A 115,343-nucleotide genomic window follows, 5' to 3' on the forward strand; every position below is an offset into this window, starting at 1 on the left:
GTAATACTGTAAACGTAACTACTTTATCTAACCAAGTATCTTACTGTGCATCAAAATCTAATCGTTCTACTTACGAATGGATTGATAATGTAGAATTAGGAGGAATGACCAATGCAACAGGAGATAATGGAGGATATGAAGACTTTACGTCTAAAGTAGCTACATTGGCTCAAGGAAGTTCAAATCAAATGGTTGTGAGTGCAGGGTTTAGAAGTACTGCATATACAGAGCACTGGGCAGTTTGGATTGATTTTAACCAAGATGGAACTTTTGCTGATAGTGAAAAAGTTGTTTCAGGATCATCTTCTAGCGCTAATAATTTAACTGCTACTGTAGCTGTTCCAGCTAATGCAACTTTAGGTAATACAAGAATGCGTGTGTCTATGAAATATAACGCAGCTCAAACTGCTTGTGAGACTTTTGCAGATGGTGAAGTTGAAGATTACACAGTAAATATTACTTCTTCTTCTACTAAATTAGCAGATGTTAGATCAGGAGATCCTTTAGGTAATGAGCAATCATTTGAAGTTATGGCTTTCCCAAATCCAACAGCAGATTTTGTACAAATTAAATTAACTTCTAAAGCAGATAATGCAACATATAGAATTGTAAATACTTTAGGACGTGTAGTGAAGTCAGGAAACATTAATGAAGGAAACATTAATGTATCTAAATTAAGTACAGGAATGTACATTATAAATGTAAATGACGGACAGAAGTCATTAACAACTAAGTTGTTAAAAAAATAATTTTTTTTAAAAAAATATTATCAAGTAAAAACCCAGTTAAACACTGGGTTTTTTGTTGTTTTCATTTTGAGAATATATTAAAACATTGAAATGTTGATTTTGAACTTTTTATTTTTTTTATATATTTGGCGAAGTTTTAACAAAATTTTAAAGATTTTAACAGTGAAAACTCAATAAAACCTATGTTTTGTTAACTAAAACAAATATTAACTAAATTAACCCTTCACAATGAAACACAAGTACTTTAGTAGACTTGTATTGGCTTCTGCGTTCCTAGGTTTATCGTACCAAGCGCAAGCACAAGACAAAATTGAAGCAGAAAAAATTCGTAGTAAGTACGATTTAAACAAGCTTCAAACTTTAAAACAAAACTTTTCTAAACAAGCTTCAGCAGAAAAGAAACAAGCATTACAAATGGCACAACAACGCGGTTGGAAAACAAAGTTTACAACCAAAGATGGTCGTTTGTTAGAACTTCAAAAAGTAGTTAATGGTAAACCAATTTACTATACTACTTACAATGTAGATGCAGCAAAATCTACAAGAACAAATCATTTAAATTCTGGAGGTTCATTAGGATTAAACTTAATGGGACAAGGAATGACTGCTTACGTATGGGATGGTGGTATTGCAAGAGCTTCTCACCAAGAATATGATGGAGCAGGAGGTAACAACCGTTTCTCAGTATTTGATGGTAGTTCTTCTTTAAACTTTCACGCGGCACACGTAACAGGTACTATTATGGCATCTGGTGTACAAGCAAACGCAAAAGGTATGGCACCTCACTCTAAAGTAAGAGGTAGTGATTGGAATAATGATAAAACTGAAGCTACAAATGCAGCTTCTAACGGAATGTTAATCTCTAACCATTCATACGGATTTGCAACAAGAAATCAATTCGGTCAAGTACAATTACCACAGCACTATTTTGGTGGTTATATTACTGAATCTAGAGCTTGGGATGAGATTATGTTTAATGCTCCTAATTACTTAATGGTAGTTGCAGCAGGTAACGATGGTAATGATAACACAGCTAATAATAATCCAACAGGAGGTTCAGGATTTGATAAATTAACAGGTCACTCTACTTCTAAAAACAACTTAGTAGTTGCAAACGCTCAAGATGCAAACGTTGATGCAAGCGGAAACTTAGTTTCTGTATCAATTAATAGCTCAAGTAGTGAAGGACCAACAGACGATTTCCGTATTAAACCAGATATTACTGGTAATGGTACAGGAGTATACTCTACTTACCAAAACAGTGATACTGCATATAATACTATCTCAGGTACCTCTATGGCATCTCCTAACGTAACTGGGTCGTTATTATTATTACAACAACACCACAAAAACTTAAACAGTGGTAGCTTTATGAAAGCAGCAACTTTAAAAGGTTTAGCTTTACATACTGCTGATGATGCTGGTGCTTCAGGACCAGATGCTGTTTTCGGATGGGGATTATTAAATGCTAAAAAAGCAGCAGAAACTATTACTAAAAAAGGAAATCAATCTAAGATTGAAGAATTAACATTAACTTCTGGTCAAACATATACAATTACTGTAAATTCTGACGGAACTAGTCCGTTATTAGCTTCTATTTCTTGGACAGATAGACCAGGTACTGCTAATACTACAGTGAATTCTACTACTCCAGTATTAGTAAACGATTTAGATTTAAGAGTTTCTAAATCAGGAACTACATATTTACCTTATGAGTTAACAGGAGCAACTACAAACGCAAAAAGAGATAACAATGTAGATCCTTATGAAAGAGTAGACGTTGCTAATGCATCAGGAACGTATACTATTACAGTATCTCACAAAGGTTCTTTAACTGGAGGTAGCCAAAACTATTCTTTAATTGTAACAGGTATTACTGGTACTCCAGTTGTATGTAACGCAACTGTACCAACAGGAGTTTCTACTTCTTCAGTAACTGCAACAGGAGCTTCAGTTTCTTGGACGGCTGTTTCAGGAGCTACGTATGATGTACGTTACCGTCAAGTAGGTACTACTTCATGGACTACTAATGCAGTATCTTCTACATCTACTTCTTTAAGCGGATTATCTGCTTCTACTCAATACGAAGTTCAAGTACGTTCTAAGTGTTCTTCAGGAAACTCTAACTACAGTGCTTCAGTAAACTTTACAACTCCAGCAGTACAAATTAACTATTGTGCATCTAGTGGTAATACTTCTTATGCAACAGGAGTAACAAGAGTACGTTTCGGATCTATTGACAAAGCAGACGGAACTGCAAAAGATAAAGGTTATGAAGACTTTACAAGTTTAAGTACTACAGTGGCGCCTTCATCTTCTGTAAACCTTACAGTAAATGTAAATACAGATGGTAACTATAGAGTAGACGCAATTGCATGGATTGACTGGAACCAAGACGGTGACTTCGCTGATAGCGGTGAAACATATGATTTAGGAAATATTAGTAACGTATCTAACGGAGCTTTACCAGTAAAAGCAGTAGCTGTTCCAGCAAATGCAAAGTCTGGTAGTACTAGAATGAGAGTTTCTGCAAGATATAACGCTAACCCAACTTCGTGTCAAACTAATTTTGATGGAGAAGTAGAAGATTATACAGTTGTTGTAGGTGCTGCTCAACCGGACACACAAGCTCCAACAGCTCCAACAAGTTTAGCAGCTTCTAATGTTGCACAGACTACATTAACATTAAACTGGACTGCTTCAACAGATAACGTAGGAGTAACAGAATATGATGTATACCAAGGATCTACTAAATTAGGTTCTACAGCGAATACTTCTACAAATATTACTGGTTTAACTGCAGCTACAGCTTACACATTCTCTGTAAGAGCTAAAGATGCAGCAGGTAATGTATCATCTGCTAGTAATACTGTAAACGTAACTACTTTATCTAATCAAGTATCTTACTGTGCATCTAAAGGAAACAGGTCTACTTATGAGTGGATTGACAATGTTGAATTAGGTGGAATGACAAATGCTTCTGGAAACGATGGAGGTTATAAAGACAATACTTCTAAAGTAGCTACTTTAGCTCAAGGAAGTTCTAATCAAATGATTGTAAGTGCAGGATTTAGAAGTACTGCATATACAGAGCACTGGGCAGTTTGGATCGACTTTAACCAAAACGGAACATTTGAAAATTCTGAAAAAGTTGTTTCTGGATCTTCATCTAGCGCTAATAACTTAACAGCTACTGTTGCTGTACCAGCAGGAGCTACTTTAGGTAACACAAGAATGCGTGTATCTATGAAGTACAACTCAGCGCAAACTGCTTGTGAGACTTTCGCAGACGGAGAGGTTGAAGATTATACTGTAAATATTACTGCTTCTGCATCAAGCTTAACAACTTTTGCTGATGTATCTGCAGGAGAAGCTTTAGGAAACGAAAGAAATTTAGACTTAACAGCGTTCCCTAACCCAGCAGTAGATTTTGTACAAGTTAAATTAGCTTCTAAAGCTGACAACGCTTCTTATAAGATTGTAAACACTATTGGACGTGTTGTAAAAGCTGGTCGTTTAGACTCAGGAAACATCAACGTTTCTCAATTAAATTCTGGAATGTATATTTTAGAAGTAAATGATGGTCAAAAATCATTAACTACTAAATTGGTTAAGAAATAGTTTTAACCCCTTCATACACTAGTAAAAACCCTGAGCAGATTATTGCTTGGGGTTTTTTAATTACTTTTGCCAAATGAATTATTTATCGGTAGAAAATATTAGTAAAGCGTACGGAGAAAGAGTATTGTTCGACGATTTATCCTTTGGAATTAATAAAGATCAAAAAATAGCCTTTGTTGCTAAGAACGGAAGCGGAAAAACATCTATACTCAATATAATTGCAGGAAAAGATCAACCAGATTCTGGTCAAATAATTAGTAGAAAAGGAATCCATATTGCATACTTAGCACAAGATTCTAGTTTTGACACCAGTCTTACTATCGAAGAAACTATTTTTTCTACTGAAAACAACATACTTCCTATAATTCAGCAGTACGAAAAAGCATTACAAAATCCTGATGATGTTGAAGAATATCAAAAGGCTTTTGAACTGATGGAACAACACAATGCTTGGGATTTTGAAACGCAATACAAACAAATTTTATCGAAATTAAAACTTGATAATTTACAGCAAAAAGTAGCTGAACTTTCTGGTGGACAAAAAAAGCGTTTGTCGTTGGCAATTATCTTAATTAACAAACCTGATTTGTTAATTCTAGATGAGCCAACCAACCATTTAGATTTAGAAATGATTGAGTGGTTAGAAGCTTTTTTTGCAAAAGAAAAAATTACCTTGTTTATGGTTACACACGATCGTTATTTCTTAGAACGTGTATGTAACGAGATATTAGAATTAGATAACGGTAAACTATATAAATATAAAGGAAATTACTCGTATTATCTTCAAAATAAAGAAGAACGACAAGCCTTAGAAGCTACCAATTTAAGCAAAGCAAAAAGTTTGTTTAAAAAAGAATTGGATTGGATGCGTCGTCAACCAAAAGCCAGAACTACCAAGTCGAAATCTCGTATTGATGATTTCTTTGAAATAAAGAAAAAAGCAAAGCAACGTAGGCAAGAACACGAAGTTCAGTTAGAAATTAATATGGAGCGTTTAGGAAGCAAAATTGTGGAGCTTCATAAACTAAAAAAGAGCTTTGGAGACAAGGTAATTTTAGATGGTTTCGATTATGTGTTTAAAAAAGGTGAACGTATAGGTATTATTGGAAAAAATGGTACTGGTAAATCGTCGTTTTTAAACATGCTAACCAATAGTATTCCGTTAGATGGTGGTAAAGTTGTGATAGGAGAAACGGTAAAGTTTGGTTATTACACCCAAAAAGGAATTACCATTAAAGAAGGACAAAAAGTTATTGAGGTAATTAAAGAGTTTGGAGAAGAAATTCCACTAACCAAAGGAAGAAGAATTTCTGCAGCTCAATTACTAGAACGCTTTTTATTTGATAGAAAAAAACAATACGATTTTGTAGAAAAGTTGAGTGGGGGAGAACAGAAGCGTTTGTACTTGTGTGCGGTATTGATACAAAACCCTAATTTTTTAATTCTCGATGAACCTACAAACGATTTAGATGTAGTTACATTAAACGTGTTAGAAAGCTTTTTGTTAGACTACCCTGGTAACTTAATGGTAGTATCTCACGACCGTTATTTTATGGATAAAATTGTAGATTCTTTGTTTGTGTTTAGAGGCAATGGAGTTATAGAGAATTTTCCAGGAAATTACACCGATTTTAGAGCGTATGAAGACTCTAAAGAACCAGAACCTAAAACAGAGAAGAAAGAAGCTGTAAAGCGAGAAAAAACACCTCAAAAAGGAAAGTTAAGTTATAATGAAAAACGTGAGTTCGGGCAATTAGAAGTAGATATTGAAAAACTCCAAAAAAAGAAGGTAAAGTTAGAGGCTCAATTTACCAATGGAGAAATAGCTATGGATGATATTAATGATAAATCTCTCGAACTACAAGAAATCATAGAAAGCCTAGAAACCAAAGAAGAACGTTGGTTTGAGTTGTCTATGAAGATGGAGGAAGTTTAACGGTTTTGTATTTAATTTAGTTGTGTGTTTTACACTTTAAATTTAGCAAATAGTTCCAGAACAAAGAAAATTCGTTAGAATTTTCGTAAATGGAAATCGAACCAAGCAATTAATTGAATACGTTGTTGTAACAAGTTTATTATTCAATGATTAAATCATAAATTAGTTTACTTAATTTTCTGTTTTGAGTTCCAATATGGTAATAACTCTTTACATTAATTTTAGCTGTTTCTATTATCTTTTTTGTTCTATTATTCTCCAGTTCAACTATAATAATAAAACTTTGTTTCCTACTTTTTACAAAATCATTACCCCAACTGTTAAAATTAGTTTTAGAAATATGACAAATTAAATCATATTCATTTTTTGTTGATTCATCAAGTTCGAATGGACTAAAATAAACCTTTTTAATATTTGATTTTCTTAACTTTTTTTTGATATTAATTACCAAATCCACATAGAAATTTTCATCACACATTCCTTTTCTAAAATCAAATAAAATTGATTTTGGAGAATCAATCTTAGAAATAATTTTATTTTCTACTAATTTAACTCCTGGTTTAAACTTATTATTTTCCTGACTTAATGAATAAACACTAATCAATAAAGTAATTATTAAAAAAAATATTCTCATTAGAAATAGATTTAACTGTCTTTAAATTCTAAATTATCAATAAAATAATCAATATCTTTTAAATATAAATCAAAATAAGTTTTATCCGAAGTATATCTTAAAAAATAAGGTTGTTTTTTGTGAAAAAATTGTAAAAGAATAATTATAGTTTCATTTCTACTTTTAAGATATTCATACTCATAAATATTGTTTACTCTATATAAGTATGTTTTGCCAAATTTCGTTTTAATTATTTTAGGAAATTCCGATTCCTTATAGCTCACGCTATCCCTATCAATTAAATTAAGAGGACTAAAATTGTAAATAGAATGATTTGTTGTGAAAATTTCAATCATACATCTTTTTAATTTATCATCAATCTCTTTTGGTTTATATATGATTGAATTGTGAACTAATTCATAATACCAATTATCAGGATAGTGCACTGTGAAATTTCTTGAATTTATAATTCTTTGAGTTTTTTCAACTTTATATCTTTCTATCTCTTTTGCTTTATATGACTTACAATTAGATATAAATAATAATATTATCAGATATGAAATTCTCCTAAGCATCTTTTTCATCAAAATTTGTTACACTTATTTATATATGAATAAAACATACGTTTATACAACTAAAAAGGATGTATAAAAATATGTTTAGTTACGTTTACTAAGTGTGTTTTTAGTTCCAAAAATAATCTTAGAACATTTTTTTCTTATACGGATACCCGCATATTAACACTATTTAATTTTTAATTTAAATTTTTTAGTTCCTAAGACACCAGTTTCACTAAGGCCTTCTATAATACCTATATATAAAGAGTTGATATCTGAAGTAAAAAATTCTATATTATATTCTCCTTTACTGTTTGTTATTATGTTTGGGTTCCAATAAAGAGTATTTCTGTAATCTGGAAGAGGGTTATTTATAGTTACTTTATCATAAATAGGATGATAAAATTCTCTTTTACCATAATAACCTTTTATCATTCTTAAATTAAACTTTTTTAGTAGGTCTTCTTCACTATGTTTTTTATACCGATATAATACTTCTTCACCAGTTCGACCATCAATATAAAATTTACCATCTTTAGGTCTTCTACTTTTATCAAAAGTATGGTTTAAACAGTTTAAAATATTATAAAAACAGACATAATCATTAAACTCAAGTTTAGCTATACTATCTAAAGAACCTAAATATTTATCTCTAAACACTCGCTTTTTTTTATTCTTAATAATAACTTCATCTAATAAATTAAAACTATTTGGTGAAAAAAAAGGGTCTTGTGGTTCTTCTTTAATTTTATTCTGGTTTAGGTATATAGGATAATTGAAATTTATTTTTTTCTTACTAGAGTTTATAATATTAAAGCTATTGTCATTTATATTAATAGTATACTGATTGTTTTTTGATCCAAACGGTTTTAAATAAAAATAGCCTTTTTCACCCATTTTAAGGTGAGTAGAATTAATTTTAAAATAGCCTTTTGAGTTAGTTGATATAAAGCTTTTTCCTATAGTACTATCATTAGAGAAAACCATAACGGTTTTATTATTTTGTTCAATACTATTTTTATTTGGGTTTAGTTGTCTAACATAACCAATGATATTATCAGAAATTAATTTTTTAAAATGTAGGTTACGTTCTTTTAAATTATTTTTATTCCAAACATAACGTCTCCACCCTTGAGTTAACAGTAATAAATCTATAGCAGAATTCATATTCTGTTTGTCAAAATAATACGAAGGATTATAAATTTTTCCTTTTAATTGTGTAGAAAGATGAAAGTGAGTAAGTATATTTTTTGAATCTAAAACATTTGAATATAGTTTATCGAAAACACTTAACCCCAGATGAGCTTTAACAGGAATATTGTTTGTATCTGTTACTTTTATTTTTAAAATAACCTTGTCTCTTTTTGAAAACCTCTTTTTATTTAATGTGGTTTTTATATTTAGTTTTTTATGTAAATTGACATAAATTAATCGTTCGGCTATAGGCCTAAAATAATCATCAAGTAAAGTAACTTCAACTATGCCTTGAGGTATGTTTTTTATAGGAATCTTTATAATTTTTTCTTTTTTTAAGTAGGTCATAGCTACACTATGCACCACTCCCCTAGATTGAACCCTTAAGTAAACAGGATTGTTAATTGTAGTGGCATTAGCTTTTATTATTTTAAAAGTAGCATAAAGTTTATTTTTATTTAATAATTGTAATGCAGTACCATTAGTTTGAATCTTAGGGAAGGTGTATTTTTTTGAATATGGCTTTGAAAGTATAATATGATAAGTGTTTTTAGAATTAGGAGTAAATAGAAAACTTCCCATGCCATTATGTACACTCTTAAACTCTAAAATAGGATTATTGTTTTCGTACAATATACCAGAAACTTTTACAGGTAATCCTTTAGAATTTACAGCCTTGAATGCAATTTTATTCTGAATATTATTAATTATGTTTCCGCTTTCAGGAAAGGTATTAAAGTCAATAACACTATCTTTTTTTAGTATTTTGTTTTTAGTTTTATTTTTTATGTTTTTTAATATTAACACCTCTCTTATAGCATTATACTTTTTAAGGCCATTAAAAAAAGACATTGAGCTATATGCTTCTAGTGTATATTTACCAGAAGATAGAGTATCTGATAGGTATAAATGTCCATCAACAAATCCTGATTTTATTTCATATTTTTCTTTCCAAACAACTTTACTATTTTTAGCATTTGTTAATTGAACAAATAATGTTTTGCTTTTGTTAGATGGGGTAAGTTTTTTTGAGTTTAAAACGTAACCTTTAAACCATAAATCTTCTTTTGTTTCATATACTCCTTTATTGGTTTGTAAATAAATTGATTCTGAAGAATTGTTCTTGCTTGTTTTTTGAAAGTCTTCTACTATTATGTCTGCAATTTTTTTATTAATTTGTGATTGAATAGAATAAGAAACAAGAAAAAAAAGTAGTATTAGTAATCGTTTTTTTTTCATAGTATTTATATAATCTCTTTTTCAAGTATCTATAAATTTATATAAAATTTTATAATAAGTACTACTATTTGAATAAAAAGATGTCTGATCAAGTCCTAATATTGGGCTCTGTGCTTTGCAAGATATAGCTGTAATTACTAATGTTATAATTATTATATATTTCATAAACTAAAAAAACAGTAAGAAATAAAACATCTTACTGTTTTTAATTTTTTATTGTTTAGTCATTAAATAAGTACCATAAGGAACTCTAAGCTCATTTGATGCTCCGTCAGGGACTATAGCCATTTCATAATTATATATTTTAACCATCATTTGTGGAGGATTACTACCTACTATATAACGTAACATGATACTTGCATCTAAATATTTTCTTTCTGGATCTTTAAAATACATGTTTACTCTTCGTTCGTTTGAACTACAAGAGTTGCATTTTGGCACTCTGTTTGGAGGATATATATAACTCCCACCCAAATTAGCTTTTTCATTTAAGTTTAATGGTAACGTATTAACCAATGTAGAGTTGTTCTCTATGTATGAATACTCTCCTCTTAAATAATCTCTATAATTATTACTAATTTGTAATTGCTCTATTTTACCTAATTCTATTATAAGTTCTTTATTTCCATCAGTAAACTTCCAAGTTCCCACAAACTTATCTAATTCATTGTTTAAATCTTTATAATAAGCTCCATTTGGAGTATTATATTGTCTAGCATCCAATGATACAATTGGATTTTGTGCTTTGCAAGAAATAGCTGAAAACGCTATTAGTATAATTATTATTTTTTCATTTAAAATAAAAAACCAAGAGTTAATAGCTATTAACTCTTGGTATGATTTTTATTGTTTTATTAACTCCATAGAAGTTGTAGGCATAATTTGTGGGACTGCTCCTGTAGTACACTCATCATATATTTCTCCAGATACCATCAAAAGCAATTGTAATTTAGTATCGTTTGCACCATAAGTAGAGATATAAATTCTTCCGTTTTGCCCACATTTAGCATTTAAACCTTGGTAGTTTAATACATACCCTCCTGACTTTGCTAGATACCTACCAAAAATAATATAAGGACTACTATTAGGTAAACTTAAAGTATTGGCTAATTCTGTACCGCTGCTATCTGTAATTTTATAGCGAATTAAAAGCATATCTTCTTTGTACTTAAGGTCTATATTATTTTCAGTATATTTTACTATTTTAAAGTCATAATTTTTATTATTATAAGTTCCTTTCCAAGTTCCTACATATTTACCTAAAACATTGTTTACATCTTTAATATAGGCACCATCTGGTAATTCATTAGGGTAATCTTCAAAGTTTTCTACAGCTATTATTTGAGCTTTACAACTTATAGTTATAGCTATTAATATTAACAGTGTTATTATATTTTTCATTTTCTTTATTTTTAAATTATTCACAATCATTAGTAGCTACTTTTCCGTTAGCTTTTAGAGTTTTCTTTTCTATATCTCCGTTGTCTCGTAAACGGTATAAATTTACACCGTCTACTTTTATAAAGTCTTTTAAAAAATGTAAAAAGGCTTTTTCTGTATTATTCTTATATTTTTTGGTAAAATATTTCGTAAAATCTTCTTTATACTCTTCGGCAGTTTTTATATGGGAAGTGCTAAAATTAACATCTCCAGTAAATCGTAAAGTGTAATTACCTTTGCTAGAAATCATAGTTGCATACACTAAGTGTATTGGCACACTATTGTATTTGGTGTTTTTTATAATATGCAAAAATTTGAGTATATCTTGTGGAGAAAACATTCTTATGGGTTTATCCATTAATGGTTCACCTGTTTTTTTATCAATATCTCCATTTAAGAAATCATCAATATGTGTATGCATATAACCTACGGTACTTCTATCTATAGGTATTTTTAATGAGTGTCCGCCATTAGTTTCTGTTAAAGTTGTTTGAGAGCCATCTTTGTTTTGCTTATACCCAAACTCTTTTTTTAACCCTGTTTTGCCTTTTAATTCATTGGCTTGTTGTGTATATCTTGGGTTTTGTATTTGTAGTTTTATGTACTTACAAGGGTTTAAAATACAGGTGCCGTTATTATTTTCATAAGTGTCTTTAGGACATTTACAAACTCCATTAATCAATATCTTACCACTTCCTTTAGGGCATCTAGGGTCTTCTAATTCTACAGGAGAGGTTGCTATAGGGCTATCGTTAGTATTGTTACTACCTCCGCACCAACATTTTGATTATCGTTTACATTATCATTAGGTATGTTATTGTTAGAGTTGCTATCTGTAGTATTAGAATTATTACAATTAGAAAAATCTATAATCGCTATTTTGGTTGTACCCTCACAAACCTTATCGCAAAGAGGTGTATCACCACACCCATGTTTATTACCTATATGCTGACAACAATACTTTACCTCATGTACACCTCCTTGATTACAAGCTTTTATTTCTGTAGATACTACACCCTCGCATGGGCTATTATCTCCGCCATCACTACCATTACCAATCCAAGTTAAAAGATCACCTTTTGACAATACATTTAAATTTTCAAGATTTAATAATGTTTTTGGTATACTATACGATCTTACTCTTTTATAACCAAAATTAGAAGGACTTATAAATTCATAAGATACAATATAGTAACTAAATACACCTTGTTGTTTTTTTACAACAAAGTTTTCAAAAGAAGAACTATTAAGTAGTTTTTCTTTTGTTTGAAAAGACCAAGTAGTAAAATTAGGAGCAACAATTTTTTTTACTTTATCAACTAAAATTGTTAACCCATTAGAAAGTTGAGTTGCTTTACTATAGGCATTGGTTTTAACTTGTTTTTTAATGGTTAATCTTTTAAGTAAACTAGTATTGTCTTTTATATCTTTATCATTTATAAACTCCAAATAATTAAGTTCTATAACATTAAAAGAGTTTACTGTATTTGTTCTTGTATACTCATCTTGAACACAATTAAATAATAGTAATGATACTGTTAAAAACAGCATACAAAGTTTTGTTAGTTTCTTTTTCATAATGCTTAAAAGTTTTAATAATTATAATTTTAGCTACTAAAAAATGTTGTTATGGTTTGTTGTAAACACAAACTCTATTTAGTGCTCTAAAAATAATTTTTGAATATGTGTTTTTTATACGGATACCCGCATATTAACACATCATTAAAAAAATTTAGAAAAAATAAAAAGGAAAGGAGTGGGACTATCTCTTTAACAATTTTTCAGTTTAAATATAGTAAAAATATTTAATTATAACAAGGTTACTTGTTTGTAGTTAGATGGTTACAATTTGCTCGTTTGCTAACAAAGGCTTATTTAAAAAGCGTAGTAATAATTGAGCAATGGCAACAGTATCTCGTTCGCAATATGCTACAATTCTTGGTAAGTCGTTTTCTTTATAATATACGGCTGCTACTTGGCTGCCATCTATATCTTCTTTAGGAGAAGGAACTCCTAAGATATGAGTTAACAATTTTAAAGAGGTAAAGTGTTTGTAGTCGCCGAATTTCCAAAGTTCCATGGTATCTAAATGAGGTACTTCCCAAGGTTTTTTACCAAATAAGTTGAGTTTTTCGGGTAAAGATACTTGGTGTATAATCATTCTTCTGGCAATAAACGGAAAATCAAACTCTTTACCATTATGGGCACACAGTAAATGTTTTTTCTGATAAAAATGAGTGTCTAACAACGATTTAAAGTCGTTTAAAATTTGTTTTTCATCATTACCAGCAAATGAGGTTACTCTAAATTGTTGTCCTTCTTTACGTTTTACAAAATACCCAACCGAAATACAGATAATTTTTCCAAATTCTGCCCAAATTCCTGCTCTATGATAAAATTCTTCCGCAGAAAACTCTTCTTTTCGTTGGTATTGGGTTTTGGTTTCGTACAATTGTTGCATTTCTGTAGAAAGCTCACTCCAATGTTCTTGTTGAGGTACAGTTTCTATATCGAGAAACAATACATTTTCTATGTTAATTTTATTCAGCATCTTCTTTTTCTTTTAGTAATACATACACATTGGCAGAACTAAGTGTATTCTTTTTTTCTGTTTCGTTGTATAAAGATATGTCTTGAAATATAAACTTGAATTTTACTTGCTCAAATTCTTTTTCAAGAGTCATTAATTTCTGATTAATATTATGTGTGTTTTCTTTGTTTCTTAGTGTTTGTAAAAGAAGTGAGCAATCTAAAACACCTATAGAATCGTTATTCTTCCATATAGTTATACGATTCGAAGCTTTTTGCAACGCAAATTTGTATGATGCTATTTTTTGATCATCTCTATGGTAATTGTTAAGATATATTTGCTTTAATGCATCATACCCTTTTGTGGTTATTACAAAATCTTGTTGATCTAAAGTAAAATAGCTTCTTGTGTTACTTTTAGTATCCGTAATTTTTATGTTCAAACTATCAAGCAACCTATTTTGTAATTGCCATTTGTTATCAGTTTTAAACGTAGTGGTAGGACTATAACCTAAAACAGTTTCTACTTTATGTAGCTGCTGTTTATCACTTAAATAATAAACAATGGAGCGTAATTGATTTTTCTTTTTAAGCGTAGTTGTAAACCCGTTGGTTTCAATTTCTGAATATACTTTTTGAAATTGTTGTAGTTGACTATTGGTTGATACTGAAAATGCTCCCCAAAAACCAAATGAAACTAATAATGCTAGTATTGATAAACTTAAAGGTAAAATCATCATCCTTTTTTGTTTGCTGAATAGCATGTAGAGTGAGATTGCTAAAATCCATAGTGCTAGTACTAAAACAAAATATCGGTTTTCGGTAACTCCGTATTCGCTTATTCTTCTAAAAATGGCAATAAATAATAATACAATTAATGGAAGTAAAGCATAATAAAACCACGGATAAAACTTGTTTATAGGTCGAGAATTGATGCTTTTTTGAATAGGGTTTATGAGAATCTGTATGAAAAATCCTAACAAAGAAAGTGCAATTACTAAGTAAGAAACCCAACCTTTTGGTAAGTTCCAGTTTATAGTGATTTTTAAAGCATAGGCATATAAAATTATGAGGTATAAGATTACTAACGGAATTAAAATGTACTTTACTAAAACTTCTAGAGCTTTTCCGTAATCTATTTTGTTTTGATGGTGAATATCTTTAGGAAAGTCAGCTAAGTATGTCCAAGTATTTACAATTCCAATACATACGATAAAGATTTGCAGAAAGCGTTTTCCGTCGAAATCAACCGAAAATAAGTGTTTAATAGCTAGTAATGCTAAGACAAATCCTAGATATAAAATTAAAGAGAAGAGTAAGCTCCTTGTAATGGCTACAAAAACTGTTTTTAGATAGTTAAAATAAGTTTCTTTAGTCCATTTGAAAAAGAAGGGAGCAACTAAAACAAGCAAATGACCTGCTATAAAAAATAAAATAAAACGAGTGATATAAATAGATTCTAATCGAGCTTCGTCACTAGGTAAATGCCAATAAAAAAAGAACAGAAAAACAAGAGTTATTAAGAATATCCATTGTTTATTGTTCGAAAATTGCTCTTCTAAAAAACGAGTTGCTATGAGCCAACTTACTCCTAGTATGAAAGTTAAAATTACTCTACCGTAAAATACTTCGTTAGCTTCAATTTCTGAAACATAAAGACAAAAAAGTGTGCCAATAATAGCCCAAATAAGGGTAATTGGAAACCGTTTAAAAGTGTTTTTGGTTTTTTGAGAAATCTCTCCAAGAGAAATTAGTAATTTCATAGAAATTGGTTTTTCTATAAAAATACAAAGAAATTAACTTATTATTATTTACGCTGTTTTTTTAGTTTACGCTTTTCTCTGTAATAGTTTTTGTCAGCTACATAAATAACTTTAGATACTTCACAGAAAACAGTATCGTTTTCGCCAACAATATGTAAAGTTTTTACAATGTCAATTTCTTTTTTATCAGCTACTTTTTGTTTTATAACTTCTATTTCTTCATCAGAAAAAACAAAGGATGCATAAGCATTGGTTTTGGCAGGTCTTTTAAATTTTATTTCAGAAGATTTATCCCAAACTACATAATTGTCTCCTAAAATATTAAGTAATTGAATCATGTAAATTGGGTCGGTTGCAGAGAATAAACTACCCCCAAAAATACTACCTACATAGTTTTTGTTTTTATAGCTTAGCGGGATTTTAATTTTTACTTCTTTTAAATCATCAGTTATCGATATTACTTTTCCTGTCGACCTTCGATACATAGGAGAAATATTGAATCCGTATTTAAAAATCTGAGCTTCAGAAAAAAACTTCTTTGCTATGTTTGATAGTGCTTTATACATGCTTCTAAAATAAAAAAAGCCCCGAAAATTCGGAGCTTTTTAATTGTATTTTGTGTAAAAATTAGCGAATCACTAATTTTTTAGTCGCTGTTTTACCATTTTCAACAACCTTTAATAAGTAAATTCCAGTATTAAGACCAGAAACATTTACTGTTTTATTATTAGGCGTTAATTTAGTTGATAAAACGTTTCTTCCTAAAATATTGTAAATCTTTACATCTAAGTTTTCTTGTAAAGAAGTTCTAATAGTAACATTATCTCCAGTTACTGGGTTAGGGAAAACACCAAAGTTTTTAATAGTATTTTCTTCAGTTCCTAAAACAATTCCTGCAGCTTCTGTTGCATAGATTTGAACTGTTGAGTTAAATCTACCAGCAATACCAGTAATCATATGAGTTCCACTAGGAATTACATTTCCAATAAAATCTGCTCCAGAGAAGTTAGTTCTAAAGACCATAGTTTCTCCGTTGTTAGAAATATTGTAGTTTTTACCAGCTTCAAATGCCTTTGTACCATCTGCATCATCGAAAGTAGCAACTTCAATTTTTACCCATTCAGATTCGTAATCGTTAATGTTTGCTTTTAAATCTTCTAAAGAAACAGTTGTTGTTGTAAAAGATTGACCAGTTGCATCTGGAGTTCCTGGGTCTTCAGTAGGAATAAACTGCTTAGTTCCTGAAAAAGAGCTTAGTTTACCACGTAATCCCGTTCCTGCATCACCAGGATTATAAGTAGTAGTAATTACGTTGTCTGGATCATCAATTAAAATACCAGCTGTAGCATCTTGAATATATCTTTGATTTCTGCTGTTACCTGTATTATAAGTTAAAACAACTTGTCCAGTTACTTCATAATATTTATCCTCATCAGCAGCACGTAAAGCAGCTAAATTAGCTACTTGTGTATAAGCAGCCCTACTAAAAGTAACGGTAGCTTTTTTCTCAGGGCTTAAAGAATTTCCGCTATTATCAACTAACTCTACTGTTGCAGTGTAACTTTGTCCTGCAACCATATCAATAGTAACATCATTAGCAGTAAAGGCTTTTTGAACTGTTGTATTTCCTCCAGTAACTAAAGTTTGCTTAATGTACCCAGCTCCAGATCCATCACTATCTCCTGAACCATTATCTGCAGATAAATTAAAGTTTTCTACCGACATTTTAACAACCGCCTGAGTTACATTAGGAGCGTATTCAGTATTATTTGTTGGAGCTGTAATACTTATTGAAGGATTAGTTGATTGAGTCATTATGTCGTTCCATGTAGTAGCAACACGAATTCCATCAATTACTGCATTAGGAATATTAGATGATTGTCTAAATGCAATTTGATTTAAGTCAGAAGCATTAGATCCATTATCAACAGTAGCCTCTGGTGTACCAGGTTCAGTATTAGCAACTGCTGATAATACATAAACAGAAGCAGCACCAGCTGTAAAATCATATTTAAGAACTACTAAATAAGTTGTGTCTAAATCATATTCTGTTGTACCATAAACAGTATCTCCTCCTCCTTCTCTAATTCCAAATAAAACTTTATCTGAAGCACTTTTTTTAGCATAAAGCCTCCCAAAAAAAGATCCTGAAGTAGTTCTAAAATGCATAAAATAATTCCCTGAACCTACAGCTGTAACTTTAACTAAAGCGCCAGCATATAAATTTCCAGATGAAACAGCAGTAAATGTTCTATTAACATCTTGACTTTTAGAAGGATCTATAACAGCTGAACCTCCAACTCCTGATGAAGGATAGCTAGCCATTGATAAACTTGTTGTTGAATAAGCTACAGCAGTTGTGCCAGAGTGAGAACTCCATACATCACTACTTACAGCAGTTAAATCTCCAGCAGATGCACCATAGTCAAAATTCTCGTTAATTAACGTTTGCCCCAAAGAAACAGAACTAATAACTAAGGTTAGTAATAAAGTAAAAAAGTAATTTTTTTTCATAAAATAAGGTTTATTTATCCTAACAAAGATATAAAACTTATACAATGAATGTTTTAAGATAAGGTTAAGAAGCAAAAAAAACAGGAATTAACTCCTAATTTTAATAGAATATTAAATGTACGTTAAGTTACCTAGCCACGATAGATTTTTGTTATTTTATCGTTATTTTTGGATTCATAATTAACTAAAACAATATGAACACTAACGATATTAAGATTTTATTGGTTGATGATGAACCAGATATTTTAGAAATAGTTGGTTACAACTTAAAATCGGAAGGATATCAAGTATTTACTGCTAACAACGGAATAGAAGGAGTTAAAACTGCTAAAAAGGTAAATCCGCATTTAATACTTCTGGATATTATGATGCCAGAAATGGATGGGATAGAAGCTTGTGAAAAGATTAGAAACATTAAACCTTTAGAGAATACGATAATTTCTTTTTTAACTGCTAGAGGAGAAGATTACTCTCAAGTAGCAGGGTTTGATGCAGGAGCAGATGATTATATTACAAAACCTATAAAACCAAAGGTTTTAGTTAGTAAAGTAAAGTCATTACTTCGTCGTTTAAAAACTGAAGAAAAGTCTGATACTACAACTAAAATTGGTGATATTGTTATTAATAGAGACGAATACGTAGTTTTTAAGGGCGATAACAAAATAACCTTGCCAAGAAAAGAGTTTGAATTATTTTCATTGTTAACTTCTAAACCAGGGAAAGTATTTAAAAGAGAAGTAATTCTAGACAGTGTTTGGGGAAATGAAGTTGTTGTAGGAGGTAGAACTATAGATGTACATATTAGAAAACTAAGAGAAAAAATCGGTGACTCATACTTTAAAACAGTAAAAGGAGTAGGGTACAAATTTGTACTTGAAGGAGCCGAAAAATAAACAATATAAAGGTGTAAATTTGGTAGATTGCTTATAAGGCAATCTACTTTTGTTTTATAGAATATAGTAACATGAAAAAAATAAAAAAAACATATCGATATGCATTGTGGTCAGCGTTATATTCAACGTTGTTGTCGATGCTAATAGCCTTACTTTCCTATTTGTTTTTAGTAAAATCTTTAGGAATAGGAACTGTTATTGTTTTTGGAATGATAATGTATGTTGTGTCGTTTTTTATAATTCAGTTTAGAGCAGAACATTTTATCTATCAAAGAATTAAAAAACTTTACGAAGAAATTTCAATATTGAATATTAATGATTTAGAACGTAAAAAAGTAACTACAGATATTGAAGCACTTACCAAAACAGTAAAAGAATTTGTTGAAGGTAAAAGTGAAGAAATTGCGCATTTAAATCAACGAGATTCTTTTCGTAGAGACTTTTTAGGAAACGTAGCACATGAGTTAAAAACACCATTGTTTACTGTACAAGGATATATTTTAACCTTGATGGAAGGAGCTGCAGAAGATGAGAAAATTAGAACTAAATATTTAGAAAGAGCTAATAAAGGAGTTGAGCGATTAACGTCTATAATTAAAGACTTAGATATGATTGCTAAGTTAGAAACTGAAGGAATGAAAATGAATATTGAAACATTTAATATTCTTGAACTTATTCAAAATGTTTTTGACTTATTTGAAATGAAAGCTAAGAAAAGAGGAATTACATTAAGGTTTGATAGAATTTATGAGTTTCCACATTTTGTAAAAGGTGATGTTGAAAGAATTGAGCAGGTACTTATCAATCTAGTTGTAAACTCTATAAAATACGGTAAGGTTGATGGTATTACCACGGTAAGTATTGATGATTATAATTCAAACAAATTCATTATTAAAATTGCTGATAATGGTGAAGGTATTAAACAAGAACATTTATCAAGATTGTTTGAAAGGTTTTATAGAGTAGACCAAAGTAGATCTAGAGAACAAGGAGGTTCTGGTTTAGGATTATCAATTGTAAAGCACATTATTGAAGCCCATAATGAAACCATTCTTTTAAAAAGTACCTTTGGAGAAGGTTCTGAGTTTTCATTTACTTTAGAAAAAGCACAATAAAAAAGGAGTTTTATTAGAAACTCCTTTTTTATTTTATTGTAGATCAAATCCGATATCTTTTCGATAATTCATTTTATCAAAAGATATTTTGTTGATGTTTTTATATGATTTTTCTAAAGCTTCATTTATTGAATTTCCTAAAGAAGTAATTGCCATTACACGTCCGCCACTTGTAACAGTTTTTCCGTCTTTAATTGTTGTTCCTGCATGATAAACAATAGAATCTTCTACAGAATTAAAACCTTTAATTTCTTTACCTTTTTCGTAGGCTTCAGGATATCCACCAGAAACTAACATAACTGTAGTGGCAGTTTGAGAAGTTACTTCGTAAGATTTTTCATGTAATGTTTGTTGAGCAACACCTTCAAATAAGTCTAATAAATCTGATTGAATTCTAGGTAAAACTACTTCGGTTTCTGGATCTCCCATACGAACGTTATATTCTATTACAAAAGGATCTCCGTTTACGTTCATTAATCCAATAAAAATAAATCCACGATAATCTATTCCATCTTTTTGTAACCCTTCAATAGTAGGCTTAATAATGCGTTCTTCGACCTTGTTTAAAAACTCTTGATTAGCAAACGGAACTGGAGAAATTGCTCCCATTCCACCTGTGTTTAAACCAGTATCACCTTCACCAATTCTCTTATAATCTTTAGCAGAAGGAAGTGTTTTATAGCTTTTACCATCGGTTAAAACAAATACGGAAAGTTCAATTCCATCTAGAAACTCTTCGATAACCACTGTGGTAGATGCTTCTCCAAATTTTTGATTGGTAAGCATTTCTTCAAGTTCTTTTTTAGCTTCTTCTAATGAGTTTAAAATTAAAACTCCTTTTCCTGCGGCTAATCCATCTGCTTTTAAAACATACGGAGCGTTTAAGGTTTCTAAAAAAATGAATCCGTTACTTAAAGTTTCTTTGGTAAATGATTGATAACGGGCTGTAGGAATGTTGTGTTTTTCCATAAACTGCTTCGAAAAATCTTTACTCCCTTCTAATAAGGCTCCATCTTTTTTAGGACCAATAACAGGAATATGTTTTAGCTCAATATCATTTAAAAAGAAATCGTGAACTCCAGCTACTAAAGGAGCTTCTGGCCCTACAACAACCATTTGTATGTTGTTTGTTAAAACAGCATCTTTTACTTCAGAAAAATTGGTTGGATTAATGTCTAAATTTGTTGCTATTTGAGCGGTACCTGCATTACCAGGAGCAACAAATAATTGATTGATTTTGTTACTTTCGGAAAGCTTTTTAGTAAAGGCGTGTTCTCTACCACCTGAACCTAAAATTAAAATATTCATTGTTTGTGTTGTGTTGTTGTGTTTGCAAATATATCACTATCAGCAAAAGGGTGTTTAAGAAATTCCCCATTTTCTAAAATATTTTATGGCTGAAATTAAATGAATAAAAAAGAGTTTTATACTCTTAGAAGATCCTTGCTTTAAAACATGAACAATTTCTTGTTTAGGATGATATAGTTTTTGTTTACCAGAAGCATCAATTTTTTTGCAAATATCTACATCTTCCATATATAAAAAATAGCGCTCGTCAAATCCTTTTAAAGCGACTAAATCTTCAGTTTTATATAGGTGAAAACAACCTGTTAAATATTCAGGGCAAAAAGGTTGAGTTAAATCTTTATCATTATAAATTCCATGATTTACAATTTTTTTAAAAATTTTAACTCGTCTAAAAGCTAGTTCTAATACAGATGGATATCTTCTACATGAATTTTGATAACTCCCGTTAGGATATAACACCTTTGGAGCTATCATAGATAGTTTTTCGTTTTTTTCTAACTGCTTAATTAAGTTACTTATCACCCCTATTTTAAAAGACACATCGGGATTTAAAATTAGATGATATTTAGAATTGAGGTTCTTTTGATTAATTACTCTATTGTGGGCAGAACCAAATCCTATATTTTGTTCAATAGGCACATATTCTATATCCTTATCAATAAAAACATATTCAAAAAACTTAGTTGATGTGTTGTCTATCAAATAAAGCTTTTTAGGGAGTGGGATTTGCAAAAAAGAATTAATAGTATTGTGAAGTCCTGTTAAATTCTCTTTGAATAAAACAATAGAGCAGGTTATTATTAATTTATCTTCCATTATTTATTTAGTAGGCTTTTTCTTCTTCTTTTAGAAAATTAAAAATTGTTTGAAAAATTATTTTAACATCTAAGAAGAAAGACCAATTTTCGATGTAAAAAATATCTAACCGAACTCTGTTTTCAATGTCCGACTTTTTAATTACTTCTCCTCTATAACCACTAATTTGAGCTAAGCCTGTAATTCCTGGTTTAACAGAGTTTCTTATCAAGTAATTTTCTACTTCATTGGTGTATTTTTTGGTTTGAATGTTTATATGTGGTCTTGGACCAACAGTACTCATATCTCCGATTAAAACATTAAAAAATTGAGGAAGCTCATCTAAACTAGTCTTTCTTAGAAAAGAACCAATCTTTGTTACTCTATCGTCATTTTTTGTGGCTGAAATCTTATCAGCATCGTCATTCACTCTCATGGATCTTAATTTATAACAATAAAATTGTTTTCCATTTAATCCATCTCTTTTTTGTTTAAAAAACAAAGGCCCTTTTGAATCAATTAAAACGAGAAATGCTAAAATAGGTAATAACCAAGATAGTATAAAAATACAGATAAATAAAGAGAATATAATATCAAAAACTCTTTTAATTATATGTGTTTCTACTCGTTCAAAAGGTAGTGGTTTGGGCTTTAATATAGGAATAGTACCATAGTGTTCTAAAACAAAATCTTTACTATAAATAGCTTTACTTTTTGGTATTATTCTCAGTTCTAATTTTTGCTTAGCTACAAACTCTCTAATATTTATTAATTGTTTTTCATTAAACTTTGAAAATTCACAATAAATTTCATCAATATTATTTTGTACTATATAATTAAAAGCATCATCATGTTTTCCTAAATATGATTTTGATTTGTATTCTTTATCAGAAAAAAAACCAAAAAAACGATAACCTAAATCATTACGTTCATTAAATAAATTTTCAATTTTTTTTGCAGAGTTAATTCCTCCAAGAACAACAATGTTTCTGTAGTTTTTTCCTTCTAATCTATAGAGTTTTAATAAGAAAAAAGTAAAAAGCTTTATAAAGATTATACTACTAATAATAAGTGAGTAAATTAATACTTGATTATTAATAATTTTTCCTTCTTTAAAAACACTAAAAAAGCTTAGATATGCTAAGGTAAAAACAAAAAAATGAGATAAAAGAAGCGTAAGTAATTTTGTAATATGTGTATACCTATAAACATTATAAAATTTGGTGTAATAGGATAGAAGTAACCAAAAAAAAGTGATGTATGATAAAAAAGTAAAATTTAAATACTCTTTATCACCAACAAAATAAACAATTACATTAATGATTAATACATCAATAAAAACTGTTAGAGGTTTAATTAATAAAGACCTTTTTTTTTCTTTTTTAATCATTAGGGTTAGTACTACTTATAGGCTTTTTAGTATTTAGTAAAAGTAAAAAAATAATACTGAAAAAATAGATCCCCCTTTGTCTATTTAAAATGCTCTCAGTTATCATTAAGGATGCAAAAATTATAAAAACAGTAATAGTAAATTTATCTTTTTTATGAACTGCATTTTTGAAACTTAGAAACAATATTATAAGTAAAAGCAAAAGGCCAAAGAAACCTATTTCGGCCATGGTTTGATTATATTGATTATGAAAATTAAAGGTTGTTCCATATCCCTCAGGAACTCTATACTCATTACACTTTTGATTTAGTTTTTCTTGTGTTGCATTTAATCCATATCCTTTAAAAAAAATGTGGTCTTCTTCTTCAAATTCATATAAAAAGCGAGTATAAAGTATTCGTAACTCGGAACCATTAAAGTAATAGTTTTTTTCAAAATCTTTTTTTACAAGTACCTCTTTAATTTTTTTAGGAATTAATTCTGTATAAAATGCAGGGTTATTATTTATGTATAGAAAACTAAAAACAAAAAGGAGAATTGATAATATAGTTAGTTTTGTTTTAGACAAAGAAACTAAGCTTTTTGAATTTAATAAGACTAATGAGATTAAGGATGTAATAATAATATTCTTAGAACTTAGTAATAATAAGAAAATGATAAGAATAGAAAGTAAAACGTTATTAGTAAAGGTCTTTTTTTCATTATAAATAAGATGAAAAACACCTACAATGGTAAATAAAGAAACGTAAATTCTATTTAAACCTAAAGGGCTCACTAATTCATGTTTAGCCAAGACATTTATATCGTTTGAAGAAAGATAGTTTATAGAGCCTATTGTTATAAAAAACAAAGCATAAAGAACTAATACATAAGAAAAATATTTAAAAATATTCCGAATTTGAGTGCTACTAAATTTAGGGATAAAAGAGAATAGCAAAGGAATAATAAATAAAGCAGATTTATTACCAATTCCTTTTAAAGTTAAATTCTTATCTATAGACCATAAGTAAGATAGAGTCATTAAAATATATAAGAAAATAAAAGTAATAATTACTCTATTGAAACGAGGCTTAATTTTATATTTTACAGCAAAAAACACAGTGTAAAGTATAAATAGAAAATAAAAAATATTATTAATGTTATGAGGAAGCGGTAAAGAACAAATTATTAGAAGAATAAATAAACTAAAGAGGTTTTTATGTTGTGCTTTTTGTAGCATATATTAATATTAAGTTCAATTATAATAATAAAATAATAATTCACATATTTTTCAGATAAACTATCTCTCCTCTTTCCGACTGAGTATAAGATTGGAATTGTAATAAGAAATAAAAAAATTATAGCATACGGTAAAACTTCACATCAAATTGAAACAAACTAATTGTTTAGATTTAGACACTCTTGAAAATAAGAAAGATAATCACTGTTAATTTTATTTATATCATATTCAGTCATTATTCTTTTTTTATTGTTTAGTACTTTAGTTTCCTCTTGTAATCTCTCTTTATTTTTTATATAAAAGCTTACATCTTCAGAAGTAAAAAAGTAATAGGCATTTTCTTTTAATACAGCTTTGTTAAAAATATTGTTGTGGGCAATAATTAAGTTACCTGACCCCATTGCTTCTAAGAGTGAAGGGTTGGTGCCTCCTACAGAATGTCCATGGAAATATAAATTACAAAAATGTCTTAAACAGTTCAATTCGTTTAAGTTATAAATACTACCTAAAAAAATAATGTTTTTATAGGCTTTGTATTTTTCTTTTAACTTTTTTCCAAATTTATTTTTGGTATAATCACCAATAACTAAGAAAGGTTTAGTTGCCTTACTTTCAACAACACCATCTAATATTGTTTCAATATTGTTTTCAGGTTCAATTCTTGCAATTAGCATATTATAACCAAACTTTTTTAGTTGGTACTTTTTTAATATGTTTTCATCTACATTGGATACTATTTTGCTTCCGTAAGCAATAAATTTAGACTTCTTATTGTATTTATTATCTATATATTTTTTTATACCAATAGAATCTGATACTAAAAAATGACTGTTTTTTACAGCTAATCTTTCCGCAAATTTTAAAAACTGTCGTACAAAAAAAGAATATTTACTTCGTTTCCATTCTAAACCATCCATATTGGTTATTATTAATGGCTTTTTAGGAAATAAAAATGACCATATAGAACTACTTGTATAACCTAATTGAAGGATTATGTCTAAATTTCTTTTTTTTGTGTCTAGAATACAGTTTAAGTCATAAATAAATTGCCCAATGGTTCCCATTTTTTTTTCAGGGTCATTACAATGTACAATATGTACGTTTTTATAGGTTTTTTCTTGGTGAGGGTGGTTTGAAGAATTGTATACATAAACTTCACAATTTTTTTCAACTAAAAAAACAGATAAATATTCAGCAAATTGCTCAAATCCTCCATAATGATTGGGAATTCCTCTAGTTCCAATGATTCCTATTTTCATATTTTCTTTTTAAAACGCTACTAGTTTTTAAATATAAAAAAACACCTAATAAAATTGCTGTTTCTTCTTTTAGGTTATACAAACCTGTAATTATTAATGAAGAAAAAATTAAGTAAAAAGCTGTTGCCGATAATATATTACCAAAAGTTTTAACTTCTATACTTTTTGTTTTTCTATATGCTTGATAGTACAAATAAACTAAAAAAATAAGGTATAATATTAAACCGATAATACCTGTTTTATATAAAACGAAAACATAACCATTGTGTAAAATTGGTATATACCTTATATTTCCGTCACTACTTAATGGGGCTGCAAACTTTAAATCTACCAAAGCACCTAAGCCTTTACCATTAAAATAACTTACAGGTGTTTGGTTGAGGCTTTGAAAAGCACAATATGCTTCATAAGCTCTCCAATGATCCCATAATTGTGCGTGGTCATTTAAATTTATTTTAGGTGAAAAAATTTCACTTGGAGCAATCTTTAATTTGTACAAGAAGCCATCAATAGTATCACCATTTCTTTTAATTTCTATACTGAATAAATATGCATATAAACCGATAAAAAATATAGCTGTAATAGCTAAATATTTTAACCCTTTTTTATTTAACTTTAAATAATTTAATACTCCTAATATTAAGAATATTAGGCTAACAAACATTGTTCTAGAAAAATATAAAATAAAAGACAATACTAATGTTGTTAGGATGATTGTTTTGGAGTTCTTACCTTTTATAACATTAAAAAAAGGTGTTTTTAAACCTAGAATTACTAAAGCTATAGCATAAACTTCAATAACATTAGAAAGACCATTTATTTTTCTAATATTTGCTACAGAAGTATTACTAAAATCGGTAAAAATTATAGTGTGTAAAATATGATAGATTGCATAGGTAAACCCTAAATAAATTATAGTTTTAATAATAATTCTCCAATCATTAATACTTCTTGCAGTAAAATAACCTAATAGGATTAAAATGAGTGGTTTGGTAAAATAAATTAAATCTCGTATAAAATCGTATGTCGTTGGTTTGTTAAATAATGCTGAAATAATACCAATCAAAATTATTATCACTAGAAAAGATAATAGTTCTAAATCTTGCCTTAATATTTTTCCTTTATTAATTATTAAAAAGAATATAGTAAACACTGTTAGTATAACTGTATTTACTTCTATCGATGCAATTTCTCTTTGTATAATTATAGAAATTATAAAAAGAATAGCCCATATTTTTTTTAAAGATAGTTTCAAAATGAGTTATATAAAGTTTTAAATTTTTGAACGTAATTGTTCAGAGAAAACTCAGTTTTAGCTCTTTTTTCTCCTTCTTCTCCATACAGTTTTATTAAATCTTTAGCTGTTATTAATGATTCTATAGACGCTTTTAAAGCAGAAATGTTATTAGGTTTGAAGAGCAAACCTGTTTTTTTATTAACAACAATTTCTTTTAAACCACCATGATTAGCAGCAATAACGGGTTTTTTAGACAGCATGCCTTCAACAGCTACTAACCCAAATGGTTCAGGGTCTGTAGTTGGTACAAGTACAATGTCAATACAATCATAAAATGGCCAAAGCTGTTTTTGAAAATCTATAGTGGTAACATGATTTTCAAGGTTTTTAATTTTAATTTCATTTTGTAACTCATCAAGCAAAAACGTTTGAGTTTTTATAGTAGAACCAATAAATAATAAATAAATATTATCATGTTGTTTTTTTAATTCTTCAAAAGCATTAAGTAATAATTTTTGACCTTTGTGCTTGTTTATTCTTCCTATAAGGCCAATTATTATTGAGGATTCATTAATGGTTTTAAAAAGGTTTTTTCTAATTTGTTCTTGTTCTTCCTTAGAAGAGAAAGAAATACTTCTATCTAAACCATTATAAATTATTTGAGACTTTTTTTTAAGTTTTGGTATATAAGAGAATATATGTTCAGCTGAAGCTTTAGAATTAAAAACAATAAAATCAGAATACCTTTTAAGTATATAAGGATAAATTTTTGCAATAATTATTGGTGATTTTATTATTTCATGAACGTGCCAAATATGCTTAATTTTATATCTTTTACTATAAAGAGCACCAAGAAATACTGCTAAAGTATTTGAATGAATAATATCAATTTTTCTGTCACCAATCTTTTTTCTTAAAATACGTTGGGCTTTTAATATTTGAAAAGGTAATTTAATTATATCGAAACTAGTAAATAATTTTCTAGAAACTTTTATTACTGGTAAAACATGTACTTCAATATTTCTTTTTTTTAACTCCTCAGTTAAGGGACCAACCTCAGGAACAACTACAATTGGTTTTATTGTATCTCTTATAGACTCAACAAGAAACAAAAGTGTTTTGTCAGAGCCATATAAGTCTGCTGATTGATGAATAAAGAGTATGTTTTTCATTATTTACTTTATGAGTCTTGAAATATAATATTTTAATAAAGAAAAGATAAATTCGATAGATGCTATAAACGGATTTACTTCTCCGGCTTCTATTTTAGCTCTCTTAGCTTCTTTAAAAGCTTTTATAACAAAATTATTACTTACGCCTCCGTCTTTCATTTCCGCAGTAAACTCATTAATAAAGAGGGGTTTTAATTTGTCTTTTGCTCTCAATAATAACTCATAATCTCCTGTTATCTTATAGGTTTCGTTATAAATTCCATATTTTTCAAAATATTTTTTATTGTGAAAAGAACCAACATGAGCTATTTTCATATTTCGTTTAAATTCATTCCATCGCCATGGCTTTGAAAAAATATGTTTTACTTTATTGTTATTGTTTATTAGTTTTACTTTAGAAGTTATTAAGTCAGCTTCTGGATTTGAAATAGCTATTTTAGCATATTTTTCTAAGGATTTTTCTAAATATATATCATCAGAACCCAAGAAGGCAATCCAATTTCCAATAGCTAATTTTAGTCCTTTATTCCAAGCATTATAAATACCAGAATCTTTTTCACTTATCCACTTATAACTAATGTTTTTTTGTTTGAAAATAGGTTCAAATTCTCTTATAATATTTACGGTGTTATCAGTAGAGTTTCCATCAATGATTATATATTCAAAATTAGTATAGTTTTGATTTAGAACAGATGTTATGGTTTCCTTTATGGTTTTTTCACTGTTATAACTTGCTGTAATTACGCTAAATAAAGGATTCATGAATAGTTAGTTTTTTACAATATAAAAAGAACCAGGTTCTCTTTTTGGTGTTAATCTAGGGCATTGTGCTAATAATTCGTTGTAATAATTGTGTTTTAAATAGTTTAATGCACCAATTATACGCCAATTTTTATTTGATGTTAAAAAGGCTTCAAGTATATATTGCTCGTTCCAGAGTTTATACTCGCCAAAAACCCACTCTTCAAGATAGTTTCTTGGAGAAAAAATATCGTGTATATGTACTATAACTCCTTTGTTTAAAGAGGGTAAAATTTCTAAAAACTCATATAGTACATCTCCTTGAGGTCTAATAATATGAGAAGAATCGATAAATAAAATATCATTTTCTTGCAAAGTTGTAAAAAAACTAAGGTCTACATTTTCAACTTTTTCTCGTATTATTTTTATGCCTAACTTTTCTAACCAAGGCATTTCAAAAGGTTCAATACAAATGTGTTCACAATTATAGTTGTTATCTAATTCTTTATTCCGTTCTATTGCTTTTCTTGCTATCTTAGTAGAGTGTCCTGAGCCTATTTCAATAATTCGATTAGGTTTTTTATGTCTTATGATATTATACCAATATTCTGCATCACCAGAACAGAAAGAATTATTGTTAAAATGAAATGTTAGCTCATCTACAAAACTATTAGAAAAACCATTAAACTCTTCAGCATAAGAAAAGCTATTTAGTAAATTAAGTTGTTCTTTAACGTTCCAATCTATAGCGGGTAAATTACGTTCTTGATCGAGAGGTTTTTGTAAATCTTTTTTTAAAAATAGAGGGTCGTAATAATGACTGGTTATAGGTAAAACACCTATTTTCAATAAGACTTTTTTAGATAGAGAAAGTCTGTGTAAACCAACTCGCCTAACAAATTTAAAAACAATTGCAGAAGGAATGATAAAAGGGAGGAGTAATAAATCTAATAATTTACTTATTATTTTAATCATAATAAAAAAGGTTAAACCAAATAAAAGCTTATAATAACTTCTTTTTGTACGAAATATAGTAGGTTGCACAGACTATGAATAATTCTACAATTATTAGGGTTAGTATAAAGTAATCGACAAAAAATAGGTTGTTAAAAAAAATAATTAATATTAAAAATGAATATAAAACAACCGAAGATAACATCATTTTCATAAATAGTTTCTGATAACCAAAGGCATTTATACTAACTACTAAATAATAATTACTGAGATTATAAAACAATATAATAACAGAGTAGAGTTTTAAATAATAAATAGTTTTAAGGTTATGTTCTTTAGTTAAAAAGTAAATAACTTGATTGGCAAATAACCATACTCCTATTATGATAAGAACTGAGCTTAGGGTCATTATTTTAGTTACGGTTCTAACTATTTTTTTATCTTTTGTTTTATTAACATATGGGATTAAAACCGTACGAAATATTGTAGTAGGAACTGATAGTATTTTAATTATTTTTTCAACTATGTCATAGTAAGCTAAACTAGATACTCCAATAAAAGAACCTATTAAAAACCGATTAGAGTTTGTGAAAATTTGAATAGAAATAGTTGAGGTAAAGTACAATAGACTTTCTTTAGTATATTGAGTTAAACTAGAAATACTAGGCATTACAAACCGAATATTCTCCTTCTTGTATAAAATGTAAAATGAAAGAATAATTGATATTATAGATCCAATAGATTGTAAAGTAGGAACCAAGATAAAGTCATCAGGTGATTTTATAAATGCTAAAATTAAAACGACAAAAAAAGAACGATTAATAAGGTCTAAATATGTAATATATTTCATCTTTTCTATTCCTTGAAAAAACCAAAAAGGAAATAAAAATTCATACAAAGCCAAATGCATGGTAATTAATAGTAGTATTTGATATTCTTTTTGTTCAAAAAACAAATTAGAAAAACAAAAAACACATATAACACTTATAAAAAAAAGAATTCCCTTAATTGTATAGACATTACTAACAATTTCATTTAGTTTTTTAGGATTGTCTCTATGAATAGAAGCCTCTTTTGTTGCTGATAACGCAAAACCAAAACCAATAAAAATCACAAAATAAGCAACAATAGATTCAGCAAATACAACAAAACCATAATTGGTAGCTCCTAATACCTGAAGTAAGTATGGAAAAATAACTAAAGGGAGTATTAAATTAAAAGCTTTTATTATAGTTAAATAACCAAAGTTTTTAATTAGTATTTTATATTTATTAAATATATCTATTCCTTTAGAAACCATTTATTTAAAAGTTAAGATAGAACTTTATATAAATGTTCGATTTCTTGTTTTAATTGAATTTGATGGTTTCCAACAAAAAGACCATTCCTATCAATATAATCAGCGTTTTTTAATGATTCAAAAACTTCATAATCAAAGTATTTTACTACTTCTTTATTTGCAAAATTACCAGTAACAATTGGTCTGCAATCTATTTGGTTTTCTTGAAGTTTTTTTACAACAACCTCCCTAGTTAATTTCGAATTTGGTTTTATAATTAAACTAAATCCAAACCAGCTACTGTTACCAATTTCTTTCTGAATATAAAAATCAGGATGTTTTTGAAATAATTCTTGAAAATATTGTGCGTTTTTTCGTCTTGTCTCTATGAAAGAAGGAAGTTTTTTTAATTGTTCAATTCCAATAGCACCACTCATTTCAACTGGTCTAACATTATAACCAGGTAGAATAAATCTAAAAGATTCTTCAAATGGATTGGTAGATTTAGTTACTAGTGAATTTTCCTGTGGTAAATGGCGAGTCCAACCATGTGATCGAATTGATAATAAAATATGATATAATTCTTCGTTATCAGTACAAATTAGTCCACCTTCCATAGTAGCCATATGGTGAGAAAAGAAAGTAGAGTATGTTCCCATAAGACCAAAAGTTCCGGTTTGCTTTCCATTAAATTCTGCTCCCATAGACTCACAGTTATCTTCAAGAAGAATAATGTCATTAGAACCTATAATTTTATTTATTCTATTATAATCATTAGAATTTCCTAATAAATTAACAGCAAAAATCATTTTTGTTTTTTCTGTTACAGCTCTTTCTAAAGCATCTAAATCAAAGTTTAGAGTTTCTAAATCAATATCAACAAACTTTAGTTTTAATCCATATTGATAAAGAGGGTAGTAGGTAGTAGACCATGAAACCGCAGGAACAATTACTTCATCTCCTCTTTTGAGCTTATGAGTTTTAGTGTAAAATAATGCTGCGACAGCTAATAAATTTGCAGATGATCCTGAATTAACCATTACTGCATATTTAGAATTAACATATTCTGCAAATTGTTGCTCAAATTCTAGTACACTTTTTCCCATAGTGTACATATCTCTATTAATTACTGATTGAATGGCATCTAATTCTTTATGATCCCATGATGATGATGCTAAAGGATATTTCATTAATTGTAATTTTTAAGATAGAATTCATAAGTTTTAAGAATACCTTCTTCGAGTGAAGTTTTGTGTTGCCAACCAAACTCTCTTAAAAGAGAAACGTCTACTAACTTTTGCTTCATTCCAACGGGTTTAGTGAGATCGTATTCAAACTCACCCTTATAACCAACTATTTTTGCAATAGTATTATAATATTCGTTAATAGTATAATCAAAACCAAGACCTACATTTATATTTTGAGGCAAGTTGCTAAAGTTTTCTATAGCATAAAAAATAAAATCTGCTAAATCTTCGGCATACATAAACTCTCTTCTTACTGTACCATCTCCCCAAATAGTTACACTTGATTTTTTTTGTTCTTTGGCTTCAATAATTTTTTTGATAACAGCTGGAATCATATGAGAATTCTTAGGAGAGAATTTATCATATTTTCCATACAAATTACAAGGGATTATAGTCTTATATTCAAAATAAGAGTTTTCTCTTGAAATATACTCACATAACCTAGTTGAAAACACTTTAGCAATTGCATAACCTTCGTTTGTAGGCTCTAACTCTCCTTTTAAAATTAAGGTTTCTTTTAATGGGTTTTGAGCATTTCTAGGATACATACAAGAACTGCTAAGGTTTAAAAAGTATTTAACTTTTTGCTCTCTGGCAGCTAAAATAATATTTCTACCTATATCGGTATTTTTTACCAAGAAATCAACAGGGTTTTCCATGTTGGCTTGAATACCTCCTACTAAACCAGCAGCATGAATTATTAAATCAGGTTGATATTCTTTTATATAAGCAGCGGTTTGCTCGCAAGATAGTAGGTTTAATGTTTTGCTTGAGGGAGCAAGAATTTTTATTGAAGGAATATTTTTTGCAAAATCAATAATATTCCTACCTACCATACCAGTTGCACCTGTTACGAGTATCTTCATTTAATTTTTATAATAGTTTTTTTGATCAAAACCGCCTTCTTTAAGATATATTTCTTTTTGAGTTAGTTTTACATCATTTTCAACCATTTCTTTAATCATTTCTTCAAAAGTATATTCTGGAACCCATTGAAGTTTTGTTTTTGCTTTAGAGGCATCACCAATTAATAAATCTACTTCAGTAGGTCGGTAATAATTTGGATCAATATTTAAAACTTCTTTACCTATTTCGAGTTGATAATTTGGGTCAGAGCATGATTTTATGAATCCTTTTTCTTCTTTGCCAGAACCTTTAAATTCAATTTCTATTCCTACGTTTTTAAAAGCCTCAGCAACTAAGGTTCTAACTTTAGTCGTTTTTCCAGTAGCAATAACCCAATCTTCAGGAGTATCAGCTTGTAAAATCATCCACATCATTCTTACATAATCTTTTGCGTGCCCCCAATCTCTTTGAGCATCTAAATTACCTAAGTAAAATTTATCTTGAAGACCTAAAGCAATTTTTGCAACTGCTCTAGTTATTTTTCTAGTTACAAAAGTTTCGCCTCTAATAGGAGATTCATGATTGAATAGTATTCCATTACAAGCAAATATATCATAAGCTTCTCTATAATTAACCGTAATCCAATAGGCGTACATTTTTGCTACACCATATGGACTTCTAGGATAAAAAGGAGTGGTTTCTGTTTGCGGAACTTCTTGAACTTTACCATACAATTCTGAGGTTGAAGCTTGATAAATCTTCGTTTTCTTTTCAAGTCCTAAAATTCTTATTGCTTCTAAGAGTCTTAGAGTGCCCATACCATCAACATTTGCTGTATATTCTGGTGTTTGAAATGAAACATGAACGTGACTCATTGCCGCCAAATTGTAGATTTCATCTGGTTGAACATTTTGTATTATTCGAAGCAAATTTGTTGCGTCTGTTAAATCACCATAATGCAAAAAGAAGTTTCTGTTTTCTACGTGAGGGTCTTGATAAAGGTGATCTATTCTTTGTGTATTGAAGCTAGATGAGCGTCTTTTAACACCATGTACTTCATATCCTTTTTTAAGTAAAAACTCACTTAAATATGCACCATCTTGCCCAGTTATTCCAGTTATTAAAGCGATTTTTCTCATAGAAATTCAAATAAAAAAGTAAGTTTTACTTTTTATAGTTATTTAAAAAAGAATTTACTTGAATAAGTAATAAAATTAAAATTGTAAAAGCTACCAAAGCTAAAGAAAGCTGTACAGCTTTGTTTTTAGAAATACCTTTAATTTCGTAACCGATTGGCTGAAAGTTAGAAACTACATTTATTATTTCAGATTTTTCAGCTTTATCATCACTAACTTTTTTTAACTCTTTGTTTAGTTCTCTTGTGGCTCTAAATAACTCTAATTCTCTATTACTTTGCTGACCATTACCAAGGTCTATATTTGTTCCCGAATTAGTTTTTTTAGCTTCTTCTAAAAGAACATCCTTATATACTTTGTGTAATGAATCTGTTTGCGCTAAGTTTTTTCGCAGAATTAAATCTGTTCTGTTTAAGTTTTCGTTATTTAATTCTTTTAATTTATTAAAATACTGGTTTTCTGTAATTGCAGAAATTATAATATCATCTAATCTTGAAAAAACATCATTTTTTGTAGACTGAACTTGAATTACATGCACTTTATAGTTATACTTGGTAAAAGCATTTTTAAAATCATAAAAAGAAAAGCTTTTTACGGTCAACGTATCAACTGAAAGAATTAATTCGTCATAAGAGGTTATAATATCATTGTTGTTTTTAACAGGATCAATAGTAAACTTTTTTAAAGATTGTGCCTCTTCATCACTAATTTTAAAAATTTCAGCTAATAAATCGTGTTTTTCTTGTTTAACTAAGTCATTGTAAAACAAAACATTATTATATAACTGTCTTGCGCTTTCAAAATTAGTTTGAACATGAAGATCTGAGCCAAACTTTTTTTCACCACTAAACTCTAAAAAAGTACCAATTACTGCTCCTATAATAGCAGCAATACCTAGTTTTATAGCATTTGTTTTTAAAAACAGTAAAATAGTTATTAAAAAATGGAAAAGCTGTTTAAAAATTGAGCCAATAAACTGGAACAATTTAGAAAAACCTCTACCAATAATTACAAAAAGAGAACCTAAGTCTATTTCTTCTTCGTTGTTTGGTTTGTTTGACATTGCTTAAAAAATCTGTTCTAATATTTTTTGTGTAATTGCATATGTAGGTGTTACTCCACTCATTCCTAATCCGCCAGAAGCTAAAGTAGCTCCAGTTTCTAACGGATTATCAGATGCATAATAAGCATAACGTACTTTTATATCTTTTGTTACTGTACCTCTAATTTTTGAAGCAGATTGAATTGCTTTTTGATAATGAGCTCCTTCCATTTCTAAACCGATAACATTCCAAGTAGAGTCGTGGAAAAATTTCAATAAGTCTTTATTTTGAAGAGAGGTTCCTAATACTGTAACCATTGAACCGTCAAAAACCCTAACTCCAAATCCTTCTAAATCTTCTTTAGAAAGCTCATTTTCGAATGGATAATTATCTGCAGTTCCTTCAAAAATATGAGCAGAAGGAATCATAATATCTCCTTTTCCTCCTTCTAAAATTCCTGCTTTACCCATGATAGAAACAGATTCTACATTTAAGTAAATATCTTCTGAATTAGTTTTATAAGGTTTTAAAAGCTCATCCATAGTTTCAAAAGCTTGCTCACCAAAAGCATAATCCATTACAATGATAACAGGCTTTTGCCCTTCAGAATTTACTTTTTCGAACTGAGAATGGTTAAAATCGATTTTATCAGTGTCTATCACTTGCACATTTATGTTAGTACCCGAGCGGTCTTTCACATAAATCAATCCATTTTCAGAAGCATAATTTTTTACTGCTACTTGTAACGGTTTACTATTCGAGTTACTTAACAATTCATAAAGTTCGAAACCTGGTTTGTTTTTAGCTTCTTTAGGTAATGCGTTTTGTGCATAAATGGTGTTCATTACACTATGCATATTGGCACTAATAATATGAATAGGACGGTGAATTAACTCGTTTTCTAACAAAACTTTTTTAATGTCATTTGCCCAAATTTCTCCGTAAAAGTGATGCCCGATTTCTTCTATTAAAACAGAACTGAATTTTACAGAACGTTTTTCGTCATAAAGAGTTTCGTTAATTGCTAATTTTCCTAACCAATAAATTAAATGCAAGAAACGATTCGGATTTTCTTCTGAAGCAAACTGATTATAAACATCGTATACTTCATCGTAAGTTCGTCCTAAAATATTACCTAAATGAACAATCATAACATCTCTTTCTTCTTCAGAAAGCTGTTTGTTGTTTATAACAACATCTTCTAAATGAGTCCATTCTCTAATGAATTTACCTCCATCTTTTAACGTAACACGATCTTTAATTTTATGAGATTCGATAAATAAAAACGTTAAATGCGTTAAAATATCATAGATTTCAGAACGACCTCTTGTTATTTCAATATTCATTTGGTCTTTGTCAATTCGATAACAATTTCTCCTACGTTTTGGAGGAACAATAGCTTTAAATTTCGAATTACGAAAACCTTCATCTGCTGTTAAATAGATAAATTGACACTCTTCGATACCTTCTGGTAATCTTTCAATAATGTAAATTAATCCGTTTAATTCTGTTTTATCTTCTGCAATTGAGCCATAAATTTCTGGACGTAATTGTAATAACGATTTACGTAATGTTTCTCCAGAAACTCCCATTGGTTTATAGAACCCTCTACTAAATAAGTGGCGCATTGAAATGTATAATTTTTCAATTGCATTGGTAGATTCTTGTGCTCTTGTGCGTTCTTTTTGGTTAGGTTTCGACATATATGTTTTTAAAAGTCAAATATACAAATATTGTATGGAGCTTACTTACTTAAAATTTGGTTGTACTTTTTAGTATCTTTAAGTAAAGAAACGGCTTTTTTAATTGTATTATCGTTTAAGAATTGATGTTTGTAAACGCCTTCTTTGTAAAAAAGTTGTTCTACAATTTCGTTTTGAATTTTTTCAATCAAAATATCTTCATTTGTAGCAATCTTTTTTACTTTGTTCTCTTTTAATTTTTGAAGCAAAGCCGTGTATTCTACATCAATTTCTTTTTGCTTATTTACTTTATACGCTTTTTTAAATAAAGCTTCTTGTTTGGTAACAAAAGTAGTGTCTTGTTTAAGTAAATAGTTTTTAAAATCGTTAAAGTTACTAGCGTTGTAAGTGAACGTGTTTAGAGAAATGCTTGGGTTTTTTCTGATAAAATGATTACCATACCCAAAGATTGCCCTCGATTTTAAAAGTTTTTCAGTTTCTTTAGTTTTCGTTGAATATTTAATAGCAACATCTGGAGTTACACCACCGCCATCATAGACTGTCCTTCCGTTTTCGGTTTTAAAGCTATTTACTGTTCCGTCAGAAAATTTAGGAACTTTGCCAGTTTTTGCATCTCTGTTTGCATAATCTAATTCCTGAATACAACGTCCGCTAGGAGTATAATATTTAGAAATAGTAACTTTCATTTGCGTTCCATAGTTTAGCGGAAAGACACGTTGTACCAAACCTTTACCAAAAGAACGCTCTCCCATTACCACAGCTCTGTCATAATCTTGTAAAGCGCCTGATACAATTTCTGATGCAGAAGCAGAACGACCATTAATTAATACTACAATAGGAATTTCAGTATCTATCGGATCAATTCTTCCTTTATAAACTCGACTATTCTTTTTAATCTTCCCTTTTGTTTCTACAATTTTTTTTCCCTTCGGAATAAAGAAGTTCACAATATTTATCGCATCAAATAAAGAACCACCAAGATTGTTTCTCAAGTCAAACACAAGCTTTTTCATTCCCTTTTCTTTTAGCTCGTTAAAAGCTTTTTTTACATCTTCGGAAGAAGAGGCTACAGTAAAGCTTGTTAAGACAATATAACCTGTTTCATCGTCAATCATATCATAAAAAGGAACAGGACTTATAGTAACTTTATCTAATTTTAAAGAAAGGTTTTTTAAAGAGCCGTTTCTATTTATGGTCAGAGAAATAGGTGTGTCTGGAGTTCCTTTTAACGTTTCAGAAAGTTGTTCTTTTTCTAAATCTTTTAACTCTTGATTGTTAACTACAGTAATTAAATCACCAGGTTTTATGCCAGCTTTATCCGCAGGAAAACCTTTATGAACTCCTGCTACTATAATTCCTTTTTTGGTGTAATACGATGAAATTCCGATACCAGCATATTCTCCTTCTCGTTTAATACGAGCATCTTCAACTTGTTGTTCGTTGTAAAATCGAGTATAAGGGTCTAAGTTTTCTAAAGTATTGTTAATAGCTTTACTAGTAAGCTCTCCAGGATTAATCTCATCAATATAATTAATGTTTAATTCTTTAAAAAGATTGTTATAAATTTCAATTTGTTTGGCAATCTCAAAAAAACGAGATTGAAAAGAAAAAAGAAGTACTAAAGAGCATACTCCAACAATAATTCCTGTTTTTTTAATCATCTTCATTGGTAATTTCTTCTACAAAACGGTTTAATAATTTCTTCATTTTATGCTCTATATCAGCATATTTCCATTCCTCTCTTGCAATATAAGAAATCATAAATACATACGGTTTATTAGTTGCCGAATACACTGTGTGTTTTTCCTTTCGATAAGTTTCACGCATTAAACGTTTAATTCGATTTCTGTCTACCGCTTTTTTAAAATTCCTTTTGGGTACCGAAACCCCTACTTGAGTTGGGAATTTAGAAGTATGTTCGGTTTGTAAATATACCATTCGTAGTGGAAAAACTTTAAGCGTTTTTCCTTCTTCATACAATCTCCCAATTAGTTTGCGACTTTTTAATCGTTCGTCTTTTCCTAAAGTAAATCTCATTACATACAAACATACGGAAACCCTAATAAAAAACCTTTTTTTTAGTTATTTTTGAATAAATTCTAAGAAAACTACAATGGATTTATTTCAAGCTCCAGATTATTATCAAGTAGATGATTTGTTAACCGATGAACATAAATTGGTTAGAAATACAGCAAGAGATTGGGTAAAAAAGCACTTATCTCCAATTATTGAAGATGCTGCTCAAGAAGCTAGGTTTCCAACCGAATTGGTAAATGGTTTAGCTGAAGTTGGTGCTTTCGGTTCTTATATTCCAACAGAATATGGTGGTGCTGGTTTAGATCAGATTTCTTACGGATTAATTATGCAAGAATTAGAGCGCGGAGATAGTGGAATTCGTTCTACAGCCTCGGTTCAAACGTCGTTGGTTATGGGGCCAATTTATAACTACGGAAATGAAGCACAACGCAAAAAATATTTACCAAAATTAGCGAGTGGTGAATGGATAGGTAGCTTTGGGTTAACAGAGCCCAATCATGGAAGCAATCCAGGAGGAATGGAGACGAGGTTTAAAGATATGGGAGATCATTATCTATTAAATGGAGCAAAAATGTGGATTTCTAATGCACCAATTTGTGATGTGGCAGTGGTTTGGGCAAAAAATGAAGAAGGAAGAATTCACGGATTGATTGTTGAAAGAGGAATGGAAGGTTTTACCACTCCCGAAACTCATAACAAATGGTCGTTAAGAGCTTCAATAACTGGAGAGTTAATTTTTGACAATGTAAAAATTCCAAAGGAAAACCTACTTCCGAATAAATCTGGGTTAGGAGCTCCGTTATTATGTTTAGATGCTGCTCGTTATGGAATTGCTTGGGGAGCTATTGGTGCTGCTATGGATTGTTACGATACAGCACTACGTTATGCGAAAGAGCGTATACAATTTGGTAAACCTATTGGTCAATTTCAGTTGCAACAAAAGAAATTAGCAGAAATGATTACAGAAATAACCAAAGCTCAATTACTAGCATGGAGGTTGGGAACCGTAAGAAACGAAGGGAAAGCGACTTCTGCACAAATTTCTATGGCAAAACGTAACAATGTAGAAATGGCATTAAAAATTGCTCGAGAAGCACGACAAGTTTTAGGTGCAATGGGTATTTCTGGTGAATACTCAATTATGCGTCATTCCATGAATTTAGAAAGTGTGATTACCTATGAAGGTACGCACGATGTACACCTTTTAATTACTGGCTTAGATATTACTGGATTGAATGCTTTTAAATAGGGGTTTTCTATTTGTTTGAATTATAGTTTTTCCAATACTAAAATTAAATTATCTAAATCGCTCTTTATTCCTGAAAACACTTTTGTGTTATATAATTTATCAAGTTCTAATTCGTGAATTTCATGTTTTCTTTTTTTGTCAGTTAACATAATATCAGAAAAATCTAAAGAGGTAGAAATTCGTGCAATATCTATTTGATCATTAGAACTATCTTTTTTGCTGCGTAGATTCATTAAAGAAATAAGTGAAAATCGAATATTAAGGGTGGATATGTTTTTAAAACCATTTGACTTTAGTTCAAAAATTAACTTCTGAATCTCTTTTTTTCTAAATTTATGTTTTTTTATCAGTATATCAAGAACCAAATCTGTCCATTTAGGAAATTCACTTGTAGTTGATTTGTAACTTTCAATCATCAATTTTCCTTTATCGTATAATTTTTCAAGACGCTGAATAAATTTTTGTGCTTCTAAATGCATAAGAGCATTAAACATTATCTTTTGGGTTTTAGAATCAATTTTTTGATTCGAAGTTAATTTTTTAAACTCATTAGTATCATGTCCTATTTCTTTTATTGTTTTGAAAAGTTCTGTGTTTTTTTCTCGATAGAATTTATAATTATCCGAATCTTTAAGAATTTCTTTAACTTCTGTGTGTAGATAGGTTTTTACAGTGATTTTATTTTTTCGAATTCTAGATGAAATTAGTTGAGATGTTAAAAATGCTTCTGTTTTAAAACAAAACTCATCTGATATTTTATTTAAAAATAAGTCATGATTTTTAGCTTCTTTGTATTCTTTCCATGATGTTTCAATATAATGTTCGTTAGATAATGGACAGAATATAATTCCTTTTGAGTGTAATTGAAGTAATAATTCTTTAATTCTCGACCATTCTGGTGTAATATCTATTTGAAGCATTTCACTCACAGCAAATTGGTCTAGGTAAATACAGAATTTCTTTTTCATGGGGAAGCTTCAATTAAACACAACTATTTATTAAATCTAGTATCTAAACCATCAATACTAATTTGGTTTCTATCCTCCCAATATTGTTGAATACCTTCTTCTCCTTTATCTTTTGCCCAATCGAGTAATTGATTTCGTTCTCCTTGGTATTCATAAAAAGGGATTGACATTCCACAAGAAGTTTGTACACTTTCAATATGAATATCAAATATTTGTCGTGTTCCTTCTAGTTTAGGAAATAGTGTGATTAATTCGTTCCATTCGTTATCATTAGGAAGAATTTCTTTAGCTTTTCCATACAAACGAACAATGTTTGGAGCACCTTCAAAAGCACAAAACATAACTGTAATCCGATTGTTTTCTAATAAGTGAGCCGAAGTTTCATTTCCGCTACCTGTTACACTTAACCAAGCCACTCTATGTTCGTTAATAATTCTGAAAGAATCCATTCCTTTGGGAGAAAGATTGATGCGTCCTTCGTTAGGTGCAGTAGCTACAAAAAACACTTTTTGTTGTTCAATAAACGTTTGAACTCTTGCTGTTATTTTTTCATAGAATTTTGCCATAGCTTATCTTTTAATTAGTCAATCCAATCTTTAGTTCTTTCAACAGCTTTTTGCCATTTTTTGTACAATTTGTTTCTATTTTCTTCAGTAATGGTTGGTGTAAATTGCTTTTGAATTTTTCTATGTTGTAAAATATCTTCTTGTTTCCATAGTCCAACACAAATTCCTGCTAAGTAAGCAGCTCCCATTACTGTGGTTTCAATAGTTTCTGGACGTTCAACAGTTACATCTAAAATATTGGATTGAAACTGCATTAAATAATTATTAGCACAAGCACCACCATCTACTTTTAGAGAACTCAAAGGAACTTCACTATCTTTTTGCATTACTTCTAAAATATCTTTGGTTTGGTAAGCAAGAGAATCTAATGTAGCTTTAATTAAATGATTTTTTCCAGTGTCTCTAGTCAATCCGAAAATAGCACCACGAGCATACATATCCCAATACGGAGCACCTAAACCAGCAAAAGCAGGAACGACATACACAGGATTTTTTCCTTCTACTTCCATAGCAAAAATTTCACTTTCTTTAGCATCTTTTATAATTTGTAATCCATCTCGTAACCACTGAATTGCCGAACCAGCAACAAAAACACTTCCTTCTAGAGCGTAATAAACTTTGTTGTTAATTCCCCAAGCAATTGTAGTTAATAATCCATTTTTAGAATACTCTATTTCTTCACCAGTATTCATTAACATAAAACAACCTGTACCGTAAGTGTTTTTTGCTTCTCCTTTATTAAAACAAGTTTGACCAAATAATGCCGCTTGTTGGTCTCCTGCAATTCCTGAAATTGGAATTTGAATTCCATCTAACTCAAAATTTCCAAAATGATAAGATGAAGGTTTTACTTCAGGCAGCATTGAAGTTGGTATTTTTAATTCTTGCAACAATGTTTTATCCCAAGTAAGATTTTTAATATCGAATAACATTGTTCGAGAAGCATTACTATAATCGGTAGCGTGAACTTTTCCGTTTGTTAAATTCCACAATAACCAAGTATCAATGGTTCCAAATAGTAAATTTCCTTTTTCAACTTCAGTTCTAGCTCCTTTGACGTTTTGTAAAATCCAGTTGATTTTTGTTGCTGAGAAATAACTATCTATTACTAAACCTGTAGTTTTACGAACATGATCTTCTAAACCATTTTCTTTAAGATGTTCGCAAATATTTGCTGTACGCTTGTCTTGCCAAACAATAGCATTATAAATAGGTTTTCCTGTGTTTTTATTCCATACAACGGTAGTTTCTCGCTGATTGGTTATTCCTATTCCTGCAATTTCTTCAGCTTTTATTCCAGCTTGTTTTATTACTTTTTTTAAAGTTGAAAGTTGCGTTTGTAAAATTTCTTCAGCGTTATGTTCTACCCAACCTGATTGAGGAAATATTTGCTCAAATTCTTGTTGATTCATAGCAACAATTTCTCCTTTTTCATTAATAATAACCGAACGAGAACTTGTGGTGCCTTGATCTAAGGCTACAATATATTTAGACATGTTGTATTTAAAAGTAAGTTTAGATTTTAAAAATACTTAAAAATAAAAAAACCTTCTAAAGAATATTCTCTAGAAGGCTTTTTCTGTTTTTCGTTAGATTTTTAACGATTGATAGCATAACTGGCCCCTTTTCCAAATTCTGCTAACGTTACTAAAAAGTTACTAACTACATTGTTAGTTTTCTTTAATAATTCCCCCATGATGTTTGATTTTAAATTTCCCCTATAATTTTTGTTCAAACGAACACTACAAAGATATGACAGCAGTTAAGTTTTTTAAATGGGTTTTCCGCAAGTTGAAGTGTAATTTTCCGCAGAGTGATTTAATAATAAGTGTTTTGCAAAAAAAAGCAATCAGTATATTTATACTGATTGCTTTTTTTGTTTTTCCCTTCTTTTCTTAGAATTTTTCCCAAGTGCGATGTCAAATTCTGTTTACAAATTTAAAAGGGAGTTGTGTTTTTATAAAAGGGATATCCGCATAAAAAAGTGCAAAATTCCGCAAATGATTAATCTAGTATTCCCAACTCTTTAGCTTTTAATACTAAATCAGTATTGTTAATAGCATTTAAATCGGTTCTTAATTTTGCTAATTTGCTTTCGATAGATCTTATTTTTAGTGGAGATCCATCACTTTTTTTTATGACTCCTTCCATATTGTTGATTTTTGCGTGCTTAGGAAGTTCTTTAAGTATTTGTATAGCAATTTCATCCATTTGAATTTCAATTAAAGCTCTTTTTAAGAGTTTTTGATGAATTTCATGAGTGTAATATACTTCGCCAGCTAACATTTTTTGAATTGCAAAGTTTAACTCACTTGTATTGCAATTACTTTTAAGAATATAAGCAGATGGATTTAAATTATGAATTACGTTATAAACTCTATTAGTTTCTGTATGACCAGTAATTACTCCTACTTTAATATTTAACTCTTCTTGTTTAATGGCTTTAATTAGCGCTTCGCCACCATCTAATTGAGAGTTTTCAGTAGTGTTGTCAAAGCTTAAATCAGTAAATAAAATATGAAAAGGTTCTTGATTTCTTTGTGCTTTTATTTTTGAAAACGCTTGATCACAAGAAGAGGCTGTTTCTACTTCTAAACCATCAATACCTTTTAGGTTAGATAGTATACCTTCAATTATTAATTGATGATCGTCAGCAATAAGAATTTTAATTTTTTCAGACATTTAGTGGTATTTGAATATGGGTTTTGGTTCCTTTACCAACTTCACTTTCAATAGTAAGAGTTCCGTTTAACTCTTCTACTCGTTCTTGCATGTTGTGTAAACCAATTCCTTTTTTACTGTTATTAATGTCAAAACCTTTGCCATTATCAGTAATATTCAAAAATACAGATTTTTTATGTACCGAAAAATCTATGGTAATTAAGTTTGCTTCGGCGTGTTTTTGAGTGTTTTGAATACACTCTCTTATACTTAAATATAAAAGTCGTTTTATAGAGTTATTAATTTTGGTCCACTCAATGTCATTAACTCCGTTTACTTTAATTCTGAAATCTAAAGTGAAATAATCACTTACTAGATTTATTATTTGGTCTTTAAAAGGAACTTTGTCGAAACTCACACTACTTAATTGATGCGATAAATTACGCACATTGTCTTTTACTGTGTTTAACTTTTGAGCCTCTTCTAATAGGTTAGAACCTTCTAATTTTTGATGGATTAAACGTAGATCACCAGCGACTTCGTCGTGTAAAGATTTAGCGATTTGCTGACGTTCATGTTCTCTAGCTTCTATTTTTTGTAATTGTGCTTGGTATATTAGTTTTCTTCTTCTTAATGAGAAGAAGGAAATACTTAAACCAAATAATAAAATCCCAATAAAAGCTGCTAACCAACCAATAGTTTTTTGTTGCTTTTGATACGTTATTTCTGCTTGTTTTTTTTCGTTATCGGTTTTAAGTATTGTATTTTCTTTTTCTTTTTTTTCTGTTTCGTATCTAACTTTAGCAAATTGGTTTTTTAAGACACGTTCCTTTTGAATTGCTCTGTCTTTTTTTTCAGTATACTCTTTTAAGTATTTTATTGATTCTTTTTTAGGGCTTAATTCTGCTAACAATTCTAGAGCTAAAAGCTCTTCTTTTTCAAAATGAGTGTTTTGAGTTAAACCTAATGCGTTTTTAGCATGCTCTTTAGCTTTAGAAAGATTGTTGTTTTCTTTATGGAAATGAGAAATATTAATATGATTTCTAATTATTCCTAATAAATCCTTAATAGAAGTATTAATTTTTAATGCTTCGTTATACTGATTCAGGACATTTCTGTAATTTTTTAATGAAAAATTACTCCAAGCAATGTTTTCTATAAGTAGAGCATATTGTTTTGGATATTTTTGTTGAATACTATCATATTTTAATCCTTTTTTAAAGTATTTAATTGCCTCTTTATTTCGATTTACTCGTTGAAGAGCAAGTCCTTTGTTGTTAATAACTCTAATTATTTCTAAATCATGTTTTTTTTGTTTTTGAGATAAAAAAGTTATACTTAAATCATAATATTTTAGAGCTTCTTCAGGTTCTTTTCTATCGCAATAAATATTACCTAACAAATTATAGAGGCTATATTTTTTGAGTGATAATTTAGAGTTTTCTATATATTTTAAGGCAAGTATAGTATTTATTTCACTTCCTAAGTAATCATTAGCTCTATATTGAATATCAGCAATATCAGCTAGTCTCCTACCTGCGGTTAAAGTGTCACCAATTTTTAATAATAGATTTTTAGAGGCATGATAATAATGATAAGCACTATCAGATATGTGCTTGTGATTATAGTAATAAGCTAAAAAGAAATGACACTTTTCAATTTCTTTAGAAGATTTAGCAAAAGGTAAGGCGAAATAGGTATGTTTTTTAAATGAATCAAATTGATTTGAATTTAAAAAAAATAGAGCTTTATTTATTTTTTGACTAAATAGAATCGAATCATGTTTTACTTTGTTTTTATCGTGTTGGCTAAAACTAAATAAAGTTGTTAATGTAATAAAGAGAAAAAAATATAAACGCATTTATAAAAATTATAAAACCATCACAACAGTGATGGTTTTATGAGTAATAGGTTATTTTTTTTCTACTGTGTTTTCATCACCATCATTCCCTCCTGGTTTGTCAGGGTCTGTAGTACCACTACCACCACCAGGGATAATATTCATAGCAAATCTCATTTCGTTTTCTTTAAATACGCTTTTCATAATAATTAGATAAATTGATAATTAATAAATAATACTTGTACTTATTAGAGGGGTTAAAGCGTTCTAAAATTAGCGGTTTCCCTATAAAAAAACAAGGTTTTAACTATAATTTATTTAATAAGTCCCATAAAACGACTCCACAACTCACAGAAATATTTAAAGAATGTTTGGTTCCTAATTGCGGAATTTCAATACAACCATCTGATTTTGAAACTACTTCTTGTTGTACTCCTTTTACTTCATTTCCAAAAACGATGGCATGTTTTTTATTTGATTCAGGAGAGAAATTATTAAGCATTGTGCTGTTTTCAGCTTGTTCTATAGCATATACTTTTATGTTCTCTTTTTGTAACTTTTCAATTAAAGTTAAAGTGTCTTCTACATATTCCCATTCAACAGACTCGGTAGCACCTAATGCAGTTTTATGTATTTCTTTGTTGGGTGGAGTTGCTGTAATTCCACACAAATAAATTTTTTCAATTAAAAAAGCATCCGAAGTTCTAAAAACTGAGCCTACATTATTTAAACTTCTTATGTTGTCTAAAACTACAATTAAAGGTGTTTTTTTAGCTTGTTTAAACTCATCTACACTAATTCTACCTAACTCGTTGTTTTTAAGTTTTCGCATGTTTTATTTTTTTATTGTGAATAACTTGAAATACAAGAAACTTGAAAGTTTTTCTATCTTCGCAAAACTAATTTAAAATTCCGAAACACTTGGCAAAAACAAAGGCAAAAAAGGTAACTCCGTTAATGCAACAATACAATGGGATTAAAGTAAAATACCCAGATGCAATGTTACTTTTTAGAGTTGGAGATTTTTATGAAACATTTGGTGATGATGCTAAAAAAGCCGCTGAGGTACTTGGAATTATTTTAACCAAAAGAGGTGCAGGTAGCGAAAGTGAAACTGCCTTGGCTGGTTTTCCACACCATTCTTTAAACACATACTTACCTAAATTGGTAAAAGCAGGGTTGCGTGTTGCTATTTGCGATCAGTTAGAAGACCCTAAAATGACTAAGAAAATTGTAAAACGTGGTGTTACGGAATTGGTAACTCCAGGAGTTGCCTTAAACGACGAAGTTTTACAAACTAAAACCAACAACTTTTTAGCCTCTGTACACTTCGGAAAGAAACTATTAGGTGTTTCGTTTTTAGATGTATCTACTGGAGAGTTTTTAATAGCACAAGGAAACGAAGAGTATATCGATAAGCTATTGCAAAATTTTTCACCAAGTGAAGTTTTAGTACAAAAACAACATAAACAACGTTTTTTAGAGCTGTTTACTGATAGATTCCACAGTTTTTATTTAGAAGACTGGGTTTTTCAAAAAGATTACGGATATGAAAACCTTACCAATCATTTTAAAGTACAAAACCTAAAAGGATTTGGTGTAGAGGAATTGGATCATGGAATTGTTTCTGCTGGAGCTATTTTATATTACTTATCAGAAACACAGCATAATAAATTATCGCACATACAATCTATAGGAAGAATCTTAGAAGATAATTATGTGTGGATGGACCGTTTTACGGTAAAGAATTTAGAATTATATGGAGGAAACTCAGTAAATTCGGTTACTTTATTAGATGTTATTGATAAAACGATTTCTCCTATGGGAGGGCGTTTATTAAAACGATGGTTAGCACTTCCGTTAAAAGACATCGATCAAATTAAGAGTCGCCATGAATTGGTTTCTTTTTTATTAGAAGACGAATCATTTTTCGATACAGTTACCTATCAATTGCAGCAGGTTTCAGATATAGAGCGATTGATTTCTAAAGTAGCTACTGGTAAAGTTTCTCCTAGAGAAGTAGTACTATTGAAAAACTCTTTAAAGGCCATTCACCCTATTAAAAATACTGCGGAAGCAAGTAAAAATGCTGCCGTAAAAATGATAGGAAAATTGTTAGATAATTGTGATGAATTGGTAGCAAAAATTACTGCTTCTTTGTTTGACGAAGCTCCTGTAAATATTAACAAAGGAAATGCTATTGCAACCGGAGTTTCTAGTGAGTTAGATGAATTAAGAGCTATTGCCAATTCTGGAAAACAGTATTTAGACAATATGTTGGCTCGTGAAACCGAAAGAACTGGAATTCCGAGTTTAAAAATTGCCTTTAACAACGTGTTTGGATACTATATTGAAGTACGAAACACACATAAAGATAAAGTGCCAGAAGAATGGATTCGTAAACAAACTTTGGTAAATGCAGAACGTTATATTACCGAGGAATTAAAAGAATACGAAACCAAGATTTTAGGAGCTGAAGAAAAAATTCAACAATTAGAAGTTGAATTGTTTGGGGAGTTAATTCAATATATCATTCAATTTGTACCACAAGTACAAAGCAATGCACAATTGGTAGCACAAATAGACTGTTTGTTATCCTTTGCAACTTTAGCAAAAGAAAATGAGTATGTGCGTCCAGCTATGGATATAACTACTGATTTAGATATTAAAAACGGTCGACACCCAGTAATTGAAAAACAATTACCTATTGGTGAAGAATATGTTGCAAACAGTGTGTTGTTGAACCGAGAGAATCAGCAAATTATTATGATCACTGGACCTAACATGTCTGGTAAGTCTGCTATTTTACGTCAAACGGCTTTAATTGTTTTATTAGCGCAAATAGGAAGTTATGTACCTGCAGAAACAGCTCGAATTGGTATTGTCGACAAGATTTTTACCAGAGTAGGTGCTAGTGATAATATTTCTATGGGAGAAAGTACCTTTATGGTAGAAATGAATGAAACTGCTTCTATTCTAAACAATGTTTCTGACCGTAGTTTGGTGTTGTTAGATGAAATAGGTCGTGGTACTTCTACCTATGATGGTATTTCTATTGCTTGGGCTATTACTGAGTATTTACATGAGCATCCATCAAAAGCAAAAACCTTATTTGCTACGCATTACCATGAGTTAAACGAAATGACTACCACATTTGAACGTATTAAGAACTTTAACGTATCGGTAAAAGAGTTAAAAGACAGTATAATCTTTTTAAGAAAGCTTGTGGAAGGTGGAAGTAATCATAGTTTTGGTATCCACGTGGCAAAATTAGCAGGAATGCCTAATTTAGTAATTAAACGTGCTAATAAAATTTTACAAAAATTAGAAGAAAACCATTCTCATAGTGAGGTAAAAGACTCTTTAAAAGAAGCTCAAGATGAAGAATTGCAATTGAGTTTCTTCCAATTAGACGATCCGTTATTAGAAGATTTAAGAGAAGAAATTCTTACCACCAATATAGATACACTTACACCTATTGAAGCTTTAATGAAGTTGAATGAAATTAAGCGTATGCTTACAAAAAAGTAATCGTAAAAATGTCATTCTGAGCAGAGCGAAGAATCTTATTTTTTACAGATTCTTCATTTCATTCAGAATGACATTTTGATGTTTTATACTATAACTTTCCTCTTAATACTAATACGGGAACCTTACAGTGAAATTCTTTCTTTAAAATTGTATTCTTTTCCCAAAGCTTTTGAAAAAAACCTCTATTTCTTCTAAATACACACAATAAATCTGGGTTATTAGATTGAAAATGCTCTAAAACCCCCTGAAAAGTAGTTGCGTTTTCTGTGATGGTAAGATCAGATTTAATATTTTCTAGTTCCACATCTAACATTAAATCATCTTTAGTATGTGAAGGTGTTTTAACTAACAATAAATTAGACACAGGATTAAAAATGTCTAATACTTTTTTTAAAGGGTCTAGCACATTTTCATTATTAATAATTCCTGATTTAAATGCTGTTAAAACTCTTTTAATAGGTGTAAATTGATAACCATCAGGAATTATTAACATAGGAATATTGGTTTGTTTTAAAACACTTCCTGATGTATTTCCTAAAAAAACTTCTTCTTTAATTGAGTTGCTCTTAGGTCCCATAATAATTAAATCAACTCCTAATTCTCTGTCAATAGAAGTAATACTTTCTAATACATCACCCTTAGCAGTAATTAGCTTAATATCTACATCTTTTCTGTCAACAGCATTTACCATAGTACGTAAGTATAAGTTGGTTTCGCGTTGCATGGTATCATCAGCATTTACAAAAGCACCAGCTTTCGATAAAATTTTATAAGCTCGCATTACAAATACTTTTGCACTAATTTCTTTCGCAAAATTAATTGCGTATTGTAATGTGTTTATTGAATTTTCAGAAGACCCAATAGGAACTAAAATATGCTTCATTTTTCAATTTTTTTAAGTAAAATAATGAATAACAAAGGTAAATATTTTATAAGAAGGTAGATAATAGTTTTAAAAATACTATTTATGGAGGCTTTGAAGCTTACTTAAAATTATATTTTTATAGTTACCACCAATAGGAATTTCTATTTTACCTATTTCTACATCGTCTTTAGTGTAGGCAGTAACTTTATTAGTATTAACTATATAAGAACGATGTACTCTGGTAAAACGATTATCTAGTTCAGTTTCAAAAACAGAGATTTTATATTTAATTGTATGCGTTTCTCTTTCTAAATGAATTTTAATATAATCCTTTAAACTTTCAATATATAAAACTTCTTTAAATAAGATTTTAATTTGCTTTCTTCCTTTTGAAATAAACAAAAAATCGTTTTTTAGTTCTTTTTCAGATGTAACATCTCTTTCTTTTTCAGAAGCTTTTTGTGTAGCTAAAAACTTTTGAATGGCTTTAAAAAACCGATCAAAAACTATAGGTTTTAATAAATAATCTACAGCATTCAATTCAAAGCCATCAATAGCATAATTTCTATAAGCTGTTGTAAAAATTACTTTGGGCTTTTGCACTAAGTTTTTAAAAAAATCAGTACCCTTTAATACAGGCATTTCTATATCTAAAAACAATAAATCTATTTGATTATTATTTAAAATTTCACTGGCTTCAATAGCGCTTGCACAAGAAGCTACCAATTCAAAATTAGGAACTTGAGAAACGTACGCTTCTAATAGTTCTCTTGCTAATTTTTCATCATCAATAATTAGGCATTTGTGGCTCATTTAGTACTTAGTTTTAAGTGTACTTTATACCAATTAATTTCTTCATTAATATTCAAAGAATGATTATTTTGGTATAATAAATTTAGCTGTTTTTTTACATTTTTAAGTCCAATCTCTTCCTTATACGTATTACTTAATCCACTTGGTTTCGGCTTTGTATTTTCAATTTTAAAGTCAATTTCTTTATTCTTTTGAGTAAGTTCAATATTAATGGTGGCGTTAGTTAATTCTTGACTTACGCCATGTTTAAAAGCATTTTCAATAAAAGTTAATAATAATAATGGTGCTATTTTACCTTCTTTAGATACTTCTTTTTTAAAAGAAATAGATACTCTATCATCGTATCGAACTTTTTCTAAAGCTAAGTAGTTTTCTATTAAATCTACTTCTTTACGTATAGGTACATATTTTTCATTACAACCATACAACGTATAGTCTAAAATTTCTGATAGCTTTTGAATTACCAACATAGTTCTATCCGATTTTTTAAAAGCTAAAGCATATAGATTATTTAAAGTGTTGAATAAAAAATGTGGATTCAATTGATTTTTTAAAGCGGTTAGTTCTGCTATTTTCTTTTGCTCATTCAATTTGGTTAAAGCTTGTTGTTTTCTATAAAATCGAATGGCCAATAATAAAAAGGTAGGTTGCAATAAATAGTTAGCAACTCGTATAAATTCTTTAATGCTTGTTAGTCTATCATGTAAAGTAGCTTCAGGAAATCTCTTTAAATAATTTTGATAAGTTACAGGATATGTGGGTTCTAAATAATAAACTTTAATCAAAGTACAAGTTATAAAACCTAGAGTCAATAAAGCTAAGGAAAAAATCCAGAATAGAATTTTATGTCCTTGGTTCAAGAATTTTGGAATAAAAACAAAAATTACGGTAGAAGTTATTAGAAATTGAATAATTGTTCTAATAGTATAGACTTCTATAACCTCTCGTGTACTTGAATAATACCAGCTCGATGCTGTTGCAGTAAACATAACAAACAACACCCAAAATAAAAGGTAGCTTATAGTAGGCTGTTGTATGTATTTTTTGATTGTCTCCAAAATTGCTTTTAAAACCAAAAATACAATTCTTAATACGTTAAAAATTAAAGTGCAGATAAAATAGTTATTTGAGTCGATAGATTATACGGTAATACAGATGAATTTTATTTTGATAAAAAAAGAGTTTATAACGACCAGATTACCCTATCTATCTACTTCAAACAAAAGGGATTATTATAGAAATTACTTTGCGTGATGAATTTTAAAAATATAAAAAATGAAACTTCAAGTTATCACTCAAAAAAGGTTGCAAAAAACAATGTTATTATTCTTTTTGTTTTTTGCTTTAAGTATTGTAAAAGCTCAACAAAGTATTTGGAAAATAGACCCTTCTCACTCTAAAATAAATTTTGGTATTTCTTATTTTAAAATAGGAGAAATTAAAGGAAACTTTGATAAATACGAAGGAGCTTTTATTTCTGATAATGAAAACTTTGAGAATACTTCTGTAAACATATCCATAGAAACAGCTTCTATTAACACCAATCAAAAAGCTAGAGATAAGCACTTAAAAACAAAAGACTTTTTTGATGCTGAAACTCATCCAAAAATAACTTTTGAAAGTACTTCTATGAGTAAGGTTTTAGAAAAAGAATACAAGTTAAAAGGCAATTTTACAATGACAGGAATTACAAAACCTATAGAGTTAAAAGCCATTTACAAAGGAAGTTTTCTACATCCTCGATATAAAAAGAAGGTTGCAATTTTTAAAATTAACGGAACAATTTTTAGAAAAGATTTTAAAGTTGGTACTAACTATCCGCCAGCAAAATTAGCTTTAGGTAATAATGTTGTATTAGATGCAGAAATACATTTAACAAAACAATAAAAATTATAATGAAACAGATACTTACTCTTATTTTTTGCACTATAAGTTGTTTTTGTTTTGCACAAACGTATACTATTAGTGGGAAAATTGCCGATAAAAACACTAAAGAAACTATTCCGTATGCTACTGTTATTATTAAATCTAAAACAAATAATAAAACCATTACTGGCGGAATAACAGACGATAAAGGAACATTTGAAATTTCAAAAATTCCAGTGAATGATTTTTTTGTTGAAGTTCAGTTTATTGGTTATAAAACCATAACGAAAGAAGTTAAAAATAATAAAAGGAAGACAAATTTAGGAACGTTGTTTATTGAAGAATCAGCACAAGTTTTAGATGAAGTTTCTATTGTAGCAGAACGTTCTACTATTGAACAGAAAATAGATAGAAAAGTAATTAATGTAGGAAAGGATTTAACTACAGCAGGAGCCACAGCTTCAGATATTATGGGAAATATTCCTTCAGTAAGTGTAAATCAAGATGGTGAAATTGCTTTACGAGGAAATGAAAATGTACGTGTACTTATCGATGGTAAACCTACTAACATTGAAGCTTCGCAGTTATTACAGCAAATACCATCAGCCTCTATAAAAAAAATAGAATTAATCACATCACCATCAGCAAAATACAACCCTGAAGGAATGAGTGGAATTATTAATATTGTGCTTCATAAAAATGCTAAACTCGGCTTTAATGGAAACATAAATTTAGGACTTACTCAAGGAGAGAAAACACGATTTAATGGTTCATTAGGCTTGAATTATAGAACAGGAAAATTTAACATTTATGGAAATTATGGAAACAGTTTTGGTAAAAATACTTTAAAAGGAAGCGTTGTTCGATTTATAGAAAATTCCGCTCAACATCAAGATAATGTGGTGGATAATACATCTCATTTATATAAAATAGGAGTTGACTATTTTATTAATGATAAAAACACGATGTCTTTTTACACAAATCAAAATGTTTTTAAAAGTGATTTTATGTCCGACATAGACGTGACTTACACGAATAATCCATCAAATAACTTTTTTCAAGATTATACTTTCAATAAAAATAATACGTCAAAAACTTACAATTTTGATTTTAAACATGATTTTGATAAAGATGGACATAATATAGAGTTGGAAGTAGATTATAACGACTATGAAGGAGATAATATTACAGATTTTACATTCGCTGGAAATACTTCAAATACCGATTATAGAGACATTATTCTAGACAATAGAAAAAACACCACTATTAATTTAGATTATGTAAATCCGTTATCAGAAACATCAACGTTAGAAATAGGACTTGAATCTCGTTTTAGAAGAACAGATAATTCTTACCAAACAACAAGTACAACACTTAATAATTCTATGTTTACATACGATAGAGATATTTATTCATTCTATACCACTTTTAAGCAAAATTTTGACAAATGGACCTATCAAATAGGAGCTAGATTAGAAGACTATAAAGTAAACTCTCAATTTATAGAAACCAACCAGAATAGGAATGTTTTTGAAGATAAACTCTTTAACATTTATCCATCAGCATTTGTAAAATATACGCCAGACGAAGAAAAAAAGAACAGCTATCAATTGAGTATTAGTAGAAGAGTAGACCGTCCAGGATTAAATCAAGTAAACCCAATTAGAGCATGGAACACTTCGCAAATTATAGCTATTGGAAATATGAGATTAAATCCACAATTTACAAACTCAATTGAATTTAATTATACAAGAAAGTTAGAAAAAGGAAGTCTTACTTTAGGAACATTCTATCGAAGAATTAAAGATGAAATTAATAGAATAGGATATTTTGATAGTAATGATCCAACAAAACTGGTATTAGATTACGATAATTTTGATGATAATAACGCATACGGATTTGAATTAGCTGCAAACTACAAGCCATTATCTTGGTGGAATTTTAATACCAGTTTCGATATCTTTTCAAGAAAACAAAAAGGAGATATAGAAAACGAACAAGTAGAAGTTACAAATACAGCAACTAACTTTAGAATGAACCATAACTTTAAAGCAACAAAAGACTTAACTTTTCAGTTATTTGGAATTTATAGTGGAAAGCAAAAAATTCTTCAATACGAATTAAAAGACAATTACTATATAAATGCGGGAGCTAGATATAATTTTGCTCAAGGAAAAGGAACATTAAGCCTTAATTTTAATGATATTTTTAGAACCCAACGTTTTGCTTTTGAAAGTTATCGAACAGTATTCCAAAGAGGTGATTTACGAAGAGATTCTCGAACTGTTTACTTTGGACTTTCCTACAGATTTGGAGGAGGAAAAAACAAAGCTCTAAAAAGAAAGAAAAGAGATAATAATGAAAAACGAGGAGGTTTTTTATAAACTAAAAACAAATGAAAAAAATCTATTTATTACTAGTACTATTTATAAGTTTTTCTTGTAAACAGAAAGAAGCAATTAAAAAAATTACATACAATAATCCTGCAAAAAAAATGATAGCCAAAACGGTTAACAAAGTTGGAAATTATGAGCAATTAAAAAAGCTTAAAAATGTAGAATTTAATTACACTTTCTATCAACCTAGTAACAATAAAAAAGATATTTCTGTAGAACGTTATGTGTTTGATGGTGAAATTTCTTGGGGAAAATACACAACCCATCAAGTTTTTGTATTTCCAAAAAACAAAGAAATAGCTACTCAATATTTTAGTGAAAAAAATAATAAAGCATGGGTAAAATTAGGAGATCAATTTATGAAAGACTCCTCAACTTTAGCAAGTGTAAAATTTATAAGAAAAGCCAATTTTTACTGGTTTACAATGATGCAAAAGCTATTAGATGAAGGACTAACATATAAACTTCTTCCAGATAGAAAAGTAGATAATATAGACTATAAAATTATAAAAGTTGGTTTCGAAAAAAATATAGGAGAAGTTCAAGATGATTTTATACTATATCTGAATCCAGAAACTCATTTGGTAGATCAATTTTTATTTACCGTAAAAGGATCTAAGATACCACAACCTTTGTTAATGAAATCTTCGTATTCAACTGTAAAAGGCATTTCTATTATGACAAAAAGAGATATTTATATGGCTGATTGGGACGGAAATATAAAAGGAGATATTTTATTTCAACAAGTTTCAGAAAACATTAAATTCAATAATAATTTTGATGTGACAATGTTTGAAGAAAAGTAGGTAAGTTATTTAACAAACTCACTATTTTTGTGGTTTAATTTTTTACTTTGAATCACGACATTAGCTTTAAAAATATTAATAAACTAGCAATTCCAGCACTCATTGCTGGAGTTGCTGAACCTTTGCTTTCTACTACCGATTTAGCTATTGTTGGAAATATTGATTATAAAGCCACTGAAAGTATTGCTGCTATTGGAATTGTGGGCGCATTTTTATCAATGTTAATTTGGGTATTTGGTCAAACACGAAGTGGAATATCCTCTATTGTTTCACAATATTTAGGAGCAAATAAGTTAGACGAAGTAAAAAACTTACCCGCACAAGCTATTCTTATTGTAGTAAGTACAAGCTTACTTGTTTTAGGATTCAGTTATCCTTTTGCCAAAGAAATTTTTCAGTTTTACAATGCCTCAGGAACGATTTTAGATTTTTGTGTAGACTATTATCAAATTAGAGTCTTCGGATTCCCATTTACACTATTTGTAATTGCTGTATTTGGTACGTTTAGAGGTTTGCAAAACACCTATTATCCAATGTTAATTGCCATTATAGGAACTGTTGTAAACATTGGATTAGACCTTGTTTTGGTGTACGGAATTGAAGGTTATATCACACCCATGAATATTCAAGGAGCGGCTTATGCTAGTGTAATAGCCCAAATAACCATGGCAATAATATCTGGGTATTTATTACTTACCAAAACATCAATTTCTTTAAAAGTTGAATTTCCGTTTAATAAAGAAATTCCAAGATTTGTGGTAATGATTTTAAACCTATTTGTTCGTACCATAGCCTTAAATACTGCACTGTATTTTGCAACATCTTATGCTACCGATTACGGAAAGGAATATATCGCAGCTTATACCATCGGACTCAATTTATGGCTTATGGGAGCATTTATGATTGATGGATATTCAAGTGCAGGAAACATTTTATCAGGAAAATTATTAGGAGCTAAAGCCTATGATACCCTAATAAAACTGGGAAATAAATTGATTGTTTATGGATTTATTTTTGGAGGAGTATTAGCAGCCGTTGGATTTGTTTTTTACAATTTTATAGGAAGAATATTTACCAAAGAACCTTTAGTTTTAGAACAGTTTTACAATACCTTTTGGATTATCTTATTTATGCAACCCATATGTTCTATTGCCTTTATTTACGACGGAATGTTTAAGGGATTGGGAGAGATGAAATATTTACGAAATGTGTTATTACTTTCTACTGGGCTTGTGTTTATTCCTGTACTCTTAATATTTGATAATTTAGGCTACAAACTATACGCTATTTGGATAGCTTTTTACGGATGGATTATTGCAAGAGGAATTCCATTAATTTTAAGATTTAGAACAAAGTTCTTACCATTGAGCAAGTCAAATTAAAACTCCTTTTCAAAAACAATTTTTGTTTGTCCTTTTTCATTGCTATAAACCTGAACAATATCAAATCCATTTTTTAAATTCAAAATTAGCATAGGCTTATATTGATTCATTGATTTGGTTCTTAGTTTAGAAAATCTGCTTTTCCTTACCCATTTTTCTTGTAGTAAAGCCAAGGTTTTAGCAATTCCTTTTTTTCGATAATTTTCTAAAACACCACCTACCCAACTATAAAAAGTGTTTGGATTATATTGATAACCTATTTTAAACCCAACGGGAATATTTCCATCACAAGCAATTAAACAAAGTAACTGTGTTTTGGTTTCAATACGCTCTATAAAGAATTTAGGCTGTGCATCTTTAAAAATAGTAGTGTATAATGTAAGTAGCTCTTCCATTTGTTCTTGATTAGGAATACCTTCTATAACCGAATACTGTATTTGATCTTTCATAATTTCTCAAAAACTAAAATTAAGATTATTTTTGAACAAACTATAAAAAATGACAACAACAAGACCTAACGGAAGTTTATATACGCGCATAGAAAATAAAATTGCTACGGTTGAATTTGAGCACCCGGCAAGTAATTCATTTCCAAGTGAATTATTAGAACGTTTAGCCAACGAATTTGACACATTATCAACCAATGATGAGGCAGCAATTATTGTATTAAAATCTGAAGGAGAAAGAGCGTTTTGTGCTGGAGCTTCATTTGATGAGTTGGTAGCTATTGATAATTTAGAAGATGGAAAGTACTTCTTTTCTGGTTTTGCCAATGTAATCAATGCAATGCGTCGTTGTTCTAAATTAATTGTAGGTAGAGTACAAGGGAAAACCGTTGGAGGTGGCGTTGGTTTGGCAGCTGCTTGCGATTATGTATTGGCAACAGAAGCAGCTTCTATTAAATTATCAGAGTTTACTATTGGAATAGGACCTTTTGTAATTGCACCAGCCGTAGAACGTAAAGTAGGTGTAAGCGGATTAGCAGAACTTACCTTAGATGCTACTAGCTGGAAAAATGCATATTGGGCAAAAGAAAAAGGGTTATATGCTCGCGTGTTCGAAAATATTGATGAATTAGATAAAGAAGTTGAAATTTTTACAGAAACGTTAGCTTCTTATAATCCAGAAGCTTTAGATGAAATGAAAAAAGCTTTGTGGATAGGAACAGAACACTGGCAAGAATTGTTAATTGAAAGAGCAGAAATCTCAGGAAAATTAGTGTTATCTGACTTTACTAAAAACGCATTAGCAAAATTTAAAAAGTAAATTCGTACTTTCGACGAAAATAAAAAACAAAGACCATGGGTGGAGATTATTTATTTGCCGTTTTAGCTGCTTTAGTAGCAGTTGTGTATTTTTTTAATAAATATAGAGCAAACAAGAAGTTTAGAAGAAAATAAACATTTTTGAACAAAAAGAAGTAACAAATTAGTTGCTTTTTTCTTTCAAAAAGAGATGATGTATTATGAGCAAGATTAGAATAACCAAACAGTTTAGTTTTGAAACCGGACATGCTTTATACGGGTATGATGGTAAGTGTAAGAATGTACACGGACATAGCTATAAGCTTTCGGTAACGGTTATTGGAACACCAATATCAGATACTTCGAATGTAAAGTATGGAATGGTGATAGATTTTGGAGATCTTAAAAAGATCGTAAAAGAAGAAATTGTAGATGTTTTTGATCATGCTACAGTGTTTAATAAAAACACACCGCATGTAGAATTAGCAAAAGAGCTAAAAGATAGAGGACACCATGTAATTTTGGTAGGCTATCAACCAACAAGTGAAATGATGGTAATTGATTTTGCAGAGAAAATTAAAAGTCGTCTTCCAGAGAACTTGTTGTTACATTCTATTAAACTACAAGAAACAGATACTAGCTTTGCCGAATGGTATGCTAGTGATAATAATTAACAAAAAATCCTGCTTTTGCAGGATTTTTTGATTTTATATAATTAGGAATTACTTCCCGTTATATTCGTTCATTGTATTTGATAAGCCTGCGGTAATAAACGAAGTTATTGCGTTTACAGAGAAAGGAATACGTTCTATCATAGCGCTTTCTTCTTCTGCACTCCATTTACCTAATACAAAATCAACTTGACGCCCTTTTCTATATTCTGAACCTACACCAAAACGAAAACGAGGATAGGCTCCTGTGTTAAATTTATCTTGAATATCTTTAAGTCCGTTGTGCCCACCAGAGCTTCCTTTTCCTTTAATGCGAACTTTTCCGAAGTCGATATTTAAATCATCAGTAATAACCAATAAATTTTCTACATGAATATTTTCTTTTTTCATCCAATAGGTTACTGCTTTTCCGCTTAAATTCATATAGGTACTAGGCTTTAAAACAAAGACAGTCTTCCCTTTAATTTTTAGTTTGGCTATATCACCTAGTTTTTCGGTTTCAAAGCTTCCTTCGTGTTCTTTTACAAAGGCATCCACAATTTTAAAACCAATATTATGACGTGTTTCGTCATATTTTTCACCAATATTACCTAAACCTACAATTAAAAACTTTTTCATTGGATCTGTTTCTATTTCTATCTCTGTTTTGTCAGAAGTGTTAAATAACTTCTTTAAAAAGTTGAAAATATTCATGTTTTAAACTAAAAAAAGCGCTACACAAAGTAACGCTTTTATTTATTTTTAGTAGCTTATTTTTAAGCTTCTTCTGTTTCAGCAGCAGCTTTTGCAGCGTTACGAGACATACGTACTTGAGCAACCACAGTGTTATCTGGGTGTAAGAAAGTATATTTTTCGTTTGCTAATTCAGTTACATATAATTTGTTACCAATTTCTAACTCAGTAATATCTGCTTCGATAAAATCTGGTAAGTTAGCTGGTAAAGCTTTTACTTTTAATTTACGTAAGTTGTGACGTAAAGCACCACCTACCATAACACCTTTAGAAGATCCTACTAATTTTACAGGAATTTCCATCATTACTGGCTTATCTTCGAATAATTGATAAAAATCGATGTGTAAAATGTTGTCACTTACTGGGTGAAACTGAATGTCTTGTAAAACAGCAGCGTAAGTTTGTCCTTCTAATTCAATCGTTGCAGTATATACGTTTGGAGTATAAACTAACGGCTTGAATGCTTTTGCATCAGCTGAAAAGTGTACTGGCTTGTCTCCTCCGTATAATACGCAAGGAACCTGTCCAGCATTACGTAAGGCTTTAGTTGCTTTTTTACCTACGCTTTCTCTTTGAGATCCTTTGATTGTAATTGATTGCATTACTTAAATATTTATAAAATTTACATTAAAAACTCATCACTAATAGATGTGTTCTGTTGAACTTTTTTCATCACATCAGCGAATAAGGCGGCGCAAGATACAACTTTTATTTTAGAAACTTGCTTTTTTAAAGGAATTGTATCTGAAACAATTAGCTCTGTTAATTTCGAATTTTGAATTCGTTCATAAGCATTACCCGATAAAATTGGGTGTGTACAAATTGCTCGTACACTTTTTGCACCACGCTCTATCATTAAATCAGCAGCTTTGGTAAGTGTTCCTCCCGTATCAATCATGTCATCAACAAGAATTACATTTTTACCTTTCACATCACCAATCAATTCCATGTGAGAAATTACATTGGCTTTTAAACGCTGTTTATAACAAATTACTACATCACTTTCTAAGTATTTAGAATATGCGTAAGCCCTTTTAGAACCTCCCATATCTGGAGAAGCAATTGTTAAGTTGTCTAATTTTAAACTTTTTACATACGGAAGAAATATGGTAGATGCATACAAATGATCTACTGGTTTTTCGAAAAAACCTTGAATTTGATCAGCATGTAAATCCATAGTCATAATTCTAGTAGCACCAGCAGCTTCTAATAATTTAGCGGCTAATTTTGCACCAATAGCTACACGAGGTTTATCTTTACGGTCTTGACGTGCCCAACCAAAATAAGGCATTACAGCAGTAATGTGTCTTGCAGATGCTCTTTTAGCAGCATCGCACATTAACAACATTTCCATTAAATTGTCTGCTGAAGGAAAAGTAGAACCAATAAGAAATACTCTACGTCCTCTTACAGATTCTTCGAAGGCTGGTTGAAATTCTCCATCACTAAAATGAGTGGTTTTTACGTTACCTAATTCTGCACCGTATTTTGAGGCAATTTCTTCTGCAAGTTCTACGCTTTGAGAACATGCAAAAATTTTAGGGCTTAATTGCGTTGTAGCCATTTTATTGAATTGTATTTAGTTTGTGTTGTGTGTGGTGCAAAAGTATAAATTATTTGCAGAGTTTCGTTTAAAACTTAGGGTTAAAAGTAAAATAATTGCTAGATTTGTCGACCATTAAAAAGCCAAAGTGGTGGAATTGGTAGACACGTCGGATTCAAAATCCGATGTTCGCAAGAACGTGTGGGTTCGAGTCCCACCTTTGGTACTAAAAAAGCTGTTCATTTTGAACAGCTTTTTTGTTATGAGTTTAGATGATTTTTTGCTTGTTGATACTCTTCAGGAGTATTTACATTTCTAATTAGTTCGTCATCTACTTCAATAATTTCAATATCAGAATTGATCAACATTTTACGCGGACAAGAATATCCTTGTGCTAAATATTGCAATAGTTTCCCATAGGCTTTTGGTTCGTATATAGTAATTAATGGCTCTGGAAACTCCTTGCTTTTTCCTTTAACCGCTGTAGCTACTTTACTCGGGTTCCTTTTTTGTAATACTAACTGAATTAATTCTGAATTAACAAAAGGAAGATCGGTCGCTAAAACAAACCATGCCGAATTTGGGTCTTGCTGTAATGCAGAGCAAATTCCGCCAAACGGACCTAAATTTAAGAAAGTATCATGAATCTCTTCTGAATTGTTGTTGTTTTGAGCAACTGAATAAAAGGTTTTTAGTGAGCTTTCTTCTAATAATTCTTTTACATGTTTCTTTTGAGGCTTACCAAAATAGTTTAATTCAGCCTTGTCAGTTCCCATTCGAGTACTTTTCCCTCCAGTTAGTACCAATCCTTTTACAGGTGCAATGGTTTCTTTAATTAGGTTATGTATATGATTGGAAATTTTATCAATCTCATTAATTGAATAACTTGTGATGTTTTCAATATTCGGAAACTTTTCTTTTAAACAATCAAAATATGGTGTATTTGCATCTAATTTAATTATAAACTGAATGCTGTTAATTTGATCCATTCTCTTTTTAATAGAAGCTTCTTTTTCTGGATCTAAAATCAAGATTTGTTTGGAACCTGGATAATGGTTTCCGTTTACAAATACATAATCGTAGTTGTAAAACTGTAATCTTTGTTCATATTTGTTGATATAAGAAGAAGTATTAAGCTGTAAATTTCCTTCATGATGAAAGGTGTATTCAGATAAATGATTTGGTTCTACATCTTTTGCATGGGATGCATCAAAATAAGCCAAATTATAGTTGGATAATTTATTGGAAACTTGTGTAACAATATCGGCAATAATTCCACATTTAGCTCCTAAAACAACTACTTCGTTCGGAGCATTGGTATCGTTGTGTTTTCTTGCTAAGTTGGTATGTTTTTGATGCTTTTTATCCATTCTTAATATCTGATTTCCCTCCTGTTTTTTCAATTAATTTTATTTCTTTAATTACCATTTCTTGACTGATTGCTTTACACATATCATAAATAGTTAAGCAAGTAGCAGAAGCGCCTGTTAACGCTTCCATCTCTACTCCTGTTTTTCCTTCAATCGTTACTTTGCAAAACACTTCAAGGTGTTGATTGTCGGTAATATTGATATCAATATCTACTCCATTGATTAGCAAGGGATGGCACATCGGAATGATATCTGAGGTTTTCTTTACCGCTTGAATACCTGCAATAATAGCCGTTTGAAAAACGGGTCCTTTTTTGGTGATTAATTCATCGTTGTTAAAATGATTTATAATTTCTGAACCTAAAAACATGGTAGCTTTTGCAATAGCAACGCGTTTCGTGATTTTTTTATCAGAAACATTGACCATTTTAGGTTGGTTATGTTCGTTTATGTGTGAGAAATTACTCATAGTTAAGTTCTTTAATTTATTGAATAACGATTAATTAGAAGTAATAACTGAAGTTTGTGTAAGGGAATACTAAAATAATCTTTAGGATAAATTTTTAAGAGCTGTGAAGTAGCTTCTTTTGGATTTATGTTTTTAGTTTTCACCTCTTTTAGATAATTATTAATTTTAAAAGTTATTGATTTATTATAATCTGTTAAAGATTCAATTTTCTTATTGCATTCCAAGTTAAGTTCAACAAAATCTTTTGAAGTAATTTGATTTAAACTATCAATTAAAGAATATTTTATAATGGGTTTTGGAAAATCGTTTAACATTACTTTTTTAAAAAGTAAATAATAAGATTCATCAGAAGAAGATGCTAATACTTTTTTTTCAATTAAAAGGTTTTCGTATTTTTTTATATATTCTGTTAAAGTAATTCCTTTGTTAGGAAAGGTAGAAAAAAGACACTCTTGAGCTTTTTTTTCAATACTATAATTACTACTACAATTAAAAAAGATAAGTAGAACGATTAAATAAGAGAGTCTCATTTTTTAAATTTTAATAATTGAATAAACATTTCCTTTAATAAAATTTACTTCTTTTGTTTGTGGTAATTCAATAAACCCATTGGCTTCTACTAAACTAGCTAAGTCACCAGAACCGTTTCCTTTAATTGGAGTTGCTAATAATTGTCCTTTTTCAGAATGTAATTTTACTTGTAAATAGTAGGTTAAGTTTGGTTTAAAAATTACATCTTCAGTTAAAATAGCTGTTTGCGTACTTTCTGTTAAACCAACCGACTTTTTATACCAAGGATAAAAATAGACTAAACAATTCACAAAAGTAGAAACAGGATTCCCTGGAAACGCAAAAACTTTACAAGTATCCGTTTGTCCCATCCAAAACGGTTTCCCTGGTCGTTGAGAAACTCTGTGAAATAATTTTTTCACATCTAACTCGTCTAAAACTTCTGGTAAATAATCAAATTTACCTTTGCTTACTGCTCCAGAAAAAAGTAAGATATCGTATTCTTGTAAATATCTAGCGATTTTATCTTTTAAAACTTCTTTGTTGTCTGTAATATGAGCTGTTTCTGATGGAATATTTAATTCATTTAATAAAGAAACTAATGAATATACATTACTTCTTCGTATTTGATGTGCTTCTGGTGTTTCAGTTACATTCACCAATTCATCACCTGTAGAAACAATCATTACTTTAGGAAGTTTGGCAACTTTTATAGTGGCTTTTCCTACGGTAGCTAATACTCCAATATCTGCTGGAGATATTTGTTTGTTTTTTGGAATTAATACAGTTCCTTCAGTTTTATCAGAACCTTTGATGTGTATATTTTGTCCCTCCTTAATTTCAGAAAGATTCACTGTTGCCATTAGCGTTTCTATACTCACATCTTCGTAACGAATTACAGTATCGCAATTATTAGGTAATACTGCACCTGTCATTACTTCGTAACAATGCGCAGCGTTTTCCATCGTTTCTTGTGGACTACCTGCAGCTTGAACACCTTCAATCTTAAAATCTCGAACACCATATTGAAAAAAACGATAGTTAATGGCAATTCCATCCATAGCAACACGATTGAATGGTGGAAAATCTCTATCGGCAATAATATCTTCTTTTAAAATTCTACCATCTGATTCTAAAAATGGAATTTCTTCAATTCCAAAATCTTGTGTGTTACTTAAAATTATTTGTTTAGCTTCTTGTACTGTAATCATTTTTAGTTCTTTATTCTCTTGGGAATAGGAATTTTATTATGAGATTCCGAAACAAGTTCGGAATGACTAATTATACCATAGTTTTATTAAATTAACCACCAATTGTACTCATACTTTCAGAAACATTTCCTTTTCTATTCGCTTCTGCTATAAAACCGTTTTCTGGTTTTTCTTTTATCAGCTTTAAAAACAATTCTTTTAAATCGTCATTACTTGCTCCATCACGTATAAAATCACGAAGATTAAAAACACCATCGTCAAACAAACAATTTTTAAAAGTGCCTGTTGGTGTTATTCGAATTCGGTTGCAATCGTTACAAATAGTTCTGGTAAAAGCAGGAATAATTCCAAAAGAGCCTTTATGATTTGCTACTTTATAGTTTTTTGAAGTTGATGATTTTTCTGATGGAATTTCTTTAAAATCAAACTCTTGAGCAATGGTTTGTAAGATTTTGGTAAAACTCCATTTTTCTTCTGTGTTTCGCTGTCCTTTTCCGTTAAAAGGCATTTCTTCAATAAAGCGTACCGAAACATTTTTGTCTTTTGTCAAGGCAACAAAATCAACCAATTCATCAGTATTAAAACCAGATTGTACTACGACGTTTAGTTTTAAATTAAGTTTACTTTGTTCTAGTTTTAAGAAAGTGTCGTAAACTCCAGGAAACACGTCTCTACGAGTAATTATTGCAAATTTTTCTCTTTGTAAACTATCAATACTTAGATTGATATTCTTCACTTTTGGTAATTGCTCTAAAGTTTCAATATGATTTACAATTAAAGCTCCATTAGTAGTAATGTTTATGTCATCTAATAAATCGTTGAAAGACAACATTTCTAAGAAACCGATAAAATCTTTTCGTACAAAAGGTTCACCTCCCGTTAATCGAATTTTGTTCACACCTAATTCGGTAAGTACTCTTATAATTCGGTACATTTCTTTGTAGGTGAGGAGTTCTTTTCTGGGAACGATGTCAATTCCGTGAGCAGGCATACAATATTGACAACGCAAGTTACAACGGTCGGTAACCGCTAAACGAACATAGTTTATTTGACGTCCAAAAGTGTCTGTAAGCATACTCATAATGTAAAGGTATTAAACAATATTCATCTTTTTTAATAAAAAGGAAGCATTCATATTTTTACAAACTCCTTTTTTCATCTTATAATCAAAAAACAACTCGTCATTTATGATTTCTGCATCAAAATAATGATTCTCTATTTGTGACGAAAATTCTTCTGCTAATTCACATAAACTTACATCATGCGTGGCAATAATTCCTGTAGAATTTGATTTACTTAGTTTTTCAACAAACTTTTTAGAACCTAATGCTTTGTCTTTGCTATTGGTTCCTTTTAAAATTTCATCTAAGACAATAAAATAATTGTCGTTTGCAATCTCATCAACAATAAACTTTAATCGTTTTAATTCTGAATAAAAGTAGGATTCATCATCGGTTAACGAATCTGAAGTGCGCATACTTGTAATTAGTTTTATTGGAGTATAGTTATAGTTTTCTGCACAAACAGGAAGTCCGCAGTTAGCCATTATTATTGATAAAGATATGGTTCTAAGAAAAGTACTTTTACCTGCCATATTTGCTCCTGTTATGATGAAAAACTGTTCAGTATCTATAGTAAAATCATTATCAATTCTTTTTGCAGAATTTAATAATGGGTGTCCTAAATTTTTAGCATCAATTATTTTTGATTCTTTTTGAATATTTGGAAAAGCATAGTTCGGGTGATTATAAACAAAGTTAGCTAGTGAGTTTTGCGCATCGAAAAAACTCACAGTTTCAAACCATTTTGCTACTACGTTTTTATATTGAGCAATCCATTTTTCGGTTTTAATTGCATTTAGAATATCCCATAAAAACAATCCATTTCCAACAACAGCAATTATTAAGTTGTTTCGTTGATCAAAAGCGTCTAATATTTTAGAGAACTTTTTAAAAATAACAGAAGCTTTTTCATCTTCAGAAGTAATTTCTTGTTGTTTCTCTTTAAGTATGGTAGAAGAAAACTGTTGATTTTCTATTTGCTCTAAAAGTAAATAGTATTGCTTAAAAATATCCTTTGCGTGATTAGCATCAGTATACAGTTTTTGAGTCGTTTTTAACGTAGAAGCTGTTATTCCTAATCCGATAAAAAACCATAATAGCAACACTGAAAAACTAATAATTTTTAAAATTAATAGTACAATTAAAACAACTGAAATTATTGGAAATACTTTAATTGTAATTGATAAAAAACTTGGAAGATTTGAAGTGTAGTTTTGTATCCACTGTATGATTACCGAAGTTTCTTTTTTTGCTGAAACTAAACTTTCTAATGCTGAAAAATGTTGACGCCATTTTACCTTTGAAGAAAGTTCTTGTAGTGCTTTTTGTTTTTCAGAAATATTAGAAATATGATTGCTAGATAAGGTTTTAGCAAGTGATTTTTTACCATCATTGGTTACGGTTCTGTTAATGAATTGAAAGAAAGACCCTTTCCCAAATAAATCAATATCGTTACTAAAAAAATGTTGTGGATTGATAAACTCTTTTCCTGTGTCTAACTCACTATAACTACCATTTATCACCTCTATTTCTATAGTGTTGATGTTCTTTTTAGTTTCTATTATTTTTCGTTTTCCTTTTAATTTTTGGTGTAGGGTTACTAAAAAGATAAAAAGAGTAATTCCTACAAAACCGATTATAATAGGAATATTCGGAATTTTAAAAGTGTAATATATTCCAATTGCTGTAGCTAAAAACACGGTAAATCGTAGTATACGAACTCTTAAGATTCTATTTGAAATTTCAGTGTGTTTTTTATCTAATTCAACAAGTTGAGATTTATAAAAATAAATAGGTTTTTGCATTGTAAAATAAATAAGGGTAAAAGTACATCTTTACTGGGAATATATTTTTTAGAAGTCGTATTTTCGTTGTATGCCAACACCGTTAGAACTACAAATAAAAACATTACCCAATTCTCCTGGGGTATATCAATATTTTGATAAAGATGATGTAATTATTTATGTTGGAAAAGCTAAGAACTTAAAAAAACGGGTTTCGTCGTATTTTACTAAAAATCACGAGTACGGAAAAACACGTGTTCTGGTAAAAAAAATTGTTCGATTAGAACATATTGTTGTTGATACCGAGACAGATGCTTTGTTATTAGAAAATAACTTGATAAAAAAGTACCAACCACGATACAATGTAATGTTGAAGGATGATAAAACCTATCCGTGGATTTGCATTAAAAAAGAACGTTTTCCAAGAATTTTTAGCACACGTAGAGTAATAAAAGACGGATCAGAGTATTTTGGTCCATATACCAATGTTAGAACTGTAAAAGCTTTACTCGATTTAATCAAAGAGCTATATACACTTAGAACATGTAACTACGATTTAAGTCAATCTAAAATAGATGCTCACAAGTACAAGGTTTGTTTAGAATATCACTTAGGAAATTGTAAAGGTCCTTGTGAAGGTTTGCAATCTGAGGAGGAATATCTTCAAGATATTAAAGAAATCCGAAATATTATTAAAGGAAATTTTAAAGAAAGCTTACAGAAGTTTGAGAAAATTATGCTCGATTTTGCTGCTGAAATGAAGTTTGAAGAAGCGCAAAAAATCAAAGAAAAATTAGCGTCGTTGCAAAACTATCAAGCAAAATCTACAATTGTAAATCCGTCGATTAATAATGTAGATGTTTTTTCAATTATTTCAGATGAAACTCACGGATACGCTAACTTTTTTAAAATTATGAATGGAGCAATCGTTCAATCGTATACTACCGAAATAAAAAAGAAGTTAGATGAAACCGATAAAGAATTATTAGAATTGTTTATTGTTGAAACTCGTAATAGATTTAATTCGTTATCACGAGAAGTATATGTTCCTTTTGAAGTTGATTTAGGCGAAAAAATTAAAGTAAGTGTTCCGAAGTTAGGAGATAAAAAGAGAGTTGTAGAACTGTCAGAGCGAAACGCAAAGTATTATCGTCAAGAACAATTCAAACAAATAAAAATTGTTGATCCAGATCGTCATGTAAAACGAATTATGGGACAAATGCAAAAAGATTTACGTTTGCATGTTGAACCTAGACATATTGAATGTTTTGATAACTCGAATATTCAAGGAACAAATCCTGTTGCCGCCTGTGTGGTTTTTAAGGATGGAAAACCAAGTAAAAAAGAATACCGTCATTTTAATATAAAAACTGTAGAAGGTCCAGATGATTTTGCATCTATGGAAGAAGTTGTATTAAGAAGATATAGAAGATTGTTAGACGAAGACAAACCATTACCACAATTAATTGTAATTGATGGAGGAAAAGGACAACTATCATCAGCTTTAAAAAGTTTAGATGTTTTAGGTTTGCGAGGAAAAATAGCCATTATAGGTATTGCTAAACGATTAGAAGAAATTTATTATCCAGGAGATCCTGTTCCGTTGTATTTAGATAAAAAGTCAGAAACATTAAAGATAATTCAGTACTTACGAAATGAGGCGCATCGTTTTGGAATTACATTTCACAGAAATAAACGAAGTAAGAGTGCAATTCATTCTGAATTAGAGCAAATACCAGATGTAGGTAAACAAACCATTACCAATTTATTACGTACTTTTAAATCGGCAAAAAGAGTAAAAGAAGCTTCTTTAGAAGAATTGAAACAAGCAATTGGTAATTCTAGAGCTCAGAAAATTTATAACTATTTCCATAAAGAATAATCAAATGAAAAAATTGCTGCTATTTTTAATATTATTTCCTCTGTTGCTGTTTGCTCAAAGGCAACAACCTAAAGTTGGTTTGGTACTTAGTGGAGGTGGAGCCAAAGGGTTTGCACATATAGGTGTATTAGAAGCTATAGAAAAAGCAGGGGTGCAAATAGATTATGTTGGAGGTACAAGTATGGGAAGTATTGTTGGCGGATTGTATGCTGCAGGTTATTCTCCGAAGCAAATTCAACAAGTAATAGATAAAGAAGACTTTATGCAGCTTTTGCAGGATAAAGTTCCAAGAAGAGAAAAGCCATTTTTTAAGAAAAACTTTGGAGAAAAATATGCGTTTTCTTTACCGATTAAAAAAGGAGAAATCGGTTTGCCTTTAGGTTTGTCGAAAGGACAAAATGCACTTAATTTATTAACAGAATTATTAGCTCCAGTAGATGAGATTAACGACTTTTCTAAACTTCCAATCCCTTTTTATTGTATTGCTACCAATATTGAAAACGGTAAACAAGCTTTGTTAGAAAAAGGTTCTTTACCATTGGCAATTAGAGCGAGTGCCGCTTTTCCTTCGTTGTTAAATCCAGTAGAAATTGATGGTGAGTTATTGGTTGATGGTGGAATTGTAAATAATTTTCCTGCCGATGTAATGAAAGAAAAAGGAATGGACATTATTATTGGGGTAGATGTTCAAGGACAGTTGTTAAAGAGAGAAGAATTAGAATCTGTTGCTTCTATTCTCTTGCAGATAGTAAACTTTCAGATTTATGATAAATCTGCGGAAAGAGTTAAGCTTCTTAACGTCTATATAAAGCCAGATGTTATAGATTATAGCGTTGTTTCTTTTGATAAAAAAAAGGAAATTTTAAATGAAGGCTATAAGGTTGCTAGAAAGTATCAATCGGTTTTTGATAGTATTGGTAAACTTCAAATAAAGAAACCGAGACCTAAATTATTATTAAAAGAAGAAAAGTTTTTAATTGATAGAATAATTATTAACGGAAATAAAAATTATACTGATAATTACATTCTTGGTAAACTTCAACTAAAAAAAGGAGATAGCGTTTCTTATAAAAACATTTCAAAAAAGATAAATACGCTTACTGCGACCAATAATTTTGCAAGAATAGATTATCATTTAGATAAATCATTTAGCGGAAAAAGATTAAGTATTCTTGTAAAAGAGGATGATGTACAAACCTATTTAAGAATGGGGGTTCATTACGATTTATTGTATAAATCAGCGATTTTGGTTAATTACAATCATAAGAAACTTCTTTTTCAAAATGATGAACTATCTTTTGATGTTGGTATTGGAGATAGAATCCGTTATGATTTAGAATATCTAGTAGATAATGGATTAGCTCCTAGTTACGGTTTTTCTTCAAGATATAACTCTTTTAAGAGCACTTTTCCGTTTAATGAAACGGTAAATAACATTAATATAAAATATGAAGATTTTACCAATGCAATTTATATACAAACTACTTTAGATAGAAAGTTTGCTGTTGGTATTGGTTTAGAAAATAAATGGATTAAAGCTTCTTCTAGAACGATTCTGACCAATAATGGAGAAGACACATTGTTTGATGATAGTAATTACTTAAATTCATTTGCTTTCTTAAAACTAGACACATTTGATAAAGAGATGAATCCAACAAAAGGATTTTATGCAGATATAGGGTTTAAATGGTTTATGTGGTCCGATAGAAATGATATCTTAAATAAGTTGGCAGTTAATAGTGAAGAATTTCATCAATTTTCTCAACTACAAGGTAGTATAAGTTTTGCTACTACTTTTTGGGATAAGTTGACTTTTCAGTACATTTCAGAAGCAGGTTATACTTTAGGAAGAAAAGCATCTCAAGTATTTGATTTTCGTTTAGGTGGTTATAATCAAAACTATATTAATAACTTCAAGCCAATGTATGGTTATGACACTGCTGAACTTACTAATCAGTCGTTTTTAAGGTCTGAATTTAATTTTAGGTATAAAGTATTCAACAAACAATATGCAAGCTTTATAGCGAACTATGCGAGAGTAGAAGAAGATATTTTTGCTGGTGGAAGTTTGTTTAAAAACACCAAATCGGGTTATGCCGTTGGTTATGGAGTAGAAACTTTTTTAGGACCAATAGAATTAAAATACAGTTGGTCTCCAGACCATAAAGAACAATATTGGTTGTTCAATTTAGGATTCTGGTTCTAATGAAAACAAAAAATCCCGATTCGATAAGAATCGGGATTTTTATTTCATCATAAGATTTTTGCCTTATTTACTTTTCTTCTTCTTTTTAAAGAAAAATTTATATTGTAAATATTGGTAAGAATCTCTTGGTAATACTTTTATCCACTTTTTATGTTTCACAAACCATTTAAAACGAATAGAGTTAACTCCTTTGGTTAAATAAGCTGCGATAAAAGGATGAACGTTAAGTGTAATACTTGCATTATTACCATTATTCATAATTCGTTCTAATTCCCCTTCAATCTTATCAACCAAAACAATAGGAGCTTCTACTTCTCCATTTTTATTCGGATTCGGTTCGCGAGTTTTTATATGTAATTCAGGTCGTACACGTTGTCTTGTAATTTGTACTAAACCAAACTTACTCGGAGGTAAAATTTTGTGTTTTGTACGATCTAAAGACATCGCTTCTTTTAAGTGTTGATATAAAATTTGACGGTTTTCTGCCGATTTCATATCAATAAAATCAACTACAATAATACCTCCCATATCACGTAATTGTAATTGGCGGGCAATTTCTGTAGCAGCAATTAAATTAACTTCTAAAGCAGTTTCTTCTTGATTTTTAGCTTTGTTAGATCGATTTCCACTATTTACATCGATAACGTGAAGTGCTTCGGTATGTTCAATTACCAAATAAGCACCTTTGCTCATAGAAACTGTTTTACCAAACGATGTTTTAATCTGTCTTTCAATTCCGTATTTTTCAAAAATAGGAACTTGAGAACGATGAAGTTTTACAATGTTTTCTTTCTCAGGATATATTTCTTGTAAATATTCCTTGATTTCTAATTTTAATGTTTCATCGTTGGTAATAATGCTTGTAAAAGAATCGTTCATTACATCTCTTAATATTGAAGATGCTCTGTTTAATTCGCTTAAGATTTTTGTTGGAGTGTTATTGTTAGGTATGCGCTTGCATAAGCTTTTCCAACGATCTAACGAATTTTGTAAATCTTTATCGAGTTCTGCTACCTTTTTACCTTCGGCAACAGTACGTAAAATAAGCCCAAACCCTTTAGGTTTAATGCTTTTCGCTAATTTTTTTAAACGCTCCTTTTCTTTATTATCTTGTATCTTTTGCGACACAGATACTCTGTCTGAAAAAGGAACTAAAACTAAATATCTACCTGCTATCGATAGCTCAGAACTAATACGTGGTCCTTTAGTAGAAATAGGTTCTTTTACAATTTGTACTAATAAATTTTGACCTGATTTTAGTACGTCGTTAATGCCTCCGTTTTTGTCGATATCATCTTCTGAACGGAAGTTCTTTAAAGTGAATTCTTTGTATTTACCAGAGCTTACTTTTTTAATAAACTTATTTAAAGATTGTACTTGTGGTCCTAAATCATGATAGTGTAAAAAACCATCTTTAGGATATCCTACATTTACAAAAGCAGCATTTAAACCAGTCATTACTTTTCCTATTTTAGCAAGAAAAATATCACCGACCGAGAATTTATTGTCGCTTGTTTCTTTGTTTAATTCAATAAGTTTACCATCTCTTAATAAGGCAAAATCTATATCAGAAGAATTTGAACGAATTATTAATTCTGTTTTCATTCTGAATAGTTTTTATGCCATCGCTAATAAAGCGAAGACGGATTAAAATTGTAAACACAGTATATACGATACCATGTTATGTCAATGAACTTTTAGTGTAGCCTAAGCAAACGAAAAAGTAAGCTATTGCTTACTTTTTCTTATGACGATTTGCTCTTGCTCTTTTCTTTCTTTTGTGAGTAGAGATCTTAGCTCTCTTTCTTTTTTTACCACTTGGCATAATTAAAATGTTTTAGTGAACCCCTATAATTAGGGTTTGGTTAATACTTTATTATAAATAATTATTTTGTTTCTTCTACCTTTACCTTAGATTTTACTCCTTCAGTAAAAACTTTTGAAGGTTTAAAAGCAGGAATATTGTGTGCAGGAATCTTAATTGTAGTGTTCTTAGAAATGTTTCTTCCTGTTTTTTCTGCTCTTGTTTTGATAATAAAACTACCAAAACCTCTTAAATAAACATTATCGCCACTTTCTAATGCTTCTTTTACCTCTTCCATGAATGCTTCAACAGTCGCTAAAACATCTGCTTTTTCAATTCCACTTTTATCTGAAATTTTAGATACGATATCTGCTTTTGTCATTGTTTATATATTTTGTTTGTATAACTTTAAAAATCGAGGATGCAAATATATGATAATTAATCTATTCCGAAAATTTTTAATCTTAAAATTATCTAAGTAAAATAGTGTACTTTCGTGCTGCTAATTTCGTAAAATGATTTTTCATAACAAACTAATATACTGGTATTTACAAAAAAACCGCGATTTACCATGGAGAAAAACACAAAATCCGTACCATGTTTGGTTAAGTGAAATCATGCTTCAACAAACGCGAGTTGCACAAGGATTACCATATTTTTTGAAGTTTACAGAAGCTTTTCCAACCGTGTTCGACTTAGCAAAAGCCACTGAAGAAAGAGTGTTGAAACTTTGGCAAGGACTTGGGTATTATTCTAGAGCGAGAAACTTACATTTTACGGCAAAATATATTGCAAACGAATTAAACGGAGAGTTTCCGAATAATTATAAAGAGTTATTAAAGCTTAAAGGAGTTGGAGATTATACGGCAAGTGCAATTGCTTCTATATGTTTTAATGAACCAGCTGCTGTTGTAGATGGGAATGTGTATAGAGTGCTTTCTCGTTACTTCGGAATTAAAGCTCCTATCAATTCATCAAAAGGAATAAGAGAGTTTAAAGAATTGGCTCAAACGTTAATAAATGTTGAACAACCTGGAGTGTATAACCAAGCGATTATGGATTTTGGTGCGTTACATTGTAAGCCTCAAAATCCGTTGTGTAAAGATTGTGTACTGTCAAATAGTTGTGTGGCTTTGGAAAAGGGTTTGGTTAAAGAACTACCTGTTAAAGAGAAAAAAATCAAAGTCAAAAAACGATACTTTAATTATTTAGTCGTTGTAACGAATGATAATAAAACAATTATTGAAGAACGAAAAGGAAAAGGAATTTGGCAAGGGTTATATCAATTTCCTCTAATAGAAACTACAAAAAGTATTGAAATCAATGAATTGTTAGAAAACGAAGAATTTGATGCGCTGTTTCCTGAGCAAGCATCAGTTTCGTTATTTAATAAAAAAGAGATTGTGCATAAATTGTCGCATCAGCATTTATATACGAAGTTTTGGGTTGTAAAAACCGATAGCCATAAAAAAACTACGATTAATTGGAGCGAACTTGATAAATATCCAGTGCCAGTTTTAATAGATAAGTTTTTAAAAGAGTTCGAAATAGAGAAAAGGTAATTTTTGTATATTTGATTTTATCGAAAAACACAGCATATGGCAGGTACAATTAATAAAGTAATACTTATAGGGCATTTAGGCGATGAAGTAAAGATGCATTACTTTGAAGGAGGTAATTCGGTAGGGCGTTTTCCATTAGCAACAAACGAAACGTATACGAATCGACAAACGGGTGAACGAATTACAAATACCGATTGGCATAATATTGTTGTAAGAAACAAGTTAGCAGAGATTTGTGAAAAATACCTTACTAAAGGTGATAAGGTGTATTTAGAAGGTCGTTTAAAAAACAGACAATATGAGGTAGACGGACAAAAACGTTATACTACCGAAATTCATGTGCAAGAGATGACGATGTTAAGTTCTAAAAAAGAACAAGGAACAATGCCACAAGCTCAAACCAATGCACCAACGAATTCTGTAAATGAAGAACCCAATACATCATATACTGAAGATGATGATTTACCATTCTAAAAATAAATAAAACGATATTTGTTGGAACCTGATCCCGAACCATTACAATTGTTATTACTTAGTATAGATTATGTAACTATGCTCAACTCAGTAGTACTTTTGGTATTACTTATATGTTCTGCATTGGTTTCTGGTGCTGAGGTTGCTTTTTTTTCCATTTCATCAACAGAATTAGATTCACTTTCCGAAAAAACTAAAGGAAAAAGCACAGTAGTTAAGCTTTTAGAAAAACCCAAGAAACTATTAGGTACTATCTTAATAACAAACAACTTTATCAATATTTTAATTGTATTGCTATTTGCTTCGTTAGGAGAAGTGTTTTTTAAAGGATTATCGGGTACAATTAAGTTTTTGGTAGAGGTTGTTTTAGTAACCTTTTTAATTTTATTATTTGGTGAAGTTTTACCAAAAGTATACGCAACACGAAACTCGATGAAATTTGCTGGTTTTATGTCGAAGCCAATAGCTTTTTTAAATGCAGTTTTAACTCCGTTGAGTTCGGTTTTAATTAAGTTAACCAATATAGTTGAGAATCGATTAGGGAACAAAAACAACAATCTTTCGGTAGAAAAATTATCACAAGCTTTAGAACTAACTTCTGATGATGCCACTACAAAAGACGAACAAAAAATACTAGAAGGAATTGTAAGTTTTGGTAATACCGAAACTATTCAGATAATGAAACCAAGAACTGATGTTTGTGCAATTTCTAAAGATGCTAAGTTCGAAGAAGTGTTGTCAATTATTCTGAAAAACGGATATTCTAGAAATCCAGTATATGAAGAAAATATCGATACTATTGTTGGGATTTTATACGCCAAAGATTTACTAGCTCACTTGAATAAAAAGAAATTTCAATGGCAAGATTTACTGCGAGAACCGTTTTTTGTTCCAGAAAACAAGAAACTGGATGATTTATTAAGTGAGTTTCAAGAAAAGAAAAAACACTTAGCAGTTGTAGTAGATGAGTATGGAGGAACAAGCGGAATTGTAACTTTAGAAGATGTAATAGAGGAAATTGTAGGAGATATTAATGATGAGTTTGACGATGACGATTTAACCTACTCTAAACTCGACGAAAACAATTATATTTTTGAAGGAAAAATTACGATTAAAGATTTTTGTAGAGTGCTAGACGATGAAAATGAAGAGAAATTTGAAGAAGATAAAGGAGAAAGCGAAACACTTGCAGGTTTTTTATTGGAAGTTTCTGGGAAGTTTCCTAAAAAAGGAGAAAAAATAAATTATAGTAACTACACGTTTACTATTGAAGTAGTAGATAAAAAAAGAATTAAACAGGTTAAAGTAACAAGAAATGCGTAAGATTTTTGTATGGATGTTTTTTATGATGTTGATGATGAGTTGTAATGAAGAAACGTTGCCTAAACCAAAAGGATATTTAAGTTTAAACTATCCAGAAAAAGACTACAAAAAAATAACGGTTGAGCGACCATATTCTTTTGATGCAGCTACAAATTCAGAGATTAAAAATTTGCCTAAACAATGGCTTAAAGTTGAGTATCCTGAATTAAAAGCATCGGTAGATATTACGTACCGACCAGTAAAAGATAACTTAAGAGAGTTATTGGTAGAGGCAGAAAAGTTGGTGTATGAGCATGCTGTAAAAGCTGATCAAATTTCTGCTCCAATTGAATATGTAAACGATGAAAAAAAAGTATATGGTAGCTTGTATCAAATCTTAGGTAATGCAGCTTCACAAATACAATTTCATGCTACGGACTCTAGTAAAAACTTTATAAAAGGATCATTGTTTTTCTACACAAAACCCAATTACGACTCTGTTTTACCAGCTGTAGATTATATCAAAAAAGATATGATTAAAATGATGGAAACTTTGGAGTGGAAAAAATAGTGTTTAGAGGAGTGTTAAATAGAATAAATAGTCAATTTAAAGGCGCTTCTATTCTAGTTCTTTATAGGTGAGTTTAAAACTTAAGCTGTTAGGGATATTTAATTCTTCTCTCTTTTTATTGAACTGTTCTAAGTTTAGGTTAGAGTATTGGTTAGCTTTCTTTTTTCTTACTTCAATAATGTGGTAGTATGTAATACTCTTATCTATCCCATTTTTTTTGTTTTTTGGATGGCTTTTAGCTATGATATAATCTCCATTTTCTCCAACGGCAAAAACTGTTTCTGGAATAATTAATTGATAAGAATGTTCTTCAGAATGAAACCAAATACTCATTTCGTCAAGTTTATTATTGGCAAATAAAAAATAGTTGTTAGTAATTTCTTTTTCTACTAATCCAACTCCAAAATAACAAGATTGTAAGATAAGTAATAGAGATATTTTAATTGTTTTTTTCATTCTTTATGCTTAACTCTTCCTACTCTGCAACAATAAATAAAATTGCAATCCAAATAATACAGAACCCGCTAATAAATGTATAGCTTGTGTTCCTAGAGGAAATTCAGCATAATACATTAAAATACCTGTAATTGTTTCTAAAAAGATTAAGAAAACAATCCAATTAACAAGATTATATCCTAAGTTTTTTATCTGATTTAAATAGAACATTGCCAAGTTCACTAAAACAATCGCAATGGTAAACGATCGATGGAAATAAAACTTAAAACTAGGATTTAAAAGACTATATTGTTTATGTTCAAAACCATATAACCTTACTTGCTCATCTATAAATTGACGTACCTGAGTTCCCAAAGCAATTTGTATCAAAGAAAATACTACCGATACTATTAAGAGTTTATTAAAAACACTATTGTATTTCAGTTTATCACCTTGAGTAGGGTCAAAAGGCTTTTTGTTAACAATGTGCAATAACCATAAAAGCAGAGCTACAATGAAAAGACCAGCTACCATATGTATGGTAATTACAGTTGGCTTTAAATTAGTATCTACTACAGTTTTACCTAACCAAGCCTCAAATAACATAAGAGCGAATGCTCCTAAAGTAATAAGTGTGATTTTTTTATTCTCTTTCCAGAATGAAAAACACGTTATAACCAATAGCAAGAAAGGAATACCAGCCAAAGCAGAGGATAAACGATTAATATACTCTGTCCAAGTATGAAGCTTGTTAAACTTAGCATAGTTGTGTTTTGTATACTTACTCCAATTATTTAGGTTGAATTCAGTAGCAGTTTTTAAATCTTTTTCAGCAACAAATAATGCTTCATCCTTTACGATAATCATTCCTTTTTTATAGTCTTTGTTAGGTTGCCAAGTTATTTGTTCTTCAGATGTTGGTGGAATGTAATACCCGAAGCATTTTGGCCAATCAGGACATCCCATTCCAGATCCTGTCATTCGTACTACAGAACCCGCTAAAAAGATTACATAAATTGCTATTAAAGTTATTTTAACTAGTAAAGGAAAGTGTTTTTTCATGTGATTTTTTTTTGACTCAATTAAACGTCAAAACTTGTCTGCTAAATCTTTTGCAAAGATAAATGAAAAGGTATAAAAAAAGCTTCTACATTGTAGAAGCCTTTTATGAATAGTAAATATAAATTACGCTGTTTTTTCGTCTTTTTTAGAGTGACAGTCCTTTTTGCAATTCTCCATACATTCTTTCTTATCTCCTTCTTTGTCGCATTTTTCTGCACAAGCTTTATCGCAAGATTTTTTACCACCTTCAGAGGTTTTGTATAAATCTCCACCAATACCTTCAACAAAAGCCATTAACTCTGCTTTGTTCGTTTTGTTAGCATCGAATTTTACTTTCGCAATACTATCTGCAAAAACAACTTTAGCTTCTAAAACACCTTCTTTACCAGATAGGTCTTTCGCTATTTTTCTTGCACAACCTATTTCGCAAGTCATTCCAGAAATAGCAAAACTAGCTTCTTGTACGTTAGCTGCTACCTCTTCTTTTTTAGGTTGATTTTCTTTTTTTGCTTCTGTTTTACAAGAAACCATTGTAAAACTAACTAAAGCGACGATGTAAAATATTTTTAAGAATTTCATTATTCGGTTTAATTATAGAATTATAGTGCAAATTTATTAATAATTGAGTTTGTTTCCGAAGATTTATCCGACTTTTGTTATTTCTCAGCAATTACGACTATGAATACTCAGAAATTAAAATGGATTTATCTCGTTATTCTTTCATTAATATGGGGAAGTTCTTTTATCCTTATAAAAAAGGGTTTGATTGGTTTGACTCCCATTCAGTTAGGAGCAATTCGCATGCTAATTACTGCAATTTTTTTACTACTGATAGGCTTTAAGAGCTTAAAGAAAATTCAAAAAAAACATTGGAAGTATGTTGCATACACAGCAGCTTTAGGTACATTTTTTCCTGCTTTTTTGTTTGCCTTTGCAATTAAAGGAATAGATAGTTCTATTTCTGCAATTTTAAATTCACTAACGCCTTTTAATACATTTATTTTTGGAGCAATGGTGTTTGGTTTTACCTTTAAGAGAAAACAATTCATTGGTATTTTAGTTGGATTAATAGGTACAATTATTTTAATTTTGAAAGGAGCAGCGCTAAATCCAGATCAGAATTATTGGTATGCTATATTGGTAATTATTTCTTCGGTAGGATATGCTTTTAATGTGAATATTGTAAAAAAATATTTATATGATTTAGATGCTTTGGCAATAACAACAGGTAACTTTTTATTGCTAATTGTACCAGCCTTTTTAGTGTTAGTGTTTTCTGGCTTCTTTTCTACTTTCGAAATTAATGAACAAACCACATCGGCTTTGGGTTATATTACAATCTTATCGGTAATTGGAACAGGAATAGCAAAGGTGATGTTTAATAAAATGGTACATATATCATCGCCAGTTTTTGCTGCTTCAGTAACCTATTTAATTCCTATTGTAGCTGTTATGTGGGGAATTATTGATGGAGAAAAATTAAGTTTAATTCAATTGTTAGCAGGAGGAGTTATTTTGTTTGGTGTTTGGTTGGTAAATAAGGCAAAATAAAAAACCGCAGCAAATAGCCACGGTTTGTTTATCTTTTTTAAAAAAGGATAATTATTTAAAATCTGCGTCAGAAACTCCTTCGTTAATTTTTGCATCTTTTAATACATACTGAACTTTTTGAGGCCCTAAACTTCCAGATTTTTTACCAGGAAACTTTACTCCATTAAATTCTTTATAATCACCGAATGTTGCTTCTTGAGTTTGAGTTCTACCTCCCATATTAATGTTTTGAACTTCTTTTACTTTTAATCCAGAGTCAACATCATAATAACTAGTAATAGAAACAATTTTTCCTTTTTTAGAAACTACATAAGCGTCTTTTCCATTAATTGGCTCAATACCTGTTAGTTTAGTTTCAGCATTATTTAAATAACCAACTTCTGGGAAAGTTCCTAAAGTAAATGAAAAGTCTTTAGCCATTGCAGGAGGCAAAGGTTGCCCATTCATTTTAATAGCATCTTTATCCATTGTTACTTTCATCATAGTATTTCCGTTCATAGCAGTGGCGTTAGCAAAGTGAGTGGCAGTTCTTTTTTCAGTATTTTGAATTTTTCTACCCATTGCTTCTGCTTCGTAAACTACCATTGTAGATTTTAAGTTTTTAACTTTATCGGCCCCACCAATAGCATCAAAATACTTATTTATAACAGTGTTTTTAGTAACTCCAGCAGGAATCGTTTTACTCATTGCTGGTTTTTCAGTAGGATTTCCGTTTTTATCGAAATAGTTGATTTTGTAATTAGCCGTTTTTTCTAAATTCTTTAAAACATCTATTCCTTTACCTGTAATGATAATTCTTGCTTTATCTCCTTTGAAATATTTGATAGCTGCATTTTGAACATCGTCTAAGGTTACCGAATTAATGTTTTTAAGATAGTTTTTGTAATAATCTTTAGGTAACTTGTTCGTTAAAATGTTTAGAGCATAAGAAGCTACAGTTTGTGGTTTTTCTACATTTCTAACAAAATTTCCAATATATTTTGCCTTAGCAATATCTAACTCTTCTTGAGTAGCTTTCTTATATCGAATTTTGTTAATTTCTTTCATAGCTTCAACCATAGCACTATCGGTAACCATGTTTCTTACAGAAGCAGAAGTTTTAAAACGTGAAGCGTAACGGCTAGATCCAATACTAGAATATGATCCGTAAGTATATCCTTTATCTTCTCTTAGGTTTTTGTATAGCCTACCAGTACCACCACCACCAAGAATTTGGTTAGCTAAAAGAGCAGCATAGTAATCTTTGTCTCCCATTTTAAGGTCAACACTGTTAATGATTGCTAATTCAGACTGTACTGCATTTGGCATGTTAATAAAGTCAATTTCAGTAGTGCTTGGGTTTTCTACTTTTGGTAATTGCTGCGCAATCATGTCGCTTTTTTTCCAACTAGAAAACAAATCTTTAACTAGGGTTTTTACTTCTTTAAATTTTACATCTCCAATAATAACTAAGTATGCATTATTTGGCTTGTAAGTTTTATTGTAAAGATTTTCTACGTCTTGTAGAGTTACGTTTTTTAACGTAGCTTCTGAAGTAAATTCACCAAAAGGGTGATTTTTACCATACGTTAAAACATTTTGAACTCTGCTAGCAATGGCTTGTACACTTTTTTCACCATTCTTAATTCCGTCTAAAGACTGTTTCATTTGTTTGTCAAACTCTTCTTGAGTGAAAACAGGGTTTAAAGCAGCATCTGCCATTAAACCTAATACTTTAGGAAAATATTTTGATAATGAACTTGCTCTAGCTCCTTCGTCCCAAAACGAAACATTTGCTCCTAAGAAATCTACTTCTTCATCGAAAGTTGCTTTTGGAGTGTTTTTAGATCCAGACCCTAACATACTGCTTAATAAACCTTCTACTCCTTTTTTGTTTCCATAAGTCATAGGAGGATTGTCAATAGTTAAGGTTGCAGTTACTCTTGGTAATTTATGGTTTTCAACAACTAAAACTTGTAATCCGTTTGATAAGCTAAATTTTTCAGGAGTTCCTAAATTAATTTTAGGTGCAGGTCCTGGTTTTGGTTGTTTAGTTCTATCTATCTGTGCTGAAACAGTTAATGATAGAAACATTATTGCGATTATTGAAAATATCTTTGTTTTCATTAAAATTCAGTTTAGATGATTATTTCTTTTTAGCTTCTGGTAAATATTCGATAACAACTCTACGGTCTTTAGCTAAATATTTTCTAGCTACGTCTCTAATTTCTTCTTTAGTTATAGAGTTTATAATTTCTAATTCTTTATTAATTCTATTAGTATCACCAACTAACATGTAGTTTCTTGCTAAAGAGTTTGCAATACCTTGAACGTTTGAGTTAGAGGCAACAAAACGGTTTTCAAACTTGTTTCTAACTTTTTGTAAATCTTTATCAGAAACTAATTCAGTTTGTAATTTCTCAATTTCCTCATCCATTTCTTTAATTAAATCATCTAAAGAAGTTTTACCTAAAGGAATTGCACCAATATTATAAACACTATAATCTTCTAAATTTCTTGCAAAAGAGAATACGTTTAATGATTTCTTTTTACCATCTACTAATTTTTTATATAATCTAGAACTCTTACCATTACTTAAAATTGTAGAGATAACATCTAACACTTTAGAATCTCTTTCTTTCATAGAAGGAGTTTTATGTGCTAGTAAGATTGCTGGTAACTGGATGTTAGAATCATATTCCTTAACACGTTTTTCTTTTGTTCTTTCTGGTTCAACAACTTTTTCGCGTTTTGGTAAAGTACGTGCTGGAATTGGCTCGAAATAATCTTTAATCATTTTCTTAGCATTCTTTGTGTCAAAATCTCCAGCAACTACCAAAACAGCATTGTTTGGCATATACCATTTGTTGTAAAAAGCTTTAAACTCTTCTAATTTGGCAGCGTCTAAATCTTTTATATAACCAATCATTGGTCTACCATAGTTGTGTTTATCAAAAATATGATTGTACACATCTCCGTAAATAATCTTTCCGTAAGGAGCATTGTCCATACGTTGACGCTTTTCTTCTTTTACAACCTCGTTTTGAGTGTCAACTGCTTTTTGATCGATAATAGGGTGTAATAAACGTTCAGATTCCATCCATAACGCTAACTCTAAATTGTTAGAAGGAAAAGTTTCGTAATAATACGTTCTATCCCAGTTGGTGTTTGCATTACCAGTACCTCCGTTGGCAGCTTCAATTTTGTTCCATTCTCCACGACCAATGTTTTCAGTTCCAGTGAATAATAAATGCTCGTAGAAGTGTGCCATACCAGTTTTACCGTCTACTTCGTCTTTTGCACCTACATGATACATAACACCTACAGTAACTACTGGGGCAGAATTATCTTTGTGTAAAATAACGTGCATGCCGTTACTTAAATCGTACTCTTCGAACTCAACTTTTTGTGCATTTGCCGAAAATGCTACTAAAAGAGCTGAAGCAAGAGATAAAATACTTCTTTTCATTAGTTGTTCTTTTAATTAGTTTAAATTTCTTTGTTTGACGCAATATAGTTTAGTTTGTTACACTGTTTAACGTTCATTTTTTTAATTTTAAACTAAATATATTAATAGTTGCTATTCAATTTGTTAGTGATATTGTTTTATTTTTCTGATTTACATGAATTTAAAAGATGTAATTTGTTGCTAGTAAAAGAAAAACACGTATATTTGCATCCGCATTTCTTGAATTATCTGGAAATGCATTGTATAAACAATAAGCAAAACAAATTAGTATGTACGCAATCGTAGAGATAGCAGGGCAGCAGTTTAAAGTAGCGAAAGACCAAAAGGTTTATGTTCACCGTTTACAAGGAGAAGAAGGTTCTCAAGTAACTTTTGATAACGTAATGTTAATCGAAGATAAAGGTAACGTAACTATTGGCGCCCCAGCTATAGAAGGAGCCGCAGTATCGGCAAAGATTTTAGGTCACTTAAAAGGTGATAAAGTAATCGTTTTCAAAAAGAAAAGAAGAAAAGGTTACAAAAAGAAAAATGGACACAGACAGTATTTAACAGAGATTCAAATCGAAAGTATTGCTGCATCTGGCGCAAAAAAGGCAACTGCTAAGAAAGAAACTCCAAAGAAAGAGGAGAAAGCAGCATCGAATGATTTAAGTTCAATGACTGTTGCTGAGTTAAAAGCTTTAGCTAAAGAAAAAGGTATTTCTGGATACACTTCTTTAAAGAAAGCTGAATTAATTGAAGTATTAAGTAAATAATTAACCTAAAAAACTCGTTAAGAAATGGCTCATAAGAAAGGTGTCGGTAGTTCGAAGAACGGTCGTGAATCGGAATCGAAACGTTTAGGAGTAAAGATTTTTGGAGGACAAGCTGCTATTGCAGGTAACATTATTGTTCGTCAAAGAGGAACTCAACACAACCCAGGAGAAAACGTTTACATGGGGAAAGATCATACTTTACATGCTAAAGTTGATGGTGTTGTTCAATTCCAAAAGAAAAGAGATAACAAATCATATGTTTCTATAATCCCATTTGAGGCTTAAGAAATAATAGATTAGAATATTAAAAGCGCAAATCATATGATTTGCGCTTTTTTGTTTTCTATTGTTAATGTTTTTAATATTCTATAAAAGCAGAAAAACACCGCGACCACGGTGTTTTCTTTTTTTAATTATCATATTTGAATAACCCCTAATTTATCTAATATGATTCCCCCTAAAAGTGATACAAATATGAGAAGGAAATAAATAATAAAAAATTGGTTTTGTACAAACTGCTAATTTTAGTGTGTAAATGGTTTTATTTGCTGTTTAGTAAGTATATTTCTATACAAAGTTGGTAGGATTACAAGTATAAATGGTTTTCTTTTTACATATTAATAAGTTACATTTGGTATAAAGATCGTTTTATGTTAAAAGCTGTTATTGTCGATGATGAACCAAAAGCTATACAAGGGTTATCATGGGAGCTATCTAATTTTAGTGAAGATTTAAATATTGAAAAAACATTTACAGATGCCGAAGAGGCAATAAGTTATATTAATTCAAATGATATAGATTGCTTGTTTTTAGATATTGAAATGCCAACTATGGATGGTTTTCAATTATTAGAAAAACTAGATAAAAAAGACTTTGCAATTGTTATTACAACAGCTTATAATGAATACGCTATTAAAGCACTAAAAAATGAAGCGATTGATTATTTGTTAAAACCTATTGATACAGATGATTTAGAAGAAACTGTAATGCGTATTAAAAATCATCACAATAAAAATAACGATAGTGAAAAATTCGAAAAAATACTTTCAAGCTTTAACAAAAGGTTTAATAGTAGAAAAATTACGATTAGCGCAGATGGTAAACTAATATTTTTAGAACAGTCAGAGATTTTGTTTGTAGAGTCTGATGGTAATTATTCTTCTATTTATACTACAGCAAACAAAAAAATCGTTATTACAAAAAAATTAAAAGAAGTAAATGAGTTGTTACCTGATGAACATTTCTTTAGAATTCACAATTCATTTATAATTAACTTAAATAAAATAAAGGAATTTTTAAAATCTGAAGGTTATGTTATTCTTGAAGATAATCATAGAATACCAGTGTCTAGACAAAGAAAATCAGATTTCTTAGAAAAATTCTAGCTTCTATAAATGAAACTTCGAATAGCTTTTATAACTTTTTTTATTCTATTTTCTACCTTTTCTTTTTCGCAAAAGGAAAGAAAAAAAGATAGTATAATTAACAATGTTTTTACTGTAAAACCTGAAAATTATTTTAGTCTTCAAAAATATTTCAGACGCATTAGGTTTTCTGAAGATCAAATAAAATACTTATTAGAAAAAAGTGAGACAGAGACGTATGCCTTGGGGCAAATTTTCGCTAAAAATCTTTATGGTCGTTTTTATAGAAATAAAACTCAGTACGATAAATCAATTTTAAAATATAAAGAGGCCTTAGAATTAGCTAGAGAAGTTGGAAGTTTAGAGGCAGAAGTAGTAACGTTAAATCAGTTAGGGGTTGTATACAGAAGGCAAGATAAAATTAAGACGGCTTTAAATTATCATCATTTAGCCCTAGAAATGTTAACTAAAGCTACTAATCAAACAAAAGATATTAAGATTAGCACAAGTATTTCAATAAATAGTATTGGTAATATTTATTTGGCATTAAAGCAATACGAACTAGCTTTAGAAAGATTTGAGAAATCAATAGGAATTCAACAAGACGTAGAAGATAAAAGAGGGTTAGCAATCAATCATCAAAATATAGGGTTTGCATATAAGAATCTTGGAGATTTTGAAATTGCTCTTAAAAACTATAAAAAATCATTAGATTATAATAATCAAAACAATGACGAACTTGGTAAAGTAATTTGTCATAATAGTATTAGTGATATTTTAATAAAGCAAGGAAAATATGAAGAGGCTTATAAATACATTATAGAAGTACTTCCTTTAGCAGAAAAGATTGGTAATAAATATTATTTGTCTGAAGTATATAACACCTTAGGTTGGGTATATATTAAAACAGATAAACTAGATAAAGGGGAGAAATATGTAAAAATGGCTTTTGATATTGCTAAAAAGAATAACATGCCTTCGAGCTTATCAGCTGCTTATAACCATTTGTCTGAATTAAATTTAAAGAGAAAAGAATACAGAGAAGCTTTTGATAATTATAAAAAAGCAATTGATATTGATCGAGAAACTTTTAATGAGAAGAACATTGTTTATGTTACAAGTTTAATTAACAAATACGAAAACGAAGTAAGTAAAAATAGACTAGAAAGTTTAGCAAGAGAAAAAGATATTGCTGAATTAAATTTAACAAGAAATAGAAATATTTTAATAATAACCTTAGTGTCTTTAGCCTTGTTTAGTGTTGTGTTATATTCTATTTATAGACAACGTTTACTAAATAATGAAAAGAAAATTTTAATGCTTGAGCAAGAAGCTCTACAAAGCCAAATGAATCCTCATTTTGTATTCAATGCATTAAACTCAATTAAGCTCTATATTATAAATAATGAACAAAAAAATGCGGTTTATTATTTGAATAAATTTTCGAAACTTATTCGAAATATCTTAGATGCTTCTAAGGTAAAAGAGGTAACGCTTCACGAGGAATTAAAAACAATGAACCTTTATATGAGTATTGAAAATATTCGTTTTTCAAATGAAATAGAATATGTTCAAAAAATAGATGACGGACTTAATTTAGAGCGTATAAAAGTTCCACCATTAATTTTACAACCTTTCTTAGAAAACTCTATTTGGCATGGGTTATCGTCTAAAAAAGGAGAAAAGAAAGTAGAGCTTTCTGTAAGTAAAATTTCCGATGAGTTTATTCAAATAGATATTGAAGATAATGGAATTGGTAGAGAAGAAGCTTTTAAAATCAAAAGTAATAAATCATTAAATAGAAAATCTATTGGTATTGATTTAACGAAAGAAAGACTTCAAAACTTTACCAATGAATTTAAAAATCATTTCTCTTTAGAATATTTTGATTTAAAAGATGATGAAGGAAAACCTACTGGAACTAGAGTCTCCATTAGAGTGCCAATAGTTTAAAAATCGAATTTTAACTGAATCCAAACAGGAAGTTTTTTTTCAGTATTTAAATTACTGAATGAAATACCTAAAAGTCTAACAGAGTTTTTAAGTTTTTCTTGATATAAGAGCTCTTTTACAATAGGCATAAACTCTTTTTTTAGCTGAATGTAGGTTTGGGTTGTTTTGCTTCGTGTTTGTTGTGTAAAATCGCTGTATTTTATTTTTAAGGTAATGGTTTTACCTTTTGTGTCTGACTTTTTCATTCTTCGTTCTAACTCATCAGCAATTTTTTCTAATCGTTCTAACATAAAAACTTCAGAAGAAATATTTTCATTAAAAGTACGTTCGGCTGCAATCGATTTTCGAATTCGATTAGGTTTTACTTTAGAATTGTGAATTCCTCTTACAATATTGTAATAATGTGAGCCCGATTTGCCAAAAAGTTTGGTTAGTTCTTCAAGTGATTTTTGTTTAAGATCTAAACCTTTAAAAATTCCTAGATTATGCATTTTTGTAGCAGTAACCCTTCCTACTCCATAGAATTTAGCAACAGGTAATTCTTCTAAAAAAGAAATGACTTCTTCTGGGTGAATGGTTTTTTGCCCGTTAGGTTTATTAATGTCTGAAGCAACTTTAGCTAAAAATTTATTGATAGAAATTCCTGCGGAAGCTCTCAATTCTAGCTCTTCCCAAATACGGTGTCTAATTTCTCTGGCAATTTCGTTGGCAGATGGATTTCCTTTTTTGTTCTCTGTTACATCTAAATAAGCTTCATCTAAAGACAGCGGCTCTACCAAATCGGTATAATCGTAAAAGATGGCTCTAATTTTAGTCGATATTTCTTGATAGCGAGTATAACGAGGTCTAACAAAAATAAGATGAGGGCACTTTCTTTTGGCTAAAACTCCACTCATTGCCGATCGTACACCAAACTTACGAGCCTCATAACTTGCTGCAGAAACTACTCCGCGAATTTCACTACCACCAACAGCAACTGCTTTTCCTCGTAACTCAGGATTATCCAATTGTTCTACAGATGCATAAAAAGCATCCATGTCTACATGAATAATTTTACGAAATGGTGGCTGCAATTCCATGGTATAAAGTTATAAAAAAAGCGCTCGAAAGAGCGCTTAAATTTTGTTAACTAACCGTGTTCCCTTTTTGAAACTTTAGTTTTTCAGAACGTCCTTTTTTAAATATTTTATTGCTTGCGTGTTTTCCTTTTCGCAATTCTTTTTGCTCTTCGTATGGTAAATGAATTATTTCTTGACACTCTGTAGAACAAGTATTTTCCATTTGTTCTGCACATTCATCACATTGAATGAATAATAAATGGCAACCTTCGTTTGCACAGTTAGTATGTGTATCACACGGTTTACCACATTGGTGACAGTTAGAAATTACATCATCAGAAATTCGTTCAGCGCGTCTGTGATCAAAAACAAAGTTTTTTCCTTTGAATTTATTTTCCAATCCTTCAGCTTTTACTTGGCGTGTATATTCAATAATACCTCCCTCTAACTGAAAAACGTTTTTAAATCCTTTATGTTTGTAGTAAGCAGAAGCTTTTTCGCAACGAATTCCACCTGTACAATACATTAATAAGTTTTTATCTTCTTTATGTTCTTTTAAATCATTTTCAATAATGTCTAAAGAATCACGGAAAGTATCTACATCTGGAGTTACAGCACCTTCAAAATGACCTATTTCACTTTCGTAATGATTACGCATGTCTACACAAACCGTATTTGGGTTTGCTAACATTTCGTTAAACTCTTTTGCTGATAAATGTACACCTTTATCAGTTACGTCAAACGTGTCATCATTTAATCCGTCAGCAACAATTTTATTACGAACTTTTACTTTTAATTTTAAGAATGATTTATTGTTTTGCTCTACAGCAACATTTAAACGAATATCTTTTAAATAAGATATACTATCTAATTGCTCTTTTAAAGCTAAGAAGTTTTCTGCAGGAACTGAGATTTGTGCATTAATACCTTCGTAAGAAACATAGGTTCTTCCAAGAACATCAAGTTCGTTCCATTCAATAAATAATTTATTTCTAAAAAGTGTTGGATTTTCTATCTTAAAATATTGATAGAAAGAAATTGTAAGACGGTCTTTGCCCGCTTCGTCAATTAATTTAGCGCGTTCTTCTGCGCTTAACTTGTTGTACAGTTGCATGCTATACCTTTTTAAGTTAAACAATAATAAGTTATGATTTTTCTATAAAATCGGTGCAAATGTACATAATTTTTACTTTCGGTGTTTAAAATAACACATTTAGTATTAAATTGATAGGAATTAAACTTTAATGTAAAATTTTATAATAAAACATATACAACCTACTTCTTTTTTTTAAACCTTTGTATAAGTTTTTTAAGTGTTAAATGATTAGAAATGTAACCTTAAACGATGCAGTAATTATTACCGAAATTTATAATTACTACATAAAAAACTCAATAGCAACTTTTGATGAAGAGCCTGTTGAAGTAGTTTATTTTGAATCAAAAATAAAAGAAGTAACAAAACATTTTTCTTGGTATGTTTTTGAAAAAGATAATGAAGTTTTAGGTTATGCTTATGCAAATTCATGGAACACAAGAAGTGCATATTACAAAACAGCTGAAGTGTCGGTATACCTAAAGCCAAATATTGTAAGTAGAGGAATAGGAACTTTTTTATACGAAAAACTAATAAATGAGCTTAAAGAGCAAAATTATCATGTTGTTATTGGTGGAATTTCTCTTCCGAATGAAGCTAGTGTGAGACTACATGAAAAATTTGGTTTTCAAAAAGTAGCACATTTTAAAGAAGTAGGATATAAATTTAATAAATGGGTAGATGTTGGCTATTGGCAATTAACCCTTAATAATAAAAGTAAATAAAATGAAAGTAGCAGTTGTAGGAGCTACCGGAATGGTAGGTAATGTAATGTTACAAGTATTGGCAGAACGTAATTTTCCTGTAACAGAATTAATACCTGTAGCATCAGAACGTTCGGTAGGAAATCAATTAGAGTTTAAAGGAGAAAACTACACTGTAGTTGGTTTAGAAACCGCAGTTTCTATGAAACCAGATGTAGCATTGTTTTCAGCAGGAGGAAGTACATCGTTAGAATGGGCACCTAAATTTGCAAAAGTAGGAACTACAGTAATTGATAATTCTTCTGCTTGGAGAATGGACCCAACAAAGAAATTAATTGTTCCAGAAATTAACGCATCTGAATTAACTGAGGATGATAAAATTATTGCAAACCCAAACTGTTCAACAATTCAAATGGTAATGGCTTTGGCTCCGTTGCATAAAAAATATACAGTTAATAGATTGGTGATTTCAACTTATCAATCTATTACAGGTACTGGTGTGAAGGCTGTTCGTCAGTTAGAGAATGAAGCAAATGGAGTTGAAGGAGAAACAGCATATCCACATCAAATTCATAAAAATGCTTTGCCACATTGTGATGTTTTTGAAGAAGTAGGTTACACGAAAGAAGAATTAAAATTAGTAAGAGAAACGCATAAGATTTTAAATGACCCAAGTATTGCAATTACAGCTACTGCGGTTAGAATTCCTGTTGTTGGAGGTCATTCAGAATCTGTAAATATTGAATTTGATAATCATTACGAAGTAGCAGATGTAAGAACAATATTAAGTGAAACAGATGGAGTAGTTGTTCAAGATAATATTGAAAATAACGAATATCCGATGCCTTTTTATTCAGAAGGGAAAGATGAAGTTTTCGTAGGTAGAATCCGTAGAGATTTATCTAGAGAGAATGCGTTAAATATGTGGATTGTTTCTGATAATTTAAGAAAAGGAGCAGCAACAAATACTGTTCAAATTGCTGAATATTTAGTGGCAAATAATTTGATTAAAAGCTCAGTTGAAGTATAAAACCTAACAAGATTATATTTTAAAAATCCTGTACATAATTGTACAGGATTTTTATTTTTGAATTATGAATAAAGAACAAATAATTAAGGATACTGTAACGTTTGTTAAAGACACTTTACAAGGAGCAGAAGGAGGTCATGACTACTTTCATATAGAACGTGTGTATAAAAACGCTCTATTAATCGCTAAAGAAGAAAATGTAGATGAGTTTGTAGTAACTTTAGGAGCGTTATTACACGATATTGCTGATAGTAAATTTCATAATGGAGATGAAACAATAGGTCCAAAAGTTGCACGTAAATTCTTAACTGAAGAAGGTGTTGAAGAGGAAATCATCCTTCATGTTGAAAATATTATTCAAAACATATCTTTTAAAGGAGGAAATTTTGATCAGAAGTTTAAATCATCAGAATTAGATGTTGTTCAAGATGCTGATAGATTAGATGCTATAGGCGCTATTGGAATTGCGCGTTGTTTTAATTATGGTGGTTTTAAAAACAGAGAGTTGTATAACCCTGAGATAAAACCTAATCTAAATATGACTAAGGACGAGTATAAAAAATCTACTTCCCCAACAATTAATCATTTTTACGAAAAATTATTACTGTTAAAAGATAAAATGAATACTAAAACAGGAAAAAGAATTGCTGAAGAAAGGCATGAGTTTATGCTAGGTTTCTTACAACAATTTTACGCTGAATGGAATGGAGAAAAATAAGTAAAACAAAAACTTTACAATAAATAAATTAAAAAATAACATAAATTGTTTTGGTATTTGTAATTTAAATGTATATTAGCTGCGAATTTATAATTCCCCTTATAATTTTATTCCCCTTATAAAAAGATGACGACTACTTACAGACGTCATCTTTTTGTTTTTTTATAAGATTTGATTAATTATTAATAAAATAGATTCAATTAAAAAGAAAAAAAGTTTCATTAATATAGTGATCATAATAGTAATTTTTTAAGGTTGAATTTTTCCGTTTTTTATAGTTGTTTTATTTGAAACATTATTAGTTATAAAATCTAGTGTGACCAAATCAATTTTATTAAACCCATCTACTTCTTTAGCTAAAAGTAAAGTTAATTCAGATGTGTTTTTATTAATACAATCTATTAATTCATATTCTACTTTTTCGGTAGTAATTCCATCTGGTCCATATTGCAATCCTTTTACATAAATAAGTTGATTTACTTCTTTACAATTACAATTGTCTCTAAGTATTTTTAGAATAGCATCAGATTTGTTTTTACCATGAATAGAAGAACTAACAGCATACCCAAATAAAGAACCAATAGAAATAGCAAGTATTAAAATAAGCCAAAAGTTAGTGCCTCTTTTCATGATTTTTAAACTGAGTTTGGTTGGTTGATTTCTGATATCAAATTACCAACTAAAAAATCATTAATAAAAGTAATGTTGCCCTAGTTTTAAGAAAAAAGGGAACCTGTTTTGGTTTTAAAACACTGATTATAAGTTGGTTGTTTGTTTTGTGTCTGTTGAATGAGCTAAAAGAAAGGGAAACCCTATTTTTATAAATTTAGGGTAAAAATGCAGCTTTTTAGTTTGAGTTATTTAATTTTTTAATAAAAACTGAAGGGAGTAATCCTGTTCTTCTTTTAAAATATTTAGAGAAAGAATCGGCGCTTTTATAACCCACTTCCTCAGCAATAGATTTTATTGAATAGGATCTAAAACGAGTGTCATTTTTAAGTTTAATTAACGTATAATTAATTCTTAAATCGTTAATGTAGGTGTTGAAGTTTTTTTGAAACTCAGCATTAATAACTTTAGATAAATAAGAAGTATTTGTTTTTATTTTTTTAGCAACATTGTATAGATTACATTCTTGTTTTAAGTAATATTCTTGTTCTTCAATTTTTTGTAACCCTTTTAAAATTTGTTGGGTTAATTCAGGATTGATTTCAGGAGTTTTTTCAGTTGAAACCTTTTCTTTTGTATCTATAATTTTAGATTCTTCTTTTTTAGAGTTTACTCTATCTAAAAGTTCATTAAAATTTTTAGTTTCTCTTTTTCTTTTTCTAGATAAAATGAATAGGTAAAATAAAAGTAAGGCAATAAAAATTGAGCTTCCAAGAATGTAAAAAGAAGAGAACTTTAATTGCTTTTCTTTTTGTGAGTTTAAAGTTTCAAGTTCAGTATTATGAAATTGCTGAATAACATCTCTTTTGTTTTTTTCTAAAGCTGATTGACTCAATACATACTTTTCAAAATATTGATTAGATTTTTCAATATTCCCCGAGGTTTTATAATATTTGGCAAGTTGTTTATAATCTTCTGATAAGCTATGTTCTTTAACTTCTTTTGAATTAATTTCAATCCCTTTTTCCATTAACTCAGCTGCCTCATCATATTTACCAAGTTTTGCTAAGCATTCTGCATAACCACGATAATAATATAAAACTCCTTTTTCTGCATTAAACTCATTAGATTTTTGAACAGCTACTTTATATTGTTTCAAGGCCTCTTCAAGCTTATTTTCTTTTGTTAAAATTACTGCTTTAGCAATTTCGAAGGTTAGTTCACTTCCTATAGTACTTTTATGATAACCTTTCTTTATTCCTTGATTCAGAATTATTTTAGCAGAGTCTATATCGTTTTTAAGTAAATATGCTTCTACGATACTAGTGGTGGTTAAAGCGCTATTGAAAATCTTAGTTTTTTCTTCTATTTCTTTAGATGATTCGAGTCTTTTTAATCCAGTTTTATAGCTTTTTATGGCTTGGTCGTATTCTTTGATACTTGCTTTAATTTCTCCAATTAAAATAGGTATTACGGCTTTATAAAAAGGTAGATTTTCTTTTTCTGCTATATTTTTAGAGATATTAAAATAGTCTAGAGCAGTTTTAGTATCTCCTAGAGTAGCATAATTATTACCTAATTGCGCATAAATTTCTACAGGAACAATTTCGGTGTCAATTAATTCGTTTTTTACTTTTTCAGAAAATTTATTTTTAAAAAAGAAATCTAATTCTTTTTTAAAGTAAGCAATAGATTTTAAATTTTCGTTAGCAAATTGATTTCTCCTACCCAGATGATGAAGCGCTCTAAGGATTAAAAAAGTATCTTTTTCTTTTTCTCCTAGTTGTAATAATTTTTCTGAAAGTTTAATTACTACATGAGGGTTAGCGTTGTAGTTAACTGTTTTGCTAATAGAGTCTAAAAGAACTTTAGCCTCAATACTTCTTTGTCCAAAACTGGCTGTAACAAAAGAAACATAAAGGCTAAGTGCTAATAGTATTTTAACAAATGTTCTCAATTTATGCTCCTGGGAAATTAGGTTTACGTTTTTCTAAAAATGCAGTAGTTCCTTCTTTGAAATCTTCAGTTCCAAAACAGTTACCAAATTCTTCAATTTCTACATTATATCCATTAACTCCGTCAGTAAAATTAGCATTTACAGCTTTTATAGCAGCTCCAATTGCTACAGAAGAATTTCTCATAATTTTGCTTGCTAATTTTTCAGCTAAAGGTAATAATTCTTCTTGAGATGTTACGTGATTTACTAATCCGTAAGCCTGAGCATCAGTCGCAGAAATCATACCCGCAGTCATCACTAATTCCATTGCACGACCTTTGCCAACTAATTGAGATAAACGTTGAGTTCCTCCATAACCAGGAATTACTCCTAACGATACTTCTGGAAGCCCCATTTTTGCATTGTCTGAAGCTACTCTAAAATGACAAGACATTGCTAATTCTAATCCGCCACCTAAAGCAAAACCATTAACTGCTGCAATTACCGGAGTACTTAAGTTTTCTACAAAGTCAAATAAAATTCCTTGACCTTTTCTTGCTAATTCGCCTCCTTCTTCAACAGAAAAATGAGCAAATTCTGAAATATCTGCTCCTGCTACAAACGCTTTTTCTCCGCTACCGGTAATGATGATTATTTTTACATTTGCATCATTATTTAAATCTTCAAAAGCATTGTGAAGTTCTTGTATAGTTGCTTTGTTTAATGCGTTTAATTTCTTTGGTCGGTTAATTGTTATGGTTGCTAATCCGTTGTTTTGATTAACTAAAATATTTTCAAAATTCATGGTAGTTATATTTTGGGTAAAATTACAGTAAAAACAGTTCCTATTCCTTCACTAGATGTGAAGTTTATAGAGCCGTCGTACGCTTCAATTATCTTTTTTATCATTGGCAAACCTAAGCCCATTCCACTTGTTTTTGTGGTGAATTTAGGTTCGAAAATTAGTTTTTTATTCTCGTCGTTAATTCCTTTTCCGTTATCAGAAACAATAATTTTTACATTATTACCTTCTGACGCTACTTTTACTTCAATTCTAGGATTTTCTTCATCCTTTTTCATTGCTTGAGTAGCATTTTTTACCAAGTTAGTAACAATTCTAATAAGTTGTGTTTTATCTAAATTGGCAAATAAAGATTCTTCTTTAGGAATGTAATGTATATAGTCTTCTGTAAAGATGTCTAGAGCGTGTTTTACAACATCAACCACATCTAATTTTTCTCTTCTTTGTGTAGGCATTTTTGCAAAGTCTGAAAATGCAGAAGCAATAGAACTCATAACATCTATTTGCTGAATAAGAGTTTGACTGTATTCAGACATTTTTTCTTTAATATTCGGGTCGTTAGGATCGAATCTTCTATCGAAACTTTGTACCGAAAGACGCATTGGAGTTAGCGGGTTTTTGATTTCATGAGCAACTTGTTTTGCCATTTCTCTCCACGCTTGTTCACGCTCGCTTTGTGCAAGTTTTACAGCACTTTCTTCTAATTGATCAATCATATTGTTGTATGATTCTACCAAAGAGTTAATTTCTGAACTTGCTGCGTTTAAAGTAATTTTCTCATTACGCTTATTCAATCGAGTTTCTTTAATTATTTCAGAAATTGTTTGAATAGAACGTGTAATATAACTCGACAAGAAATATGCTAAAACAATCGCTGCTATAAACATTAAAATGTAAACTAACGATAAGCGAGAAATAAACTCCTGTAGTTCTTTCTTTTGTTCTTCGTTATTTTGAGCAATTTGTATTTCTAAAATACCAATTCTCTTAAAGCGTAAATCGTTAATATAAGTGTAAGAAGATTGATAAGTAATGTCTTTTTCCTGCTTACTTTTTAAGATTCTATGGTTTGAGTTGTTTGCTAATTCTCTAACAATTTCTTTAGCTAATGGCAGGTCTTTAGCCATGTCGAAATTATAAGGCTTCGACGATTTTAAAAAGGTACCATTCATATCGTACATAATTATTGTTAGCTTATGTACAGCAGCCATTTCATAAATTCTATCTTGAAATATTTTAGATAAATTTTCGGTAGTTACTGCGTAGGTAGTTTTACGTTTTAACTCAATTTCTATGTCTTGTTTTATTGTACTTTCTTTCCTTCCAAAACGTTTTATGTTATAGTCTTTAGTTTGTTCATCGTACTGATAAATGGTTACTAAAACAATTAATACAGAAGCCAATAATACCAAGAGTATCATTGATAAGAAAATACGTATTCGTAAAGAAATATTGTTAAATAAAGACACTATAGCAATTTTATAAATCTATTCTTTTTGATTTCATTTGAAGTGTGTCATCAAACTCTCCATCTCCGTCCCAATCATACACAACTTTTCCTTCAAATTTATTGTCGTTTTGTTTTATGAAATACCAAGCTTGTACTTGTTTTCCCAAATACGGATAATCTACATATAAACTATCACCTTTTGTTTTCCAAGTACCTTTGGTTTCTCCTACTTTTTTACCATCAGGTTGTTTAAACCAAGCAGAAAATGTTCCGTCGTTATTATAAGTAGATTGTGCTCTACCAGTATTAGGTTTAGAAAAATCATCTTCAAAAACCGAAGTGCTATCTGTTTTATTTACAGTTGGCATTTCAATTTTAATATATTGCGTTTCCCAGTTACCAACCATAAAATCCTTTAGAGATTTTTTAGTCTCAACTTTTTTCTCACTTTTTTCATTTTTACAAGCAACAAAAAATGTTCCAAATAAAATAACGAAGAATATGGTTTTTAATTTCATGTGTAAGAGTTTATACTTTAGCTTCTTTAGTATGTAACAAACGTGTTAGTTTAATAGATAAATCTAGTAAAATTATTTTTGCATTTCCGTTACGTTCAATATGATATTGAGCATCACTTACCTCTTTTTCAATCGTTAAAATATTTGCACTATGAACAAAGGGAGCAAATTTTGAAAGATCGAAGTTTGCCGATTTAGTTTCTAAAAATACTAAGTCTGGTGTTCCATAATTTAAGAGTAATGCTTGTCTAAAAAATTGCAAACAATATTGTAAAAATTGCTTTTGAGTTTCTCTACCTGATTTTGCGATTTCTTCCGACCATCCAATTAAATCTTGAATTACAGCTGCATTTCCTTTGGCTTTAAAAGCACTACGAATCCAAGTAATAAACCATTGTTCAAAAATTATATCGTTAGAATCGTTATGTAATAAATGAACAGCTTTATTGTAATTTCCTTCAGATTGATGTGCTAGTTTGGTAGCTTCATTCATAGAAACTCGTTCTCTTTGAACTAAAGCATTGGCAATATCATCATTACCTAATGCTGGGAAATGAATTGCTTGACAACGAGATTTTATAGTATTTATAATTTGACCATCGTCTTCGCTAACTAATAAGAAAATAGTTTTACTTGGAGGTTCTTCAATTAGTTTTAAAAGCTTATTGGCGGCGGCTGTGTTCATTTTTTCAGCCATCCAAATAATCATAACTTTAAATCCACCTTCGTATGATTTTAGTTGTAGTTTTTTAACAATATCTTCGGCTTCATCTACCCCAATTTGCCCTTGCTTGTTTTCAACTCCAATATGTTGTAACCAATTAAACAATCCTCCATAAGGTTGTTCGTTTATAAAGGTTCTCCAATCTTCTAAAAATAAATCACTAACTGGATGTTTTTTTACAGAATCGTTAGTGGTTACAGGAAAGGCAAAGTGCAAATCTGGGTGTTGTAGTTTGCTACATTTTATATTACAAGCTTCAGTATTTTCAGAAAAATTACATAACAAAAACTGAGCATAGGCAATAGCTGTTGGCAATGCACCAGTTCCTTCTTTTCCAATAAATAATTGTGCGTGTGGAATTCTTCCGTTTTCAGCAGAAGTAATTAAATGTTGCTTTATGTGATCTTGCCCAATAATTTCCTCAAAAGTCATACGCAAATATAAGGTTTCTCCTATCAATAAATTGTTATGAGTAGCGTAGTTTAATCTTTTGTTTAGAATCGTTCTATTTTAGTATATTTGCAAGCTAACTTACTATAGATTTTTTGAATACAATTACGTCATTACAAATTGGAGAGAAAGGAATTATTTCTGAAGAAAGCACCCAAAATATCCCATTAAAACTGCTAGAAATGGGATGTTTACCAGGAGCTGAAGTAAAGTTGATTCAACGTGCGCCATTACAAGATCCGTTATATATTTCTGTAAACGGAAGTCATTTAGCGATTAGAAAAGAAATGGCAAGTCAAATTAAAATCACCAAATTGTAAGTAATGAGTAAGGGAATTCAAGTAGCATTAATAGGAAATCCTAATACAGGAAAGACTTCGTTATTTAATCAATTAACAGGTTTACAGCAAAAGGTAGGGAATTATCCTGGTGTAACTGTAGATAAAAAATTAGGAAATTGTAAATTACCTAATGGAAATCAAGCAGAAATTATAGACTTACCAGGAACTTATAGCATTCATCCTACTTCTAAGGATGAGAGTGTGGTGATGTCGTACTTACTAGGAGATTCTAAACCCGATGTAATTGTTGCAGTTGCCGATGTCGAAAATCTAAAAAGAAACTTGTTACTTTTTTCTCAGGTAAAAGATTTAGGAATACCCATGATTCTTGCCGTGAATATGGCAGATCAAATGCAGAAAAAAGGAATTTCTTTAAATGTTGAAACACTAGAAGAAGCTTTAAATGCAAAGGTTGTTTTAATTTCTGCAAGAAAAAACGAAGGAATTGATGATTTAAAGAAAGCTATAGCAAATTTTGAAAAGGTAGATGCTACAAATCAATTTGAAAGATTAGCAACAAAAATTGATGCTTCCTATTTCGAAGAGCTGCAAAAAGTAGATGCTACAAAGACGGTTTATGAATTATGGTTAGAACTTACGCAACCTTTTTTCAACCAAAATGAAGATCTGAAAGCATTTGGTCACGATGTTTCTAAACTGAAGAAATATCAACACAAAGAAACGATTTATCGTTACCAAGAAATAAATGAATTACTAAAGTCTGTATATAAGGTAGATAGAAGTAAAGCGACTGATTTACGTAGTAAATTAGATAAGATTTTTACGCATAAAATATTCGGGTATCTCATTTTCTTCGGATTATTATTAATAATCTTCCAATCAATTTTTGAGTGGGCATCAGTTCCTATGGATTTTATTGATGAATCATTCGCTTCAATTTCAGAATTAGTTAAAGCAAATATGCCCGAAGGTAAGTTCACCGATTTATTAACCGATGGAATTATTCCAGGTATTGGAGGTGTGGTCATATTTATTCCGCAGATTGCTATTTTATTTCTATTCATTGCTGTTTTAGAAGAAACAGGATATATGAGTAGAGTGGTGTTTTTAATGGATAAAATAATGCGTCGATTCGGAATGAGTGGAAAGAGTATTATTCCATTAATTTCTGGAACAGCTTGTGCAATTCCTGCAGTTATGGCTACAAGAACCATTAGTAGTTGGAAAGAACGATTAATAACTATTCTAATTACACCATTTACAACCTGTTCTGCACGATTACCTGTGTACGCAATTTTAATAGCGCTGATTATTCCGCAACAAAAAATATTTGGCTTTTTAAGTTTACAAGGGCTTACCCTTTTAGGGCTATATGTTTTAGGTTTTGCAGCAGCGATTGGAGCAGCATATATTTTACATAAAACTTTAAAAATTAAAAACAATTCTTTGTTTGTTATAGAAATGCCTGATTATAAAATGCCTTCTATAAAGAATGTGTTTTTTGATGTATTTGATAAAACAAAAGCTTTCGTTTTAGATGCAGGAAAAATAATCTTAGCGATTTCAATTATTTTATGGTTTTTAGCATCTCATGGTCCAACTTCTTTTGATAATGTAGAGGAAGAAGTTAAGAAAGAGACTGCTAAAATTGAATTAACAACCGAAGAAGTAGATCAAAAAATAGCATCTAAAAAACTAGAGAATTCCTATATCGGGATTATGGGGAAAACCATAGAACCCATGGTAAAACCTTTAGGTTATGATTGGAAAATAGGAATCGGACTTATCACATCATTTGCAGCTAGAGAAGTTTTTGTCGGAACATTAGCAACTATTTACAGTGTGCAAAGTGATGATGAAGATACCACAACAATAAAAGAAAAAATGGCTGCTGAGGTAGATGAGGTAACTGGTGAAAAAAGGTTTAATTTTGCAACAGGAATCTCTTTATTATTGTTTTATGCATTTGCAATGCAATGTATGGCAACATTAGCCATTGTAAAACGAGAAACCAAAAGCTGGAAATGGCCATTAATACAATTGTTTGGAATGGGAGCTTTGGCATACATTTCAGCATTGTTAGCATATCAAACCTTAAGTTAATGCAAGAAATTTTAGCATATAGTGTTGTTGTTTTAGCAGTAGTTTTTCTGCTGAAAAAATTCTTTTTTAAAGATAAAAAGAAGAAAAATTGCGATACTAATTGTGGGTGTTCTTAAAAATAAACTAATTTGGTTTTTGATACGTTTGTAAAGTATGGCTCAAAAACGCTGTTTTTTTATTTTTTTTATGCTTGTGCTAAGTTTAAATGCACAAGAAAAACCAAAAGAATTTCGTTCTAAGTTTTTTGAGGTTACTAAAGATACAATTCAGTTAGATACATTAAGTATAAATTCACAACGATTTCGAGTTCTAAATCAAGAGGGAAAAGTAATTCCTACTTCAGATTATTTTATAGACTTTGCCAAAGCAAAACTGTTTGTTAAAAATGAAAAGTATTCTCAAATAACTGTTGAATACTATCGTTTTCCTGATTTTTTAACCAAAATATATGCTCCTTTTGATGATAAATTAATTGTAGAAAACTCTGGTAATACAGGGAAGTTATACAGTTTAACGACCAACAAGAAGAAGTCAAATATTAAATTGTTTGATGGATTAAAAACCTCTGGTTTTATCGCGAGAGGAATTACTGTAGGAAACAATCAAAATGCAGTAACTAACTCTTCTTTAGACTTAACGATTGAAGGAAAATTATCGAGTAAAGTTTCTATTCGAGCAAATATTTTCGACACGAATATTCCGCTTCAAGAAAACGGATACTCTCAAAATATTACTGATTTTGATCGAATTTTTGTGGAACTTTTTAGTAAGAATTGGCGAATAAAAGGAGGTGATATTTCTATAAAAAATAAAGACAGTTATTTCTTAAATTTTGAGAAGCAATTAGCAGGTTTAGAAGTAGAAGCAAATATCAATAAAAAGGTAAATACATTAGCTTCTGGAGCAGTTGTAAGAGGAAGGTTTTCTTCTTTTAATTTTGTGGGAGTTGAAGGAAATCAAGGTCCGTACAAAATATTTGGAACAAATAATGAACCAGGAATTGTAATTATTTCTGGTAGCGATCGAGTGTATGTAAACGGACAATTGTTAGAAAGAGGAGAAAACAAAGATTATGTAATAGATTATAATTTGGCAGAAATTAGGTTCAATACAACCTTTCCTATTAACAATGATATGAGAATTCGTGTTGAATTTCAATATTCAGATAGAAATTATACGCGATTTTTCACTTACGAAAAAGCAGCATATAAAGACAATAAATTCTCAATTGCAGGATATTTTTACAATGAAAATGATGCGAAAAACCAACCGTTACAACAAAGTTTATCCGACAATCAAAAGCAATTGTTAGCCAATGCAGGAAACGATATTTCTAAAATGTTTGCTCCTAGTGCTTTTCGAGATGAGTATTCTCCTAATCGAATTCAGTACAAAAAAGTACAACAAGGTGGTGTTGAAGTTTTTGAATATTCTACCAATGAGAATGATGAGCTTTATGGGGTAACTTTTACCAATGTAGGAACAAACCAAGGAAATTATGTAGTTGATAGAACTATTGCAACAGGAACGATTTATCGATATGTTGGAAATAATAATGGAAATTTTAATCCTGTTGTTCGATTAGTCGCTCCAACGAGTTTGCAAATTTTTGATGTAAATACGAGCTACAAACCCACTGAAAAAACGGAAATAAAAGCAGAATTAGCCTACAGTAATAATGACGAAAATTTGTTTTCAGCGATTGATGATGAAAAGAATAAAAAAATCGCAACAAAAATTGATTGGAATCAGGTTTTAATGGATACAAAATGGAAGTTAAAAAGTAATCTGAAATATAAATTCATTCAAGATAATTTTAAGACGGTTGAACGTTTTCAAAATGTAGAATTTAATAGAGATTGGAATTTGTTGAACCCTACAGGAAATCAGCATGAGATAGGCGTAGAATTGATATTACAAAAAAAGAGAGATCAATACATATCGTATGCTTTTAATCATTTGAATTTTACCAATTCATTTAATGGAAATAAACATCAAATACAATCAAAATTCCGAAGTGAGAAAACATCTTTTTCTTTTGATGGTAGTATGTTGAATAATACTTCGATAAGGGCAAAAGATCAGTTTTTTAGAATGAAATCTTCTGTGGAAAGAAGTTTTAATAAATATTGGATTGGAGGTAAATTAGGTTTTGAAACTAATCAACAAAAAGAACAAAACACGAATCAATTTCTATTAACAAGTCACCGATTTAAAGAATATGAAACGTATATGGGAATTGGCGACACCGCAAAAGTTTTCGTAAAGTTTGGTGTGAATTACAGAACAAACGATAGTATTAAATCGAATGAATTTACTGAGGTTAATAATAGAAAAACTTTTTTTGTAAACAGTAAATTAATTCAGAATAAACGTACCAATTTATCAGTATTTGCTAATTATAGAATTACAAACAATGCTTTTACCAACAACGAAAAAGCGTTGAATTCTAAAGTAGTTTACAATCAGCGATTTTTTAAAAACTTTTTGCAGTTAAGTACGATATACGAAACATCTTCGGGTAATATAGCCAGACAAGATTTTGTGTACGTTAAAACCGAACCTGGACAAGGTTATTACACTTGGATAGATTATAACAATGACGGTATACAGCAGTTTAATGAATTTGAAGTAGCGCAATTTCAAGATCAAGCAGATTATTTACGAGTAGCGCTTCCTAACCTGAGATATATTCCTACTCAAAGAGCGAAAATTAAACAATCGATAACGCTAAATGCATCTCAATGGAAGGATAAAAACGGAATTAAAAAAATGGCTTCACATTTTTACAATCAAACTTTTTTGTTGATTGATAATGAAAGGGAAAAAAATGCGAGTTCGTTTCATTTCAATCCGTTTAATATGAGTGAAACAAATTTGTTAGGACTCACATTTAATTTTAGAAATAATCTTTACTTCAATAGAAGTTTACAGCATTATAGTATGGTGTATACCTACGGAAAAACGAGAAATAAACAGCAGTTTAGTATCGGAAATCAAGAAAGTAATTCTTTTGTACATCAGTTAGAGTTTATTCATAAGTTATCAAAATTTTGGTTGTTTGAGTTAAAAGGAATTATATCTGAAAACAAGTTAGAAACTCAGAATTTTGTAAGTAGAAATTTTAAAATAGCAAGTAACGAATTGCAACCAAAATTTTCTTTTCTGTACTCTAAAGACCATCGTTTTTCGTTGTTTTATCATTTCAAGAAAAAGAAAAATGAAGTGGCAAGTTTTGAATCACTTCAGCAACAAAAAATAGGAGCAGAATATTTTTTTATTGGTAAAAAGAAAAATCAGTTAAGTGCCAGCGTAAATATGTTTTTAAACGATTTTGAAGGGAATTCGAATTCACCAGTAGGTTATCAAATGTTAGAAGGATTACAAGTTGGGAGAAACTATACTTGGAACTTACTATTTAATCAACGATTGAATTCTATTTTGCATTTAAACCTAAATTATTTGGGTAGAAAGAGTGAAAATTCAAAAACCATTCATACAGGAATGGTACAATTAAAAGCGATTTTTTAAGCACTAATAATTCTACTACTTTAAAACTAGTTGATTAAAAAAATCGCGTACTTTTGTGGCATTATAATTGAGAAAAAAATCGTTATACTTTTATAAAAAACAAATTCATGAAGAAAATTTTATTAGTAGCAGTTGTTTTTATTAGCTCATTTGCTAACGCACAACAAGAAGTAAGACTAGATTTAGGAGATGCTTTAGTAATGAAAACGTTAGAGGTTTCTTACGAATATTATTTGACCGATAAATCTTCAGTAGGTATGTCGGCATTATTTAACTTTGAAAAAAGAAGTGCAGATTTTAGATATAATGAAAAGAATATGTTTACTCCATATTTTCGTCATTATTTTACGACAAATCAAAACTGGAATTACTTCGGAGAAGTGTTTTTAGGAATCAACTCAGGAGAAAAAGAGATTAATGGATCTTATGTAGATTATACCGATGGAGCTTTAGGAGTTTCAATAGGATCTAAATATGTGTCTGATGGTGGTTTTGTAGTGAGTGCACATGCAGGAGTTGGTAGAAATATGTTTAGCGATAATTCACCAATACTAGCACCAAGAATTGGTTTAGCTTTAGGGTATAGATTTTAATATCAAGAAAATAAAAAATAAAAGCTCGCTTTAAGCGGGCTTTTTTATTGTAATTAGGTTTGTAATAATAAAACTAAGTATTGTTGGTAGTACCCAACCTAAATGCTTTGAGGCTAATGGAATAATTTTTATGATTCCTACTAAATGTTTCTTGTCAATTATAAATTGTAAAAAATCAGGAACACTAAAAATAAACGTTACGAGCACTACAATTTTAAAAACAATTGCTGAAGTGTATTTTTGAGGAAGTACATTCAGTAAAATTAAAACAATGGTAATAGGATAAATAAACATTAAAGCTGGTAGTGCAATTATAATAATATAATGTACATCGAATTGCCCAACAAGAACACCTAAAAGACACCCTATAATTGCCGTAACTAAATACGCTTTTTGTGAATTATTGAAGAGTCCTTTAAAGTAATCGGCAGTACCAGTAATAATTCCTACAGCAGTAGTAAAGCAAGCTAAAGCAACTAAGGAACTTAAAAAAACAGTACCAATATTTCCTAAAGTTTGTGTGCTTATACCTTTTAAAACATCGGTTCTTGTGGCTTCTTCGGAAAAAGTGCCTCCAAAAATAGCTCCATTATATATTAAACCTATGTAGATAACGAATAAGCCAATACCAGCTATAAACCCAGCTTTGGTAATGAGTTCTTTTTTAACTTCAAAAGAAGTGTTTTTATTAAAGTTCATAGAGATTACTAAAACTCCACCAACTACCACTGCACCAATAGCGTCAAAAGTTTGGTAACCTTCTAATAAACCATCAATAAAAGGCGTGTTAAAAGTTGTTGCGCTTATAGTTTCTGGAGCAGCAAAAATCCCCACAAAAATTATGCTTAATAAAATAAGAATGATAAGCGGTGTTAAGAATTTACCGAGCAAACTCAATACTTTTGATCGATTTATTACAAAGAAGAAAACTAAAATAAAGTATACAGAACTCGTAACTAATGAACTCACGTTAAAGTAAGGCTGAATTGCCATTTCATGAGTTACAGAAGCAGTTCTTGGAGCGGGTAAAGCAATAGAAATCGTGTATACAATTAAGCAATATGCAGTACTGAAAATAGGCGATACTTTTTTACCAAAATCAAACATAGTACCTTGAAGACGAGCATGAGCTAAAATTCCTAGAATTGGAATTATAACTGCAGTGATAAAAAATCCGATAGCAACTAAAGACCAATTTTCACCAGCATTTTTACCCAAAAAAGGAGGTAAAATTAAGTTTCCTGCCCCAAAAAACATTGAAAATAAGGCAAAACCAGTAATTAAGACTTCTTTTGTTTTATTCATTGCTTCCGATTTATCTTTGCCGAATATACAGTAAAAATGATTTTAAAATATAAAGAGCTAGAGGTTTTTTATTCTGTAGAGGGTACAGGAAACGCTATTGTTCTACTACATGGTTTTTTAGAGAATTCTACCATGTGGAAAGATATTGTAAAAGAGCTTTCTATAAAAAATAAAGTTGTGTGTATTGATTTGCTAGGACATGGAAAAACCAGCTGCCAAGGATATATTCATACCATGGAAGATATGGCTGTTGTTGTTAAAGAGGTTTTAAGAGAATTAAGACTACGAAAAGTTATTATTATAGGGCATTCTATGGGAGGTTATGTTGGGTTAGCATTTGCAGAAAAATATCCAGAGAATTTAAAAGGATTATGTTTGTTAAATTCAACATCGCAGGCTGATAGTGAAGAAAGAAAAGAACTTCGTTTAAGAGCTATACAAATGGCACAAACTAATTATAAAGCTTTAGTTTCTATGTCAATTACTAATTTGTTTGCTCTAGAAACTAGAAACCAATTTTCAAAAGAGATTGAAATATTGAAAGAAGAAGCCTTACAAATACCTGTGCAAGGCTATATAGCAGCAACTCATGGTATGAGAGAAAGAACTAATAGAGAGAATGTTTTGTTTTCAATTCAAAAAAAGCTTTTAATTGCTGGAGAAAACGACCCGATTTTACCTTTTGAATCTGTTCGTAAAGAAGCACTAAAAACGAAAACTCCATTACAAATTTTACCGAACGGACATATGAGTCATATTGAGACAAAAGAAGAATTAATTACTGTTTTAAAAAACTTTGTAAAGTAGTTTGTAATAATGCGTCATCAACGAAAATGAAGTTTTTCTTTTTCGTAATTTCGCAGCAAATATATTTAACATGCACATTCATCATATAGGAAAAGAAAATTCAATATTAAATACCTTTTTAGCAGAAATTAGAGCAGTAAATGTTCAAAAAGATTCAATGCGATTCCGAAGAAATATTGAACGAATTGGTGAAGTATTAGGGTATGAATTAAGCAAAAGTTTATCTTTTACTAACAAAGAAATTACAACTCCGTTAGGAACAAAAGAAACCGCTATAATTGATAACGAAGTTGTTTTGTGTTCTATTCTTCGAGCTGGTTTACCGTTGCATAATGGGTTGTTAAATTATTTTGATGACGCCGAAAATGCATTTATTTCAGCATATCGTCATCACCCAAATAATGATGCTGAATTTGAAATTGTTGTTGAGTATTTTGCTTCTCCTGCAATCGAAAATAAAACCTTGTTATTAGCAGATCCTATGTTGGCTACTGGGCAATCTTTAGTGGCAGTTTATGAAGCTATTAAAAAATACGGTACGCCAAAAGAAATTCATTTAGTGTCTGTAATTGGATCTAATGACGGAGTTGAGTTAATTAAAAATCACTTTCCAGAAAACACTCACCTATGGATTGCCGATATCGATGAAAAATTAAATGATAAAGGGTATATAATTCCTGGTCTTGGCGATGCAGGTGATTTAGCTTTCGGAGCAAAAATGTAAATCAACTACCTCGAGGAAAGCAAGCCTACGAAATATTCCAAACAATTTGAAGCAAACCTTGGAGAATTAACCCCTTGGTTATCGCCCTGCGATTAAAGAAAAAAGCTTACAAACGATAGCGTAACAAAAACTATTAGGAGAACATCAACTAACCATTTTCTTTCTATTAACTCTATTCCATTTGTTAACACAATAGCTGTTGGAAAGAATAAAAATTGTAATTCACTTACTTGTCTTTCGTTAATCAATCCTACGATAAAGACACTACAGGCTAAGTGTATGAGTACTAGAATCCAGCTTTTTCTAAAAGTGTTTTTAATAGATAATGTTTTTGGCGTTTTCATCAAAAGTGAAAAAATCATTAAAACACCAATCAAAATAATAGGAATTAAATACTTGTTCGATAAATAAAAATCGAAATTTAATTGGTCTTTCCATTTAAAAAGTTGAGTAAATAATTCCATCTTATCATACCAAAAACAATATGTAAAGTATAGAAATAATGGTGGAAAGAATCCAATGATCGGAGTTAATAACGTTTGATAGGTAAACCGTTGGTGTAAATAAATTGAAGCATATAACAATATTGCAAAACAAGCAGTTAAAGGCTCAATTAAAAACGATATTCCTAACCATAAACCACCATCAAATAATTTATGTAACGTGTTTTTTGATGATTTTAAGCTATACACTTTTCTTAAAAAAAGTAAAGAAGTTATGTTAGCATAAAATGTGTTGTTGAGCTGAATTACCTCAGAAAAAGAACCAATTAATAAGACGTAGAATAAAAACGCATACGAATTATCGAAGGTTAAGTTATTCTTGGCAATTATAAAGTTGAAAACCGAAAAAATAACAATAAACCAAAAAAGTTCTTTAAGACTATCTAACGAAAATCCATTAGAAAAAGTAACCATTAAAAAATAACAAAGAAATAGTGTAAATAACACTACAAAGTTTACGGGTTTAGATTTTCCGAAAAAATTGGCTAACATGGTTTCTTTTTATATTTTTGCAAGCGTAAATATACTTATAAGATATGATAGCAGGTAATATTTTTAGATGGATTGGTAGCTTATTTACTGATTTCTTATTCTTACCATTTGATTGGTTGCGTTTAACACTAGCAAAAGGAAATGCAGGTTGGTGGACTTCAAATGCAGTAAATTGGATTTTTGTTTTAATTTTATTTGTTCTTCTTGGTTACTGGATGAAAGAATCTGTAAGATTCTTAAAAGAAGGAACAGAAGATAGAGCATAATTACTACGCAATTTGGGAAGTAAAAATAAATTAAAACGTTTCAAAGAAAATGAAACGTTTGCTAATGTAATTCAACCTACCAGAGAAGAAGTAACCGCAAACTTTCAATACAAAGGAAAGTGGAATACTTTTTTTAACAACGATAATCCTATTGTTGTTGAACTAGGATGTGGTAAAGGTGAATATACAATTGCACTCGCAGAAAAAAATCCAGACAAGAACTTTGTTGGAATCGATATTAAAGGAGCTCGTTTTTGGCGTGGAGCTAAAACTGCGATTGAAAATGATATGAAAAATGTTGGTTTCGTAAGAACGCAAATTGAATTAATCGATTTGATTTTCGCTGAAAACGAAGTTGATGAAATTTGGATTACGTTCCCAGATCCGCAAATAAAATATAAGAGAACCAAACACAGAATGACCAATTCTGAATTCTTAAAAAAATACCACAAAGTATTAAAAGAAGAAGGATGTATAAACTTAAAAACAGATAGTGAGTTTATGCATGGTTATACCTTAGGTTTATTACATGGTGAAGGACATGAAGTTTTACATGCAAATCACGATGTGTATAAAAATGTGTACAGTCCAGAAGAAGTAACTGGAACACAAACTTTCTACGAAAAGCAATATTTAGAGCAAGGAAAACCGATAACTTACGTCAAATTTAGAGTGAAGTATTAAAACACTCTAAATTTTTATGATTTTATCGCACTTAGTATTAGGTTTTGTAACATCTTACATTGGTTATACGCCACCTAGTATGCTCAATATTACAGCAAGTAAAATTACCATTGAAAATAATAAAAAAGTAGCTCGTCAGTTTATCTGGGGAGCTTCTTTAGTTGTACTTATTCAGGTTTTTTTAGCAGTTTTATTGTCTTCTTTTTTAGAAGAATATCCAGAATTAATTAATTGGGTAAAGAAAACAGCAGTGGTTGTTTTTGCTATTTTGTCGGTAGTTTTTATTTACAAAGGACTGTCAAAAAGTAAGGAAGTTACTTCTAAAACTATACAAAACGGATTCCTTTTTGGTTTGTCATTATCATCAATAAACATGTTTGCTATTCCGTTTTTTGCCATTGCACATTCCTCTTTTGTTATGCATGGTTGGGCAATGTCTGGACTAACATGTACATCAGTTTTTGGAATAGGAACTGTGCTAGGAACTTTTGCTATTTTAAGTAGTTATATTTATTTAGCACAAAAGCTACAAGGAAAATTGTTGTCTTATTCAAAATATTTGAATGTTTGCATTGGAATAATTACTGGATTTGTAGCAATTTATTCAGCTGTAAAATTGTACTTTTAGTCTATAGAATCATTTTTAAAATGGAAAAAAAATCTGAAAATTTCTTTGAAAGAGTCTACGAAGTAGCTCGATTAATTCCATATGGGAGAGTTACCAGCTACGGTACAATTGCTAAATATTTAGGAGCTGCACGTTCTGCAAGAATGGTAGGTTGGGCAATGAATAATTCTTCAGGAAAAGATGTGCCTGCTCACAGAGTAGTTAACCGAGTAGGGTTATTAACAGGAAAACATCATTTCGACGGAACGAATTTAATGCAACAATTACTAGAAAGCGAAGGAATTGTTGTTGAGGACAATAAAATTCAAAACTTTAAAGAGATTTTTTGGGACCCAAGTAAGGAGCTTTAGTTTTTGTCAGGTTGAGCAGAGTCGAGACCTTTCCTCAATTCTTTCGTAGTTAATGTACTCTTGTCATGACTCCATCCGGGAGGCATAATTAAATAGTTAAATCCGTTTTTTAAACTATTGCTATTCCAAACACGCTTTAACATATTTTTCCACTCGTGGAATTCGACATCAAACAAATTGTAGGTTTTAATGTTTGTTGTAAGTCCGTAATTAGGTTTTTCTTCTTCAGCCTGAAAAGTACCGAACATACGATCCCAGATAATTAAAACTCCTGCATGATTTTTATCTAAGTATTTTAAATCAGAACCATGATGTACTCTATGGTGTGATGGAGTATTGAAAATAAATTCAAACCATTTAGGTAGCTTGTCAACTTTCTCGGTGTGAATCCAATATTGATAAATGAAATTCAATGTTTTTACAGCGAAAATCTGTAGTGGATGAAATCCAATTAGCGGAAGCCATATCCAAAATAAAAAATGTCCAGTAACATCATAAGTCCACGTTTTTCTTACTGCGGTAGAAAAGTTAAAATGCTCCGAAGAATGATGAACTACATGACTTGCCCAGTAAAAAGAGACAGTGTGCGCAATTCTATGCCCCCAATAAAAAGTAAAATTATCTAAGAAGAAAAGAACAATCCATGAAATCCAGTTGTTATAATCAATGGTAGAAAATCGAAAATTGTTATATACCCAGAAAAAGATGAGTAGCTTTATTGATTTGGTTAGTAAACTTATTGCAAAAAAAACAATTCCTGTAGCAATACTTGTAAGAGAATCTTTTTGTAAATGCGTTTGTTTTTTATCTCTGTAACCTAAGTAAATCTCAATAAATAACAACAAAACAAAAAACGGAATTGCAATTGGGTAAGCAAGTTTATTTATATAATTTATAATCTCCATAGGCTACTAAAATACAGTAAAATTTATTGCATATTACTACCTTTTAAAAATCGTTATAAATAAGAGTGATTATAGCATAAATAATGCTAATGTAAACACTTTATTTTCTGAGGGCTATAATGTATCTTTGTAGTTTAGAATTAATATAAGTAAATACTCTAATGAGTTTTAAAAAACAAGATATATACAAGGCGTTAGAAACAATTACTGCCCCAGGAGAAGGTAAGAGTTTGATTGAAAACAACAACGTAACAAATGTTGTTAGTTTTGGAGATGAGGTAATTGTAGATGTAACTATTTCGAATCCATCTTTACAAGCAAAAAAGAAGGTTGAGGTAGAAATTATGAAAGCAATTCACGAACATGTAGGTCAAAAGATTGATGTAAAAGTGAATGTGAAAGTTGAGGTTAAAGAGAAAGAAAAGCCAAATCAAATAAGAGGAAAGGAAATTCCAAATATTCAAAACATTATAGCTATTGCTTCAGGTAAAGGAGGAGTTGGTAAATCTACTATCACAGCAAACTTAGCGGTATCTTTAGCTAAAATGGGTTTTAAAGTTGGTGTTTTAGATGCTGATGTTTACGGACCATCACAACACATAATGTTTGATGTAGAAAAAGAAAAGCCTTTAGCTGTAAAAGTGGAAGGGCGTTCTAAAATGAAACCTATTGAGAATTATGGAGTTAAGCTTTTATCGTTAGGTTTCTTTACAAATCCAGATCAAGCAGTAATTTGGAGAGGACCAATGGCATCGAAAGCATTAAATCAATTAATTTTTGATGCAGATTGGGGAGAATTAGATTTCTTGTTAATCGATTTACCTCCAGGTACAGGAGACGTACATTTATCAATCGTTCAAGCATTACCAATAAATGGTGCGGTTGTTGTGAGTACACCACAAAATATTGCTTTAGCCGATGCTAAAAAAGGAGTGGCAATGTTCCATCAAGAAGCAATTAATGTTCCTGTTTTAGGAATCATAGAGAATATGGCATATTTTACACCAGAAGAATTGCCAAATAATAAGTATTATATCTTCGGAAAAGACGGAGCTAAGAACTTAGCAGAAGATATAGATACGAAGTTTTTAGGAGAAATTCCTTTAGTACAAAGTATACGTGAAGCAGGTGATGTTGGTCACCCAGTAGCTTTACAAAATGGAACACCATTAGAAGTTGCGTTTTCTGATGTAACTAAAGAAATGGTTTCTCAATTATTAAAAAGAAATGCAAATTTACCTCCGACAGAAGTAGTGAGAATTACTACAATGAGCGGATGTAGCACAAAATAATAAGTTATGACAGATACTCAAAAGAATGTAGAAAAAGCTTTAGAAGAAATCCGTCCGTTTTTAGTTAGTGATGGCGGAAACATTAAGCTTTTATCTATAGAAGAAAAGACAGTGAAAGTTCAGTTAGAAGGAGCTTGTAGCGGTTGTTCTGTAAATCAAATGACATTAAAGAATGGAGTTGAAGCTACTATTAAAAAATACGCTCCAGAAATTGAAGAAGTAATTAACGTAGCGTAACTGATTTTTATCAGCTTTTCTACGATTTACAGTTACTATTTTTGTAGTATAAAAAATCTAAATTCCTGCTTAATTTATTAGGCAGGAATATCA

Annotated in this window: 105 protein-coding genes and 1 tRNA gene; 40 read left to right on the top strand and 66 right to left on the bottom strand. The window is 30.0% G+C overall.

Annotated features, from left to right (window positions below):
• From WH52_RS13160 to WH52_RS13170, 3 genes are all read left to right on the top strand, one after another.
• The coding region (locus WH52_RS13160; protein ID WP_143592175.1) for a GEVED domain-containing protein at window positions 1-749 on the top strand (749 nt) is incomplete at its 5' end.
• A 228-nt stretch (window positions 750-977) separates the two neighbouring features.
• Window positions 978-4,370, top strand: coding sequence for a GEVED domain-containing protein (locus WH52_RS13165; protein WP_086031427.1), 3,393 nt, complete (start codon window positions 978-980; stop codon window positions 4,368-4,370).
• Between the two features lie 73 nt (window positions 4,371-4,443).
• Complete coding sequence (locus tag WH52_RS13170; protein ID WP_086031428.1) at window positions 4,444-6,306, top strand: ABC-F family ATP-binding cassette domain-containing protein; 1,863 nt, start codon at window positions 4,444-4,446, stop codon at window positions 6,304-6,306.
• 139 nt (window positions 6,307-6,445) lie between these two features.
• Here the strand turns inward: WH52_RS13170 and WH52_RS13175 are convergent, their stop codons facing one another.
• The 11 genes from WH52_RS13175 to WH52_RS13225 all read right to left on the bottom strand — a co-directional run bounded on the left by WH52_RS13175 (window position 6,446) and on the right by WH52_RS13225 (window position 18,155).
• Window positions 6,446-6,940 carry a hypothetical protein gene (locus tag WH52_RS13175; protein WP_086031429.1) on the bottom strand — a complete coding sequence of 165 codons (495 nt, stop codon included), beginning with the start codon at window positions 6,938-6,940 and terminating at the stop codon, window positions 6,446-6,448.
• A gap of 11 nt (window positions 6,941-6,951) precedes the next feature.
• Entirely contained in the window at window positions 6,952-7,503 is a 552-nt protein-coding gene (locus tag WH52_RS13180; RefSeq protein ID WP_086031430.1) for a hypothetical protein, read from the bottom strand.
• Between the two features lie 159 nt (window positions 7,504-7,662).
• Window positions 7,663-9,909, bottom strand: coding sequence for a hypothetical protein (locus tag WH52_RS13185; RefSeq protein WP_086031431.1), 2,247 nt, complete (start codon window positions 9,907-9,909; stop codon window positions 7,663-7,665).
• Between the two features lie 213 nt (window positions 9,910-10,122).
• On the bottom strand, window positions 10,123-10,632 hold the full coding sequence (locus tag WH52_RS13190) for a DUF6705 family protein (RefSeq protein ID WP_086031432.1): 510 nt from the start codon (window positions 10,630-10,632) through the stop codon (window positions 10,123-10,125).
• 120 nt (window positions 10,633-10,752) lie between these two features.
• On the bottom strand, window positions 10,753-11,310 hold the full coding sequence (locus tag WH52_RS13195) for a DUF6705 family protein (protein WP_143592177.1): 558 nt from the start codon (window positions 11,308-11,310) through the stop codon (window positions 10,753-10,755).
• 16 nt (window positions 11,311-11,326) lie between these two features.
• Window positions 11,327-12,031: a hypothetical protein gene (locus tag WH52_RS13200; protein WP_086031434.1), complete on the bottom strand. Its 705-nt coding sequence runs from the start codon at window positions 12,029-12,031 to the stop codon at window positions 11,327-11,329.
• A gap of 56 nt (window positions 12,032-12,087) precedes the next feature.
• Complete coding sequence (locus tag WH52_RS13205) at window positions 12,088-12,927, bottom strand: hypothetical protein (protein WP_086031435.1); 840 nt, start codon at window positions 12,925-12,927, stop codon at window positions 12,088-12,090.
• Between the two features lie 256 nt (window positions 12,928-13,183).
• Window positions 13,184-13,900: a 3'-5' exonuclease gene (locus tag WH52_RS13210; protein ID WP_086031436.1), complete on the bottom strand. Its 717-nt coding sequence runs from the start codon at window positions 13,898-13,900 to the stop codon at window positions 13,184-13,186.
• On the bottom strand, window positions 13,890-15,641 hold the full coding sequence (locus WH52_RS13215) for a DUF4153 domain-containing protein (RefSeq protein ID WP_086031437.1): 1,752 nt from the start codon (window positions 15,639-15,641) through the stop codon (window positions 13,890-13,892). The genes WH52_RS13210 and WH52_RS13215 overlap by 11 nt, the downstream gene beginning before the upstream one ends.
• Before the next feature lie 44 nt (window positions 15,642-15,685).
• Entirely contained in the window at window positions 15,686-16,207 is a 522-nt protein-coding gene (locus WH52_RS13220) for a DUF4442 domain-containing protein (protein WP_086031438.1), read from the bottom strand.
• 61 nt (window positions 16,208-16,268) lie between these two features.
• Complete coding sequence (locus WH52_RS13225) at window positions 16,269-18,155, bottom strand: T9SS type A sorting domain-containing protein (RefSeq protein WP_086031439.1); 1,887 nt, start codon at window positions 18,153-18,155, stop codon at window positions 16,269-16,271.
• A 194-nt stretch (window positions 18,156-18,349) separates the two neighbouring features.
• Between WH52_RS13225 and WH52_RS13230 the strand changes: the two genes are divergently transcribed.
• Window positions 18,350-19,048 carry a response regulator transcription factor gene (locus tag WH52_RS13230; RefSeq protein ID WP_086031440.1) on the top strand — a complete coding sequence of 233 codons (699 nt, stop codon included), beginning with the start codon at window positions 18,350-18,352 and terminating at the stop codon, window positions 19,046-19,048.
• Between the two features lie 71 nt (window positions 19,049-19,119).
• Window positions 19,120-20,163 carry a sensor histidine kinase gene (locus tag WH52_RS13235; RefSeq protein WP_086031441.1) on the top strand — a complete coding sequence of 348 codons (1,044 nt, stop codon included), beginning with the start codon at window positions 19,120-19,122 and terminating at the stop codon, window positions 20,161-20,163.
• A 33-nt stretch (window positions 20,164-20,196) separates the two neighbouring features.
• Here WH52_RS13235 and purD read toward each other — a convergent pair whose 3' ends face one another.
• From purD to rnpA, 17 genes are all read right to left on the bottom strand, one after another.
• On the bottom strand, window positions 20,197-21,471 hold the full coding sequence (gene purD, locus WH52_RS13240; protein WP_086031442.1) for a phosphoribosylamine--glycine ligase: 1,275 nt from the start codon (window positions 21,469-21,471) through the stop codon (window positions 20,197-20,199).
• Window positions 21,472-21,525: 54 nt separating this feature from the next.
• The gene (locus WH52_RS13245) at window positions 21,526-22,287 is read right to left on the bottom strand and encodes a glycosyltransferase (protein WP_086031443.1); all 762 of its coding nucleotides are present in this window, start codon (window positions 22,285-22,287) and stop codon (window positions 21,526-21,528) included.
• Window positions 22,288-22,294: 7 nt separating this feature from the next.
• On the bottom strand, window positions 22,295-23,656 hold the full coding sequence (locus WH52_RS13250; RefSeq protein WP_086031444.1) for an exopolysaccharide biosynthesis polyprenyl glycosylphosphotransferase: 1,362 nt from the start codon (window positions 23,654-23,656) through the stop codon (window positions 22,295-22,297).
• The gene (locus tag WH52_RS14835; RefSeq protein WP_143592179.1) at window positions 23,649-24,224 is read right to left on the bottom strand and encodes a hypothetical protein; all 576 of its coding nucleotides are present in this window, start codon (window positions 24,222-24,224) and stop codon (window positions 23,649-23,651) included. The genes WH52_RS13250 and WH52_RS14835 overlap by 8 nt, the downstream gene beginning before the upstream one ends.
• Window positions 24,225-25,033: 809 nt before the next feature.
• Entirely contained in the window at window positions 25,034-26,134 is a 1,101-nt protein-coding gene (locus WH52_RS13260) for a DUF1972 domain-containing protein (protein ID WP_086031446.1), read from the bottom strand.
• A complete protein-coding gene (locus WH52_RS13265) occupies window positions 26,109-27,389 on the bottom strand; it encodes an O-antigen ligase family protein (protein WP_086031447.1) in 1,281 nt (426 codons plus the stop codon). The genes WH52_RS13260 and WH52_RS13265 overlap by 26 nt, the downstream gene beginning before the upstream one ends.
• Complete coding sequence (locus WH52_RS13270; RefSeq protein ID WP_086031448.1) at window positions 27,386-28,543, bottom strand: glycosyltransferase family 4 protein; 1,158 nt, start codon at window positions 28,541-28,543, stop codon at window positions 27,386-27,388. Before WH52_RS13270 ends, WH52_RS13265 begins: the two co-directional genes overlap by 4 nt.
• A 3-nt stretch (window positions 28,544-28,546) precedes the next feature.
• Complete coding sequence (locus WH52_RS13275) at window positions 28,547-29,305, bottom strand: glycosyltransferase family 2 protein (RefSeq protein WP_086031449.1); 759 nt, start codon at window positions 29,303-29,305, stop codon at window positions 28,547-28,549.
• A gap of 6 nt (window positions 29,306-29,311) precedes the next feature.
• Window positions 29,312-30,259, bottom strand: a complete 948-nt coding sequence (locus WH52_RS13280; protein WP_086031528.1) for a class I SAM-dependent methyltransferase — start codon at window positions 30,257-30,259, stop codon at window positions 29,312-29,314.
• Between the two features lie 28 nt (window positions 30,260-30,287).
• Entirely contained in the window at window positions 30,288-31,538 is a 1,251-nt protein-coding gene (locus WH52_RS13285; RefSeq protein WP_086031450.1) for an oligosaccharide flippase family protein, read from the bottom strand.
• An 11-nt stretch (window positions 31,539-31,549) separates the two neighbouring features.
• Complete coding sequence (locus tag WH52_RS13290) at window positions 31,550-32,707, bottom strand: DegT/DnrJ/EryC1/StrS family aminotransferase (RefSeq protein ID WP_086031451.1); 1,158 nt, start codon at window positions 32,705-32,707, stop codon at window positions 31,550-31,552.
• Window positions 32,707-33,630 (bottom strand): GDP-L-fucose synthase family protein, encoded by a 924-nt coding sequence (locus tag WH52_RS13295; protein WP_086031452.1) that lies wholly within the window; start codon window positions 33,628-33,630, stop codon window positions 32,707-32,709. Before WH52_RS13295 ends, WH52_RS13290 begins: the two co-directional genes overlap by 1 nt.
• A complete protein-coding gene (gmd, locus tag WH52_RS13300; protein ID WP_086031453.1) occupies window positions 33,631-34,749 on the bottom strand; it encodes a GDP-mannose 4,6-dehydratase in 1,119 nt (372 codons plus the stop codon).
• 25 nt (window positions 34,750-34,774) lie between these two features.
• The gene (locus WH52_RS13305; protein WP_086031454.1) at window positions 34,775-35,809 is read right to left on the bottom strand and encodes a hypothetical protein; all 1,035 of its coding nucleotides are present in this window, start codon (window positions 35,807-35,809) and stop codon (window positions 34,775-34,777) included.
• A gap of 3 nt (window positions 35,810-35,812) precedes the next feature.
• On the bottom strand, window positions 35,813-37,492 hold the full coding sequence (locus WH52_RS13310; protein ID WP_086031455.1) for a DUF6909 family protein: 1,680 nt from the start codon (window positions 37,490-37,492) through the stop codon (window positions 35,813-35,815).
• 41 nt (window positions 37,493-37,533) lie between these two features.
• Window positions 37,534-39,159, bottom strand: coding sequence for a S41 family peptidase (locus WH52_RS13315; protein ID WP_086031456.1), 1,626 nt, complete (start codon window positions 39,157-39,159; stop codon window positions 37,534-37,536).
• Entirely contained in the window at window positions 39,146-39,529 is a 384-nt protein-coding gene (rnpA, locus tag WH52_RS13320) for a ribonuclease P protein component (RefSeq protein WP_086031457.1), read from the bottom strand. Before rnpA ends, WH52_RS13315 begins: the two co-directional genes overlap by 14 nt.
• Window positions 39,530-39,605: 76 nt before the next feature.
• Here rnpA and WH52_RS13325 point away from each other — a divergent pair, with 76 nt between their 5' ends.
• Window positions 39,606-40,778 (top strand): acyl-CoA dehydrogenase family protein, encoded by a 1,173-nt coding sequence (locus tag WH52_RS13325; RefSeq protein WP_086031458.1) that lies wholly within the window; start codon window positions 39,606-39,608, stop codon window positions 40,776-40,778.
• A gap of 20 nt (window positions 40,779-40,798) precedes the next feature.
• Here WH52_RS13325 and WH52_RS13330 read toward each other — a convergent pair whose 3' ends face one another.
• The 7 genes from WH52_RS13330 to WH52_RS13355 form a co-directional block, all read right to left on the bottom strand.
• The gene (locus tag WH52_RS13330; protein WP_143592181.1) at window positions 40,799-41,746 is read right to left on the bottom strand and encodes a hypothetical protein; all 948 of its coding nucleotides are present in this window, start codon (window positions 41,744-41,746) and stop codon (window positions 40,799-40,801) included.
• 23 nt (window positions 41,747-41,769) lie between these two features.
• Window positions 41,770-42,312: a pyridoxamine 5'-phosphate oxidase family protein gene (locus WH52_RS13335; protein WP_086031460.1), complete on the bottom strand. Its 543-nt coding sequence runs from the start codon at window positions 42,310-42,312 to the stop codon at window positions 41,770-41,772.
• Between the two features lie 14 nt (window positions 42,313-42,326).
• Entirely contained in the window at window positions 42,327-43,808 is a 1,482-nt protein-coding gene (gene glpK / locus WH52_RS13340; RefSeq protein ID WP_086031461.1) for a glycerol kinase GlpK, read from the bottom strand.
• Window positions 43,809-44,316: 508 nt separating this feature from the next.
• The gene (locus WH52_RS13345; protein ID WP_086031462.1) at window positions 44,317-44,994 is read right to left on the bottom strand and encodes a response regulator transcription factor; all 678 of its coding nucleotides are present in this window, start codon (window positions 44,992-44,994) and stop codon (window positions 44,317-44,319) included.
• Window positions 44,987-46,834, bottom strand: a complete 1,848-nt coding sequence (locus WH52_RS13350; protein ID WP_086031463.1) for an ATP-binding protein — start codon at window positions 46,832-46,834, stop codon at window positions 44,987-44,989. The genes WH52_RS13345 and WH52_RS13350 overlap by 8 nt, the downstream gene beginning before the upstream one ends.
• Before the next feature lie 51 nt (window positions 46,835-46,885).
• Complete coding sequence (locus tag WH52_RS15075) at window positions 46,886-47,017, bottom strand: hypothetical protein (protein WP_262509544.1); 132 nt, start codon at window positions 47,015-47,017, stop codon at window positions 46,886-46,888.
• 103 nt (window positions 47,018-47,120) lie between these two features.
• On the bottom strand, window positions 47,121-47,645 hold the full coding sequence (locus tag WH52_RS13355) for an RNA methyltransferase (RefSeq protein WP_086031464.1): 525 nt from the start codon (window positions 47,643-47,645) through the stop codon (window positions 47,121-47,123).
• 89 nt (window positions 47,646-47,734) lie between these two features.
• On the opposite strand from WH52_RS13355, the gene mutS reads away from it, so the two are divergent.
• Window positions 47,735-50,344, top strand: coding sequence for a DNA mismatch repair protein MutS (gene mutS / locus WH52_RS13360; RefSeq protein ID WP_086031465.1), 2,610 nt, complete (start codon window positions 47,735-47,737; stop codon window positions 50,342-50,344).
• Between the two features lie 88 nt (window positions 50,345-50,432).
• Here the strand turns inward: mutS and WH52_RS13365 are convergent, their stop codons facing one another.
• The 3 genes from WH52_RS13365 to WH52_RS13375 form a co-directional block, all read right to left on the bottom strand.
• Window positions 50,433-51,227 carry a universal stress protein gene (locus WH52_RS13365; RefSeq protein WP_086031466.1) on the bottom strand — a complete coding sequence of 265 codons (795 nt, stop codon included), beginning with the start codon at window positions 51,225-51,227 and terminating at the stop codon, window positions 50,433-50,435.
• 78 nt (window positions 51,228-51,305) lie between these two features.
• Complete coding sequence (locus WH52_RS13370; protein ID WP_086031467.1) at window positions 51,306-52,022, bottom strand: LytR/AlgR family response regulator transcription factor; 717 nt, start codon at window positions 52,020-52,022, stop codon at window positions 51,306-51,308.
• Window positions 52,019-53,080 carry a sensor histidine kinase gene (locus WH52_RS13375; RefSeq protein ID WP_143592183.1) on the bottom strand — a complete coding sequence of 354 codons (1,062 nt, stop codon included), beginning with the start codon at window positions 53,078-53,080 and terminating at the stop codon, window positions 52,019-52,021. The genes WH52_RS13370 and WH52_RS13375 overlap by 4 nt, the downstream gene beginning before the upstream one ends.
• 217 nt (window positions 53,081-53,297) lie before the next feature.
• Between WH52_RS13375 and WH52_RS13380 the strand changes: the two genes are divergently transcribed.
• The 4 genes from WH52_RS13380 to WH52_RS13395 are packed head-to-tail and all read left to right on the top strand — an operon-like array spanning window position 53,298 to window position 58,472.
• Window positions 53,298-53,909: a YceI family protein gene (locus tag WH52_RS13380; protein ID WP_086031469.1), complete on the top strand. Its 612-nt coding sequence runs from the start codon at window positions 53,298-53,300 to the stop codon at window positions 53,907-53,909.
• 8 nt (window positions 53,910-53,917) lie between these two features.
• Window positions 53,918-56,272, top strand: coding sequence for a TonB-dependent receptor domain-containing protein (locus WH52_RS13385; protein ID WP_086031470.1), 2,355 nt, complete (start codon window positions 53,918-53,920; stop codon window positions 56,270-56,272).
• Window positions 56,273-56,283: 11 nt separating this feature from the next.
• Complete coding sequence (locus tag WH52_RS13390) at window positions 56,284-57,090, top strand: hypothetical protein (protein WP_086031471.1); 807 nt, start codon at window positions 56,284-56,286, stop codon at window positions 57,088-57,090.
• Between the two features lie 47 nt (window positions 57,091-57,137).
• Window positions 57,138-58,472 carry an MATE family efflux transporter gene (locus tag WH52_RS13395; protein WP_086031472.1) on the top strand — a complete coding sequence of 445 codons (1,335 nt, stop codon included), beginning with the start codon at window positions 57,138-57,140 and terminating at the stop codon, window positions 58,470-58,472.
• On the opposite strand, the gene WH52_RS13400 is transcribed toward WH52_RS13395, so the two are convergent.
• Window positions 58,469-58,921: a GNAT family N-acetyltransferase gene (locus WH52_RS13400; RefSeq protein WP_086031473.1), complete on the bottom strand. Its 453-nt coding sequence runs from the start codon at window positions 58,919-58,921 to the stop codon at window positions 58,469-58,471. The two genes, WH52_RS13395 and WH52_RS13400, sit on opposite strands and share 4 nt — an antisense overlap.
• Window positions 58,922-58,970: 49 nt before the next feature.
• Between WH52_RS13400 and WH52_RS13405 the strand changes: the two genes are divergently transcribed.
• Window positions 58,971-59,738 (top strand): enoyl-CoA hydratase/isomerase family protein, encoded by a 768-nt coding sequence (locus tag WH52_RS13405; protein WP_086031474.1) that lies wholly within the window; start codon window positions 58,971-58,973, stop codon window positions 59,736-59,738.
• 199 nt (window positions 59,739-59,937) lie between these two features.
• Entirely contained in the window at window positions 59,938-60,390 is a 453-nt protein-coding gene (locus WH52_RS13410; RefSeq protein WP_086031475.1) for a 6-pyruvoyl trahydropterin synthase family protein, read from the top strand.
• Window positions 60,391-60,438: 48 nt separating this feature from the next.
• Here the strand turns inward: WH52_RS13410 and pth are convergent, their stop codons facing one another.
• The 3 genes from pth to WH52_RS13425 all read right to left on the bottom strand — a co-directional run bounded on the left by pth (window position 60,439) and on the right by WH52_RS13425 (window position 62,683).
• Window positions 60,439-61,074, bottom strand: a complete 636-nt coding sequence (gene pth, locus WH52_RS13415; protein WP_394335052.1) for an aminoacyl-tRNA hydrolase — start codon at window positions 61,072-61,074, stop codon at window positions 60,439-60,441.
• Window positions 61,075-61,142: 68 nt separating this feature from the next.
• Window positions 61,143-61,721 (bottom strand): 50S ribosomal protein L25/general stress protein Ctc, encoded by a 579-nt coding sequence (locus WH52_RS13420; RefSeq protein WP_086031476.1) that lies wholly within the window; start codon window positions 61,719-61,721, stop codon window positions 61,143-61,145.
• Window positions 61,722-61,741: 20 nt separating this feature from the next.
• A complete protein-coding gene (locus WH52_RS13425) occupies window positions 61,742-62,683 on the bottom strand; it encodes a ribose-phosphate pyrophosphokinase (protein WP_086031477.1) in 942 nt (313 codons plus the stop codon).
• A 121-nt stretch (window positions 62,684-62,804) separates the two neighbouring features.
• Between WH52_RS13425 and WH52_RS13430 the strand changes: the two genes are divergently transcribed.
• Window positions 62,805-62,888: transfer RNA gene (locus tag WH52_RS13430), tRNA-Leu, on the top strand.
• A 34-nt stretch (window positions 62,889-62,922) separates the two neighbouring features.
• Here WH52_RS13430 and WH52_RS13435 read toward each other — a convergent pair.
• The 6 genes from WH52_RS13435 to WH52_RS13460 all read right to left on the bottom strand — a co-directional run bounded on the left by WH52_RS13435 (window position 62,923) and on the right by WH52_RS13460 (window position 69,088).
• Complete coding sequence (locus tag WH52_RS13435) at window positions 62,923-64,065, bottom strand: NTP transferase domain-containing protein (RefSeq protein ID WP_233131571.1); 1,143 nt, start codon at window positions 64,063-64,065, stop codon at window positions 62,923-62,925.
• Window positions 64,025-64,501 carry a cyclic pyranopterin monophosphate synthase MoaC gene (gene moaC / locus WH52_RS13440; RefSeq protein ID WP_086031479.1) on the bottom strand — a complete coding sequence of 159 codons (477 nt, stop codon included), beginning with the start codon at window positions 64,499-64,501 and terminating at the stop codon, window positions 64,025-64,027. Before moaC ends, WH52_RS13435 begins: the two co-directional genes overlap by 41 nt.
• A gap of 11 nt (window positions 64,502-64,512) precedes the next feature.
• Window positions 64,513-65,031 carry a hypothetical protein gene (locus WH52_RS13445; RefSeq protein WP_086031480.1) on the bottom strand — a complete coding sequence of 173 codons (519 nt, stop codon included), beginning with the start codon at window positions 65,029-65,031 and terminating at the stop codon, window positions 64,513-64,515.
• A gap of 3 nt (window positions 65,032-65,034) precedes the next feature.
• Window positions 65,035-66,222: a molybdopterin molybdotransferase MoeA gene (locus WH52_RS13450; protein WP_086031481.1), complete on the bottom strand. Its 1,188-nt coding sequence runs from the start codon at window positions 66,220-66,222 to the stop codon at window positions 65,035-65,037.
• 91 nt (window positions 66,223-66,313) lie between these two features.
• A complete protein-coding gene (moaA, locus tag WH52_RS13455; RefSeq protein WP_198938444.1) occupies window positions 66,314-67,303 on the bottom strand; it encodes a GTP 3',8-cyclase MoaA in 990 nt (329 codons plus the stop codon).
• A 12-nt stretch (window positions 67,304-67,315) separates the two neighbouring features.
• Entirely contained in the window at window positions 67,316-69,088 is a 1,773-nt protein-coding gene (locus tag WH52_RS13460) for a MutS-related protein (protein WP_086031482.1), read from the bottom strand.
• Window positions 69,089-69,158: 70 nt separating this feature from the next.
• On the opposite strand from WH52_RS13460, the gene uvrC reads away from it, so the two are divergent.
• Window positions 69,159-70,949: an excinuclease ABC subunit UvrC gene (uvrC, locus tag WH52_RS13465; protein WP_086031483.1), complete on the top strand. Its 1,791-nt coding sequence runs from the start codon at window positions 69,159-69,161 to the stop codon at window positions 70,947-70,949.
• Between the two features lie 4 nt (window positions 70,950-70,953).
• Complete coding sequence (locus tag WH52_RS13470; protein ID WP_086031484.1) at window positions 70,954-73,155, top strand: patatin-like phospholipase family protein; 2,202 nt, start codon at window positions 70,954-70,956, stop codon at window positions 73,153-73,155.
• 63 nt (window positions 73,156-73,218) lie between these two features.
• Here the strand turns inward: WH52_RS13470 and WH52_RS13475 are convergent, their stop codons facing one another.
• On the bottom strand, window positions 73,219-74,760 hold the full coding sequence (locus tag WH52_RS13475; protein WP_086031485.1) for an Rne/Rng family ribonuclease: 1,542 nt from the start codon (window positions 74,758-74,760) through the stop codon (window positions 73,219-73,221).
• Between the two features lie 281 nt (window positions 74,761-75,041).
• Entirely contained in the window at window positions 75,042-75,341 is a 300-nt protein-coding gene (locus tag WH52_RS13480) for an HU family DNA-binding protein (RefSeq protein ID WP_086031486.1), read from the bottom strand.
• Window positions 75,342-75,474: 133 nt separating this feature from the next.
• Between WH52_RS13480 and mutY the strand changes: the two genes are divergently transcribed.
• The 4 genes from mutY to gldD are packed head-to-tail and all read left to right on the top strand — an operon-like array spanning window position 75,475 to window position 78,868.
• The gene (gene mutY / locus WH52_RS13485) at window positions 75,475-76,521 is read left to right on the top strand and encodes an A/G-specific adenine glycosylase (RefSeq protein ID WP_086031487.1); all 1,047 of its coding nucleotides are present in this window, start codon (window positions 75,475-75,477) and stop codon (window positions 76,519-76,521) included.
• A 36-nt stretch (window positions 76,522-76,557) separates the two neighbouring features.
• Window positions 76,558-76,995, top strand: a complete 438-nt coding sequence (locus WH52_RS13490; protein WP_086031488.1) for a single-stranded DNA-binding protein — start codon at window positions 76,558-76,560, stop codon at window positions 76,993-76,995.
• A gap of 21 nt (window positions 76,996-77,016) precedes the next feature.
• Window positions 77,017-78,318 (top strand): gliding motility-associated protein GldE, encoded by a 1,302-nt coding sequence (gene gldE, locus WH52_RS13495; protein WP_198938445.1) that lies wholly within the window; start codon window positions 77,017-77,019, stop codon window positions 78,316-78,318.
• Window positions 78,311-78,868: a gliding motility lipoprotein GldD gene (gene gldD / locus WH52_RS13500; RefSeq protein ID WP_086031489.1), complete on the top strand. Its 558-nt coding sequence runs from the start codon at window positions 78,311-78,313 to the stop codon at window positions 78,866-78,868. Before gldE ends, gldD begins: the two co-directional genes overlap by 8 nt.
• A gap of 48 nt (window positions 78,869-78,916) precedes the next feature.
• Here the strand turns inward: gldD and WH52_RS13505 are convergent, their stop codons facing one another.
• From WH52_RS13505 to WH52_RS13515, 3 genes are all read right to left on the bottom strand, one after another.
• On the bottom strand, window positions 78,917-79,324 hold the full coding sequence (locus WH52_RS13505) for a DUF3997 domain-containing protein (RefSeq protein WP_086031490.1): 408 nt from the start codon (window positions 79,322-79,324) through the stop codon (window positions 78,917-78,919).
• Between the two features lie 9 nt (window positions 79,325-79,333).
• Complete coding sequence (locus tag WH52_RS13510) at window positions 79,334-80,365, bottom strand: COX15/CtaA family protein (RefSeq protein ID WP_086031491.1); 1,032 nt, start codon at window positions 80,363-80,365, stop codon at window positions 79,334-79,336.
• A 123-nt stretch (window positions 80,366-80,488) separates the two neighbouring features.
• The gene (locus tag WH52_RS13515) at window positions 80,489-80,944 is read right to left on the bottom strand and encodes a cation transporter (RefSeq protein WP_086031492.1); all 456 of its coding nucleotides are present in this window, start codon (window positions 80,942-80,944) and stop codon (window positions 80,489-80,491) included.
• Window positions 80,945-81,043: 99 nt separating this feature from the next.
• On the opposite strand from WH52_RS13515, the gene WH52_RS13520 reads away from it, so the two are divergent.
• Entirely contained in the window at window positions 81,044-81,916 is an 873-nt protein-coding gene (locus tag WH52_RS13520) for a DMT family transporter (protein ID WP_086031493.1), read from the top strand.
• Between the two features lie 51 nt (window positions 81,917-81,967).
• Here WH52_RS13520 and WH52_RS13525 read toward each other — a convergent pair whose 3' ends face one another.
• Both WH52_RS13525 and WH52_RS13530 read right to left on the bottom strand, forming a co-directional pair.
• The gene (locus WH52_RS13525) at window positions 81,968-84,022 is read right to left on the bottom strand and encodes a M16 family metallopeptidase (RefSeq protein WP_086031494.1); all 2,055 of its coding nucleotides are present in this window, start codon (window positions 84,020-84,022) and stop codon (window positions 81,968-81,970) included.
• A 19-nt stretch (window positions 84,023-84,041) separates the two neighbouring features.
• Entirely contained in the window at window positions 84,042-85,364 is a 1,323-nt protein-coding gene (locus WH52_RS13530; RefSeq protein ID WP_086031495.1) for a M16 family metallopeptidase, read from the bottom strand.
• Window positions 85,365-85,633: 269 nt separating this feature from the next.
• On the opposite strand from WH52_RS13530, the gene rplU reads away from it, so the two are divergent.
• The 4 genes from rplU to WH52_RS13550 all read left to right on the top strand — a co-directional run bounded on the left by rplU (window position 85,634) and on the right by WH52_RS13550 (window position 89,436).
• Entirely contained in the window at window positions 85,634-86,119 is a 486-nt protein-coding gene (gene rplU, locus WH52_RS13535) for a 50S ribosomal protein L21 (protein ID WP_086031496.1), read from the top strand.
• Between the two features lie 24 nt (window positions 86,120-86,143).
• Window positions 86,144-86,404 (top strand): 50S ribosomal protein L27, encoded by a 261-nt coding sequence (gene rpmA / locus WH52_RS13540; protein WP_086031497.1) that lies wholly within the window; start codon window positions 86,144-86,146, stop codon window positions 86,402-86,404.
• Window positions 86,405-86,769: 365 nt separating this feature from the next.
• Window positions 86,770-87,504: a LytR/AlgR family response regulator transcription factor gene (locus tag WH52_RS13545; RefSeq protein WP_086031498.1), complete on the top strand. Its 735-nt coding sequence runs from the start codon at window positions 86,770-86,772 to the stop codon at window positions 87,502-87,504.
• 9 nt (window positions 87,505-87,513) lie between these two features.
• The gene (locus tag WH52_RS13550) at window positions 87,514-89,436 is read left to right on the top strand and encodes a tetratricopeptide repeat-containing sensor histidine kinase (RefSeq protein WP_086031499.1); all 1,923 of its coding nucleotides are present in this window, start codon (window positions 87,514-87,516) and stop codon (window positions 89,434-89,436) included.
• Here WH52_RS13550 and dinB read toward each other — a convergent pair.
• Together dinB and trhO are read right to left on the bottom strand one after the other, a co-directional pair.
• Window positions 89,433-90,515, bottom strand: a complete 1,083-nt coding sequence (gene dinB, locus WH52_RS13555; protein WP_086031500.1) for a DNA polymerase IV — start codon at window positions 90,513-90,515, stop codon at window positions 89,433-89,435. The genes WH52_RS13550 and dinB overlap by 4 nt on opposite strands.
• Window positions 90,516-90,561: 46 nt before the next feature.
• Window positions 90,562-91,608 (bottom strand): oxygen-dependent tRNA uridine(34) hydroxylase TrhO, encoded by a 1,047-nt coding sequence (trhO, locus tag WH52_RS13560; protein WP_086031501.1) that lies wholly within the window; start codon window positions 91,606-91,608, stop codon window positions 90,562-90,564.
• 206 nt (window positions 91,609-91,814) lie between these two features.
• Here trhO and WH52_RS13565 point away from each other — a divergent pair, with 206 nt between their 5' ends.
• The 3 genes from WH52_RS13565 (at window position 91,815) to WH52_RS13575 (ending at window position 94,039) form a co-directional block, all read left to right on the top strand.
• Window positions 91,815-92,312, top strand: coding sequence for a GNAT family N-acetyltransferase (locus tag WH52_RS13565; RefSeq protein ID WP_086031502.1), 498 nt, complete (start codon window positions 91,815-91,817; stop codon window positions 92,310-92,312).
• 1 nt (window position 92,313) lies between these two features.
• On the top strand, window positions 92,314-93,321 hold the full coding sequence (locus WH52_RS13570; protein WP_086031503.1) for an aspartate-semialdehyde dehydrogenase: 1,008 nt from the start codon (window positions 92,314-92,316) through the stop codon (window positions 93,319-93,321).
• A gap of 64 nt (window positions 93,322-93,385) precedes the next feature.
• The gene (locus WH52_RS13575; RefSeq protein ID WP_086031504.1) at window positions 93,386-94,039 is read left to right on the top strand and encodes an HD domain-containing protein; all 654 of its coding nucleotides are present in this window, start codon (window positions 93,386-93,388) and stop codon (window positions 94,037-94,039) included.
• Window positions 94,040-94,288: 249 nt separating this feature from the next.
• Here WH52_RS13575 and WH52_RS13580 read toward each other — a convergent pair whose 3' ends face one another.
• From WH52_RS13580 to WH52_RS13605, 6 genes are all read right to left on the bottom strand, one after another.
• Entirely contained in the window at window positions 94,289-94,669 is a 381-nt protein-coding gene (locus WH52_RS13580) for a hypothetical protein (protein WP_086031505.1), read from the bottom strand.
• A gap of 217 nt (window positions 94,670-94,886) precedes the next feature.
• A complete protein-coding gene (locus WH52_RS13585; protein ID WP_086031506.1) occupies window positions 94,887-96,605 on the bottom strand; it encodes a helix-turn-helix domain-containing protein in 1,719 nt (572 codons plus the stop codon).
• 1 nt (window position 96,606) lies between these two features.
• Entirely contained in the window at window positions 96,607-97,389 is a 783-nt protein-coding gene (locus tag WH52_RS13590; protein ID WP_086031507.1) for an enoyl-CoA hydratase/isomerase family protein, read from the bottom strand.
• Between the two features lie 5 nt (window positions 97,390-97,394).
• The gene (locus WH52_RS13595) at window positions 97,395-98,807 is read right to left on the bottom strand and encodes a sensor histidine kinase (RefSeq protein WP_086031508.1); all 1,413 of its coding nucleotides are present in this window, start codon (window positions 98,805-98,807) and stop codon (window positions 97,395-97,397) included.
• A gap of 58 nt (window positions 98,808-98,865) precedes the next feature.
• Window positions 98,866-99,354 carry a hypothetical protein gene (locus WH52_RS13600; protein WP_086031509.1) on the bottom strand — a complete coding sequence of 163 codons (489 nt, stop codon included), beginning with the start codon at window positions 99,352-99,354 and terminating at the stop codon, window positions 98,866-98,868.
• 10 nt (window positions 99,355-99,364) lie between these two features.
• On the bottom strand, window positions 99,365-100,510 hold the full coding sequence (locus tag WH52_RS13605; RefSeq protein WP_086031510.1) for a DNA polymerase III subunit: 1,146 nt from the start codon (window positions 100,508-100,510) through the stop codon (window positions 99,365-99,367).
• A gap of 113 nt (window positions 100,511-100,623) precedes the next feature.
• Here WH52_RS13605 and WH52_RS13610 point away from each other — a divergent pair, with 113 nt between their 5' ends.
• The 4 genes from WH52_RS13610 to WH52_RS13630 all read left to right on the top strand — a co-directional run bounded on the left by WH52_RS13610 (window position 100,624) and on the right by WH52_RS13630 (window position 107,057).
• The gene (locus tag WH52_RS13610) at window positions 100,624-100,848 is read left to right on the top strand and encodes a FeoA family protein (protein ID WP_086031511.1); all 225 of its coding nucleotides are present in this window, start codon (window positions 100,624-100,626) and stop codon (window positions 100,846-100,848) included.
• A gap of 3 nt (window positions 100,849-100,851) precedes the next feature.
• A complete protein-coding gene (gene feoB, locus WH52_RS13615; protein WP_086031512.1) occupies window positions 100,852-102,933 on the top strand; it encodes a ferrous iron transport protein B in 2,082 nt (693 codons plus the stop codon).
• Window positions 102,934-103,119: 186 nt separating this feature from the next.
• The gene (locus WH52_RS13625; protein WP_233131572.1) at window positions 103,120-106,464 is read left to right on the top strand and encodes a hypothetical protein; all 3,345 of its coding nucleotides are present in this window, start codon (window positions 103,120-103,122) and stop codon (window positions 106,462-106,464) included.
• A 107-nt stretch (window positions 106,465-106,571) separates the two neighbouring features.
• On the top strand, window positions 106,572-107,057 hold the full coding sequence (locus WH52_RS13630) for a DUF3575 domain-containing protein (RefSeq protein ID WP_086031515.1): 486 nt from the start codon (window positions 106,572-106,574) through the stop codon (window positions 107,055-107,057).
• Window positions 107,058-107,087: 30 nt separating this feature from the next.
• Here the strand turns inward: WH52_RS13630 and brnQ are convergent, their stop codons facing one another.
• Complete coding sequence (brnQ, locus tag WH52_RS13635; RefSeq protein WP_086031516.1) at window positions 107,088-108,362, bottom strand: branched-chain amino acid transport system II carrier protein; 1,275 nt, start codon at window positions 108,360-108,362, stop codon at window positions 107,088-107,090.
• A 36-nt stretch (window positions 108,363-108,398) separates the two neighbouring features.
• Between brnQ and WH52_RS13640 the strand changes: the two genes are divergently transcribed.
• Window positions 108,399-109,169, top strand: coding sequence for an alpha/beta fold hydrolase (locus WH52_RS13640; RefSeq protein ID WP_086031517.1), 771 nt, complete (start codon window positions 108,399-108,401; stop codon window positions 109,167-109,169).
• Window positions 109,170-109,239: 70 nt separating this feature from the next.
• Window positions 109,240-109,893, top strand: coding sequence for a uracil phosphoribosyltransferase (upp, locus tag WH52_RS13645; protein ID WP_086031518.1), 654 nt, complete (start codon window positions 109,240-109,242; stop codon window positions 109,891-109,893).
• A 92-nt stretch (window positions 109,894-109,985) separates the two neighbouring features.
• Here upp and WH52_RS13650 read toward each other — a convergent pair whose 3' ends face one another.
• A complete protein-coding gene (locus tag WH52_RS13650; RefSeq protein ID WP_143592185.1) occupies window positions 109,986-110,888 on the bottom strand; it encodes a DUF6427 family protein in 903 nt (300 codons plus the stop codon).
• A gap of 44 nt (window positions 110,889-110,932) precedes the next feature.
• Between WH52_RS13650 and WH52_RS13655 the strand changes: the two genes are divergently transcribed.
• The 4 genes from WH52_RS13655 to WH52_RS13670 are packed head-to-tail and all read left to right on the top strand — an operon-like array spanning window position 110,933 to window position 112,816.
• Window positions 110,933-111,154 (top strand): DUF6341 family protein, encoded by a 222-nt coding sequence (locus tag WH52_RS13655; RefSeq protein WP_086031520.1) that lies wholly within the window; start codon window positions 110,933-110,935, stop codon window positions 111,152-111,154.
• A 12-nt stretch (window positions 111,155-111,166) separates the two neighbouring features.
• The gene (gene trmB / locus WH52_RS13660; RefSeq protein WP_086031521.1) at window positions 111,167-111,838 is read left to right on the top strand and encodes a tRNA (guanosine(46)-N7)-methyltransferase TrmB; all 672 of its coding nucleotides are present in this window, start codon (window positions 111,167-111,169) and stop codon (window positions 111,836-111,838) included.
• A 16-nt stretch (window positions 111,839-111,854) separates the two neighbouring features.
• Window positions 111,855-112,466: a hypothetical protein gene (locus WH52_RS13665; RefSeq protein ID WP_086031522.1), complete on the top strand. Its 612-nt coding sequence runs from the start codon at window positions 111,855-111,857 to the stop codon at window positions 112,464-112,466.
• A 20-nt stretch (window positions 112,467-112,486) separates the two neighbouring features.
• The gene (locus WH52_RS13670; protein ID WP_086031523.1) at window positions 112,487-112,816 is read left to right on the top strand and encodes an MGMT family protein; all 330 of its coding nucleotides are present in this window, start codon (window positions 112,487-112,489) and stop codon (window positions 112,814-112,816) included.
• On the opposite strand, the gene WH52_RS13675 is transcribed toward WH52_RS13670, so the two are convergent.
• Entirely contained in the window at window positions 112,813-113,721 is a 909-nt protein-coding gene (locus WH52_RS13675; protein WP_086031524.1) for a sterol desaturase family protein, read from the bottom strand. The genes WH52_RS13670 and WH52_RS13675 overlap by 4 nt on opposite strands.
• 161 nt (window positions 113,722-113,882) lie before the next feature.
• On the opposite strand from WH52_RS13675, the gene WH52_RS13680 reads away from it, so the two are divergent.
• Entirely contained in the window at window positions 113,883-115,013 is a 1,131-nt protein-coding gene (locus tag WH52_RS13680) for an Mrp/NBP35 family ATP-binding protein (protein ID WP_086031525.1), read from the top strand.
• Window positions 115,014-115,019: 6 nt separating this feature from the next.
• On the top strand, window positions 115,020-115,250 hold the full coding sequence (locus WH52_RS13685) for a NifU family protein (protein ID WP_086031526.1): 231 nt from the start codon (window positions 115,020-115,022) through the stop codon (window positions 115,248-115,250).
• Window positions 115,251-115,343: the final 93 nt, after the last annotated feature.

Source organism: Tenacibaculum holothuriorum, from assembly GCF_002120225.1.
Lineage (GTDB): Bacteria > Bacteroidota > Bacteroidia > Flavobacteriales > Flavobacteriaceae > Polaribacter > Polaribacter holothuriorum.

Bases quoted from the DNA above. Each gene is read 5' to 3' on its own strand.
- WH52_RS13605 (WP_086031510.1), bottom strand. From the start codon at position 100,510: ATGACTTTTGAGGAAATTATTGGGCAAGATCACATAAAGCAACATTTA.
- WH52_RS13355 (WP_086031464.1), bottom strand. From the start codon at position 47,645: ATGCGAAAACTTAAAAACAACGAGTTAGGTAGAATTAGTGTAGATGAG.
- WH52_RS13510 (WP_086031491.1), bottom strand. From the start codon at position 80,365: ATGAAAAAACACTTTCCTTTACTAGTTAAAATAACTTTAATAGCAATT.
- WH52_RS15075 (WP_262509544.1), bottom strand. From the start codon at position 47,017: ATGAAAAGCGTATTTAAAGAAAACGAAATGAGATTTGCTATGAATATT.
- WH52_RS13590 (WP_086031507.1), bottom strand. From the start codon at position 97,389: ATGAATTTTGAAAATATTTTAGTTAATCAAAACAACGGATTAGCAACC.
- WH52_RS13330 (WP_143592181.1), bottom strand. From the start codon at position 41,746: ATGAAAAAGAAATTCTGTATTTACCTAGACCAATTTGCTGTGAGTGAA.
- WH52_RS13650 (WP_143592185.1), bottom strand. From the start codon at position 110,888: ATGTTAGCCAATTTTTTCGGAAAATCTAAACCCGTAAACTTTGTAGTG.
- WH52_RS13170 (WP_086031428.1), top strand. From the start codon at position 4,444: ATGAATTATTTATCGGTAGAAAATATTAGTAAAGCGTACGGAGAAAGA.
- WH52_RS13515 (WP_086031492.1), bottom strand. From the start codon at position 80,944: ATGAAATTCTTAAAAATATTTTACATCGTCGCTTTAGTTAGTTTTACA.
- WH52_RS13245 (WP_086031443.1), bottom strand. From the start codon at position 22,287: ATGGAAGATAAATTAATAATAACCTGCTCTATTGTTTTATTCAAAGAG.
- WH52_RS13600 (WP_086031509.1), bottom strand. From the start codon at position 99,354: ATGAAATTAAAAACCATATTCTTCGTTATTTTATTTGGAACATTTTTT.
- WH52_RS13370 (WP_086031467.1), bottom strand. From the start codon at position 52,022: ATGAGCCACAAATGCCTAATTATTGATGATGAAAAATTAGCAAGAGAA.
- WH52_RS13640 (WP_086031517.1), top strand. From the start codon at position 108,399: ATGATTTTAAAATATAAAGAGCTAGAGGTTTTTTATTCTGTAGAGGGT.
- WH52_RS13175 (WP_086031429.1), bottom strand. From the start codon at position 6,940: ATGAGAATATTTTTTTTAATAATTACTTTATTGATTAGTGTTTATTCA.
- WH52_RS13545 (WP_086031498.1), top strand. From the start codon at position 86,770: ATGTTAAAAGCTGTTATTGTCGATGATGAACCAAAAGCTATACAAGGG.
- mutY (WP_086031487.1), top strand. From the start codon at position 75,475: ATGATTTTTCATAACAAACTAATATACTGGTATTTACAAAAAAACCGC.
- WH52_RS13230 (WP_086031440.1), top strand. From the start codon at position 18,350: ATGAACACTAACGATATTAAGATTTTATTGGTTGATGATGAACCAGAT.
- WH52_RS13405 (WP_086031474.1), top strand. From the start codon at position 58,971: ATGACAACAACAAGACCTAACGGAAGTTTATATACGCGCATAGAAAAT.
- glpK (WP_086031461.1), bottom strand. From the start codon at position 43,808: ATGTCTAAATATATTGTAGCCTTAGATCAAGGCACCACAAGTTCTCGT.
- WH52_RS13260 (WP_086031446.1), bottom strand. From the start codon at position 26,134: ATGAAAATAGGAATCATTGGAACTAGAGGAATTCCCAATCATTATGGA.
- moaC (WP_086031479.1), bottom strand. From the start codon at position 64,501: ATGAGTAATTTCTCACACATAAACGAACATAACCAACCTAAAATGGTC.
- WH52_RS13250 (WP_086031444.1), bottom strand. From the start codon at position 23,656: ATGATTAAAAAAGAAAAAAAAAGGTCTTTATTAATTAAACCTCTAACA.
- WH52_RS13210 (WP_086031436.1), bottom strand. From the start codon at position 13,900: ATGCTGAATAAAATTAACATAGAAAATGTATTGTTTCTCGATATAGAA.
- WH52_RS13335 (WP_086031460.1), bottom strand. From the start codon at position 42,312: ATGGCAAAATTCTATGAAAAAATAACAGCAAGAGTTCAAACGTTTATT.
- WH52_RS13675 (WP_086031524.1), bottom strand. From the start codon at position 113,721: ATGGAGATTATAAATTATATAAATAAACTTGCTTACCCAATTGCAATT.
- WH52_RS13315 (WP_086031456.1), bottom strand. From the start codon at position 39,159: ATGAAGATGATTAAAAAAACAGGAATTATTGTTGGAGTATGCTCTTTA.
- WH52_RS13380 (WP_086031469.1), top strand. From the start codon at position 53,298: ATGAAACTTCAAGTTATCACTCAAAAAAGGTTGCAAAAAACAATGTTA.
- WH52_RS13270 (WP_086031448.1), bottom strand. From the start codon at position 28,543: ATGAAAAACATACTCTTTATTCATCAATCAGCAGACTTATATGGCTCT.
- WH52_RS13205 (WP_086031435.1), bottom strand. From the start codon at position 12,927: ATGAAAAAGAAACTAACAAAACTTTGTATGCTGTTTTTAACAGTATCA.
- WH52_RS13445 (WP_086031480.1), bottom strand. From the start codon at position 65,031: ATGAGACTCTCTTATTTAATCGTTCTACTTATCTTTTTTAATTGTAGT.
- rnpA (WP_086031457.1), bottom strand. From the start codon at position 39,529: ATGAGATTTACTTTAGGAAAAGACGAACGATTAAAAAGTCGCAAACTA.
- WH52_RS13665 (WP_086031522.1), top strand. From the start codon at position 111,855: ATGATTTTATCGCACTTAGTATTAGGTTTTGTAACATCTTACATTGGT.
- WH52_RS13655 (WP_086031520.1), top strand. From the start codon at position 110,933: ATGATAGCAGGTAATATTTTTAGATGGATTGGTAGCTTATTTACTGAT.
- WH52_RS13390 (WP_086031471.1), top strand. From the start codon at position 56,284: ATGAAAAAAATCTATTTATTACTAGTACTATTTATAAGTTTTTCTTGT.
- WH52_RS13450 (WP_086031481.1), bottom strand. From the start codon at position 66,222: ATGATTACAGTACAAGAAGCTAAACAAATAATTTTAAGTAACACACAA.
- WH52_RS13505 (WP_086031490.1), bottom strand. From the start codon at position 79,324: ATGAAAAAAACAATTAAAATATCTCTATTACTTATCTTACAATCTTGT.
- WH52_RS13385 (WP_086031470.1), top strand. From the start codon at position 53,918: ATGAAACAGATACTTACTCTTATTTTTTGCACTATAAGTTGTTTTTGT.
- WH52_RS13525 (WP_086031494.1), bottom strand. From the start codon at position 84,022: ATGAAAACAAAGATATTTTCAATAATCGCAATAATGTTTCTATCATTA.
- WH52_RS13460 (WP_086031482.1), bottom strand. From the start codon at position 69,088: ATGCAAAAACCTATTTATTTTTATAAATCTCAACTTGTTGAATTAGAT.
- WH52_RS13670 (WP_086031523.1), top strand. From the start codon at position 112,487: ATGGAAAAAAAATCTGAAAATTTCTTTGAAAGAGTCTACGAAGTAGCT.
- WH52_RS13285 (WP_086031450.1), bottom strand. From the start codon at position 31,538: ATGGTTTCTAAAGGAATAGATATATTTAATAAATATAAAATACTAATT.
- WH52_RS13630 (WP_086031515.1), top strand. From the start codon at position 106,572: ATGAAGAAAATTTTATTAGTAGCAGTTGTTTTTATTAGCTCATTTGCT.
- WH52_RS13220 (WP_086031438.1), bottom strand. From the start codon at position 16,207: ATGTATAAAGCACTATCAAACATAGCAAAGAAGTTTTTTTCTGAAGCT.
- WH52_RS13565 (WP_086031502.1), top strand. From the start codon at position 91,815: ATGATTAGAAATGTAACCTTAAACGATGCAGTAATTATTACCGAAATT.
- WH52_RS13575 (WP_086031504.1), top strand. From the start codon at position 93,386: ATGAATAAAGAACAAATAATTAAGGATACTGTAACGTTTGTTAAAGAC.
- WH52_RS13680 (WP_086031525.1), top strand. From the start codon at position 113,883: ATGAGTTTTAAAAAACAAGATATATACAAGGCGTTAGAAACAATTACT.
- WH52_RS13195 (WP_143592177.1), bottom strand. From the start codon at position 11,310: ATGAAAAATATAATAACACTGTTAATATTAATAGCTATAACTATAAGT.
- WH52_RS13350 (WP_086031463.1), bottom strand. From the start codon at position 46,834: ATGCGTTTATATTTTTTTCTCTTTATTACATTAACAACTTTATTTAGT.
- feoB (WP_086031512.1), top strand. From the start codon at position 100,852: ATGAGTAAGGGAATTCAAGTAGCATTAATAGGAAATCCTAATACAGGA.
- WH52_RS13530 (WP_086031495.1), bottom strand. From the start codon at position 85,364: ATGAAAAGAAGTATTTTATCTCTTGCTTCAGCTCTTTTAGTAGCATTT.
- WH52_RS13685 (WP_086031526.1), top strand. From the start codon at position 115,020: ATGACAGATACTCAAAAGAATGTAGAAAAAGCTTTAGAAGAAATCCGT.
- WH52_RS13550 (WP_086031499.1), top strand. From the start codon at position 87,514: ATGAAACTTCGAATAGCTTTTATAACTTTTTTTATTCTATTTTCTACC.
- WH52_RS13520 (WP_086031493.1), top strand. From the start codon at position 81,044: ATGAATACTCAGAAATTAAAATGGATTTATCTCGTTATTCTTTCATTA.
- upp (WP_086031518.1), top strand. From the start codon at position 109,240: ATGCACATTCATCATATAGGAAAAGAAAATTCAATATTAAATACCTTT.
- WH52_RS13580 (WP_086031505.1), bottom strand. From the start codon at position 94,669: ATGAAAAGAGGCACTAACTTTTGGCTTATTTTAATACTTGCTATTTCT.
- dinB (WP_086031500.1), bottom strand. From the start codon at position 90,515: ATGGAATTGCAGCCACCATTTCGTAAAATTATTCATGTAGACATGGAT.
- rpmA (WP_086031497.1), top strand. From the start codon at position 86,144: ATGGCTCATAAGAAAGGTGTCGGTAGTTCGAAGAACGGTCGTGAATCG.
- WH52_RS13325 (WP_086031458.1), top strand. From the start codon at position 39,606: ATGGATTTATTTCAAGCTCCAGATTATTATCAAGTAGATGATTTGTTA.
- gmd (WP_086031453.1), bottom strand. From the start codon at position 34,749: ATGAGAAAAATCGCTTTAATAACTGGAATAACTGGGCAAGATGGTGCA.
- WH52_RS13180 (WP_086031430.1), bottom strand. From the start codon at position 7,503: ATGAAAAAGATGCTTAGGAGAATTTCATATCTGATAATATTATTATTT.
- WH52_RS13490 (WP_086031488.1), top strand. From the start codon at position 76,558: ATGGCAGGTACAATTAATAAAGTAATACTTATAGGGCATTTAGGCGAT.
- WH52_RS13365 (WP_086031466.1), bottom strand. From the start codon at position 51,227: ATGAAGCATATTTTAGTTCCTATTGGGTCTTCTGAAAATTCAATAAAC.
- WH52_RS13480 (WP_086031486.1), bottom strand. From the start codon at position 75,341: ATGACAAAAGCAGATATCGTATCTAAAATTTCAGATAAAAGTGGAATT.
- WH52_RS13570 (WP_086031503.1), top strand. From the start codon at position 92,314: ATGAAAGTAGCAGTTGTAGGAGCTACCGGAATGGTAGGTAATGTAATG.
- WH52_RS13185 (WP_086031431.1), bottom strand. From the start codon at position 9,909: ATGAAAAAAAAACGATTACTAATACTACTTTTTTTTCTTGTTTCTTAT.
- WH52_RS13345 (WP_086031462.1), bottom strand. From the start codon at position 44,994: ATGTCTGAAAAAATTAAAATTCTTATTGCTGACGATCATCAATTAATA.
- gldD (WP_086031489.1), top strand. From the start codon at position 78,311: ATGCGTAAGATTTTTGTATGGATGTTTTTTATGATGTTGATGATGAGT.
- WH52_RS13165 (WP_086031427.1), top strand. From the start codon at position 978: ATGAAACACAAGTACTTTAGTAGACTTGTATTGGCTTCTGCGTTCCTA.
- uvrC (WP_086031483.1), top strand. From the start codon at position 69,159: ATGCCAACACCGTTAGAACTACAAATAAAAACATTACCCAATTCTCCT.
- WH52_RS13475 (WP_086031485.1), bottom strand. From the start codon at position 74,760: ATGAAAACAGAATTAATAATTCGTTCAAATTCTTCTGATATAGATTTT.
- WH52_RS13305 (WP_086031454.1), bottom strand. From the start codon at position 35,809: ATGTCAAACAAACCAAACAACGAAGAAGAAATAGACTTAGGTTCTCTT.
- WH52_RS13235 (WP_086031441.1), top strand. From the start codon at position 19,120: ATGAAAAAAATAAAAAAAACATATCGATATGCATTGTGGTCAGCGTTA.
- trhO (WP_086031501.1), bottom strand. From the start codon at position 91,608: ATGCAACTGTACAACAAGTTAAGCGCAGAAGAACGCGCTAAATTAATT.
- purD (WP_086031442.1), bottom strand. From the start codon at position 21,471: ATGAATATTTTAATTTTAGGTTCAGGTGGTAGAGAACACGCCTTTACT.
- WH52_RS13400 (WP_086031473.1), bottom strand. From the start codon at position 58,921: ATGAAAGATCAAATACAGTATTCGGTTATAGAAGGTATTCCTAATCAA.
- WH52_RS13410 (WP_086031475.1), top strand. From the start codon at position 59,938: ATGAGCAAGATTAGAATAACCAAACAGTTTAGTTTTGAAACCGGACAT.
- WH52_RS13425 (WP_086031477.1), bottom strand. From the start codon at position 62,683: ATGGCTACAACGCAATTAAGCCCTAAAATTTTTGCATGTTCTCAAAGC.
- WH52_RS13215 (WP_086031437.1), bottom strand. From the start codon at position 15,641: ATGAAATTACTAATTTCTCTTGGAGAGATTTCTCAAAAAACCAAAAAC.
- rplU (WP_086031496.1), top strand. From the start codon at position 85,634: ATGTACGCAATCGTAGAGATAGCAGGGCAGCAGTTTAAAGTAGCGAAA.
- moaA (WP_198938444.1), bottom strand. From the start codon at position 67,303: ATGAGTATGCTTACAGACACTTTTGGACGTCAAATAAACTATGTTCGT.
- WH52_RS13595 (WP_086031508.1), bottom strand. From the start codon at position 98,807: ATGATACTCTTGGTATTATTGGCTTCTGTATTAATTGTTTTAGTAACC.
- WH52_RS13225 (WP_086031439.1), bottom strand. From the start codon at position 18,155: ATGAAAAAAAATTACTTTTTTACTTTATTACTAACCTTAGTTATTAGT.
- WH52_RS13295 (WP_086031452.1), bottom strand. From the start codon at position 33,630: ATGAAGATACTCGTAACAGGTGCAACTGGTATGGTAGGTAGGAATATT.
- WH52_RS13280 (WP_086031528.1), bottom strand. From the start codon at position 30,259: ATGATTAAAATAATAAGTAAATTATTAGATTTATTACTCCTCCCTTTT.
- WH52_RS13625 (WP_233131572.1), top strand. From the start codon at position 103,120: ATGCTTGTGCTAAGTTTAAATGCACAAGAAAAACCAAAAGAATTTCGT.
- WH52_RS13275 (WP_086031449.1), bottom strand. From the start codon at position 29,305: ATGAATCCTTTATTTAGCGTAATTACAGCAAGTTATAACAGTGAAAAA.
- WH52_RS13310 (WP_086031455.1), bottom strand. From the start codon at position 37,492: ATGTCGAAACCTAACCAAAAAGAACGCACAAGAGCACAAGAATCTACC.
- WH52_RS13470 (WP_086031484.1), top strand. From the start codon at position 70,954: ATGAAAAAATTGCTGCTATTTTTAATATTATTTCCTCTGTTGCTGTTT.
- brnQ (WP_086031516.1), bottom strand. From the start codon at position 108,362: ATGAATAAAACAAAAGAAGTCTTAATTACTGGTTTTGCCTTATTTTCA.
- WH52_RS13420 (WP_086031476.1), bottom strand. From the start codon at position 61,721: ATGCAATCAATTACAATCAAAGGATCTCAAAGAGAAAGCGTAGGTAAA.
- WH52_RS13290 (WP_086031451.1), bottom strand. From the start codon at position 32,707: ATGAAATATCCTTTAGCATCATCATCATGGGATCATAAAGAATTAGAT.